The organism is Vibrio sp. T9, from assembly GCF_003123985.1.
In the GTDB taxonomy this organism is placed as follows: Bacteria; Pseudomonadota; Gammaproteobacteria; order Enterobacterales; family Vibrionaceae; genus Vibrio; species Vibrio diabolicus.
The window spans coordinates 56,481-171,823 of record NZ_NIGY01000006.1 but is presented as its reverse complement, the minus strand read 5'-3'; the positions used below and the strand labels follow the sequence as shown (position 1 = coordinate 171,823).

The window sequence follows — 115,343 nt, the reverse complement described above, 5'->3', positions numbered from 1 at the left end:
AGCCAATGGATTAACCGGCCATGTATTCGCCTCTGATATTTACTCAGACACTGCCGACGATTATCGTTTTATCATCAGTAACCCACCTTTCCACAGTGGTTTGGATACGAACTACAACGCAGCAGAAACACTATTGGGTCAGGCTCCAAAGTATCTCGATAACCATGGTGAAATGATCATTGTCGCGAATAGCTTCTTAAAATACCCACCAATTATTGAGCTAGCGTTTAATAATTGCGAGACGCTAAATAAGACCAATAAATTTTCTATCTACTACGCGAAAAAGTCATAATCTTCCCTCGCGCAGGTGCAAACCTGCGCGATTTTTTCTCAAAAACTCAACACTCATAAGAAAAACTGCGTCACCCTGCACGCTTTACAACTAACTTTCTTGTCAAAGAAAAAAAACTCGTTAATTTTGTTAATTCTATCTAGTTGAACATCTTATCCGTTTTTAACGAGAACCTCGGCAGCGAAGTACATTTTAGAACTGCCCTTTATGAGTTGTAATCTTATCCATGTTTAAATTCTACAAAAAACAGAAATTTAAGCGCCTTCAGAGTACACTGATGACCGCATTTCTGGTGCTCAGTATCACACCTCTTACTATTACTGCGATCTTTTTCCTACAGTCCCACAGTAAAGATCTGCAAGAACAAAGCACCTCACACTTGTTGTCTGTTAGAGATACAAAACAACAGCAAATTATCGACTACTTTGAGGCGCGGGAAACTGAAGTCATGGGCTTTGTGCGCTCTGAACTGGCTTACGCCAGTGGTGGTCGATTCTACGGTCTCGTCAATGCTTTTAGTCGTTTAGGCAATGACATTGAAGAATCTCGTAAAAATGCCCAACAGCGCTACATTGAAGGCAGCGGAGATCAAATCAAAACGTCAACGTTACCCGAGTCTTCCAACTATGTCGGAAGTGAACGTTACCGACTCTTACATAAACGTTACCACTGGGCCTACTTAGAGCTCCTCAAGCGCTCTGATTTTAATGATATTTTGCTGGTCGATATCAACGGTAATGTCACCTACTCGATCAACAAAGACGATAACTACGGAACAAACTTATTATCAGGCCCCTACAAAGACTCAGCACTTGGCAAAACCTTCAAACGTCTAGCTGATGACGTCACTGAACGCCGTAAGGTGAATGAAGACTACACCCCTGTGATTGTGTCTGATTTCGAACTGGAAGGTGGTAAACAAGTCGCTTGGTTAGGTGCTCCAATTGTTCAGCAAGGCTACCTACACAGCTATGCTATGTTCCGCTTACCAAACAATGGCATCACGAAGTTAGCCGCAGACGCCAACCGAGAGTCATCCATTAATACCTTACTGGTTGGAAATGATCACCAACCTCGCACAATTAACACCAAACAAGATGACATCAAGAACAGCTTAGAAGTGATCGATAAAGGACTCTCTGGTGCATTTGGCGTCGGCACTTACACGAACGGTTTAGGTGAAGAGATCATCGCTGCTTATGCACCGATTGAAACGCGTGGTGTTATTTGGGCACTCGTCGTGCAATTACCAGAAAAAGAAGCTTTCGCTCGTATTCATCAACTAGAAAAACTGTTTGTTATCGCCATGCTGATCGCCATCATTCTAGTGGTAATCGCTTCCCATTATTTATCAAACTTTATTACTTCTCCGTTGCTGAAGTTAACTTGGGCTGCCGAAAAAGTGTCTGCCGGAGATCTTGATGACACCACCTTTAATACGGTTCGCAAAGATGAAATTGGCCGTCTTGCACTGAGTTTTGAACGAATGCAGCGCTCTATTCGAGAGAAAATTCAAACCATTAAGAAGCAAAATGAAGAGCTCGAGAGCAACATCCAGATCATTCAAAAACAAAATGATGAACTGCAATTGGCCGATAAACTTAAAGATGAGTTCTTAGCCACCACTTCTCATGAACTCCGCACACCATTGCACGGCATGGTCGGAATCGCTGAGACCTTAGCGTCCGGCGCTAACGGTGCTATCCCTGCTAGCCAAAAATATCAGCTTGATATCATCATTAAAAGTGGGCAACGTCTCGCAAACCTTGTTGATGACTTATTGGATTATCATAAAATGCGTTACGGAAGCATGGATATCCAGAAGTCAGCGGTGAGTTTAGCCAGTGCAACGCGACTGGTACTAGAGCTTTCCAGTCATTTACTCGGAAATAAAACCATCCGTATCATCAACCAAGTACCAGCGGATTTGAAAGCGGTGTCTGCCGATCCTCAACGCCTTGAACAAGTGTTATATAACCTGATCGGTAATGCGATTAAGTACACCTCTGAAGGTAAAATCGTTATCTCCGCCAATGTAGTTGATGATCATGTTCGTGTGCAAGTTGTGGATACTGGGCAAGGTATTCCCGCAGAACATCTTGAACATATTTTCGAACCACTTATCCAAGCGGGACAAGACGCAAGTCGCTATCGTCAAGGTGCGGGGCTCGGGCTTTCGATTAGCCGTCAATTGATTGAGTTGATGGGTGGCTCGTTATACGTCAGCAGCCAGCCTATGGTCGGCACCACCTTCAGTTTCACGTTACCACTTGCCAGTGAAGAAGAGATCCAAACAACTCAAACCCTTGCAGCGCACGGACACTTCCAGATTCCTGAAATCGATGTAGAGAACAATGAAGACTTATCACTGCCAGAGAATCCAGACGGCCCGTTACTGTATGTCGCTGACGATGAGCCAGTAAACCTGCGTGTGCTTGAGAGCTTCTTACGTTTAGAGGGCTATCGCGTACGTACCGTCTCTGATGGACCAGAAACATTAGCACTCGTTGAGCAGGAAAAACCGGAACTCCTGTTATTGGATATCATGATGCCAGGCATGAGCGGCTATCAAGTCTGCAGTGAATTACGTGAAACTTATGACCATGCCGAGCTACCTATCATTATGCTCACCGCGCTTAGTCAAACAGAAGATCGTGTACGAGGCTTTGAAGCAGGAGCCAACGACTATTTATCTAAGCCATTCAATAAACAAGAGCTAGCTGCGCGCATCCAAGCGCACTTAACGGCAAGCCAAGCTGAAATGCGCCACATGGAGAATAAGATACTTGAATCTGAACTTCGCCAACGAGCGGCTGTAGAGGCAAGCTTATTAGAAACTCAAGGGCGATTGTTGGAACAACTGGAATCGGCTCCTGAAGCGATTATCTGTTTGCGTGAAGATAAACGTATCCGGTTTGCTAATGAAGCTGCTTGCAAGCTATTCAAGCGTAACTTAGAACAATTAAAACGTTCATCTGCCGATGAGTTGATTGCACCTAAGTATCTGACCGTCAAACAACCTCATTACTGTGGCAAGATTGATATCTATATTGAAGATATTCGTCAAAACATCGAAGCAGACATTCTTAAACTACCTGAAGGCTCAGGCTTAGATGTCATGTATATCTTTAATGTTGGCGGAGGAGCCAATGCCGCTCGCATACACAACCTAGAAACCGCAGTAGAGGTGCTTTCAAGTTATGCTTTTGATGGCGATAAAGACCAGCTGCAGAAGCTGAAAGAACTCGGTGGAGAGTTTACACGCCTTGCAGACAAAGCGCTTGGTAACAAAAAAGACAAACAAGAGCTAATGCGAGAAATTCTGGTCGACGCAATGACACATGCCTTAGAGTATTGGGAGTCAGTCACTGGTGAAAGTAAATTCGCATTTGCCGAACAAAGTGGCTTATGGCGCGTTTATCTTGACCGTAGCACTCTGCAAACACGCACTTTGGATAAATACATGCGTATAGAAACGCTGCCAAAAACGCCACGTTGGAGAACGGTATTGAGCTCGATAGAATTCATCCTTGAACACTGTAAAGAACAGAGTCCTGAGCGTGCGTACATCGAAGCTCAACGAGATAAACTACAGCGACTGTTGACCAGCTAATACCTATCAAAAACTAGCCCAGCGCATACGCTGGGCTTTTTATTATCCAAGCCTTCTCTTTCTCTAAAGACGAACAATACAGCGACTCTCTACCGTTACCACATTAAAATGCCGAATAAGCCTCTGGACAAAGTTGTTCATGGTAAGCATTCCAAACATACGCTTCTATCGATATAACTTACCCAAACTAGGTTGAGTCGAGCGAATAAAACACTTCATTTTCACAATAAAAAAAGAGCAATAAATGAGAGAAAACTGTCGATAAAAGAGACTATTTTTCAGATAACAAACGGTTTTTAACCAACAATTGACAGAGATTGCGAACTCAATCACAACAGAACGGCAGATTAATTTTTAGCTAATTAATTAACACATTTTCTGCATGTGAGCGAGATCTCCGAACCAGGAAGAGAATCATAAGGCTTTTATTTTAAATAGATTATAGGTTAGCAATTACTAACACTCACTATTAACAAGGATATAAACTGCGACGCATATCAACGTTTATTTTTTGGTCTATCTCTAGTCAAATTTAGCCAAAATAACGTTTATAACGGAGAGTGACGATATTTTAACGTTTTTAACGAGAATCGAGTTTGATTATTTTATGGATAAGGTGTTTTCTTACTCCTGCCTAAGGCCTACAGGCCACTCTTGGCGAAACTCAATGTTGTAATGAGTAATGCACAAACAAGAGGTAGGTCTTGGAGAGTGTTTATCAATTGATGACATTCAATTCCATTTAGTGAAATGAAAGCAAATAGTAAGGAACAGCTATGCTTGCCAATATTAAAAAAACAGCACTAGCAACAGCAATTATTGCAACGGCTACTACAGGTTTTGCATCGGTAGCTACTGCGGCTGAACGCAGTGAACTGACTATCCACCCTAAAGAGTTTACAACTTTCGTTCGTAACTTTAACCCTTTCTTGGGTGCAACTAACCTGCACACAACAACCGACTTTATTTACGAGCCGCTCGTTGTTTTTAACGAAATGCACGGTAACACGCCAGTATTTCGTCTAGCAGAAAACTTTACCATGGCTGATGACCTAATGAGCGTGACCTTCGATATTCGTAAGGGCGTAAAATGGTCTGACGGCAAAGCGTTTACCGCTGATGACGTAGTTTATTCTTTCAACCTAGTTAAAGAGAAGCCAGAGCTAGACCAATCTGGTATCAACTCTTGGGTTACTGGCGTAGAGAAAGTTAACGACTACAAAGTTAAATTCCGTCTAAGCGAAGCAAACTCAAACGTTCCTTACGAAATTGCGAAAGTACCAGTTGTACCTAAGCACGTATGGAGCAAAGTGAAAGATCCAGCAACATTCACAAACGAAAATCCAGTAGGTAGTGGTCCATTTACCGAAATCGACACTTTTACACCGCAACTATACATTCAGTGTGAAAACCCGAATTACTGGGATGCTGATAACCTAGATGTAGACTGTCTACGAGTGCCACAAATCGCGAACAACGACCAATTCTTGGGCAAAATCGTTAACGGTGAAATGGACTGGACGTCTTCATTCGTACCAGACATCGACCGCACTTACGCTGCAGCAAGTCCGAATCACCACTACTGGTACCCACCAGCGGGTACTCAAGCGTTTGTAGTGAACTTCAAAAACCCAGACGCGGCGAAAAACGAAGCACTTACTAACGTTGACTTCCGTCGTGCGTTCTCTATGGCGCTAGACCGTCAAACGATTATCGACATTGCATTCTACGGTGGCGGTACAGTAAATGACTTCGCTTCAGGTCTAGGCTACGCATTCGAAGCTTGGTCTGACGAAGAGACGCACAACAAGTACAAAGGTTACAACACATACAACGCCGAAGGTGCGAAAAAGCTTCTTGCTAAAGCAGGCTTCAAAGATGTAAACAAAGATGGCTTTGTAGATACACCATCTGGCAAGTCTTTCGAGCTTCTCATTCAATCGCCAAACGGTTGGACTGACTTTAACAACACTGTACAACTAGCTGTTGAGCAACTAGCAGAAGTAGGCATTAAAGCACGTGCTCGTACTCCAGATTTCTCGGTATACAACCAAGCAATGCTAGAAGGTACATACGACGTTGCTTACACCAACTACTTCCACGGTGCGGATCCACACTTGTACTGGGACAGCGGCTACAACTCGAAGCTACAGTCTGGTGACGGTATGCCTCGCTTTGCAATGCACTTCTACAAGAACGATAAGTTAGACGGTCTTCTTAACAGCTTCTACAAAACCGCTGATAAGCAAGAACAGCTAGAAATCGCTCATGGTATCCAGAAGATCATTGCTCAGGACCAAGTAACCATTCCTGTGCTATCTGGCGCGTACATGTATCAATACAACACAACTCGCTTCACTGGTTGGTGGAACGAAGAAAATCCTAAGGGCCGTCCAAACATTTGGGCTGGTATCCCAGAACGTCTACTTCACGTGCTGGACCTAAAACCAGTTAAATAAGTAGAAGTTCATTTCAAGCGGCATACATCCCGTGTGCCGCCTATAAAAATCCCTTGTTAACGAAACCAATATGTGGCGCTCGTCGTCAGGGGATTTTTCGCTCTAAATTTCGCTAGGAGCGACCTGAAACCAGAAACAGGGAAAAAATCTGGGTGAGTAAGGTGTGAGTTATGGGTTATTTTTTAAGACGTTTGTCGTTCTATCTTGTCGCGCTCTTAGTTGCAGCGACGTTAAACTTTATTATTCCGCGAGCAATGCCTGGTGACCCAGTTACCATGATGTTTGCTAACGCTTCTGTACAGGTGACGCCAGAACGAATCGCAGCAATGAAAGAACTGCTCGGTTTCGTTGATGGGCCGATTTACATTCAGTACTTTTCGTACATTAAAAACATTCTAAGTTGGGAGCTAGGTACATCAATCCAGTTCTACCCTCTTTCAGTTAACTCTTTACTAGGTAGTGCATTTGGCTGGTCTCTCTTCCTAGCTGGTACTGCGGTTGTACTTTCTTTCTCAATCGCTTCTGTACTCGGTATTTTTGCCGCATGGAAGCGTGGTAGTAAGTACGATGCATTCGTAACGCCTGGTACATTGATCATTCAAGCTATCCCACAGATGGTTATCGCAATGTTAGCACTGTTTACCTTTGCGATTGGCCTAAAATGGTTCCCATCTGGCTATGCTTACACGCCAGGTACTATCCCTGATTGGTCAAGCTGGGAGTTCATCAAAAACGTGGGTTACCACGCAGTACTGCCTCTATTCTGTGCAACCATCGTTCAGATCGGTGGCTTCCTCGTCAATATGCGTAACAACATGATCAACCTTCTCGCCGAAGACTACATCACGATGGCGAAAGGCAAAGGGCTGAGCGAGAACCGTGTCGTCTTCAATTACGCCGCACGTAACGCGCTACTTCCAAGTGTAACCGCGCTATCTATGTCTTTGGGTATGGCCATTGGTGGTCAATTGATCATCGAGATGATTTTCAACTACCCAGGTTTAGGCACCGTGCTACTTAACGCAATTCACGCTCGTGACTACCAAGTACTTCAAGGTCAGTTAATTATCATGACGATGTTCATGCTGTGCTTCAACTTAATGGCTGACATGCTGTACATGATTCTAGACCCTCGCCTACGTACGGGAGGCAAATAATCATGAAAGAACTATTCAAACTTATTTTAGGCAACTCATTCGCTCGAATCGGTCTTGGTATTGTTACCGTATTCGTATTCGTTGCGATCGCAGCTCCTTTACTTACGAAACATGCGCCAGACAAGCGAACCGGTAATCCACACGAATACCCAAGCTTTGTCGTAAAACAAGCGCAAAATAATCCTGATGGCTGGGTAGCTAAAAATCTAGCAGATGATCGTCGTACGCTGATTATGTCGAAAAAGGCTGATCACGTTCTGGGAACTTCACGTATGGGTCGTGATATTTGGTCACAAGTGGCTTACGGTGCTCGCGTATCGCTGGGTGTCGGCTTTGGTGCTGGCATCATCGTATGTTTCCTAGCAACGGTCATTGGTATCTCGGCAGGTTACTTCGGCGGCAAAGTGGATGACATATTGAGTGCAGCGATGAACATCATGCTGGTAATCCCTCAATACCCATTGCTCTTTGTACTGGCAGCCTTTATTGGCGAAGCAGGTCCACTCACCATTGCCTTGATTATCGCTGGTACCTCTTGGGCGTGGGGCGCACGTGTTGTCCGTTCTCAAACCATGGCTCTACGCGAGAAAGAGTTTGTGAAAGCCGCTGAAGTATTGGGCGAGTCTTCATTCCGCATCATCTTCGTTGAAATTTTACCAAACCTAATCCCGATTGTCGGTGCAAGCTTCATCGGCTCAGTAATGCTCGCTATCAATACTGAGGCTGTAATCTCGTTCTTGGGCCTGGGCGATGCCAACACCATCAGTTGGGGCATCATGCTCTACAACGTGCAAACCTCATCAGCGATGTTGATTGGCGCATGGTGGGAAGTATTAGCACCTTGTATCGCCTTAACTCTTTTGGTGACTGGTCTTGCTCTACTTAACTTTGCCGTTGATGAAATTGCTAACCCACAGCTTCGTTCTCACAAAGGCATGAAACGCTGGAAGAAACTGGCAGAGAAAGACAAGAAAGAGCGCGCGCCTGAAATGGCACCACAAAATGCACTATGGAGCGGAGATAAATAATCATGACTGCACCACTAATTTCTATCCGTAACCTATGCGTAGATTACATCACAGATGCGGGCGATGTCCGCGCCTGTAACAACGTTAGCTTTGACATTGCGCCAGGTGAAGTCTTTGGCCTGGCAGGTGAATCTGGCTGTGGTAAATCCACAGTTGCTTTCTCGCTCATGCGTCTTCATAAGCCGCCAGCATTCATCACTGGTGGTGAGGTCATCTTCAACGGTGAAGACATCATTAAGTACAGCGATGAACGTATGCAATCATTCCGCTGGAGCGAAATGTCGATGGTGTTCCAAAGTGCAATGAACGCATTAAATCCGGTGCTTACGATGGAAGAGCAGTTTTGCGATGTCATCATGCGCCACACCAACATGACACGTGAACAAGCGAAAAAGCGCGCCGAAGGATTGTTGGAAATCGTTGATATTCATCCAAGCCGCTTGAATGACTACCCACACCAATTTTCTGGTGGTATGCGCCAGCGCTTAGTCATTGCGATTGCTCTGGCTCTCAATCCAAAGATGATCATCATGGATGAGCCAACGACGGCACTCGATGTTGTGGTTCAGCGTGAAATCTTACAAAAAATCTATGCACTGAAAGAAGAGTTCGGCTTCTCGATCCTTTTCATTACCCACGACTTGTCACTCATGGTCGAGTTCTCGGATCGAATCGGCATTATGTACTCCGGTGAGTTGATTGAAGTCGCCCCTTCTAAGCAAATTCTGGAAAGTCCTTACCACCCTTACACCAAAGGTTTGGGTAGCTCTTTCCCTCCACTAACTGGTCCTAAAACCAAATTAACTGGTATTCCAGGCAACCCTTTGAACCTGTTAGAGATTCCTCAAGGCTGCCGATTCCAAGCTCGCTGCGACCGCGTCCACGAAGCTTGTACACGAGTACCAACTCAGCTGCGTCAAATTGAACCTGGTCGTTTTTCAAATTGCCACTTATACGGCGACACGATTGCTCAAGCTAAGGTTTAACAACAAAAAATAACGCTAGCTAAGAACAAAATTACACTGGAGAGAATTATGAGCAAACAACTCGGCGAACTGCTGATTGAGGGTAAACATGTCGTTAAGGACTTCCCTTTAAATAGTAACTCAATCAAGCAGTCAAAAATGCGCGCGATCAACGACGTGTCATTCAAGATGTACAAGAGCCGCGGTTTGTCAGTAGTAGGAGAATCAGGCTCTGGTAAATCTACTACCGCTAAAATGATAGCTAAAATGTACGCCCCTACCGAGGGTGTAATCGAATACAGAGGTCGTGATATCCAAGATATTACCTCTCGACATGACTTGATGACATACCGTGAAGGCGTACAAATGGTATGGCAGGACCCATTTGGCTCACTAAACCCTACACACAATATCTTCCACCACATTGCTCGCCCGTTGCTGATCCATAAAAAGATTGCACCAGGCAACAAAAAGGAACTGGAAGAGCGTGTGTATGACCTACTAGAACAAGTTGGTCTGATTCCGCCAAAAGAAACCGCGCAAAAGTTCCCGCACCAGCTATCTGGCGGTCAGCGTCAACGTGTAAACCTAGCTCGTAACATCGCTGTAGGTGCAGAAGTGGTATTGGCAGATGAGCCAACATCAATGCTGGACGTGTCAATTCGTGCTGGTGTTCTTAACTTGATGGAAGAGATGAAGTTTGAAAAACAAATGTCTCTGCTTTACATCACTCACGACATCGCAACGGCGCGTTACATTGCTGAAGATCTCGCGGTTATGTACGTAGGTCACATGGTTGAATGGGGCGATACTGAAGAAATCATTCACGATCCTCAACACCCATATACGCAACTGTTGGTATCTGCTGTGCCTGATCCATCGAAGTCTATCCACGAGAAGCTGAAAGGCAACAAAGGGGAAATCCCACTTTGGACACCGGATTCAGTCGGCTGCCCATTTGCAGGACGCTGCGTACACGCAACCGATAAATGTCGCGAACGACTACCAGGCGTCACTCAGCTTTCTGAGAACCACTTTGTTCGCTGTTACTTATTTGAAGATTAATTATAACGAGGGTCAGGTTCAGCCTGACCCATTCCTGTTTTATCGTTTCCCGGAGACATTGAATGCTGCTACTGACTAACCACATTGGTTATGAACATCTGGGCCCAAAGAAAGCCATTGTCCAGACCGAACAACCACACTTGTCTTCTTACACTGCCCAATTGATTTGTGCCACTACCGAGCAAACCGTGGCAACTTTTGCGGTTGAAGAACAGGGTAAAGTGGCGAACTGGCATCAGGGCTATTTCTACCTCATCGACTTTTCACCTTTCACAGATTCAGGCGACTATTTCCTGCAAGTGGAAGATACGCGCTCTTCCTCTTTCACCATTGGCGAACATATTCTGTTGGATCAAACTTTGTCGGATGTGATCCACTACTTCAAATCACAACGTTGCGGTGGGGTTTTCGATCAACAAGATCGACAAGTGCCAGTGCTCAACGCCAACCAAACAGTTGATGTTCACGGTGGCTGGTACGACGCATCTGGAGACGTTAGTAAGTACTTAAGTCATCTTTCATACGCTAATTATTTGAACCCTCAACAAACTCCAATGGTGGTTTGGAACATCCTAAAAGGGCTTTCATTGCTTGAAGGAAGCGAAGACATTGCAGCCTTCACACGCACACGTCTTATTGAAGAAGCCCTGTTCGGTGCAGACTTCCTTGTTCGTATGCAAAACGAAAAAGGCTTCTTCTACATGACGGTCTTTGATAAGTGGAGCAAAGATACTGCGCAACGAGAAATCTGTGCCTACGAAACGCAACTTGGTCACAAATTTGATGACTACCAAGCAGGCTTTCGACAAGGTGGCGGTGTCGCCATCGCAGCGCTGGCCGCGGCGTCGCGTTTAGGTGTTCACGGCGAATACGATCAACAGAAATACCGCAACGCTGCTGAAAATGGTTACTGGCACTTAAAAGAGCACAATACGCAGTACCTCAATGATGGTGAAGAAAACATTATCGACGAATACTGTGCGCTACTAGCTAGTGTAGAACTGTTTAAAGCCACCAAAGAAACTCGCTACTTGGAAGAGAGCCGTTGGTGGACACAACGCTTAGTTGCCCGCCAAATGAGCGACGAGCAGATTCAACACTTTTGGTCAGCAAACCAAGACGGCACTCGTCCATACTTTCACGCTGCCGAAGCAGGTCTACCCGTTATTGCCCTATGCGAATACCTAGCAATTGAAGACGACTCCGTACAGACAGAATCGGTAAAACGCATCGTTAACCGAGCGTGTGAATTTGAGATCAAAATATCGAATAAAGTGACCAACCCATTCGGTTACCCTCGCCAGTATGTTAAAGGCGTAAATGAGTCAAAACGCGATGTATTTTTTGTCGCACACAACAATGAATCCGGCTATTGGTGGCAAGGCGAGAATGCTCGATTGGGCTCACTCGCGACCATGGCGTATCTTGCTCAACCGCATATAGCGTCGCAAGAAATACAGCAACAACTTTCCGTGTTTGCTCAAGATGCATTGAACTGGATTGTAGGCTTAAACCCATACGACATGTGCATGCTTGATGGCCACGGTCGTAACAACCCTGATTACCTTCCTCAATATGGTTTCTTCAATGCTAAAGGCGGTGTGTGTAACGGAATCACTGGCGGCTTTGAAGACGAGGAAGACATCGCATTTAACCCACCAGCACAAAAAGACGACATGTTACAAAACTGGCGCTGGGGCGAACAATGGATCCCGCATGGCGCTTGGTACTTACTCGCGATAATGAGTCAAGCTCAGCATATTTCTCAGTTGGCAACCTCTAAAAATATTAAGGAACAATAATCATGGGGATGTATTTTGTTGGTATCGATGGTGGCGGCACGTCATGTCGAGCCAGGATTAAAGATTCACAAGGTAATTTTCTTGGCGAGGCCAAAAGCGGCAGCGCCAACATAATGCTAGGCGCTGAAATTGCAATGGCTTCGATTCTTGAATCCATCACTTCAGCTGCCGAGCAAGGCGGCCTGACACAACAAGATTTCGCATCGATGCACGTCGGCTTAGCCCTTGCAGGTGCTGAGCACAAAGCATCTTGGCAAGCCTTCATGTCTCTTCCTCATCCGTTTGCCAGTATGACTCTTAATACTGATGCTTACGGCGCGTGCGTTGGTGCACACAATGGCGAAGATGGCGCAATCATGATCGCAGGAACAGGCTCTTGTGGCATCTATCTTAAAGGATTGGAGCAACACGTTGTCGGTGGTCGTGAGTTCCCTATTTCGGATCAAGGTGGCGGCGCAGTGATGGGGCTTCACCTAGTTCAACAAGTGTTGTTAGCAGAAGATGGCATCAGAGAGAAAACGCCTCTAGCACAACACGTCATGGCGCATTTCGAAAATGACGTTGATAACGTGGTGGCTTGGTCTAAACAAGCGCTTCCTCGTGATTATGGCCAGTTTTCTCCTGCAATTTTCCAACATGCAGAACAAGGTGATGTACTAGCAATTGAGATGCTGAAGCAAACTGCAGCTGATATAGAAATGTTTCTCGTGGCATTAAACAAGCGCGGCGCAACGCGTATTTGTTTAATGGGCAGCATTGCTGAACGTATTTTACGTTGGCTTTCGCCCCCCGTTCAGCAATGGGTTGTTGAGCCACAGTTTGACGCGATTGAAGGCGCAATTATGTTTGCAGGTAAACCTGAACATAACCTTTACTCGCTCAATGCGGCGTAGGAGTAGATATGGAATATCGTGTTGATCTCGTCGTCCTATCAGAGCAAAAGCAAAACTGCCGTTTCGGACTGACGTTTCATAATTTGAGCGATCAAGATCTCCACAATTGGAGCCTGATTTTTGCTTTTGATCGCTACATTCTGCCCGATAGTGTTTCGAATGGTCAGCTCAAGCAAATTGGCAGCTACTGCACCCTCAAACCAGAAGGGTTGGTGCTGGCAGCTAACCATCATTTTTACTGCGAGTTCAGTATTGGTTCGAACCCATTCCGTTACTATTCTGATGGATTCAATGAAGCCTTGGTCAACTTTGAAGTCAACGGCAACCTTCAGCGAGCTCAAGTCGATGTCACGCCGATCGTATTGGCTTCACCGTACCGTGAACGCTGTGAGATCCCTTCCAGCTTGACGCATGCGCAACCTTTGTTGCCAAAACCAAACCATATAGAGGTCAGTGATCACTGCTTTAGCTTTAATCATCATGCTGGCGTCGCGGTTTATTCAAACCTAGCCAATTCAGCTAAAGAATGGCTACTTGATGAGCTTAAGCGCATTCACCAATTTGAGTTCGCATCAGACAATGGCAGTCAGATCATCTTCAAAGGCAACCCAACCTTGGATGAAGGCGCTTACAAACTGAAAGTAGCCGAAGAGTCGATCAAAATTGAAGCAGGCTCTTCGTCTGGTTTTACCCATGCTTGTGCAACGTTATTGCAACTAATCAAAGTTGGCGATCAACCAGCCTCAATGGAAGTGGTTTGCTGTTCGATCAAAGACCGACCACGTTTTCGTTACCGCGGTATGATGCTAGATTGTGCTCGCCATTTTCACTCCGTTGAGCAAGTCAAACGTTTGATCAACCAGTTGGCTCACTACAAGTTCAATACATTCCATTGGCACCTTACCGATGATGAAGGTTGGCGAATTGAGATCAAATCATTGCCTCAACTAACCGATATTGGCGCATGGCGTGGGTTGGATGAAACCAATGAGCCACAGTACACGCACCTTGCTGAGCGTTACGGCGGTTTTTACACTCAAGAAGACATCAAAGACGTGGTTGCCTTTGCTTCGAAACGAGGCATCACTGTTATCCCTGAAATCGATGTACCAGGCCACTGCCGAGCTGCCATCAAGTCGTTACCACACCTATTGGTAGAAACAGAAGATACCACCGAATACCGCAGTATTCAGCATTACAACGACAACGTCATTAACCCAGCTCTGCCGGGAAGTTATGAGTTTATCGACAAAGTGTTGGAAGAAGTCTCCGCGCTGTTCCCTGCGCCTTATGTTCATATCGGTGCGGATGAAGTACCTAACGGGGTTTGGTCAAAAAGCCCTGCGTGCCAAGCACTAATGGAACAACTGGGTTACAGCGACTACAAAGAGTTACAAGGGCACTTCTTGCGTCATGCCGAAGACAAACTGCGCAAACTTGGCAAGCGCATGCTGGGTTGGGAAGAAGCACAGCATGGCGACAAAGTCAGCAAAGACACAGTGATCTATTCGTGGTTAAGCGAAGAAGCGGCGTTGAACTGCGCGCGCCAAGGTTTCGATGTGGTGCTACAACCTGCACAAACCACCTACCTAGATATGACCCAAGATTACGCACCAGAAGAACCGGGCGTGGATTGGGCTAACCCGTTGCCGCTAGAAAAAGCTTACAACTATGAACCACTCGCTGAAGTGCCAGCCGACGATCCAATACGTAAACGCATTTGGGGCATTCAAACAGCATTGTGGTGTGAAATCATCAACAACCAGTCTCGTATGGACTACATGGTCTTCCCGCGCTTAACCGCAATGGCAGAAGCATGTTGGACAGACAAACAACACCGAGATTGGACCGACTATTTATCACGTTTGAAAGGACACCTACCGCTGCTTGATTTGCAGGGAGTGAATTACCGTAAACCGTGGAAGTAATACAGAGCTGATGTAGAAGCATCACGCTTGAAGAGTTTTTAAATTTTGGCTGCAGACGCAGCTTTGTAAAAAGGAAAGACACAAATGAAATACGGCTATTTCGATAACGAGAATCGTGAATACGTCATTACTCGCCCTGATGTACCTGCTCCTTGGACCAACTACCTAGGTACAGAAAAATTCTGTACCGTTATCTCGCATAACGCAGGTGGCTATTCGTTCTACAACTCTCCAGAATACAACCGTGTTACTAAGTTCCGTCCAAATGCGACATTCGATCGCCCAGGACACTACGTTTACCTACGTGATGATGAGACGGGAGATTACTGGTCAATCTCTTGGCAACCAGTTGCCAAAAGCCTAGACGAAGCGAACTACGAAGTTCGTCATGGTTTGTCGTACTCTAAATTCAAGTGTGAATACAGCGGCATTAGCGCAACCAAAACGCTCTTTGTACCAAAAGGCGAAGATGCAGAAATTTGGGATGTAGTAATCAAGAACACCTCAGACAAACCGCGTACGATCAGTGCATTCTCATTTGTTGAGTTCTCATTCAGCCACATTCAATCTGATAACCAGAACCATCAGATGTCTCTGTACTCTGCTGGTACGTCATACAACGAAGGCGTGATTGAGTACGACCTGTACTACAACACGAACGATTTCGAAGGTTTCTACTACCTAGCTTCAACGTTTGACCCAGATTCGTACGACGGTCAACGTGACAGCTTCCTTGGCCTATACCGTGACGAAGCAAACCCGCTAGCGGTAGAACAAGGTAAGTGTTTCAACACAGCGCAAACGTGTTACAACCACTGTGGCTCTCTGCACAAGCAATTCACTATCCAACCGGGTGAAGAAGTTCGTTTTGCTTACATTCTAGGTATCGGTAAAGGCAACGGTGAGCGTCTACGTGCTAAGTACCAAGACCTTGCAGAAGTCGACAATGCATTTGCTGGCATCAAAGCACACTGGGATGAGCGTTGTGGCAAGTTCCAAGTGAAATCGCCAAACGAAGGCCTAGACACCATGATCAATGCTTGGACGCTATACCAAGCAGAAACATGTGTGGTTTGGTCTCGCTTTGCTTCGTTCATCGAAGTGGGTGGTCGTACTGGTCTTGGTTACCGCGATACGGCGCAAGACGCAATTTCCGTTCCTCACGCGAACCCGAAAATGACTCGCAAGCGCATCGTTGATCTACTGCGTGGTCAAGTAAAAGCGGGTTACGGCCTACACCTATTCGATCCTGATTGGTTCGATCCTGAAAAAGCAGATGTTAAACCATCTAAGTCTCCAACAGTTGTTCCTACTCCGTCCGATGAAGATAAGATCCACGGTATTGAAGACACTTGCTCTGATGATCACCTATGGCTAGTACCAACCATCTGTAAATACGTGATGGAAACCGGTGAGCACAGCTTCTTCGACGAAGTGATTCCTTACGCGGATGGCGGTGATGCAACCGTGTATGACCACATGAAAGCTGCGCTAGACTTCTCAGCTGAATACGTGGGTCAAACGGGCATCTGTAAAGGTCTACGTGCAGACTGGAACGACTGTCTAAACCTAGGAGGTGGTGAATCTTCAATGGTGTCGTTCCTACACTTCTGGGCACTGCAAGAGTTCATCGACCTAGCGAAATACCTAGGTAAAGAAGCCGACGTTGAAAAATACACGGAAATGGCAGCAAACGTGCGTGAAGCGTGTGAAACACACCTTTGGGACGACGAAGGCGGTTGGTACATCCGTGGTCTGACGAAAAATGGCGACAAGATCGGTACTGCGCAGCAAAAAGAAGGTCGTGTACACCTTGAGTCAAACACGCTAGCGGTTCTGTCTGGCGCGGTTTCTCAAGAGCGCGGTGAAAAGGCAATGGACGCAGTCGACGAGAACCTGTTCTCTGAATACGGACTTCACCTAAATTCACCATCATTCGCAACACCAAACGATGACATTGGCTTTGTGACTCGCGTTTACCAAGGCGTAAAAGAAAATGGGGCAATCTTCTCACATCCAAACCCATGGGCTTGGGTAGCTGAGGCTAAATTAGGTCGTGGTGACCGTGCAATGAAATTCTACGATGCACTAAACCCATACAACCAGAACGACATCATCGAAAAACGTATTGCAGAACCATACTCATACGTTCAGTTCATTATGGGTCGTGACCACCAAGACCACGGTCGTGCAAACCACCCATGGCTAACTGGTACATCTGGCTGGGCTTACTTCGCTGTTACCAACTTTATCCTTGGTGTGCGTACAGGCTTCGATGGCCTGACTATCGATCCATGTATCCCAACTAACTGGCCTGGTTTCGAAGTGACTCGTCAATGGCTAGGTGCAACGTACAACATAAAAGTGGTGAACCCTGATTCAGTAAGCAAAGGCGTTAAGTCAATTACTGTGAACGGTGAAGCAGTAAATGGTGCATCTGTACCAGTTCAAGCGGAAGGTTCCGTCAACGAAGTGATCGTAACACTAGGTTAATCGCTTCAAAACGTCCCAATGCACTTTTGCTTTTTAGCTTGTGCATTGGGTTCGCTAGCAAAATTTTAAGGCGCGGCGCCTTGCCGCCCTGATTGAGGTTCGAATCATGATCAAATTTGGTACAGGCGGCTGGCGCGCATTCATCGGTGAAGAATTCACTAAAGATAATGTTCGTTTGGTTGCTCAAGCAGTTGCAAACATTACGAATAACGAATCTGTTGCTGATCGCGGCTTTGTCATTGGCTATGACCGACGCTTTCTGTCTGATAAAGCTGGCCGTTGGTTTGCCGAAGTTTTAGCGGCAAATGGCATTGTAGTTAGCTTTATCGATAAGTTTGTTCCAACGCCAATCGTGATGTTCAAAGCAAAAGAGATGGGCTGTGCATACTCAGCGTGCATCACCGCATCGCATAACCCTGCCGATTACAATGGAATCAAAGTCTTCATTGAAGGTGGTCGTGATGCAGATGAAATCATTACCGAGAAAATTGAAACTCAAATTTCTACACTTACCGCACAAGATGTGAAAAGTGTCGATTTTGATCAAGCGGTTGAAGACAAGTTGATTGAAATCATCAACCCAATGAACGAGTTTGTTGATTCAATCATCGACTTTATCGACATTGAAGCAATCAAAAAAGCCAACCTTCGTGTGCTGATTGACCCGATGTTTGGTGTCGCGAAAAACGCACTGCAAACCGTCCTAATCAACGGCCGCTGTGAAGTAGACGTGATCAACGACGGAAAAAACCCAGACTTCGGCGGTTTAATGCCTTCTCCAAGTGCTGCGACCCTGTACCGCTTGATGCACCTTGTCGAGCAAGAAGGCTACGACATCGGTATTGGGACTGACGGCGATGCAGACCGTCTTGGTATCATCGATGAGAAAGGCAACTTCATTCATCCAAATGAAGTGCTGATCCTGCTGTATTACTACCTATTGAAATACAAAGGTTGGAAAGGCTCAGTCGTACGTAACATCGCAACAACACACCTATTAGACAAAATCGCCGAAGATCACGGTGAGAAATGTTTTGAGGTTCCAGTTGGCTTCAAACACATCAGCTCGCAAATGGAAGCAGATGACTCACTGATTGGTGGAGAAAGCTCTGGTGGTTTAACTATTCGCGGTCATATCAAAGGTAAAGATGGTGTGTTCGCATCAAGCTTACTGGTTGAAATGATCTCGGTAACGGGCAAAAAGTTGTCTGAACTACTGGATGAAATCTATGGCAAGTACGGCTACGCGTACATGGCAGAAGGTGATTGCAAATTCAAACCAGCGCAAAAAGAAGTCCTATTCAACAAGATATATGTTGAAAAACAACTGCCTGAGTTTGAGTTCGATATTGAAAAAGTCAGCTACGAAGATGGCGCGAAAGTCTACTTCAAGAACGGCGGTTGGATCATCGCGCGCTTCTCTGGTACTGAGCCATTACTACGTATTTTTGCAGAAATGCAAGATAAGGACACTGCGGAACGTGTTCTTCAACAGTTTAAAGACTTCTTATCTTTATAACTGACCTTGTGCCCGCTTCGAGCACTTCGGCTACGCTTGTCATGTAATTAAAGCTGTCGCTAAGGGGAAGAATACTTGCCCGGCATCACTGCCGGGCTTTTTTATTGTGTGTAGGCAGGCATAAGAGAATAGTAAAGGTACCCAGTAACGTTATGCGAATGCCAGCACGCCCTGCGTTTCAATTTTCACAGCAACAGACTCACCAATATTTAATGCCTGCGATGCTGTAGCCAACAAACGGTCGCCATTCGCATCAATCACGTAGCGGCAATGGTCGCCCATAAAGTGCTGCTCCAGCACCGTTACTGAGCTCTCTTCATCGGATTGAATTTGCACATGTTGCGGCCTTAGCAACAAAGAGCATTCAGACTGCACTGGGATCTCTTGTTGGGCTGTGGCTTCAACCACACCCAAGTGGGTTTCATATTCTGAATCCGAAACTCGTTTAGCGGCCAGATAGCTACCACCACCTAAGAAATCCGCAACAAACTTACTTGAAGGCTGGTAGTAAAGCTCAGATGCCGTACCATACTGCTCGATAACACCATTGTTCATCACTGCCATTTTATCCGCGAAGGCAAAAGCCTCTTCACGGCTATGCGTAACAAAAATGGCAGTCACGCCTTGCGCCTTAAAAATCTTACGGATCTCACTTATCAACTCATGGCGAACTTGCGTATCAATATTAGAGAACGGCTCATCCAGCAACAATAAGTCTGGGCTGTAAGCTAATGAGCGAGCAATCGCAACGCGCTGCTGCTGTCCACCAGACAATTGATGAGGATAACGATCGCCATAGCCTTGCAAATGCACGAGCTCGAGCATCTCTTGGACTTTGCCATTTTTCTCTTTTGTCGAGTAATGCTTTAAGCCAAAGGCAATATTTTGCTCCACCGTCAGGTGAGGAAAAAGCGCATAATCTTGGAAAATCATCCCGATATTACGCTGTTCTGGTGGCAACCAGTTCTCCCCATCATCAATCGTGACGCAATTTAAGCTCATTTCGCCTGACGTTAATGGCAATAGCCCTGCAACGGCTTTTAATAGTGTTGTTTTTCCGCAACCACTTGCACCTAGTAAACAGACAATTTGCCCTTGTTCCACCTCAAGAGACAATGATTCGAGTACGGTTTGATCATCATATTGGCAAGTTAGGTTTTTAATTGATAATGCGCAGCTCATCAGTGATTTTGCTCCAGTGAACGGTTAACAACAACAAGCGGGATCAACCCAACAAGAACCAACAAAACCGCAGGCAAAGCGGCCAATTCCAAATGCTCATCCGAGGCGAAGTTATAAACGTATGTGGCTAGTGTTTCAAAGTTAAACGGACGAAGTAATAGGGCCGCATTGAGCTCTTTCATCGACTCGATAAACACTAACAGAGCCGCAATCAGTGCACCACGTTTAACCAGCGGAAAGTGCACACGCCACAGCATGGCATTAGGCTTACAACCCATGGTGCGAGACGCCATATCTAACGAAGGCGAAATTTTATTTAAGTTACTTTCGATACTACCAATCGCCACCGCTGAAAAGCGCACAACCATGGCAAAAACCAGGGCGAACATGGAGCCAGAAAAAATAAGTCCCGGTCTTCCCCATTCCATGGCTTTAGCAAGGTCGTTGACGCGGTGATCCATAAACAGTACTGCGACCATCACACCAATCGCTAATACGGTTCCTGGCACTGCATATCCCATCGAAGAAAGACGCATAAATGCCAAGCTTTCGCGCTTGCCATTGACGCGATGGGTAAAGTTAACGATCAGTGCGACAGCAACACCAATAATGGCGGCAATAACCGACACGACCAAACTATTCCATGCGTATTCACGAAACTCGGGGGTCCAACTCTGCGCAAAGTAAGTTATCGCATAATCAATCAGCTGTAGTAATGGCAAAATAAACGCGACCGAAACCAAGCCCCAACACCAAACCAGCGCGGTCCACTTTTTCCAGCCCGTCAACTCATAACGAAAATCTTCGTGACTGTTAAATTGGCTTTGAAAAAGTTTTTGTTTACGGCGGCTGTATCGTTCTGCACTAAGAAGCAATACCACGATGACAAGCATCATGGCAGAGATCTTGGCTGCCGCATTAAGATTAGAGTACCCCAACCAAGTATCGTAGACCGCTGTGGTTAACGTATTCACCGCGAAGTAACTTACCGTACCAAAGTCGCCAATGGTCTCCATTGCGACCAATGATAAACCCACTGCGATAGAGGGTCTTACTAACGGCATCGAGATGCGCCAAAAGCTTTCCCATGGAGAGCACTTGAGCAAACGCGCGCTTTGCAATAAAGAGACATTTTGCTCCATAAACGCAGCCCGGCACAATAAATACACGTAAGGATACAACACCAAAGCCAACACAAAGGTCGCGCCAGGCAAGGTGCGAATATCAGGGAACCAATACTCGCCAGGTCCCCATCCGGTTACATCACGCAAAAAGATCTGAATCGGTCCTGCAAAATCAAACCAATCAGTAAAAATATAACCAATGATATAACCTGGCATCGCAAGAGGTAGCACCAATGCCCACTGCAACCATTTTTCGGTCGGCAGTTTACACATGGCCATTATCCAAGCGCTTGGTATACCAAGAATTAAGGACAACACCATTACGCCAATAGTGAGCGCAACCGTGTTAAAAATATAAGTCGGCATGACTGTCGCCATTAAATGGGCAAACAAATCATCCGTTTCACCAATTGCGGTGTAGAAGATCGCTAAGATCGGCAAAACCAGTAACAGAGTTATTACCCCACTACTGGTTTTCCATAAAGAGTGTTTATCTTTCATCGCCTAATTACTGCAAGGCTGTATGAAATACAAATGCTGTTGCAAATACATCTCATATCCTTTAATCAAATGGGGGTACTGTTATACCCCCACAAGGAATTAAAGGTCAAATTTCACTTCGTCTAATAGCTTAATTGCCGCTTCGTGGTTGGCTGCAATATCGTCTAGAGAAAGCTTGTCTGCTTTAAAGTCACCCCAAGATTCCACAAGTTCAGAACGCTTCACGCCTTCTTTAACAGGGTACTCGTAGTTAACTTCTGCGTACATCTGCTGCGCTTTGTCACCCGTTAGGAATTCCATTAGCTTCACAGCATTGTCTTTGTTTGGAGAGTACTTCGCCATCGCCATACCAGAGATGTTTACGTGAGTACCTGTAGTCTCTTGGTTAGGGAAGTTGATGTAAACTGCATCTGCCCAAGCTTTTTGCTCTTTGTCATTAACCATTTTACCTAGGTAGTAGCTGTTACCTAGAGAAACATCACATAGACCTTCTTTGATCGCTTTAACTTGTGCACGATCGTTGCCTTGTGGTTTGCGAGCAAGGTTTGCTTTCACGCCTTCCAACCACTCTTTGGTTTCTGCTTCGCCATTGTGAGCAATCATTGCTGAAACTAGAGAAACGTTGTACGGGTGCTTACCGCTACGAGTACAAATTTTACCTTTGAACTCTGGCTTAGCCAGATCTGCATAGTTGAAATCTGCGCCTAGTTTACCTACGCGATCACGTGAAGAGTAAACACTACGTGAGCGTAGAGTTAGAGCAAACCACTCATTCTCTTTATCTTGGTATTGAGCTGGTACGTTTTCTTCAATGATTTTGCTATCTACTTTCTGAACTAAACCTTTGTTTGTCAGTTCAGCTAGACGACTGATGTCTGTCGTAAGGATAACGTCAGCTGGGCTGTACTCGCCTTCTTGAGCTAGCTTTTCTGCTAAGCCTTTTTTAGCAAATTTTACGTTTACTTTGATGCCAGTTTCTTTAGTGAACTCGTTGAACATAGGTTCAACTAGGAAAGGTTGACGGTAAGAGTAGACGTTCACTTCTTCAGCAGCCATTGCTGTTGGAGCTAAGGTTGCGCAAGTTAATGCTGAAAGAGTTAGCAGTTTTTTCATTGTTTAATCCTTTACCATGCTAATGATAACGTTTATCAGTTGCGTTATTATATGTATGTTCAATAAGAAGACAATGACAAATATTAAAAAACCTGCTCATCGGAGCAGGTTTTTATATGTTGAGAGTGTAACTATTTATTACAGGCTATTGATTACTTCACAGTGACAAATTCTGGGTACGCACCGACGCCACAATCATGCATGTCCATACCTTCCATTTCTTCATCTTCCGTGACGCGAATTCCAACGGTTGCTTTCAAGATAGCCCACACCACTAGGCTAGCACCAAATACCCAAGCAAAGATAACGACAGCACCTAAAAGCTGTGCACCGAATGTAGCATCGCCGTTACTTAGTGGCACAACCATCAAACCAAAGAAGCCACAAACACCGTGCACTGAAATCGCACCGACTGGGTCATCAATTTTCAGTTTATCTAGGCCAATGATGCTGAATACGACTAGCGCGCCAGATACTGCACCGATAGCAACCGCATATAATGGCGATGGTGATAGAGGATCTGCAGTGATGGCAACCAAGCCAGCTAGCGCACCATTGAGAATCATCGTTAAGTCCGCTTTGCCCCAAGTTGTTTTACATACAAATAGCGCCGCAATAGCACCTGCAGCAGCTGCTGCGTTGGTGTTTAGGAAGATCTGACCTACCGCTGTTGCGTTCTCAAAATCTGAAACCATCAACTGAGAACCACCGTTAAACCCAAACCAACCAAACCAAAGGATGAAAGTACCTAGTGTTGCCAAAGGCATGTTTGAACCTGGAATCGGGTAGATTTCACCGTTTTTACCATATTTACCTTTGCGAGCACCAAGAAGCAATACACCAGCAAGAGCTGCAGAAGCACCAGCCATATGTACGATACCTGAACCTGCAAAGTCGCTAAATCCAGCTTCTGCTAGGAAGCCACCGCCCCATGTCCAATAACCTTCCATTGGGTAGATAAATGCGGTCAAAATTGCAGAGAAAACCAAGAAAGACCAAAGCTTCATACGTTCAGCCACCGCACCAGAAACGACGGACATTGCCGTTGCAACGAAGACGACTTGGAAGAAGAAGTCAGATTCTAGAGAGTGATCAGCCCCTTCTCCTTGGGTACCAATCAACGCACCAAATGAAGGTAACCAGCCTCCTTCTCCGTTGTCGACATACATGATGTTGTAACCAACGATCAGAAACATCGTACATGCAATTGCGTACAAACAGATGTTCTTCGTAAGAATTTCTGTTGTGTTCTTAGAGCGCACAAGACCCGCTTCTAGCATCGCAAAACCAGCTGCCATCCACATTACCAACGCACCGGAAATGAGGAAGAAAAAGGTGTCAAGTGCGTAACGTAACTCGGTTACTGTTGTTGTTAATTCCATAATAAGTTTCTCCAATCCCTTGAATTCTTAAAGTGCTTCTGCGTCCATTTCGCCCGTTCGGATACGCACCGCTTGGTTCAGGTCGTAGACAAAAATTTTACCGTCACCAATCTTTCCTGTTTGCGCAGCTTTTGTAATCGCTTCAACCACTCGCTCAACATTATCCGCGTGAGTAGCGATTTCAATTTTCACTTTTGGTAGGAAATCGACCTGATACTCAGCGCCGCGATACAGTTCCGTGTGGCCTTTTTGACGACCAAACCCTTTAACTTCTGATACCGTCATCCCTTCGATACCGACGTTAGCCAATGCTTCTCGCACATCGTCTAATTTAAACGGCTTAATAATGGCATTGATTATTTTCATTCAATTCTCTCCGAAGCTTTCATCCTGAAACACTTCTAATAATCCAATCTACGTGCCAAGTTTTTAAGTCATTGAATAATAAAAACTAACGTCAATTTACATATCTATAAACAAAAAGGGCGCACCATATCGGTGCGCCCTTTTCACAAATTTAAAGCAACAGAAGGAAAGTTACCCAAAACTGTGCACTAAATGTTCAAAAAGTCTTTCCATCGCTCGATAAGAATCATGAAGTCCTCTATTCCACAGCTTGCTGTACTTTCTGCATTGTAGAAATCGAATTCACTTTCCATCTCAACATCATGGTCATGGGCCAATGCGTTTTCTTGCACTAGGACTTCATCGCCCTGAATCATCAAGCTAATTTCTGTACCTGTTAGGTTATGCTCTTGAGAAGGCGCTGAAAATGACTGCTCAATTAGCTTTTCAACCTGAGCAATCTTCATAGGATCTTTGCCAATTTCTTCTTGTAGCCAGCGCCCAACAATCTCATGCCCCATGCTGCATTTTACGCAGTACTCGCCCATCAACGTGTTACGGATGAATTCAAATTCCATCGAGATTGCCTTTTCGTATCAATTTGGTGCGGAGTATAGCGAATTGCGCCCATAAAAAAAGCACCTCGTTTGAGGTGCTTTTTAATTGTGCAGTTAAACTTATGCAGGCTCTTGGAAGATCACTTCATCCGCTTTCTTGGTGTACTGATCCATTTTATGGAAGTTCAAGTAGCGGTAAGTATCTGTAGCGGTTGCATCAATTTGCTTCGCATACTCCAAGTACTCTTCTTTGGTTGGAATCTTACCAAGGATTGCACCTACGGCAGCTAGTTCCGCAGACGACAGGTAAACATTCGCACCAGTACCTAGACGGTTCGGGAAGTTACGCGTTGAGGTCGACATCACTGTTGATTTGTCTGCAACACGCGCTTGGTTACCCATACACAGTGAACATCCTGGTGTTTCGATTCGAACCCCAGCACGGCCAAAGATACCGTAATAACCCTCTTCCGTTAGCTGATCCTTGTCCATCTTCGTTGGCGGAGCGATCCATAGACGAGTTGCAAGCTGTCCATTGAACTTATCTAGCAGCTTACCAGCAGCGCGGAAGTGACCGATGTTAGTCATACAAGAACCGATGAACACTTCATCAATCGCTGTGCCTTGTACTTCAGACAACAAGCGAGCGTCATCCGGATCATTCGGTGCACATAGTACTGGCTCATTGATTTCAGCCATATCGATTTCAATTACATGTGCATATTCAGCGTCTTTATCCGCTTGCATCAGCTCAGGATTTGCTAGCCACTCTTCCATCGCTGTAATACGACGTTCGATAGTACGGCGGTCACCGTAACCTTCAGAGATCATCCACTTCAGCATTACAATGTTAGAGTTTAGGTACTCTTCGATCGACTCTTGCGACAGTTTCACAGTACAACCTGCCGCAGAACGCTCAGCAGAAGCATCAGAAAGCTCAAATGCTTGCTCAACTGTTAGCGTTTCTAGGCCTTCAATCTCAAGGATACGGCCAGAGAATTCGTTGATCTTGCCCGCTTTTTCTACCGTTAGTAGACCTTGCTGAATCGCGTAGTAAGGGATGGCATGAACAAGGTCACGCAGTGTGATACCCGGTTGCATTTCACCTTTAAAGCGAACCAAGATTGACTCAGGCATATCTAGTGGCATAACGCCTGTCGCAGCAGCAAAGGCAACCAAACCCGAACCTGCTGGGAATGAAATACCTAGCGGGAAACGAGTATGTGAGTCACCACCAGTACCAACTGTATCCGGCAGTAGCATACGGTTTAGCCATGAGTGGATAATACCGTCACCCGGGCGAAGAGATACGCCACCGCGGTTCATGATAAAGTCCGGAAGTGTGTGGTGCGTGTTTACGTCTACTGGTTTTGGGTACGCAGAGGTGTGACAGAAAGACTGCATGACAAGGTCAGCAGAGAAGCCCAAACACGCCAAGTCTTTAAGTTCATCACGAGTCATAGGGCCGGTAGTATCTTGCGAGCCTACTGTCGTCATCTTCGGCTCACAGTAGGTACCAGGGCGAATGCCTTCTACGCCACACGCTTTACCAACCATTTTCTGTGCAAGCGTGTAACCCTTGCCAGAATCTGCAATTTCACCAGGTTTACGGAATACATCCGAAGGCTCAAGACCTAGCGATTGACGCGCTTTGTCTGTCAAACCACGACCGATGATCAATGGGATACGACCGCCAGCACGAACTTCATCAATCAGTACTTCCGTTTTCAGCGAGAACTCAGCTAAAACTTCACCTGTTTCGTGATTACAAACTTTACCTTCATATGGGTAAACATCGATAACATCGCCCATGTTGAGCTTAGTCACGTCGACTTCGATTGGTAGTGCGCCCGCATCTTCCATTGTGTTGAAGAAGATAGGTGCAATTTTACCACCAAGCACATAACCACCAGCACGTTTGTTTGGAACGTAAGGGATATCATCTCCCATGAACCAAAGTACTGAGTTGGTTGCAGATTTACGTGAAGAACCAGTACCAACAACATCACCAACGTAAACCAATTGGTGACCTTTTTCTTTCAATTCTTCAATTTGCTTGATCGGACCAATATTGCCCGGTTGATCAGGATTGATGCCTTCACGCTCGTTCTTCAGCATCGCAAGTGCGTGCACTGGGATATCAGGACGAGACCAAGCATCAGGTGCAGGTGAAAGGTCATCCGTGTTCGTTTCACCTGTTACTTTAAATACAGTTAGAGTGACTTTTTCTTCAAGCTTAGGCTTAGAAAGGAACCACTCAGCATCAGCCCATGACTGAAGTACTTTCTGTGCATGCGCATTGCCTGCTTTTGCTTTCTCTTCTACATCATAGAAAGCATCAAACATCAGAAGTGTATGAGACAGTGCTTCTACAGCAATCTCTGCCAGTGCTTCGTCATCAAGTAGCTCAACTAGCGGCTCGATGTTGTAACCACCTTGCATAGTGCCTAGCAGTTCAGCCGCTTTTTCACGACTCACTAATGGTGATTTAACTTCACCTTTTGCTACTGCTGTTAGGAAACCCGCTTTTACATAAGCAGCTTCATCAACACCTGGAGGGATACGGTTTTCAAGTAGGTCAAGAATGAACTCTTCTTCACCTTGCGGGGGATTTTTCAGAAGTTCTACAAGTCCAGCAACTTGTTCTGCGTCTAGCGGTTTAGGAACAACTCCTTCAGCAGCACGCTCTTCGACGTGTTTACGGTAGGCTTCAAGCACGACTTTTTCCTCTCATTGCGGTTCCTCCTCTATTATTACTATTGTTAAAGTAAAGGAGTGAACATCCTTGGAAACTTGGCTCTCCATTGCCCTTGTTTTCATTCAATTATGATTGAGAAACAGCGCCGTAGAGGCCAAACTGTGGGCAAAATAATAGCAAATTTAACCTTAAATTAAAATCTTATCATTTTGACCAACATAGCAACTTACGACTAAAGTTCTGCTAATTTTGACCAAATATGCCAAGTTTTTGCTTTCTTATACCCGGTTAATTAAACGACGTTCCTACGATCAAATACACAGCATCCATATCCTGCTCAGTACGACCATAAGCCAACATAATTGGCCCGATTGGTGAGTCAACACCAAAGAAAATAGAGCCAGCATTGTAAAGTGGCGCTTCATTCAGCTTCAGATCATTATCTGACCACACTCCACCGTATTCCACTGATGCACCTAGGTAGACTGGCGCTTCAAATAGTCCAAAGTCGTTGTCGAACCATTTGTATCGGTACACCAAGCTACTAAAAAACAGGTTCTGTCCAATCAAGCTATTTCTTGGGATGCCAGATAGGTTTAAAAAGCCGCCTAACTCTCTCGGATCAAGTGGAACCGATGAATTTTTACTTTCTACAAAACTATATTCTGCATGTCCGACTAAAGTATGACGCTGATGACTGACCGCACCTTTGAATCGCGCGGAGATTTCATACACAGTATCTTCAATCATCTTTTCCGTGTCGAGCAGAGTGATGCCTTCCGGACTCTTGTCATGAGATACGAAATATTCAAGATCGACCAGCAGTCCGCGAGTAGGAAATGCAAAATCATCAAGCGTATCGAGTCGATAGCTCGCAAATATACCTTTGCGCTCGAAGTCTAGCTGCCCTGCCGAGGCCAAGGTAGACAGCTCAATATCTCCTGTAGAGTAACGAGCACCAAGGCGCAACTCTTGCCATAACGTAGGTTGAATGCCAATCGCCAGTTCTGAAGCAAAGTCATTATAGGAAACGGGTAAGAAGTCGTTAACTGAGCTGAGGTCCGGGTTTTCAAACTCGCTAAAAGGTAAGTTTCTATCTTCACTGCTGTATCCAACACGGCCAGCAACAAAAAGCGTTTGGCTAGATAAAACAGGCGAATACAACTCAGCTTCTATCAGCTTATCCGTGCCCATTTCTACGTTGAACGCCAACTCTGCACCATGCGAGTTTAAATTAGTAAAATTGGTCGACATACCGATGCCGTATTGGCTATCCGTATCGAAGTCATCTTCAAGGAAAAATCGAAAGTTAACGTAATTCGGCCCCCACGACTTTTCGTTAACATCAAAAACCAACAATGTCTTACCATCAACATCTTCAAAGTGGTAAGTGATTAACTCAAAACGATCCAACGCATAGAGATTTTCAACGGCTTTTTCTATTTCAGCCGTTGGAATACGACGACCTGTTTTCAATTGGATACGGTTGGTAAGTAATACATCACTGTAGTGGGTGTTATTCACTATCACAATGTCATCAACAATGCGTTTATCACCGTAAACCAGCGTCTTACGTACCTCTTGCTTGTGATCAATGTACTTTTGGTATTCTGCGTTCGATAAACTTAGACCAAGCAGCTTATCTTCAAGCTGCTTGGTAATATCGTAGCCCGCTTGAAAAGCCCAAGGCATTTTGTCGAACTCGACCGTTTCCATGGTGCCCACATTGGGACGAATATAAATATCTTGTGGTTCAAGCTCGTCCACTTGCTGTTGCGTACTGCGACGAACTAGGTAATTAGAAAGTTGATCCGCTACAGTAAACAGCCCGGTAAACTCATCTTCGGTTTTGTAGTCGGTGCTAATATCAACAGCAATAACAACATCAGCCCCCATGGCGCGAGCCACATCGACAGGCATGTTATTGACCACGCCGCCATCGACAAGCATATGGCCATTGAGCTTATAGGGAGGAAGCGCTCCTGGTACAGACATGCTAGCCATCATGGCGTCCACAAGGTAGCCATTGCCAAGAACCACTTCCTCCAGCGCAAGAATATCTGTCGCCACAGAGCGATAAGGAATGGCAAGATCATCAAAAGAATCGAATCGCCCTAAGTTCCCTGTAGTCTCACGCAATACGCGCAACATGTTCTGGCCTTGCACCACACCAGTTGGGGCACGCACCTCACCAAATCTTAAGCCGAGGTCAGTGTTAATTTGATAGCGGTCTTCATACTCTTTATCACGAACTCGGCGTTGACTGCGGTCGACACGATCTCGATAGCCACTGCTCCAATCCACGGTGTAGATAAAACTTTCAATTTCATCAGCGCTCATCCCCGTGGCATAGAGACCACCAACATAAGCGCCCATACTAGTGCCCGTTACGATATCGACCGGGATCTGCATCTCTTCTAACGCTTTAAGGACGCCGATATGCGCAGCGCCTTTTGCTCCGCCACCAGCGAGCACAACTGCCACCTTTGGACGAGGCTCCACGTCATCCGTTTTTGCTAGAGAGTTTGCGAGGGAAACTGAAGGAGTGGTGATCAAAAAGGCACTAACCCAAAGCGCGAAATGGCGAGTCGACGGGCTTGATAACAGCTTTTTGAACATTCACTTCTTCCTTTGTTGAATTTCTTATCAAGTAGGGCGTGCTAGCAGCACCGCACTAACACGCCCTAATATGTACTAAGAATTGACCAGAGAGACAAGCTAATGTTGTTGATTTGGCGATGCTACCAATCAAATAAGCTGTTAAGCCAGTTTGATTTCTTCTCACACTGCTGCTTTATTTGACCCGTTTTATCCCAAACTGGCAGTTTATAATCACTACGACAGTTCATTTCTAAACCACCATCTGATGTCGGCTTAAATCCTAACGTGGTGATCTCTCTTGGCCATGGAAGCTCTAAACGCTCAGGAATGCGTTGCTTCAAATACTCTGCGTACACTCGTAATGCACCGCTCGATCCCGTTAGATGAACCGGTTTGTTATCGTCGCGGCCTAGCCAAATTGTCGTCACTTCACGGCCATCAACACCGACAAACCAGCTATCGCGGTTATCGTTACTGGTACCCGTTTTTCCTGCCAGTGCAGCCCAACCAAACTGGCTTTGTAAGAAGCGGCCTGTACCTTGAGCAACCCCCTGTTTCATCGCGTAGGTCGTTAGCCATGCTGCTTGCTCATCCACGGCTCTTGATGAACGAGGCAAGGATTGATACAGCACATTACCTTCCATATCCATCACTGAACGCAGAGCGGTCAGTTTCGCACGTTTGCCTGAGTTCGTCAGTGTCTGATACATCTGCGCGACTTCAAACGGCGTCAAAGAAAACGAGCCCAAAAACATCGAAGGCACTGGGCGGATTTCGTCTTTGTTGACGCCCAAACGCTCTAAAGTATCGGATACTTCTGGGATACCAAGCGCCATGCCTAAGCGCACAGTTGGCACGTTGAGTGACTTCGCTAACGCAATGTAGAGTGGCACATCACCACGGTATTTTCGGTCGTAGTTACGCGGTGTCCATACATTACCTTTACTGCTTTTCAGGCTTAGCGGCGTGTCGTGCAGCGTCGTGCCTAGGTTATATTTTTCCGGTTGTTCTAAAGCCGTCAAGTAAATCGCTGGTTTAACTAGAGAACCAATTGGACGACTGGCATTGAGCGCGCGGTTAAAACCTTCATAACCAACACGTTTACCGCCAACCATGGCACGGATTTCACCACTATGACGATCAACCGCAACTGCTGCGGCTTCTAATTCTTTACCGCCTCGTTTAGCTAGCTCCGGGATCTTTTTCGCGATGGCTTGCTCCATTTTGCTTTGCGATACCGGATCCAGAGACGTAAACACGCGCAGCCCGGTTTCCGCTTTAAATCGCTCCCCCACTTTTTCTTTCAATTCAATGCTCAATTGTTGGAAATAAGCGGGCTGACGGCTCGCAATACGTGGTTTGCTCTGCGTATCAAGCGAACGACTGACGGCTTGCTCATACTGCTCAGATGTCAGCATGTTTTGCTGCATCAACAAACGTAATACAAGATCGCGGCGCTCTTTCGTGCGCTCAGGGTAACGAATTGGATTGTAGTAAGATGGTCCTTTTACCATCCCAACTAACATCGCCAGTTGATCGATTCGCAGCTCTTGGATCGGTTGTCCAAAGTAATAACGCGATGCCAAGCCAAACCCGTGGATCGCTTCACCACCGCTTTGCCCCAAGTACACTTCGTTAAGGTAGGCTTCCAAAATACGATCTTTGCTGTAACGGTAATCCAAAATTAACGCGATATACGCTTCTCGAACTTTACGCCACAGCGTTTTATCACGGGTCAAAAACAGGTTTTTCGCTAACTGCTGAGTTAGCGTACTACCACCTTGAACAGTACGACCCGCTTTAATGTTTGCAACCATTGCTCGTGCAATCGCGAGTGGAGACACCCCATCGTGTTGATAAAAATCCCGGTCTTCGGTCGCAAGCAGTGCATCAACTAAAATTTCTGGGAACTGATCACGACGCAAGAACAGACGCTGCTCATCTTGATCTTTCTCCAGCATACCCAACATCTTAGGCTCTAAGCGTAAGTAACCAAGATCGCCTCGGGACTCTAAAGACTGAATACGCTGTAAGCCAGAATCTGAAAAATGGAGCATCACGTGACGATCCGGTTCAGGACCATCGGCAAATTCAAATGGACGGCGAATCAATTCAATCCGAGTGGAAGAAGAAGAGTACTCACCAGGATAGCGAGGCTGACTTACCTTACGGTAATTCAGTACATCCAGCTCGTTGCGCAGTTCTTGAATGGTGATATTTTCACCCGGATTTAAGTTCAAGATGCGAGCATAAACCACCGTTGGCAGTTCAAACAGCTGACCTTCAAAGCGCTCTTTCACGACACTATCTAAGTAAATCCCAACAAACAGCAAAACAGCGGCAAGCGCAACACCGGCTTTCCAGCTAAATGACCACAAAACTTTCAGCCACGAACGTTTCTCGTTAGCCGGCTTTTTACTCGGTGTGCGTCGAGTCGGTTTTGTCGTTCCTTTATTGGTTGTACTTTTCTTCGCTGGCGCTTTTTTCGCGCTAGGCTTCTTGCTGTTAGTCATTATTCAATTGTCTTTTTGTTTTCGTAGTTGCTACATGATTGGCAGGATCATCTGGCCAAACGTGTTTTGGGTAGCGCCCTTTCATCTCTTTTTGAACGTCTTTATAGCTTCCGTTCCAGAAAGCCGCCAAGTCAGACGTCACTTGCAGCGGACGTTGTGCCGGCGAAAGCAGTTCAAGCACCAAACGCTTACGACCAAGCGCTACCGTAGGGGAGCCACTCTCACCAAATACCTCTTGCATACGCACCGATAATTTCGGCTCATGGCCATACTGGTAACGGATACGCTTCTTTGAACCTGTAGGCAGTTGGTAATGCTCTGGTAACCATTCATCCAGTTGTTGATTGAGTGGCCAACCTAATCGAGCGTTCAGCGCTTCGACCAAGTTTATCTTGCTCAAATCGTTAACCGAACTGACGGACATCATGTACGGCTCTAACCACTCTTCTAATGAATCCAACAAACTGGCTTCATCAAACATTGGCCATGATTGCTCGGGTAACCATTCCACCGCACAACGAATCCGAGCCAACAAGCTCTCCGCTGCCGGTGTCCAGTTTAGACTCTGTAAGCCCTGGCGGCGGACATACGTGAGTAAAGCTTGTGTCATTTTTTCTTTGCCAGGGCTTGGCAAAGGCTCGCGTTCAACCACCAGCTGACCGAGTTTTGTTTGTCTCTCAGCCATTAGACGCCCTCTTTTTTCATCCCAGCCTACAACTTCTTCAGACGAAAATAGCGCTTCAAAGGTCGCTCGCAATATATTGACATCCAATTCACATGCCGAATGAATTTGACTGGAGTTAGAATGAGAACGCATTAAGTCAACGGCAACCAAATACTCACAGCCACCTAGCATGTCTTCCTGACGACATTCTGCACCATGACCATTAGCCAAAGTAAATCGCCCAAATTGATTTGTGCGCTGCTGCGCAATGCGATCTGGAAATGCCAAACTTAACACCAGCGGTAATGCTTCTTCATCCACGCCTTTCAGGTCAAATACCGTATCCAATTTGTACGCTAGAGATTGAGCACGCTTGAACAACAGCGACTTTTTTGGATGAGTACCAACAAGCCAACGATGCAAGCTATGAGCGATATTGGTAACGTTTCTCTCTGGCTCTTCAATCAGTGCGACCGCCGCCAAAGCAGCATTTAACATCTTATCACTGTAAGATTGTGCTTTAATTAGCATCGCAGCCGCACGAGGCTCAACGCCTAGTTCATGCGCCTGTTTTCCTTCGGACGTTAATTGCCCTTTTTCCGTCAGCAGCCCCAATGACACCAATAGCTGCTTCGCTTGTTCCAATGACGCATTAGCGGGAACATCAAGCCACTTTAGATCGTGGATATCACTCGCTCCCCAAAAGGCAAGCTCCATAACTAAACTAGCCAAATCGGAATGCAAAATTTCGGGTTGGGGAACAAGCGGTTGCTGCTTGAACTGGCTTTCAGAATAAAGACGAACACAAATGCCCTCTTCTATTCGTCCCGCTCGTCCTGCACGCTGAATCGCTGAAGACTGTGCAATGCGTGTTTGCTCTAAGCGTGTTAAACCGTTTTTCAAATCAAACCGGGCAATACGCTCTAACCCAGAATCAACCACAAGGCGAATGCCTTCAATCGTCAGTGAAGTTTCTGCGATGTTGGTCGCGAGTACGACTTTACGCTTGCCGTGTTCTGCCGGCGTGATGGCTTTTTGTTGCTCAGTAAAGCTCAGTTGCCCATAAAGCGGACACACTTCAATATCATCCGCCAAATGAGATAAACGTTCTTCGACTTGTTTAATGGCCCCAACGCCCGGTAGGAAAGCCAACAAAGAGCCGGACTCTTTGTTCATAAGACTTTCTATTGTTTTTGCCATACTCGTAGGTAAATGATCATTCACACCTAACGGTTGGTAACGCATGTCTACGTCGAAACTGCGTCCTTCTGATTCAATGTAACTGGCTTCCGGCAACAACGACTGTAAGGCTTGTTGATCAAGCGTTGCCGACATTACCACCAGCTTGAGATCGTCTCGCAATGCCTCTTGAACTTCTAAACTGAATGCCAAAGCGGTATCGGCATGAATGCTGCGTTCATGAAACTCATCAAAGATCAGGAGATCAACACCATCCAGTTCAGGGTCAGTTTGAATCATCCGAGTCATGATCCCTTCAGTCACGATCTCCAACTGCGTTGCAGAACTTACCTTTGCCTCGCCACGAACTCGATAACCCACGCGTTGGCCTACTTGCTCTCCCAATTGCTCAGCAAGATAACGGGCAATGTTACGCGCCGCGAGTCGTCTTGGTTCAAGCATGATGATTTTTCCAACAACCGAATGGTTTAAGAGTAACTGCAAAGGGAAGTAAGTCGACTTACCGGCACCAGGCGCCGCTTTTAAGATCACTTGATGTTGATTTTTGACCGCCGTCAGCAACTCAGGCATCACGGCTTCAATCGGCAATTGTGACAAAGGAAATACCTTATGGTGTAATGGTGGCAACATTGTACATAAAAAAATTTTTGTCTAAATAAGCAAATGCATTTCACACCCGCTTTAGAGTCCGCCACTCTACTCAAACGCTATAAACGCTTTCTTGCCGATATCGAACTCGATACCGGTGAAATTCGTACTATCCACTGCGCAAACACTGGTGCTATGACAGGTTGTGCGACACCGGGAAACAAAGTTTGGTTTTCCACTTCCGACAACCCGAAACGAAAATATCCCAATAGTTGGGAGTTGAGTGAAACCGAACAAGGCCACCGCATTTGTATCAATACCGCGCGCGCCAACCAATTAGCCGTTGAGGCTATTGAAAATAATGCCATTTCAGAGCTTTGTGGTTATGACACACTTCAAACTGAGGTGAAATACGGTAATGAAAATAGCCGAATTGATATCTTGCTCAGCGCAGACAACAAGCCAAAGTGCTATATAGAAGTGAAAAGCGTCACTCTTCTTGATGAGACCGACTCTACTGGACAAGGATACTTCCCAGATGCGGTCACGACTCGGGGACAAAAACACCTGAGAGAGCTCACAGAAATGGCACAAAATGGAAGTAGAGCCATACTTTTATTCACTGTTTTACATTCAGGTATTGAAAAAGTATCCGCGGCGCACCATATAGACGCGAAATATTCACTATTACTCAAACAAGCACAAGACGCTGGAGTGGAAGTTCTCTGCTACAAAGCTGAACTGAGCGATACTGGAATGAAGCTGATTTCCGCTATTGATTTTATCAATTAAGAGAAAAAATGATGTCGTCTTCACATTGACGATAACTTTGCGATTCAGTATTTGCTTGCACCGCCTCTTTTTGCTATAGATACCCGCCTTAAATTGACTGCGTAGCAGTTGACTAGGTGTAAGTAGGAGATGCTGTATGCCAGAATCAAAGAAGAAAACGATAGGCATCCTAGCCATTGCCGGCGTGGAGCCATATCAGGAAAAACCTGGTGAAGAGTACATGTCACCAGAGCAGGTTGAACACTTTACGAAAATCTTAACAGCTTGGCGCGACCAGCTGAGAGCTGAAGTGGATCGTACCGTTCACCACATGCAGGACGAAGCAGCAAACTTCCCAGATCCAGTTGACCGCGCCTCTCAAGAGGAAGAGTTCAGCCTAGAACTGCGTAACCGCGACCGCGAACGCCGTTTGATCAAGAAGATTGAAAAGACTTTGGATAAAATCAAAGAAGACGATTTTGGCTTCTGTGAGTCTTGTGGCGTAGAGATTGGCGTTCGCCGTCTTGAAGCACGTCCAACCGCTGACCTATGTATTGACTGTAAAACACTTGCAGAAATCAAAGAGAAGCAAATGCAAGGTTAATCAACCAAGCATTATGATTATTGAAGGGAGCTCAGGCTCCCTTTTTGTTTTGACTACCTTTGCATCCCATTTGTTTACTAAATTCGAGATACACGCATGACACGCTATGTAGGTCGATTCGCCCCATCTCCTTCTGGTCCTTTACATTTTGGTTCACTGATTGCCGCTCTTGGCAGCTATTTTCAAGCGAAAGCACACAACGGAACCTGGTTAGTACGTATTGAGGACTTGGACCCACCAAGAGAAATGCCAGGTGCGGCGCAACTTATCCTAGATGCGCTCAAAGCCTATCAGCTGCATTGGGATGGAGAGGTGGTATACCAGAGTGAACGTCATGACCTTTACCAAGCCCAAATAAACACATGGCTCGAAAATGGTGAAGCCTATTATTGCCAATGTACTCGAAAGCAAATTAAAGAGCATGGCGGGTTTTATCCTGGCACTTGCCGCGATAAAAACTTGAAAGACGGCGCGATTCGCCTAAAAATGACCAAGCCTGTCGCTCATTTCTTCGATCAGAAGCGTGGAACCATTACGATTCCAGAGCAACTCGTTAATGAAGATTTCATTATTAAACGTCGAGATGGATTATTTGCTTATAATCTTGCGGTAGTATTGGACGACATCGACCAAGGCGTCACCGAAGTCGTGCGTGGTGCAGACTTAATCGAGCCAACAGGGCGTCAAATCAGTCTGTACCAGATACTTGGGCAGCCTGAAGTCAGCTACTTGCATTTACCATTGGCGATGGACAACAACGGCAATAAACTGTCGAAACAAAATCACGCGACGGCTATTGATATAGAGACACCAAAGCCTACTCTATTACGCGCCATGACATTTTTGGGCTTCGAGATACCTGAAGCCATACAAGCGGCCAACATAGAAGAGATTCTTCGTTGGGGCTGCGAAAACTGGCGCTTGGAACAGCTTCCAACAGAGATCGAGATCACACCGTGATTCTCAAATGGCATTGTGTAGGCTATCATTAGCCGCAAATTAGGCCCTAGAGGCGCAAAAACTAACCAAAGCAAGATTGGACTAAACCCAGTTATTGCCAGATGCACATGAATACAAACGACTATACACCAAGCGAACCTGCCACTATTCCAGAGCTCGCTCTCAATGTAATAACTCGTGAAGAGCACAACATTTCGCGTAAGCAGATCAGTGATAATGCACTGAAGGTACTGTACCGCCTAAATGGTGCTGGTTTCGATGCTTTTCTTGTGGGTGGCGGGGTTCGAGACTTACTGCTTGGACAGAAACCAAAAGATTTTGACATTGCGACCAACGCAACGCCGGAACAGATCAAACAGCTATTTCGTAACTGCCGTTTGATTGGTCGCCGCTTCCGCTTGGCTCACATTATGTTTGGCCGAGACATCATTGAGGTTGCGACATTCCGTGGTCACCACCAAGAGCAAAAGAATAAGAGCATCTCTCAGCAATCGAAAGAAGGAATGCTGCTGCGGGACAATGTCTACGGCACCATCGATGAAGATGCTGAGCGCCGTGATTTCACGATTAACTCGATGTACTACAACATCGCGGATTACTCGATTCACGACTACGCACGTGGTATTGAGGATTTAGAAGATCGCCTCATTCGGCTGATTGGCGATCCAGAAACACGCTACCGTGAAGACCCAGTACGTATGTTGCGTGCAGTTCGCTTCGCAGTAAAACTGGACTTTGATATTGAAGAAGACACCGCGGCACCAATCGAACACATGGCACCGTTGCTCGGTGACATTCCGTCAGCGCGTCTTTTTGAAGAGTCACTCAAGTTATTGCAATCCGGTCATGGCCTAGAAACCTACCACCTACTGCGTGAGTACAACTTATTCCAACAGCTATTCCCGACGATTGCAGCGCACTTTACAGAAGATTACTCCTCTCACACTGAGCAAATGTTGGATCTTGTCCTAGATTCTACCGACATGCGCATCGAAGATGGGAAACGCATCAATCCAGCATTTATGTTTGCTGCAATGCTGTGGTACCCACTGTGTGCGAAAGCCGATGAACTGATGGAAGAGCGCAACCTAGGCCATTACGACGCTATTATGGAAGCGAGTAACATCATTCTTGATGAACAAGTTCGTACAATTGCCATTCCAAGACGCCACACCGCAACCATTCGCGAGATTTGGCAGCTGCAGCTGCGCCTTCCTCGACGTAACGGTAAACGTGCATTCCGTCTTATGGAGCTCAATAAATTTAGAGCTGGCTTTGATTTTCTTGAAATGCGCGGTGAAATTGAAGGTGGTGACACTCAGAAGCTTGCCAAGTGGTGGGAAACTTTCCAAAATGCAGGCCGAGAAATGCGTCAAGCAATGGCTGCCGACCTAGACGGTCAATCACCGAAGAGTGGTCAGCGCCGCCGTAAAACCTATCGCAAGAAAAAGAGTAAGCCTAAGTCATGATCACAGCGTACATTGCGGTAGGCAGTAACTTGGCTGATCCTGTCAGCCAAGCGAAGCAAGCGATTGAAGCATTAAAAACGCTGCCTAAATCAGAGTTTGTTCAGGCTTCTTCGCTATACAGCAGCACGCCAATGGGACCACAAAACCAACCGGATTACATCAATGCGGTTGTGTCGATTAACACCAGTTTGACGCCTCTTGAGTTGCTCGATTGCACGCAAGCCATTGAGCAAGAACAAGGGCGTGTCCGTAAAGACGAACGTTGGGGACCAAGAACCTTGGACCTCGACATTGTTCTTTATGGCAATGAGGTGATTAATTCCGAGAGGCTGATCGTTCCTCATTATGGAATGAAAGAGCGTGAATTCGTACTCTACCCTCTTGCGGAAATTGCACCAAGTTTACAACTCCCCGATGGGACCGAGGTCTCTGAACTACTGGAACAAGTAGATAGAAACGGCCTCAGTATCTGGCAGTCATAGCCAACTCCTAGTAAGGATAAAACCATGAAAAAAATGACCATCAACGACCTAATCAAGTGGAAGCAAGAAGGTCGTAAATTTGCTACTTCAACCGCTTATGATGCGAGCTTTGCCCAACTGTTTGAAAGCCAAGAAATGCCAGTACTTCTTGTTGGTGATTCTCTAGGTATGGTTTTGCAAGGTCACAACGATACTCTGCCAGTAACGGTCGATGATATCGCTTACCATACTCGTTGCGTACGCGCAGGTAGCCCAAATTGTTTGTTGATGGCTGACATGCCATTCATGAGCTACACCACGCCAGAGCAAGCTTGCGAAAATGCGGCTACACTGATGCGTGCTGGTGCCAATATGGTGAAAATTGAAGGTGGTGACTGGCTAGTCGACACTGTAAAAATGCTCACTGAACGCTCGGTTCCAGTTTGTGCTCACCTTGGTTTAACTCCTCAAGCCGTGAATATTTTTGGTGGTTACAAAGTTCAAGGTCGCGATCAAGAAAAAGCGGACCGCATGGTGAAAGATGCGTTAGCACTGCAAGAAGCAGGCGCTCAAATCGTCTTACTAGAGTGCGTGCCTGCTGAGCTTGCTGAGCGTATTACGCAAGTGCTCGACGTGCCTGTTATCGGTATTGGAGCTGGTAACGTGACAGATGGTCAAATTCTCGTGATGCATGATATGTTCGGTATCTCTGCCAACTACATGCCGAAATTCTCCAAAAACTTTCTTGCTGAAACAGGTGATATGCGCAAAGCCGTTGCTAAATACATTGAAGATGTAGCCAACGGTGTATTCCCAGACGACGCTCATACCATTGCCTAGAGGATAAATGCATGCAAACTTTTGCGGAAATCTCAGCAGTTCGTGAACACCTTAAAACCTTTAAACGTGAAGGTCGTAAAATTGCGTTTGTCCCAACCATGGGCAACCTTCACGAAGGTCACTTAACTTTAGTGCGTAAAGCACGCGAATACGCTGATATCGTTGTCGTAAGCATCTTTGTTAATCCGATGCAGTTTGATCGTGCAGACGATTTAAATAATTACCCGCGTACGCTAGAGGAAGACTTAAGCAAGTTAACCTCTGAAGGGGTCGATGTGGTATTTACGCCGACACCAGAAGTTATCTATCCTGAAGGGCTTGATAAACAAACGTTTGTTGATGTTCCGGGTCTATCGACTATTTTAGAAGGGGCTTCACGCCCTGGTCATTTCCGTGGCGTCACAACCATCGTAAACAAGCTATTTAACATCGTTCAGCCAGATGTGGCCTGTTTTGGTGAGAAAGATTTTCAACAACTTGCTGTTATCCGCAAGATGGTTGTCGATCTTGCGATGGACATTGAAATCATCGGTGTACCAACCGTACGTGAAATGGACGGTTTAGCAATGAGCTCACGTAATGGTCTGCTTACACTTGACGAACGTCAACGTGCGCCAGTACTTGCTCGTACAATGCGTTGGATCAGCAGTGCCATTCGTGGCGGCCGTGATGACTACGCATCGATCATCGAAGATGCGAGCGACCAACTGCGAGCTGCAGGTTTGCACCCTGATGAGATCTTCATTCGTGATGCTCGTACATTACAAGTGATCACACCAGAAACGACACAAGCCGTCATTCTGATGTCTGCGTTCTTAGGCAAAGCTCGTCTTATCGATAACCAAACGGTAGATATGGTTGTCGAAGCGAAGGAAGAAGCAGAGTCTAGTAATACAAACTCAGAGAGCGCAGAGTAAGCTCTGAGCCATCAAGACGTAAAAAGGTCGACTCTTAGTCGACCTTTTTTATATTCTACGTATAGACGCAATCTAACCCTTCAGGGCGTGTTTTAAACCGCTTGTGCAGCCACATCCACGCTGGAATATCACGTTTTATCATTTTCTCAAGCTCTTGGTTCAAGATACTTGCCGCTTTAATCGCATTACGCCTCTCGAAACGCTCACTGATATCTTTTCCAATATATAACGTGTAATGGTGATTCTTGCTCACTGTGACGCCAGATATGACCGCACACTTTGTTGCGTCTATAAGCACACTAGAGCCCACGGTACTCGCGGCTTGTTCAACAGCAAAGAACGGCGCAAAAACAGAATGGCTGACGCCATAATCATGGTCGGGCAAATACCACAGTCGATGACCATTTTTCAGAACTTTGAGCATTGATTTAACGTCTTTTCGATCAATCATTTGATGCCCAAAACGAGTTCGACCTCGATGTTGAATAAACTCATAAGCAGGGTTCGTGTTTGGGCGATACACACCGTAACCTTTGGCAAATTGGCTGAAAATACGAGCGGTTATTTCCAAGTTTAAATGGTGACTGCACACCACCAACACACCACGACCATTCTTTTCCTCAGCGAGTAAACTATCTTTTCCAACAGTAGAGGTTATCCGACGAATCCGCCAGTCTGGCCAAAACCAGGCGATCCCCGTTTCGATGATCGCCATTCCCGTATATTGAAAGTTTTTTCGTACTACGTCCTTACATTGCCAATCCGTAAAATCAGGGAAACACAGCTGAAGATTACGCAAAGCGATCTTGTGTCGGCGCTTCATTACATACATCGCAACACAACCGATGCCTCTACCTACAACTTTCAACACCACGTAAGGGAGTAAATTTACAATGACCGCTAGAGAGCCAAATGCTAGCCAAACAGACCAATACTTGGGCTTAAGTAACTGATAGGAGAAAGGCGGCGGCGGGACAATATTCATAGGATCACTCATTTATTACAAATGATTGAAACCTAACATGATAAAAACCGAAAGATTGTATGGGAGTGTATTGTTATGCATGCCAAAGAGCAGCATGATTCGCTGCTCTTTGTTGTGTGGGAGAGTCTTAGCTTCTTAGCCCAATACCTTTCGTTACTAAGTAATGAGCAACGGCATACAGTGCTATCACAAACACCGCAAGCACACTGAATGAGGTGACAATACCCACATCCGATACGCCTAAAAAACCATAACGGAACGCATTCACCATGTAGACGATTGGGTTAATCTTAGAGACACCTTGCCAAAATTCAGGCAGTAAGCTGATGGAATAAAAAACACCCCCCAAGTAGGTTAACGGGGTCAACACAAATGTAGGAATGATCGAAATATCATCAAACGTTTTTGCATAGACCGCATTGATCAGCCCGCCTAGAGCAAATACAACGGATGTCATGAAGACGGTCGCAACAATAATACCCCAGTGTTCAACTTGCAGATCCACAAACAACAGAGACACACAGGTAACAATAGCGCCAACTAACAAACCTCGAGTCACACCGCCCATTACGTATCCAGCAATAATCACGTAATTTGGCACCGGTGCCACCAGCAGCTCTTCAATGTTCTTCTGTAGTTTTGCACTAAAGAACGAAGACGCCACATTCGAGTATGAATTGGTGATCACCGACATCATGATCAAACCTGGAACTATGTACTCCATGTAGCTAAAGCCGCTCATCTCACCGATTCGAGAGCCAATAAGATTACCGAAAATGATGAAATACAGTGTCATTGTGATTGCAGGCGGAACTAAAGTTTGCACCCAAATACGCGTAAAACGGGTGATCTCTTTGCTCAGCAAGCTACGAAATGCCGTCCAATATAAACCGTACATTTACTTACTCCCTTCTCTTACAATGCTAACAAACAACTCTTCCAGTCGGTTGGCTTTGTTACGCATTGAAAGAACTCTAATACCATGCTCTGTTAACTGACTGAACACTGAGTTCAATCCTTGGCTTTTATCTAGCTCTATCTCTAAAGAGCCATCAACAATACTTTGTCGATTGACGCCTTCAAGCTCAGGCACCTCGCCTTCAGATTCAATGTCTAGGATAAATGTCTCGACGCTTAACTTACCTAGCAACGCCTTCATGGTGGTGTTTTCGATCAACTCACCTCGGTTAATAATGCCGATATTTCGACACAGCATCTCCGCTTCTTCTAGGTAGTGCGTCGTCAAAATAATCGTAATCCCTTGCTCTTGGTTGATCTCTTTCAGAAATTCCCACATTGAGCGGCGTAGTTCAATGTCCACCCCAGCCGTTGGCTCATCCAAAATGAGCAACTGCGGCTCGTGCATCAAAGCTCGGGCGATCATCAAACGGCGCTTCATCCCGCCAGATAAATTACGGGCACGCTCTTTACGTTTTTCCCATAAATCGAGTTTTTTCAGGTACTTTTCAGCTCGTTCTTTGGCTAATACTTTAGACACACCGTAATAGCCCGCTTGCTGCATCACGATTTGTTCAACAGTTTCAAACTGATTGAAGTTGAACTCTTGTGGCACCAAGCCTAAATTCTGTTTGGCCAACTCAAGGTCGGTATCAATGTCATAACCGAAAACTTTCGTCGTCCCAGAAGTTTTGTTCACTAAGGAAGAGATGATGCCGATCGTGGTCGATTTTCCTGCACCATTGGGACCTAGAAGCGCGTAGAAGTCACCCTTTTTCACTTGGAGACTAATACCTTTTAACGCCTCAAAGCCACCTGCATACGTCTTGCGCAGCTGTTCAATTTCTAATGCGTACATAAGGTCTTGATTGCCGTTTGTTTGTGATTACTAATACCGACTCGATGTTTATCAGCGGTTTACTACGAAATCGCCTTGGGTATTGTACTGGAGGTCCATCAGTTTATCGTTGAATAACGATGATTACAATTAAACCTTTCGATAATGTTGGAAATATAGTCCCTATCAACGTAAAGGTTATCTGCAAGTAAGGAAAAGTTAGGGAATAAAAAAACGCAACAGAGCGCTGTTGCGTTTTTAACGATCAGAGTGATTACGCCGTTATACGCTGATACTGGTCCGCCTCGACATGTGCTACCGCCGCATTTAATGCTTCATAACGGAATTGGTACATATTGTCATTCGGGACAAGATCAATAACGTGGAACTTTTCTAGCTGTTCTCGCGTGCGCTCATTTGGACACAACAAATACACGGCACAATTAGCATCAAGCGCATCTTTAATCGCGTTTTCTAACGCTAAACCGACGGTGACATCAATCATAGGTACATCGGTAAGATCGAGAATCATCACATCATAATCCGAAATACTGGAGTGCTGGCGTGAAATTGCCTTAGAAACACTGAAGATCATTGGACCCGAAAGATAAAAGAACAGTACTTTGCCATTGGCGCGATCAAGCAAGCCACGCTCGCTGTCAGTTAGCGGCACATCGTCTTCATCCGCGTCACTGATCGCTTTCACTTGCCTCGCCTGTTCTCGGCTCAGACGCTCAATGATAATAATGTTGGAAATAAAGACGCCCAAGCCCACGGCAACGATAAGATCAACAAACACTGTGAGCAACATAACGCCATACATTACCGCCATTCCGGAAAAGCTAACCTTGTGTGCTCGTTGAATAAAACTCCAATCCAAAATGTTAAAGCCGACATATACTGCAATGCCAGCCAACACAGCCATTGGGATCGGCTCCGTTAATCCACCAGCAACCAATACGACCAATGCAAGCATAAGTGCACGAATCACACCGGACAATGGCGAACGAGCCCCAACTTGAATGTTAGTCACCGTGCCCATCGTTGCGCCCGCGCCAGGTAGTGCACCGAACAAGCCTGAGATCATGTTGGCAAGACCTTGGCCTCGCAGTTCTTTGTCTGAGTCGTGCTCTTTACGAGTCAAGGAGTCACCGATAACCGCCGTCAACAAAGTATCGATACAACCTAAGGTGCCGAGCACCAACGCATCAATAACCATCTCAACAAACATATCTGGATCAATATGAGGCGCAACGAGAGAAGGCAATCCTGCCGGGATTTCACCGATACGACGAATATCTTCCGTATCGAAGAGCATCACAGACAACAAAGTCACCGCAACCAACGCCACGAGTTGCGCTGGTACATATTTTCGATACTGCTTAGGGAAGAAAAAGAGAATACCCAAAGTTAGTAGACCTAAAAACAGTTCACTGAACTTAAGGTTAGAAATGGTCTCCGGCAAAGCAGATAATGTTCCGAGCACTCCTCCAGAAGGAGCAGCATGCCCCATCAAAGGTGATAGCTGCAAAATGATAAGAATCACGCCAATCCCTGACATAAAGCCCGAAATCACGCTATAAGGCATCAAGGTAACGTATTTACCCAGTTTTAACGTCCCTAATAGGATTTGGAACGCGCCAGCCATCATAACAACCGTGAAGGTCATGGCCATGCCCGTTTCTGGATACTTCGCCATCATACTGGTTAACACAGCGGTCATGATTACCGTCATTGGCCCTGTTGGTTCTGATATTAACGTATTAGAACCACCAAACAACGAAGCAAACAAACCGACCATTATTGCGCCCCAGAGGCCTGCTTCTGCCCCTGCACCGGATGCAACACCGAACGCTAACGCCAAAGGAAGAGAGATAATCGCCGTGGTTACCCCGCCAAATACATCCCCTTTGAAATTAATATCTTCAAAACGACTACCGAACACTGCTGATTTCCCTGCATTCAATTTTAAAAAGTAAAATGTCATTACTTTAACGAGCCAGGCGAAAATTTAAACCATAAATAGATTAAGGCTAAATTCACACCACAAATAATTAGGCCTAATTTTACGTTTTTATTGATGAAAACTAGTCAGATGAGTCCTGTCTGACGAATATTTAACGGGATCGAAATTGTAACATTGTGTATAGTTACAACACTGATCGCTTGCATGTTCATATAAGCGGCAGCGCTTTTGTCTTTTAAGGGAAGTAGTTTGCAAGATGCCGGAAATTAAACAGTTATTTGAAAACAATTCAAAATGGTCTCAAGAGATCAAATCTGATCGACCTGAATACTTCGCAAAACTCGCAGAGGGTCAAAAGCCCGATTTTCTTTGGATTGGCTGTTCTGATAGCCGTGTCCCTGCCGAGCGACTAACCGGACTATACTCGGGTGAACTATTCGTTCATCGGAATGTTGCAAACCAAGTCATCCATACTGATCTCAACTGTCTGTCCGTCGTTCAATACGCCGTAGACGTTCTTAAGGTTAAGCACATCATTGTCTGTGGACACTATGGCTGTGGTGGCGTAAACGCTGCCATTGATAACCCTAAGCTAGGTCTTATTAATAATTGGCTGTTACATATCAGAGATATCTATTTCAAACACCGCACTTACTTAGATCAAATGCCGCAGCAAGATCGAGCAGATAAACTAGGCGAGCTTAATGTCGCAGAGCAAGTGTACAACTTGGGTAACTCAACCATCCTGCAAAACGCTTGGGAGCGTGGGCAAGATGTTGAAATTCATGGCGTGGTATACGGCATTGAAGATGGTCGTTTAGAGTACTTAGGCATTCGTTCTAACTCTAAGGAAACCGTAGAAGCGTCTTATCAGAAAGCCCTTTCGACGATTCTAAATACAGACAATAAGCTGCTTTGTCGCTAAGCTACATCTAAAAGTTGAACAAAAAACGCCCATCTGAGATGGGCGTTTTTTTGTATTTTTAATGCTGCTCTCAATGATTATTCTTGAGGTACAACTTTACCGATGTATGGTAAGTGGCGGTATTTCTGCGCGTAATCAATACCCACACCAACGACAAACTCATCTGGGATTTCAAAACCAATCCAATCCACAGGAACATTCACTTCACGACGAGATGGTTTATCTAGGAGCGTACAAATCGCGATAGACTTCGGCTCACGCAGCGATAAGATCTCACGGATTTTATTTAGTGTGTTACCTGTATCAATGATGTCTTCAACAAGCAAAATGTCTTTGCCTTTGATGTCATCATCCAAATCTTTCAAGATACGAACGTCACGTGAACTTTCCATTGTGTTGCCGTAGCTTGACGCTGTCATAAAATCAACTTGGTGAGTCAGTTCGATAGCACGTGCCAAGTCTGCCATAAATACAAATGAGCCACGCAATAAGCCTACCAACACAAGATCTTCACTACCTTGATAACGCTCTGTAATTTGTTTGCCTAATTCACGAACTCGTTCCTGAACTTCTTGCTCAGAAATCATGACTTCTATTGTATGTTTCATACTGTGCTCAATCTAATTTGTGGGTTGAGGTAAGTCGCACGCAAACGATCACCTAATCTTACGGCGTGTAGTGTATCACCACGTTCATTGGGTTGAAAGTCACATCCTGTTGCCAAAAAATCTTGGAAGAAGGTCTTAGTTTTATAAAGTTCATAGCTAATTTTATCAATAATAATGACATTACTGTATATAAATTGTTCTACAGATGTTGACCTTGTTGATATGCACCATTACACTCATCACTGCTTTAAGCAACTATTAAAATAATCAATTAGGGGGTTACCCCCAATATCAACTCAAATGGCAAGGAAAATGGATATGGACTCAATTGCAAAGAGACCTAGAACTAGGCTTTCCCCGATCAAACGTAAGCAACAGTTAATGGAAATCGCATTGGAAGTGTTTGCGCGCCGCGGCATCGGTCGTGGTGGTCACGCAGATATCGCAGAAATTGCTCAAGTTTCTGTGGCGACCGTTTTTAACTACTTCCCGACTCGTGAAGACTTGGTGGATGAAGTACTCAACCACGTCGTACGTCAGTTCTCGAACTTCCTATCGGATAACATTGACTTAGACTTACACGCGCGTGAAAACATCGCCAATATCACTAACGCGATGATTGAGCTTGTCAGTCAAGACTGTCACTGGCTAAAAGTTTGGTTCGAGTGGAGTGCTTCAACACGTGATGAAGTATGGCCATTGTTTGTTTCAACTAACCGTACTAACCAGTTACTGGTACAAAACATGTTCATTAAAGCAATTGAACGTGGCGAAGTGTGTGACCAGCACGATTCAGAACACTTGGCAAACTTGTTCCACGGTATTTGTTACTCACTGTTTGTCCAAGCGAACCGAGCAAAAAGTGAAGCGGAACTTAAGCACCTTGTTAGTTCATACTTAGACATGCTCTGCATTTACAACCGTGAACACTAAAGCTTAACTCGCAATATATGTCAGCCCACCGTTTGGTGGGCTTTTTATTGTCTGCTGTCAGCCGAGCACACGTTTATATTCCTACCTAACAAACATAAAAAAACCGCTGCAATGCAGCGGTTTCTATCATTCAGTCAGAAAAAGCTTACTTCTTCTTAACTGCTTTTTTGTTTGGCAGGTCAGTGATTGAACCTTCAAATACTTCAGCAGCTAGACCTACAGACTCATGTAGAGTTGGGTGAGCGTGGATAGTCAGAGCGATATCTTCTGCATCACAGCCCATCTCAATTGCAAGGCCGATTTCACCAAGTAGTTCACCACCGTTAGTACCAACGATAGCACCACCGATTACGCGGTGAGTTTCTTTGTCGAAGATTAGCTTAGTCATACCGTCTGCACAGTCAGATGCGATTGCACGACCTGATGCTGCCCATGGGAATGTCGCCACTTCGTACTTGATGCCTTCTTCTTTCGCTTCTTTTTCAGTCTTACCAACCCAAGCTACTTCTGGCTCAGTGTACGCAATTGAAGGGATAACTTTAGGGTCGAAGTAGTGCTTCTTACCAGAGATAACTTCAGCAGCTACGTGACCTTCATGCACACCTTTGTGAGCAAGCATTGGTTGACCAACGATATCACCGATCGCGAAGATGTGAGGAACGTTAGTACGCATTTGCTTATCAACGTTGATGAAGCCACGCTCGTCAATTTCTAGACCCGCTTTTTCACCGTCAATTAGCTTACCATTTGGTACACGACCGATAGCAACTAGAACCGCATCGTAACGCTCAGCTTCAGCTGGCGCTTTCTTGCCTTCCATTGAAACGTAGATACCGTCTTCTTTTGCTTCAACTGCTGTTACTTTCGTTTCTAGCATTAGCTTGAACTTGTCTTTGATACGCTTAGTAAATACTTTCACGATATCTTTGTCTGCTGCAGGAATTACCTGGTCAAACATTTCAACAACTTCAACTTTAGAACCTAGAGAGTGGTAAACCGTACCCATTTCTAGACCGATGATACCACCCCCCATGATAAGCAGTTTTTCTGGCACTTCTTTTAGTTCAAGAGCGTCAGTAGAGTCCCAAATACGTGGGTCTTCATGCGGGATAAATGGCAGTTTGATTGGACGAGAACCAGCCGCAACGATTGCGTTGTCAAAGTTAACAACTGTTGGCTCACCTTCGCCTTCTACAAGGATAGAGTTAGGGCCAGTGAACTTACCGTAACCGTTAACTACTGTAACGTTACGCATCTTAGCCATGCCGCTTAGGCCGCCAGTTAGTTGGTTAACAACTTTTTCTTTCCAGATGCGGATTTTGCTGATGTCTGTTTGAGGCTCACCGAACACAACGCCGTGGTCAGCCATCGCTTTCGCTTCTTCAATTACTTTAGAAACGTGAAGCAGTGCTTTAGATGGGATACAACCCACGTTCAGACATACACCGCCAAGCGTGCTGTAACGTTCAACTAGTACAGTTTCAAGACCTAAGTCCGCACAACGGAATGCAGCGGAGTAACCAGCAGGACCAGAACCAAGTACAACAACTTGGGCTTTAATTTCTTTGCTCATTTTGACCTCTTGTAGTCATTATCCCTAACAGGCTGAGTGGGTATCGATTTTTTATGTTTAAGAGAGATTTGTTTTAAACAGTTATTTTCAGACCGCTAACAGTTTACAGAGATGTTAATGGTGTGAAAAGTAAATCAATTTAGCCTGTGAGCTAGACAACAATTCGATTGTGAAAACCCTGAACGAAGCAAGGCTGATAACCAAATTGTCGGTAATTATGATTAGCAGAGGCGGCTAAATTGCCGCCTCTCATTCATCTAATTTCTATTACAGAACTAGACGACGAATGTCAGATAGACATGAGTTTAGGTAAGTGATGAAGCGCGCACCTTCAGCACCATCGATCACACGGTGGTCGTATGATAGAGATAGTGGAAGTTGTAGACGCGGTTCGAACTCTTTACCGTTCCATACCGGTTTCATTTCTGACTTAGACACACCTAGGATACCAACTTCTGGCGCGTTTACGATTGGAGTAAACGCCGTACCGCCGATACCGCCTAGGCTAGAGATAGTGAAACAGCCACCTTGCATGTCAGCAGCAGTTAGCTTGCCTGCACGTGCTTTCTTAGAAACAGCCATTAGCTCTTCAGATAGCTCGTAGATGCCTTTCTTGTTCACGTCTTTAAATACAGGAACAACTAGACCGTTTGGTGTATCTACCGCGATACCAACATTCACGTATTTCTTCAGAATTAGGCTCTCACCGTCTTCTGATAGAGAAGAGTTGAACGCTGGGAACGCTTCAAGCGCTTTAGCTACCGCTTTCATGATGAACACAAGTGGTGTGATCTTCATTCCAGTGTCTTTCTTCGCTTCAATCGCGTTTTGCTCTTTACGGAATGCTTCAAGAGCCGTGATGTCTGCGTTATCCCACTGTGTAACGTGCGGGATCATTACCCAGTTACGGTGTAGGTTTGCGCCAGAGATCTTCTTAATGCGAGATAGCGGTTGAACTTCTGTCTCACCAAATTTGCTGAAGTCCACTTTTGGCCATGGTAGTAGACCAAGAGCCGCGCCGTCACCTTTGCCAGATGCTGCTGCACCTGCGCCAGACTCAAGACGCTTAAGCGCATCTTTCACGTAAGCTTGAACGTCTTCTTTTAGGATACGGCTCTTACGACCAGAACCTTTAACCTTAGAAAGGTTAACGCCAAATTCACGCGCTAGACGACGAACAACTGGAGACGCGTGAGCGTACTCGTCGTTCTCTTTGAAGTCGCCAGTCGCTGCTGGAGCTGCTGCCGCTGGAGCTTCTGCTTTAGGAGCCGGAGCTGCAGGTGCTGCCGCTTGAGCTGGAGCTGCTGCAGGAGCAGGTGCTGCGCCCGCCACTTCGAATACCATGATTAGTGAGCCAGTAGACACCTTGTCGCCAGCTGCAATCTTGATTTCTTTAACCGTACCAGCAAATGGTGCAGGAACTTCCATAGAAGCTTTGTCACCTTCAACAGTGATTAGAGATTGCTCTTCTTCCACTGTGTCGCCAACTGCAACCATGATCTCAGTAACTTCAACTTCGTCGCCGCCGATATCTGGAACGTTCACTTCTTTTGCCGCAGACGCTGCTGGAGCTGCTGCCGCAGGAGCTTCAGCTGCCGCTGGTGCTGGTGCTGCTGGAGCGCCTGAACCTGCTGTTTCGAATACCATGATAAGTGAGCCAGTCGATACTTTATCGCCAGCTGCAACTTTGATCTCTTTTAGAGTCCCTGCGAATGGCGCTGGAACTTCCATAGAAGCTTTGTCGCCTTCAACAGTTAGAAGAGATTGCTCTTCTTCGATGCTGTCGCCAACGGCAACCATGATTTCAGTAACTTCTACTTCATCACCACCGATGTCTGGTACGTGAACTTCTTTTAGTTCTGCCGCTGCTGCTGGAGCTGGAGCTGCTGCTGGAGCTGCTTCTGCCGCAGGAGCAGGTGCAGCGTCAGCTGCACCCTCGGCTTCGAAAATCATGATTAGAGAACCAGTAGAAACCTTGTCGCCTTCTGCAACTTTGATTTCTTTAACGATACCCGCTTGAGAAGCAGGAACTTCCATAGAAGCTTTATCGCCTTCAACTGTGATCAGAGACTGCTCTTCTTCAACCTTGTCGCCAACGCTTACAAGAATCTCAGTAACTTCAACCTCATCCGCACCGATGTCTGGTACATTAATTTCGATTGCCATTTCTTATCTACCTTCTTAATTAAGCGTATAGCGGGTTTGTTTTCTCTGTGTCGATGTCGAATTTCTTAATTGCTTCTGCAACTACAGATTTCTCAACTTCGCCACGTTTCGCTAGTTCAGTTAGCGCTGCTACTACTACGTAACCTGCGTTCACTTCGAAGTGACGACGTAGGTTTTCACGGCTGTCTGAACGACCAAAGCCATCAGTACCAAGAACTTTGAAAGATTCAGCAGGAATGTATGCACGAACCTGCTCTGCGTAGTTCTTCATGTAGTCAGTTGCTGCGATAGCAGGCTCAGTACCCATTACTGTTTGGATGTAAGGTACTTTCGCTTCCGCTTCTGGGTGAAGCATGTTGAAACGCTCTGCATCTTGGCCATCGCGAGTTAGTTCGTTGAATGACGTTACCGAGTAAACATCAGAAGCAACACCGTAATCTTCGCTTAGGATTTGAGCTGCTTTACGTACTTCATTCATGATAGTACCAGAGCTCATTAGCTGAACTTTCGCTTTGTCGCCCGTGTAAGTTTCTAGCTTGTAGATACCTTTACGGATGCCTTCTTCAGCGCCTTCTGGCATTGCTGGCATTGCGTAGTTTTCGTTCATTAGCGTTAGGTAGTAGAACACGTTTTCTTGTTCTGGACCGTACATGCGACGGATACCGTCTTGCATGATTACTGCTACTTCGTACGCGAATGTTGGGTCGTAAGAAATACAGTTAGGAACCGTACCCGCCAAAATGTGCGAGTGGCCGTCTTCGTGCTGTAGACCTTCACCGTTCAACGTTGTACGACCCGCAGTTGCACCTAGTAGGAAACCACGTGCTTGTTGGTCACCAGCCATCCACGCCATGTCGCCAACACGTTGGAAGCCGAACATTGAGTAGTAGATGTAGAACGGGATCATTGGTAGATCGTTTGTCGAGTACGAAGTCGCAGCAGCAACCCATGAAGACATAGCGCCTAGCTCGTTGATACCTTCTTGTAGAACCTGACCTGAAGTCGCTTCTTTGTAGTAAGAAACAACGCCACGGTCTTCTGGTGTGTAAGTTTGGCCGTGCGGGTTGTAGATACCGATTTGACGGAACAGACCTTCCATACCGAATGTACGCGCTTCGTCAGCAATGATAGGAACGATGTTCTTACCAATGTTCTTGTTCTTAAGTAGAACGTTTAGTGCACGTACGAATGCCATAGTAGAAGAGATATCACGCTTCTGTTCTTCTAGTAGTGGCTTGAATTCTTCTAGCTCAGGAACGATGAATTCTTGAGTGAATTTTGGTAGACGCTGTGGTGTGTAGCCGTGTAGCGCTTTACGACGAGCGTGTAGGTATTCGTACTCTTTTGAACCTTCTTCAAGTTTCAGGTACGGAAGTTCTTTCACAGCTTCGTCAGTTAGGATGTCTTGAAGACCTAGACGATCACGTAGGTGTAGTACGTGAGTCATGTCCATCTTCTTAACTTGGTGCGCGATGTTCTTACCTTCAGCCGCTTCACCCATGCCGTAACCTTTAACAGTCTTAGCTAGGATTACTGTTGGACGACCTTTAGTTTCTGCCGCGTTTTTGTATGCCGCGTATAGCTTAGAAGACTCGTGACCACCACGCTTAAGTGCGAAGATTTCGTCATCAGTCATGTCAGCAACAAGTGCCGCTGTCTCAGGGTACTTACCAAAGAAGTGCTCACGTACGTACGCGCCATCTTTTGATTTGAATGTTTGGTAGTCGCCATCGATCGTTTCGTTCATAAGCTGTAGAAGCTTACCAGAAGTATCTTTAGCTAGTAGTGAATCCCAGTTGTTACCCCAGATTACCTTCACTACGTTCCAACCAGCACCTTTGAACAGACCTTCAAGTTCTTGAATGATCTTACCGTTACCCATTACAGGGCCATCTAGGCGCTGTAGGTTACAGTTGATTAGGAAGCATAGGTTGTCTAGTTTCTCACGCGCAGCGAAAGAGATAGCACCACGTGATTCTGGCTCATCCATCTCACCGTCACCTAGGAACGCGTAAACGCGCTGCTCTGAAGTATCTTTAAGACCACGGCCTTCTAGGTACTTAAGGAAACGAGCTTGGTAGATAGAAGCGATTGGACCTAGGCCCATCGATACTGTCGGGAACTGCCAGAATTCAGGCATCAGTTTAGGGTGCGGGTATGAAGGAATACCTTTGCCGTCTACTTCTTGACGGAAGTTGTCTAGCTGCTCTTCAGTTAGACGACCTTCAACGAATGCACGTGAGTAGATACCTGGTGAAATGTGACCTTGGTAGTAAACTAGGTCGCCACCATCCTTCTCGTTTGGTGCACGGAAGAAGTGGTTGAAACATGTCTCGTAGAACGCAGCAGAAGACTGGAAAGACGCCATGTGGCCGCCTAGCTCTAGGTCTTTCTTAGATGCACGTAGAACGATCATGATAGCGTTCCAACGAATAATTGAGCGAATACGACGCTCAAGTGTTGTGTCACCTGGGTATGCTGGTTCTTGGTCTGCAGGAATCGTGTTGATGTAGTTAGTTGTGATACCTGTTGGCATATCAACACCGTCTAGACGTGCTTTATCTAGAACTTGCTCTAATAGGAATTGAGCACGCTCTAGACCTTCTTCACGTACAACTGACTCAAGCGCTTGTAGCCATTCTTGAGTTTCCAGTGCATCTACGTCATGCTTCATATCAGACATGGCGATCTATCCTTCTGTTGGTTGGATCTACTTATTTAAGTAACGCTCTTACGAGTCATTACCCTGCTGAATTCGACGTAGAGAACGCTCTCGTCGAGACTCTTCTCGAGTCAAATCCAACAATGTTTCTTCGATGTAAGCCAAGTGCGAGTGGGACATTTCTCGCGCCTTTTCAGGCTGACCAGAAACAATCGCATCCACGATATTGGCTCGGTGTTTACTGACTTTCTCGACCGCTTCTGGGCGGCGACGTAGTAATTTAAAATTTTGTAGAATATTTTGCTCAAGCAAAGGTGCTAAGCTTCGAACAATGTGCAACAAAACCACGTTGTGCGCGGCTTCGGTCAAAGCGATCAAAAATTGCATCACTTCCGCAGATTCAGCTTCGATATCGTTGTTTGCTTGCTCTTGGCTAATGCGTTCAAGGCAACCTTGAATACGCGCAAAATCTTCTTCGGTACCACGTAAAGCTGCAAAGTAAGCTGAAATTCCTTCCATTGCATGACGAGACTCAAGCACATCAAGCTGGGTTTCAGAATGACTAGACAACAAATTCAACAAGGGATCTGAAAAGCTCTTCCAGATATTCTCACTTACGAATGTTCCGCCACCTTGGCGACGAGTTAACAAACGCTTCGCTTCTAAGCGTTGAATGGCTTCTCGGACTGAAGGACGAGACACATCGAACTGTCTTGCCAGTTCACGCTCTGGAGGCAGTTGTTGCCCCGGAGACAATGTTCCTTCCACTATCAACCTTTCTAACTCTTGTTCTATAACATCAGAGAGTTTTGGCTGACGAATCCTTTGATAAGCCATAATTTATTGTTCTTCTACTCTTGCAGGTAATTGGTAATACCAATTTTAAGTTGGTGCAGAAATTAACATAATTAAAACGCCACTGTCCAGCCGAAAATTGACCTAAATCATAGAACGAGCTTACTTCCAACACTCTGATAACAATCGACTGTTAAAACAGCAATAGAATTGGTATGACCAATTACATAAAGCATACAAATGGGAAGTCGACGTGCTAGCAATTTTGGAAAAGAAATACAGAAAATGACAAAATTATCAGTCTATTTCTTCACCAAAACGGCGTATGCGAGCGTAAAAATGTAGTTAACTTTTAACAATCATTAATATTTCTGGTATCAAAAAAAGGCATACCTGATCGTATGCCTTATTTATTTCGCTTTTTTGAATTTACACTTTCGCTACAAATCAACGCTGTATAAGCTGTCTATATTTCACCCAATCAAAGCTTAGACCAGGATCGCTTTTTCTCAAGGGCGCAATATATTGATGACCGGTAATTCGTGGCAGGGTGATGTGGGGATAAGACTGCATAATCACCTCAGTGATCTCTGCAAGTGATTGATATTGCGCATCTGTGTAGGCAGTAAATTCTGTCCCTTCAAGCTCGATACCAATGGAATAGTCATTACAACGCTCCCTGCCCGCGAAACTGGATTGACCGGCATGCCATGCTCTATCGAGAAAAGAAACAAATTGAACAACCTCGCCGTTTCTCTTAATCAAGCAATGTGCAGAAACGCCCATTTTGTGAATAACTTCAAAAAATGGATGTGCGTTTGGGTCTAGCTTGCCAGTGAAGAAGTCCTCTATATATGGTCCACCAAACTGCCCAGGAGGCAAACTGATGTTGTGTACCACCAGCAGAGAGATGTCGTTTATATCAGAGCGAGCATCAAAAAATGGTGACGGAACATGCTTTGCCTGTGTCAGCCAGCCATTCTCGATAATTGGGCGCATATCAACCTCTCTACTTTGCAAATTAACTGCTGAAATTATTGACACCGGAGAGTATCATTCGTTGCCATCTCCCTTTCAAGACAAGATTTGCGATGAAGAACACACACAACATTCAAGAACGCCTAGAATACCTTAAACAACAACTCCCTTTAGAGATCACTCGCTCTGTCGCTGATACCTTAAAAGAAGATCTAGGTGGCAATGTCGACGCAGATAACGACATTACTGCATCTTTGATCCCTGCCGAGGCGGTTAATACCGCAACGATTATTACTCGTGAGCATGGTGTGTTCTGTGGTCAAGCATGGGCTGATGAAGTTTTTAAGCAGCTCGGTGGTAAGGTCAGTATTGAATGGCACGTAAAGGACGGCGATAAAGTCGAACCTAACCAAACCCTTTGCACGCTGACAGGCCCTGCTCGTGACTTGTTGACTGGTGAGCGTAACGCAATGAACTTCATCCAAACGCTGTCTGGCTGCGCAACAGTTACCGCAGAGTACGCTGAAAAAATCGCGCATACTGAGTGTCGTCTACTAGACACACGTAAAACCATTCCTGGTCTGCGTAGCGCACTAAAATACGCCGTGACGTGTGGTGGTGGCTTTAACCATCGCATCGGTGTGTTCGATGCTTACCTTATTAAAGAAAACCACATCATTGCTTGTGGCGGTATTACTCAAGCGATCCAAAAAGCGAAAGAGCTTAACCCAGGCAAACCGGTAGAAGTAGAAACGGAAAGCTTAGAAGAGTTGAAACAAGCGATAAACGCCGGTGCCGACATCATCATGCTCGATAACTTCACAAAAGAAATGATGCGTGAAGCCGTAGCGATTAACGCAGGTCGTGCCGCTTTAGAGAACTCCGGCAACATTACGCTAGAGACCATCGCAGAATACGCAGAAACCGGTGTCGATTACATTTCGGTAGGCGCGTTGACTAAGCATTTAAAAGCGATGGATCTTTCGATGCGCTTCAAATAATAAAAGCAACACAATCTCAATTACTTCAACTAACTCAGTGAGTTGTGAGTAACTCATCATTTAAAAGGGCCAATTGGCCCTTTCTTTTTATCCACTAAAAAAATAGTACTACTCGCAAAACTCTGCATGCGATATGCAACTTTTCACCAAAGAGTTTTATCTCACTCGAGAGCCCATCCCTTCCCCATTTTCAACCCACCTTAACTCTCCATAATCTTTCGCTAATGCAAGAGCATTATTAATTTTTAGGAAAGGGTTAAAAATGAAAAACAGTAAACAGAAAAAACAACAGGGTTTTACTCTGATTGAATTGATGATTGTGGTAGCAGTTATCGGTGTTTTAGCAGCGATTGCAATTCCTCAATATCAAAAATATGTAGCGAAATCAGAAGTCGCATCCGCATTAGCTACATTAACTGGTGTAAAAACTAACGTTGAAGCTTACGCTGTAGAAAATGGTGCTTTTCCGGATGGTTCAACAGCTAACCAAACAGAAGCAGATCTAGGTGTACCGAGCACAATCCCTTCAGGTGTTATCGCATTTTCAACTGCTAGTTCAGCTGGTGGCACTATCAAGTTCACGTTCAATGCCTCAGGCGTAAGTAACCTTATCACTAGCAAAAACTTTGAGTTGGTTCGTGCTTCTGATGGTACTTGGACATGTCAAGGCTCCTCAGCTAGCCCTGTTACAGACGATTTGTTACCAAAAAACTGTCGCTAGTGTCGCTAGTATAGATGCTAACCAACCTCTCAACCATTCTTCGCCAAAAAGGGTTACTGACGTTTTCCCAAGAAGAATCGTTAATAGAGCAAGTCAAAGCTTCTGGCATTTCGATGCCGGAAGCTTTACTCAGTTCAGGGTTATTCACGTCAAGCGAACTCGCTGAGCACTTAAGCTCTCTCTTTGGTTTAAATCAGCCCGAGTTATCTCAGTACAAGTACGCTTCGCTTTGTCAACAACTCGGTCTACGTGAATTAATCACTCGACATAACGCACTCCCACTCCAGCGTACTTCTTCAACTTTATTATTAGCTGTTGCCGACCCCACGAACCAACAAGCAGAAGATGACTTTCGTTTTGCGACAGGGTTGCAAGTAGAACTTGTTCTCGCTGATTTTCGCGAGCTGACCGCTGCGATTCGGCGCTTATATGGTCGTTCATTGAGTCATGAGAAGTCCGGATTAAAAGAGATCAACCAAGAAGAATTAGCCAACCTGGTTGATGTGGGCGCAGATGAAATCGACAACATTGAAGACTTGAGCCAAGATGAGTCTCCTGTTAGCCGTTACATCAACCAAATTCTGTTGGACGCTGTGCGCAAAGGCGCATCCGATATCCACTTTGAGCCCTATGAAAAGATGTACCGCGTTCGCCTACGCTGTGATGGCATCTTAATTGAAACACAGCAGCCACCAAGCCACTTAAGCCGCCGCTTATCCGCTCGTATCAAAATCCTCTCTAAGCTTGATATTGCCGAAAGGCGCTTACCACAAGATGGGCGTATTAAGCTCAAGTTGAGTCAAGACACCGCAATTGATATGCGTGTATCCACGCTGCCTACTCTATTTGGAGAGAAAATTGTATTACGACTGCTCGACAGCAGCTCTGCGTCACTGGATATCGACAAGCTTGGTTATAGCGAACAACAAAAAAAATTGTACTTGGATGCGCTGCGTCGCCCACAAGGCATGATTCTGATGACAGGCCCAACCGGGAGCGGTAAAACCGTTTCTCTGTACACTGGGCTGAGTATTCTCAATAAACCAGAAATCAACATTTCCACGGCAGAAGACCCAGTAGAAATTAACTTATCGGGCATTAACCAAGTTCAAGTTCAGCCTAAGATTGGTTTTGGTTTTGCCGAAGCCCTGCGCTCTTTCTTACGTCAAGACCCCGATGTAGTAATGGTCGGTGAGATTCGTGACTTAGACACTGCGGAAATAGCCATAAAAGCATCGCAAACCGGTCACTTAGTACTTTCAACCTTACATACCAATTCTGCGGCTGAAACGGTTATTCGTTTATCAAACATGGGCGTAGAAAGCTTTAACTTGGCCTCCTCTCTTAGTTTGATTATTGCCCAGCGCTTGGCCCGTAAACTGTGCTCACACTGCAAACAATCACAAGAGCTTACCGTTCAGCTACAACATCTCGGAATTCAAACAAGCGACAACATTTTTAAAGCCAATCCCGATGGATGCAATGAGTGTACCCATGGTTATTCCGGCCGAACGGGGATTTATGAAGTGATGCGCTTTGATGAATTTCTTTCCGAAGCGCTTATAAAAGGCGCATCAGTGCATGAACTAGAAAAACTCGCCATCGCAAATGGTATGAGCACGTTACAAATGTCGGGTATAGAAAAACTCAAACAAGGGATCACAAGTTTTAGTGAACTACAGCGCGTACTTTATTTTTAATCCTTTAATCAGCAGTCACCTCTATGAAAACCACTACACCACAACTAAAAAACTTCCGCTGGAAAGGCATCAACAGTTCAGGCAAAAAGACGTCTGGACAAACCCTCGCGATGACAGAAATTGAAGTACGCGAGCGTCTAGACGCACAACACATCAAGATCAAGAAGTTAAAGAAAAGCAGTATCTCGTTTCTCACTAAACTCAGCCATCGCGTGAAAGGCAGAGACATCACGGTGTTTACCCGTCAAATTTCGACGATGTTGATAACCGGTGTACCCTTAGTTCAGGCTTTAAAATTGGTATCAGAAAATCACAAAAAAGCAGAGATGAAATCCATTTTGATGAGCGTAACACGCGCCGTCGAAGCGGGTACACCCATGTCAAAAGCCATGCGCACTGCAAGTGAACACTTTGACCCACTCTATACCGACCTTATCGCCACAGGTGAGCAATCCGGTAACTTAGCGGAAGTATTCGAGCGCTTAGCCACCTACCGAGAAAAAAATGAGCAGCTTCGTGCGAAAGTGATCAAAGCACTGATTTACCCAGCGATGGTAGTGCTAGTAGCGTTAGGCGTGTCGTTTATCATGCTCACCAAAGTCATTCCCGAGTTTGAAAAAATGTTTGTTGGTTTTGGTGCTGACTTACCTTGGTTTACCAGGCAAGTATTAGATCTTTCCGCCTGGACACAAAACTGGAGTCCGTTTATCGCACTAGGCTCCATTAGTTTATTCATCTCGGCGAGAGTCCTCTCTAAGCGTTCAGATTCTTTTCGCTTAATGCTCAACCGCTCTGTGCTTAAATTTCCTGTTCTGGGCCCTGTATTATCAAAAGCCGCTATCGCCAAATTTAGTCGAACACTCGCCACAAGCTTTACAGCGGGTATTCCAATTCTAACCAGTTTAAAAACCACATCAAAAACCTCAGGAAACTTACACTATCAACTCGCCATAGAAGAAGTTTACCGTGATACCGCCGCAGGTATGCCAATGTATGTTGCCATGCGTAACTGTAATGTGTTCCCTGAATTAGTGTTACAAATGGTCATGATCGGTGAAGAGTCTGGTCGACTTGACGATATGCTCAATAAAGTTGCAACGATCTACGAGTTTGAAGTCGATAACACCGTCGACAACCTTAGTAAAATTCTAGAGCCGCTAATTATCGTTTTTTTAGGCATCGTTGTTGGCGGATTAGTGACAGCAATGTACTTGCCAATCTTTAACTTAATGAGTGTATTGGGCTAGAATGAGCTGTTAACTCCTTTAAAACAGCATCTTGCTGATTTCACTCATCGCTCAAGAGACAAATATGGAAGTATTCCAGTACTACCCTTGGCTATTCGTTGTGTTTGCCACCATCTTCGGTCTTATCGTGGGTAGCTTCCTCAACGTGGTTATTTATCGACTACCTAAAATCATGGAACTAGAATGGCGACGCGAATGTGCCGAGTCATTTCCTGAATACAAAATAGAACCTCCTAAAGAAGTGCTGACCTTGAGCGTCCCACGCTCCTCCTGTCAGAAGTGCGCAACGCCGATACGTATTCGAGACAACATCCCTGTGATTAGCTGGCTGCTTTTAAAAGGCAAATGCCACAATTGTCAGACAGCCATTAGCGCACGCTATCCACTGATTGAACTGCTCACTGCGTTCTGCTCAGGCTTTGTCGCTTACCACTTTGGTTTTAGTTACTTTACCGTTGCCCTACTCTTTTTCACTTTTATCTTAATCGCCGCAACATTTATCGATCTCGATACTATGTTGCTACCTGACCAATTAACATTACCATTAACTTGGGCTGGCATTGCCTTAGCATTAGTCGAAATAAGTCCTGTTACTCTACAAGATTCTGTCATTGGTGCTATTGCTGGTTACCTATGTCTCTGGTCCGTTTACTGGGGCTTTAAGCTACTTACTGGTAAAGAAGGAATGGGATATGGTGATTTTAAACTACTAGCAGCACTAGGGGCTTGGCTGGGCTGGCAGTCACTGCCGATGATCATTCTACTTTCTTCTGTGGTTGGCATCGTATTTGGCATCATTCAACTACGCTTGCAAAAACAGGGAATTGAAAAAGCTTTTCCTTTCGGTCCTTACTTAGCAATTGCTGGTTGGATAAGCTTAATTTGGGGCGACCAGATTTTAAACTGGTACTTTACTTCAGTTCTAGGAGTGTAAATGGCTTTGGTTATTGGTTTAACAGGTGGTATCGCTAGCGGTAAAACAACCGTCGCGAATCTGTTCAAACAACAATTTAAAATCGATATCGTCGATGCAGACATTGTAGCAAGAGAAGTTGTCGAGCCAGGCACTCCCGGCCTAAACGCGATTATTGAACACTTTGGTCACGATATCGTTCGTGAAGACCAAACTTTAGATCGCGCAAAGCTGAGAGAAAAAATCTTTTCAAACTCAGATGAAAAAGCATGGCTCAACGCACTGTTGCACCCAATAATTCGTGAAAAGATGATCGAAGATTTGCAGCAAGTCACCTCAGAGTATGCGTTACTTGTGGTGCCGTTGCTCGTAGAAAACAAGCTAGACAGTTTGTGTGATCGCGTTCTTGTCGTCGATGTAGAACCGAATACACAGATATCTCGCACGATGAAACGAGACAATGTGAGTGAAGAACAAGCTCGCGCTATCCTTGCCTCTCAAGCATCAAGAGAGCAAAGACTCGCGCTTGCAGACGATGTGGTTAAGAATAATCCAAGTGACCCAGATCTTTTGCTTCAAATCACAGATTTGCACGAAAAGTACCTAGCCATGTGTAAGAAAAATCTGCGAAAATAGGAACGAAACTCACAAAGGCTTATGTCGATGACCACGCACAAATTTGAACATCCGTTAAATGAGAAAACTCGTATTTATCTAAGAGTGGAGTCTCTGCTGCGTCAGGCTCACTTGGCCTCTGGGTTTAGCGAAAATCACCAGTACCAACTGTTTTTCCGTGCGTTATTCGATATGGTTGAAATTTTCGAACAGATCCAGCTGAAAAGTGAACTGGCCAAAGATTTAGAGAAACAACGACTGTCGTACCGCCATTGGCTAAATGTTGATGGCGTCGATCAAGACGCATTAAATACCCTACTACAAGAGATAGATGTCGTTCATAGCCAACTGATGGGTGCAGAGCGTTTTGGTCAAGCACTAAAAGAAGATCGCTTCTTAAGCTCTATCCGCCAACGCTTTAATCTACCGGGTGGTTCATGTTGTTTTGATTTGCCAGCGTTACATTACTGGCTTCACCTACCCATTGAACGTAAAATGCATGATGCACAGCAGTGGCAAGTAAGCTTAAAGCCCTTATCTGATGCGCTTTCGCTATGGTTGAAACTCACCAGAGAGACCGGACATTTCAAAGCTCAAATCGGTCGCGCGGGTTTCTTCCAAAGTGACGCTGATGAAGCCAATATTCTAAGGCTCCACATCCCAATGGAATATGGCGTTTATCCTATGATTTCTGGCCATAAAAACCGCTTTGCGATCAAGTTTATGTCGTTTGAAAACGGTCAAGCGTGCACACAAGATATTGAGTTTGAACTTGCTGTGTGCAGCTAAGACGACACTAAGCCTCCCCCACAATCTAAAATTCAACGCTTTGTTACGCTTATATTGGATAAAATTTCGTAGCAGCAATAGCGCGTTGAATAAGCCATCTTGAATTCATTTAGGTATACTACCCTTTAACACCAATTAGTAATGGGACGCTCAACTATGTCTAAAATTACCATCGTTCAATGCCCACAATGTGGCGCCGACGTAGAATGGGGAGAACAAAGTCCTCATCGCCCTTTCTGCAGTAAACAATGCCAAATGATTGATTTTGGTGAATGGGCAGATGAAGAAAACACCATCCCAGGCGCCCCCGATATGTCCGACAGTGATGGCTGGTCTGAAGACCAGTATTAATTGAGGCCTAGGGTAAAGGAATATCCTAGGCTCCTAGGTTTTAGGCTATTGGGAAATGGCTATGAAATGCGGAGCACTTGGCTTACAACATACAGAAAAGACAATTTAACTCCACCATCTGTACTCCCATCATTCCGAAGAACTATCGCAACATCACGACTCTATTCACAGCAAGGGGGCAGCTAACAACTTAAACACTTGCATTCTCGGCTAGTAGATTCTGAACCACACTCCTTCGTCGCTGTCCAGAGTGATGAATTTTAACCTCGGTGCCCTGTAATCTTTGGCCATCATTTCCCGTCATTCCAAGGAGCCATAGCGACATCAGAAATCTACTCACAGCAAGGATGAAGCTAACAACTTAAACACTAGTGCTCTCGACTAGTAGATTCTGAATCCCGCTACTTCGTCGCTATCCAGAATGATTAATTTTAACCATTGCGGTCTGCAATCGGTATTCATTCCCCTCTTTTCAACTCTGACTTCTAGCAAAGCTATTTTTATTCGAGCAAGGCGGAAGCGTGGAGAGTATGCCAGTGCATGAGCATCGACAGTACAAGTCGGGTGAAAAGAAAACGAGCAAGCTAATTACACAAATAAAAAAACGGAGCCCTAAAAGGACTCCATTTAAGATGAGAACGCTAGTTATAGCATTACTTCTTAGCAAGTTTCTCTTTGATACGAGCAGACTTACCAGAACGCTCACGTAGGTAGTACAACTTGGCACGACGTACTGCACCACGGCGTTTAACTTCGATGCTATCAACGATTGGAGAGTGTGTTTGGAACGTACGCTCAACACCTTCACCGTTAGAGATTTTACGTACAGTGAAAGCAGAGTGTAGACCACGGTTACGGATTGCGATTACAACGCCTTCGAAAGCCTGTAGACGCTCACGGTCACCTTCTTTTACCTTAACTTGAACTACAACAGTGTCACCTGGTGCAAATTTAGGTAGGTCTGATTTCATTTGCTCTTCTTCAAGAGCTTTGATGATGTTACTCATTTTTTAAATTCCTAGAATAAACTGATACTAAATAAATTAGGTTACTTTGCGTTATGTTCACTAATGAACTCAGCAAGTAATTGTTCCTGTTCGTCAGTCAGAGCTAGGTTTTCCAGGAGCTCTGGTCTTCTAAGCCAAGTTCGGCCCAGCGACTGTTTTAGTCGCCATTGACGAATGTCCTTGTGATTGCCTGACATCAGTACCGCTGGTACCTCTTTGTCATCCAATACTTCTGGACGCGTATAGTGAGGGCAATCTAACAAGCCATTTGCAAAAGAGTCTTCTTCTGCTGACGCGAAATCCCCTAGTACACCCGGAACAAACCGAGAGACAGAGTCGATTAACGTCATGGCTGGTATCTCACCACCCGTCATCACAAAATCACCAATCGACCATTCTTCGTCGACTTCAGATTGAATGATGCGCTCATCTACCCCTTCATAACGACCACAAATCAGAAGCAAGTTCTCATTCGTTGCCAGTTCTTCCACTCCTTTCTGGTCGAGCTTGCGACCTTGAGGAGAAAGGTAGATGACTTTCGTCTTGCCCGGTGAGGCTGCTTTCGCGGTATGAATGGCATCGCGCAAAGGCTGAACCATCATTAACATACCAGGGCCACCACCGTAAGGTCGGTCATCGACAGTGCGATGTTTGTCGTGAGTAAAATCTCTAGGATTCCAAGTCTCAATCGACAAAAGACCTTTTTTAACCGCTTGACCTGTTACTCCAAAATCAGTAACAGAACGGAACATTTCTGGAAAAAGGCTAATAACGCCAACCCACATGTTTATCTCGCTCTGTAATTTTGGAGATTAGAATCCAGGATCCCAGTCAACTTCGATCCGTTGAGCTTCGCGATCAACATTAATGATCACTTGCTCTTCAAGGAACGGGATTAATCGTTCCTTCTGCCCGAAAGCATCTTTAAGATTTGCTTTAACAACCAGAACATCGTTTGAGCCAGTTTCTAGCATGTCAGTAACGACACCTAGATCGTAACCTTTAGTGGTTACAACTTGCATCCCAAACAATTCGCGCCAGTAGAACTCATCTTCTGACAATTCAGGAAGTACCGCAGGGTCAATAGCAATTTCAAAGTTCGTCATTAGATGCGCGTCTTCACGAACATCCATGCCTTCCAGCTTAGCCACCATACCTTTGTTATGGCGCTTCCAGCTTTCTACTTTGTACTCAACCCACTTGCCCTTTTGGTTAATATACCAAGGGCTGTAATCGAAAATGCTTTCAGCATTGTCTGTGTAGGAAAAAACCTTAAGCCAACCTCGAATGCCGTAAGTAGCACCAAACTTGCCTACAACAATCTTTTCGTTGCTCATTGTTTCTTTACCTTTCATCGACATAAACTAGTTTCTACTTTTCAAGTAAAAAATTAAGCCGCTTTTTGAGCGTCTTTAACTAGCTTAGCAACGCGGTCAGATACAGACGCGCCTTGACCAACCCAGTGGTTAACGCGGTCTAGGTCTAGACGTAGACCTTCTTCTTGACCTTTAGCAGTTGGGTTGAAGAAACCAACTTTCTCGATGAAACGGCCAGTTGCAGCGTTGCGGCTGTCCGCTACTACGATTTGATAAAATGGACGCTTTTTAGCGCCGTGACGTGCCAAACGAATGGTTACCATGTCGTCCTCTTTGCTTTCTCAAAAATAAAATTAACCCCAAAAACCATTCAAGAAATTAAACAGTTTGGGGTCTCGTGCCAAAATAAAGCTCCGGAATTTTACTCTTCTCCCGGAGCAATGCAAGGAGTTTAGTTACTTTTTCACCAACATAAATTGAATTTAAAGTTTGTGACGTACCTAACACCCTGAATCTATGCGTAATCGATTAATTAACGACCAAATGGGTTGAAGCCACCGCCGCCACCCATGCCGCCCATCATGCCTTGCATGTTGCGCATCATGCCTTTCATGCCACCTTTTTGCATCTTTTTCATCATTTTCTGCATTTGGGTGAACTGTTTTAGTAAGCGGTTTACATCTTGAACCTGCACACCAGAACCAGCCGCGATACGCTTCTTGCGCGAGCCCTTGATAATTTCTGGGCGTTGACGTTCTTTCATTGTCATGGAGCTGATGATCGCTTCCATCTGTTTGAACATCTTGTCATCGACTTTGTCTTTCACATTGTCTGGTAGCTGGGACATTCCTGGAAGCTTATCCATCATCCCCATCATGCCGCCCATGTTTTGCATCTGGCCTAGCTGTTCACGGAAATCTTCAAGGTCGAAACCTTTCTTCTCTTTGAACTTCTTCGCTAACTTTTCTGCCTTTTCTTGGTCAACGTTGCGTTGTAGGTCTTCAATCAAAGACAGAACGTCACCCATGCCAAGAATACGTGAAGCAACACGATCTGGGTGGAACGGTTCTAGCGCGTCAGTTTTTTCACCGACACCCAAGAATTTGATTGGTTTGCCCGTGACATGGCGTACTGAAAGTGCCGCACCACCACGAGCATCACCATCAACCTTAGTTAGAACTACACCGGTAAGAGGTAGCGCATCGCCAAAGGCTTTTGCGGTATTTGCTGCGTCTTGACCCGTCATGGCGTCAACAACAAATAGCGTTTCTACTGGGTTGATAGCTGCGTGAAGATCTTTGATCTCCCCCATCATCTCTTCATCAATTGCCAAGCGACCTGCGGTATCGACAATCAATACGTCGTAGAATTTTTTCTTCGCATGGTCAATCGCTGCATTGGCGATATCAATAGGCTTCTGGTCTGGTGATGATGGGAAGAAGTCAACACCGATGTCTGATGCCAGCGTTTCAAGCTGCTTGATTGCCGCAGGGCGGTAAACGTCGGCAGACACAACCAAGACTTTCTTCTTGTCACGTTCTTTTAAAAGCTTAGATAGCTTACCTACCGATGTGGTTTTACCCGCACCTTGTAGACCTGCCATAAGAAGCACAGCAGGTGGTTGAGCGGCAAGGTTTAGCGCCTCATTCGACTCACCCATTACGGCTTCAAGTTCTGTTTGAACGATCTTGATAAATTCCTGACCTGGAGTCAGAGATTTAGAAACTTCTACACCTACCGCTTTTTCTTTAACGCGGTTAACAAATTCACGAACAACCGGAAGCGCAACGTCAGCTTCAAGTAAGGCCATTCGTACTTCACGTAGGGTCTCTTTAATGTTGTCTTCGGTCAGACGACCTTTGCCACTGATATTTTTCAGCGTTTTGGATAATCGATCCGTTAAATTCTCAAACATCTTTGTCTCTTCGCTAAAATGGCGATTAATTAGTGTGAGTATACATTAGCCAAGGTCTGAGTCATACCCGTACCGCTGCTCTATTCTTGTCTCTATTTCTATATGGTGCGGTAACTTATTAATTTCAATATCTCATCTCTCACGATTGATGTCGGATATAACGTAGCCCCAAAGTGTAATGCAAGGTATAATTTCCTCATTGTGCACAATAATATTTAGGATTCATGGATAGCTTAATAGCCATCGCGGCCGCCATACTTTATGTTTTGGCGATTGCGACCATCATACCCGGACTCTCACAGCAGTCAGGAATCAAAGCAAAAACAGTGTTTGCTAGTGCTGCCTGTGCGCTTGTTTTTCATGCGTGGATTTTGAGTGATCTGATTTTTGATGGTGCAGGTCAAAACCTTAGTATTCTCAACGTAGCCTCTTTGATCAGTTTTATTATTTCTCTGGTCATGAGCCTTGCTATGTTGAAAAATCGGTTGTGGTTTTTATTGCCTGTCGTTTATAGCTTTGCTGCCATCAATTTATCTGCTGCCACATTTTTGCCAAGCACGTTTATCAAGCACCTAGAGAATGACCCTAAGCTACTCATTCACATTTCTTTTGCGCTGTTCTCATACGCAACTTTAACTATCGGGGCACTCTACGCACTTCAGCTGGCTTGGTTGGATCACAAACTGAAAACAAAAAAATCTTTGGCGATTAACCCAAACCTGCCGCCTTTATTAATGGTAGAGCGTCAGCTATTCAAAATCATTTTGATCGGTAACTTATTGTTAACTGGCACGCTCATTACTGGCTTTGTCTTTGTGCAGGATATGTTTGCTCAAGGTAAAGCGCATAAAGGCATTCTTTCTTTCATCGCTTGGATTGTGTACTCAATACTGCTTTGGGGTCATTATCAAAAAGGTTGGCGTGGTAGAAAAGTTACTTGGTTCGCTGTCGCAGGGGCAACGCTGTTAACTCTGGCGTATTTTGGCAGTCGCTTTGTGAAAGAAATCATCTTGAATTAAGGAGCTCTAGGGCTCCTATCCTTTATATTTTAGGCTAGATAAAATACAGTACGCCTTAACCCTTTGACTTAACGGACTTACTCAACCGTTATATAACCCAATACTTACAAGGAACAGCAACGTTTTGGACGACATCTCTACGGGTATCTTGTTTGCGCTACTCGCGTGTCTTATCGTCATATCAGGTTACTTTTCCGGCTCAGAAACAGGGATGATGTCTCTGAACCGTTATCGCTTAAAGCACTTAGCCAAAAATGGGCATAAAGGCGCTAAGCGAGTCGAAAGGCTATTAGACCGTCCAGATCGTTTGATTGGTCTTATTCTTATCGGCAACAACCTCGTTAATATTCTCGCGTCCGCCATCGCGACCATTATTGGTATGCGTTTGTATGGTGATTTAGGTGTCGCTATCGCAACCGGTGCACTGACTATGGTTGTATTGGTTTTTGCTGAAGTTACCCCAAAAACAATTGCAGCGCTGTACCCTGAACGCGTGTCTTACGCGAGCAGTATCCTACTGACCATATTGATGAAGTTACTATCGCCTTTGGTGATGCTCGTTAACTTTATTACGAATGGCTTTATTCGTTTACTTGGCGTAAAAGCCGATCACTCAGTAGAAGACCATCTTAGTTCCGATGAGCTGCGTACCGTAGTAAACGAAGCTGGCGGATTGATCCCTCGCCGACACCAAGACATGTTGGTGTCTATTTTGGATCTTGAGCACGTCACTGTGAACGATATCATGGTGCCACGTAATGAGATTACCGGTATCGATATTAATGATGACTGGAAATCCATCGTTCGTCAGCTTACCCACTCACCACATGGACGCATTGTTTTTTATCGTGACCAAATTGATGAAGTGGTTGGCATGCTGCGCCTGCGTGAAGCTTACCGCCTGATGCTAGAAAAAAACGAGTTCAATAAAGAGACGCTATTACGTGCTGCGGATGAAGTCTATTACATCCCGGAAGGTACGCCACTGAACGTACAAATGTTAAAATTCCAACGCAACAAACAGCGTATTGGTCTGATTGTTGATGAGTATGGCGACATTATTGGCTTGGTGACATTGGAAGATATTCTGGAAGAGATAATTGGCGAATTCACGACCTCGATTTCTCCAAGCCTTTCTGATGAAATCAGTCCTCAAGGTGACGGAAGCTTCCTCATTGAAGGCAGCACCAATATCCGAGATATTAACAAAGGCCTGAAATGGGATTTACCAACGGATGGCCCAAGAACGTTAAACGGTCTTATTTTGGAGCACCTGGAAGATATTCCAGAGAGCCATTTAAGCGTGAGAGTGGCGGGTCATCCAATGGAGCTTGTTGAGATTGAAGAAAACCGCATCAAGCTCGTTCGTGTTTATCCTAAAAAGAAAAAATAGCCCCTATCTACAACTCACGATAAGAAATAAAAAGAAAAGAGCCTGATCATGTCAGGCTCTTTTTAGTTCTGGATAAATATGCTTCTTGATAAGTTTTTAGCAACTAGTCGATGCGCAGCTCTTTTAGCATCGATTCAGGCAAAGCAAGTTCATCATTTTTGTTCACCAATACACCAGCATCCAAAATGCTCTTCGCGATTTGTTGTGCTTCTTCTAAAGAGTGCATCGCTGCCGTACCACATTGGTATTCGTTGAGTTCAGGGATCTTGTTCTGGCTTTCTACCTTTAGTACGTCTTCCATGGCCGCAATCCAAGCATCCGCTACTTGCTGCTCTGATGGAGTGCCAATCAGGCTCATGTAAAAGCCCGTGCGGCAACCCATAGGCGAAATATCGATGATCTCAACAGAATCGCTGTTTAGATGATTGCGCATAAAGCCTGCATAAAGGTGCTCTAGTGTATGAATACCTTTTTCAGAAAGGATGTCTTTGTTTGGCGCGGTAAAGCGTAAATCGAAGACAGTAATCGTGTCCCCTTTTGGGGTCTGCATGGTCTTCGCCACTCGCACTGCCGGTGCATTCATGCGAGTGTGGTCCACGGTAAAACTATCGAGTAAAGGCATTACATCTCTCCTGATTGTAACTCCAATACCTCTCGGTACTGGATAAATGTCATTCATCCCTACAGCACATAAACAGGCTGTGGGTTAAAAGAACCAGCTGCTGTTGTCTTCCAATTCCTGACGACATTGCTTCAGCTGCCAGCCATAAGTTTTTGCAGTTTGTTCAACACGTCGAGCGACTTTGATCAAACTAGGCTTTCGCTTATAAGTACCTCGCTTGTACCCACCTCGACCTTCATGATAAGCCAGATATTGACTGTATGGGTCCCATAACGAAATCCCTAGTTGGCGCCTCGTTTCGTGAGTATACCAACCGACAAACATCATTGAATCATCAAAGTTGGTACGAGAACCGCCCTGCCCCGTCGCATCTTGGAAATCTTCCCAAGCAGGATCTTGAGCTTGAGCGTAACCATACGCACTGCTAACTCGTCCCCAAGGGATAAATCCCAATAAATAGTCTTTGGGTGGTTTCGCATCGTGCCGAAAGCTGCTTTCTTGTTTAATGATAGCCATAGCGACATGAATGGGGGTTCCCCACTTTTCTTCCATATCTTTGGCATCATCATACCAGCCGGATTTCTCTCGAAATATCTCACATAAATTATTCTGCTGCTTTGGCGGTGCCGTGGCACAACCTGCAAGTAACATGCTTCCGAGTACCGATACTACTAACGGTTTAATGTTCAATCCCACCCAACCTTTACCTATTCACTACTGCTTCAGATAAGCAAAGTAATCTTCCAAAAAATCATCAAAAGATAGCGTGTCACTTTGTTCCGCTTGCTTTTGTTTTTCTACTGACGACGCCACTTCCGTTTCCATCGTATCTTGAGAGTAGTACTGATAACCGTGAGCTAGATTTTCCTCGCGGTACTTCATGCCAAGCGCACAGCCGACTTTACCTAACCCACCAAGCTCTTTCGTCAGCTCTAATAGTTGACCTGAAATCGTTAGTTCTGGGTTATCAATCCATGTCTCGAGTTTATTACACACATCTTGGTATGCACTGCCACCAGCAGCCATATCCATTTGCTGTGCTATCTGACGCAGCTCGACAAACACTCGATGCGCCCAATCTTGCAGAGATAGACGTTCACCTTGGCAACCAATTTGAAGCATTAGCCCTTTTTCACGACCAGAAACAATGACTTTGTTCCAGTTGTCGCGCCAACACTCTAATTCACAGTTGTCCATTGGATCCGAGTCTGACAAGGCCGCCCAAGTCAGGAAGAGATCAAGGAATCGTACTTGCTCTTCATCCAACCCCACTGCGCTGAATGGGTTAACGTCTAGAGAGCGAACTTCAATGTACTCAACCCCACCGCGTCGTAACGCATCTGAAGGCTTCTCACCACTTTTCGACACGCGTTTCGGGCGAATTGGAGCGTATAGCTCGTTCTCAATTTGTAAAATATTGGAATTAAGCTGGCGGTATTCACCGTCCACTTTGACGCCTATTTTCGCAAACTCTTCTGATGGGTGACGAATCGCATCGCTCAAACCATCCAGATACTGATCAATGCTGTTAAAGCCAATTTTCAGTACACTTTGCGCACTATTGGTGTAGCCCAGATCGCTCAAACGCAAAGACGTCGATTTCGGCAAATACAAAGTGCCGCCAATTTTTTCGAATGGCAGATCGGTTTCACGACCTTGAATAAAAGAGCCGCATAACGCTGGCGATGCGCCGAAGAAATACGGAATCATCCAACCAAAACGGTAATAGTTACGGATCAGCGCAAAGTAGGCATCAGACTTAGCATCTTGGCGGGCTTGTTCATCTTGCTCGCCGTAAAGCGCGTCCCAAAATGTCTCAGGGAACGAGAAGTTAAAATGCACACCTGAAATGATTTGCATCAGGCTGCCATAGCGGCGTTTTAGACCTTCTCGGTACAGGGTTTTCATTTTTGCTGCATTCGAAGAGCCGTACTGAGCAAGCTGAATATCCTCTTCCGAGCCAACATAACATGGCATAGAAAGAGGCCACATCTTTTCTTCACCCATTTTTGTCTGCGTGAAGTGATGGATATCTTTCAGTTGTGCCATCAGTTCTGGAATTTCATGTGACACAGGAGTAATGAACTCTAACAATGATTCAGAAAAATCAGTCGTGATCCATTGGTTTGTGAACGCTGAGCCTAACCCCTCTGGATGAGGTGTTGTTGCTAGATGTCCATCCTGACGATAGCGCAAAGTTTCTCGCTCAACACCGCGTCCAAACTGCTTAAATACTTCGGGGTTTGATGCAACTTTTTTTAGTCGCGCAGCAAAATCAGTCAAAATGAGGTTCGCTTATATTGGGAGCAGGACACTTGTCACAAAGGACAAGTGTAAGCTAAGTTATTGATATTTAATGCATCTAGATAAATAACCCACGAAAAGTCGCTTATCTAGATGAATAGCGGAGAAACGTTTCTCCGCTATTAAATGTGTACTCTATCGAATGATTTCAAGCTCTTCTACGTCTTTCCCCAACTTTTCTAATTGAGGACGCAGTGATTTAGCATCACCAACGACGATAATTTGATAGTCATTTGGATCAAACCACTTTTGAGCCAGTGCATTCAAAGTCTGCTTATCAACTTTTTCTACGATAGCGTTTCTTTGCTGCAAGTAATCTTGATCGAGGTTGTACTTAAGAATATCACTGATGAGTTCCGCTTTTTGTGTTGGCGTTTCATATTTCAGTGCATCTTTTTGACCGACCGCTTGACGCATAAATTTCATCTCTTCATCAGTAATTCCTGACTGCGAGTATTCATTTAGCTCATTTTCCATCTCAATGATAGAAGCAACCGTTGCATCCGCTCGTACTTGCGCGGTGAAAACAACCGAGCCAGTTTCTGGATTTCCAGAGAAGTAACCGTAAGCGCCGTATGTGTAACCCTTGTCTTCACGTAGGTTTTGGTTAATGCGGCTATTGAAGTTCCCTGCTAAGTTGAAGTTTGCCAGTTGGCTTAGGTAAAAATCGCCCGTTGCATCGTAAGGCATACCCTGACGAACCATCATGACCACACTTTGCGGGGCTCCTGGTTTATCAACAAGATGGATCTTTTGCTCACCTAATGCAGCGATGCTTTGCGGCGCATACAATGGCGCAGCTTCATCCTGCCAGTTTTTCCAGAACGTCAGCTGCTGTTCAATTTCCTGTTGTTCAATGTCACCAACAACGACGATTTGCGCACTTTGTGGCGTGTAATGCTTCGAGTAGAATTCACGGACATCATCCAACGTTAGTGCACTTACCCCTGCTTGCGTGCCGTCTTTTGGTCGAGCAAAAACAGAGTCCCCATAGAGCACCTGGCGAGTCGCTTGTGATGCCATCCAACTTGGGTTTTGATGCTCATACACAAGACCTTCTAGCGCTTGCATCTTCACACGCTCGAAGTCTCCTTGCTTAAATGCAGGAGACAGCAACATCTCTTCGACAATTTTCAACGTCGGCTCTAAGTTCTTTTCTAAAGCAGAAACGCTGATGTTTGTTGTGTAGCCCGTTGCATTCACGGAGATGACACTACCTAGTTTATCGAGCTCAGCTTGAATCTCTTCGACACTACGTTTCGTTGTGCCTTCTTGCAACATTGCGGCGGTCAATTGGGCAAGACCTTCTTTGCCCTTTTCAACAAAACGTGTTCCCGCAGGTAAACTAAACTGCATCATGACCGTTGGTGTTTCATCGCTAACCGCGCCAAGCAACTCCGAGCCATTATTAAAATGAAGCTCGTACAACTCAGGCATCGTCGCTTTCACTGGCTCCCCTACAGGCGGTTGCACAGAGCGATCGAAGTTATCGGTCGCACGACGATACGCCAATTGATCATCAGTGATCTTCTCGTATTCTGGTAGCGTACGTTTTGGCGTCACAAAGGTCGCTGGTTTTACGACAAGGTCAGTTTTTCCTTTTGGTACCACGCTTAGGGTCACTTTGTTCTTACCTTGGATAAAATCCGTATACGCTTTTTCTACCGATGCAGGCGTCACTGCGCGGATCTGCTCAAGCTGTTGCTCAAGACGGTCTGGCTCGCCGAAGAATGTCTCGTTGGATGCCAACTGCGTTACTTTGCCTTTAACACTTTCTAATGCAAAGATAGCATCCGCTTCCGCCTTACCCTTCAATTGTTCAAGGCGATCTTCTGTCACGCCTTTTTCAGCAAACTGATTGAGTGACTGTAAAAGCTCGTCGTACAGTTTTGATAGATCGCCTTTGTCCCCTGAATCACCCATTGCATAAACGTAAAAGTTACACGCCAGTTCTGCACAGTCATGGAATGAGCCCGCATCGACGGCTTTTTGAGTCTTGACTAAGTCTTGGTAGAGCACGCTGTTTGTACCGCCACCTAGCACTTCAGATAGCGTATCGAGAGACGCTTGGCTTTCTTCGCCGTTGTAAGTTGTTGGCCACGCGATCATCACCATCGGTTGTTGAATGCGATCTTCTAGCGTGATGTATTTGTCTTCTTGCAGTTTTGCAGGTTGTTTCGGCGCATTTTCAACCTCTGGCCCACGAGGAATCGAACCGAAGTACTTATTTACCCACTCAAGAGTTTGTTCAACGTCTAAGTCCCCACCGATAGTGATAGTCGCATTGTTTGGGCCATACCAACGTAAGAAAAACGCTTTGAGATCGTTCACATCAACACGATCAAGATCTTCAACATAACCAATAGTTTGCCACGAATACGGATGACCTTCAGGATATAACGCTTCAGACATGCGCTCCCAAATTAAGCCATAAGGACGATTATCGTAACGCTGAGCTCGCTCATTTTTTACAGTTGAACGCTGAATTTCAAATTTGCGTTGAGAAACCGCATCCAGCAAAAAGCCCATACGGTCAGACTCTAACCACAGCATTTTCTCTAGCTGGTTAGCCGGGACAGTTTCAAAGTAGTTAGTACGATCGCGGTTTGTTGTACCATTTAACGTGCCGCCAGCCTCTGTGATGATTCTGAAGTGCTCTTGGTCACCAACGTTCTCTGAACCTTGGAACATCATGTGCTCAAAGAAATGCGCAAAACCAGACTTACCCACCTCTTCACGAGCCGAACCAACATGGTAAGTCACATCCACATGGACCAATGGGTCGGAATCTTCAGGAGCTAAGATCACCGTTAAGCCATTATCGAGTTTATACTTTTGGTATGGAATCTTAACTTTGCCTTCTTCCGCTTTCGATGACTCAACGAAAGTTACCCCTTTCGGCAGTGATGAAACTGGCGTATTTGATGCACAGCCCGTGATCACCAACAGTGAGCACGCGCCAACCCAAAACATCTTCATGTACTTTCCTTAAAATAATCCGAGATAGATGGCCGCAAGTAAGCTATACCTAGCAGCCTTTCCTAAAAATATTAAAATCACGCAAGGCAGAAACTTCATTCTTAGCCACCCTGCGGCTAAACACAGCGGGTCTCCAATTATGGGTAACCAGCTAAAAAACAATCCCAAATAGCCATACTTAGACAGCCAGTTTAATGCGGTATGACCGTGCTTTTCTTCTTGCGCTTTGTTGGGAATCCACAAGCCAAGCCAATAGTTTGTTAAGCCACCAAGCGTATTGCCGATAGTGGCGACCATAATAATTGACGAAACGGAATATTGATTTAATGAGAGAGTGGCAACTAAGCCCGCCTCAGAACCACCAGGTAACAAAGTGGCACTGAGAAAACCGGTCATGAAAAGCACCCATAATGCTGAATCTGAAAACCAAAGCGCTAAACTTTCAAAGCTCGTATTAAATGCTTCTAGCATGTCATATCAAGCAACACCTTGCCTCTGGTTCTTCCTGATTCAACTTGCTGGTGAGCAGCAATCACATCACTCATCGGATAAACCTGTTGAATTTCAGTCTTCAGTAAACCAACGCCAACCATGTACAACAAGGTATCTAATTGCGCTGGTTCTGGCTCAACCAACATGCCGTTAGCCTCAAAGCCTAGGAGTTTGGCTTTTTCACAAATCAGCTCAGCCGTGATGGTTGGGACGGTGATGACTCTCGCACCGTCTTTCAGGCATTTAAGCGCATCTAACGCGGCATCTCCACCTACTAAATCAATCAAAACATCAACGTCTTCAACACGTTCTGACACTGGTGCAAATTGATAGTTCACTGCGTGAGCGCCAAGGGTAGCCAGGTAGTCTAAATTTCGTTCACTGCAGGTTGTAAAGACTTCCGCTTTAGTCGCGACCGCGATTTGTACCGCTAGGTGTCCAACGCCACCGGCTCCTGCGAGGATAAGTACGCGATCGTTTTCTGTCACATTGGCTTTGCTAAGTGCTTGTGCCGCAGTTTGGCCAGCCAACGGTAATGCTGCGGCAGCCTCTAAAGTAACTGAACTAGGAACATGACTTAACTCAGCTTCTGGAACACATACGTACTGGCTGTACCCACCGCCTCGGACTGGGAAACCGATAAATCCAGCCACCTCATCACCATCATTAAAACGCGACGCCCCGTCTCCACAGGACACGACTTTTCCTGAGATGTCGTAACCTGGTACCCAAGGTAAATTATCCTTGTTTTGCGCAGCTGCCCAACCGAGTCCGGCTCGAGTTTTAACATCAATAGGATTTACGCCTGAAAAAGCGACTTTTACTAAGACTTCACCAGGCTGTGGTGATGGTGTAGAAGCATGTTGAATCGCGAGTACGTTGGCATCACCAAATTCAGTGATAACGATCTGTTTGTGTTCCATAAACCATTCCCTGCAAGAAAACAAAAAGGGATGCGAAAGCATCCCTTTGACTATAAACCATTTTGTTAACCGAAGTTAATCGTGATTTTGTAAATTGGTTGATCATTCCATTTTCGGTAATGACTAGCCGACAAGTGCTAGCAAGATACCAGCGGCAACCGCTGATCCCAATACACCAGCTACGTTTGGTCCCATCGCATGCATCAACAAGAAGTTTTGCGGGTTAGCTTGTAAGCCGACCTTGTTCACCACACGCGCGGCCATTGGTACCGCAGAAACGCCAGCCGCACCGATAAGTGGGTTGATGTCTTCTTTTGAGAACTTGTTCAGCAACTTAGCCATTAGCACACCAGCACCCGTGCCAATACTAAACGCAACCGCACCAAGCCCTAGAATGCCTAATGTTTCTAAGTTCAGGAATTGATCCGCTTGCAGCTTCGAGCCAACCCCTAAGCCCAAGAAGATCGTCACGATGTTGATCAGCTCATTTTGTGCGGTTTTCGATAGACGATCGACCACACCCGCTTCACGCATTAAGTTACCAAGACAGAACATACCGACAAGAGGCGTTGCTGAAGGTAGGAAAAGAATCGTCATGAGTAATACTGCCATCGGAAACAATACCTTTTCCCATTTACCCACGTGACGCAGTTGCGCCATTTGAATCTCACGTTCTTCCTTAGTGGTTAGCGCCTTCATGATTGGCGGCTGAATGATTGGCACTAAAGCCATGTAGCTGTACGCGGCTACAGCAATCGCACCAAGCAGGTCTGGTGATAACTTACTTGCTAAGAAAATCGCCGTTGGGCCATCCGCACCACCGATGATAGCGATAGACGATGCATCCGCCATGGAGAACTCCATACCAGGTACATAGTTGAGCAAAATAGCGCCAAACAGTGTCGCAAAAATACCAAACTGAGCTGCCGCACCTAGCCACAACGTTTTTGGGTTTGCGATCAAAGCACCAAAGTCGGTCATCGCACCCACCCCCATGAAGATCAACAACGGGAACACACCCGATTCAATCCCAATGTAGTAAACGTAGTAGAGCAAGCCGCCAGGCTCAGTAAAGCCAGCATTTGGAATATTCGCCAAGATAGCACCAAAACCAATCGGCAATAACAGTAAAGGTTCAAAGCCTTTTTTGATTGCCAAAAACAGCAAGGTACAACCAACCAGCATCATACAGATTTGGCCGAACTCGAAGTTAGCGATCCCTGTTTCTGCCCAAAGGGTTAACAATCCGTCCATGATACTCCCTTACGCCAGGCTCAACAGAGGCGCACCTACTGTGACAGCATCGCCTTCTTTAACGTTCAACTCTTGAACCACACCACCACGCGCCGCACGCACTTCTGTTTCCATCTTCATTGCTTCAAGAATCAGTAGTACATCGCCTTCAGCCACTTCAGCGCCAGGCTGAACATTTACTTTAAAGATGTTACCGGCAAGAGGAGCAGGCACCGCTTCAGCAGATGCGCTAGAAGGAGCGCTAGGTGCCGTCGATTTTGCAGGCGCCGCAGAAGGAGCGACAGAGGTTAGCTCGCCTTGAGGACCAACTTCCACCTCATACACCTGTCCGTCAACACGTACGCTATAAGTTTCTACGCCGCCAGTTGCTGGTTGCGCCGCAGGTACGGCAGGCTTCGCGGCTTCTAGCGTTGGTGCAGGTTCAAATGCTTCTGGGTTGTCACGATTCTTAAGGAACTTGAGACCAACTTGAGGGAAAAGCGCATAAGTAAGTACATCATCAACACGCTCACTTGCTAGCTTAATACCTTCTGATTTCGCTTTCTCCATTAGATCAACAGTAAGCGTCTCCATTTCAGGCTCAAGCAAATCGGCAGGACGACAAGTAATAGGCTCTTTGCCATCAAGTACTTTAGCTTGCAGCTCTGCATTTAACTCGGCTGGCGCTTGACCGTATTCGCCTTTCAATAGACCAGCGGTTTCCTTAGTAATGCTCTTATAGCGTTCGCCAGTAAGCACGTTAATCACCGCTTGCGTTCCGACAATCTGCGAAGTTGGAGTCACCAATGGAATGAAACCAAGATCTTCGCGAACACGAGGGATCTCTTCTAAGACTTCATCAATGCGATCCGCCGCGCCCTGTTCTTTCAACTGGCCTTCCATGTTAGTCAGCATGCCGCCAGGCACTTGAGCAATCAGGATGCGAGAGTCTACACCTTTCAACTGACCTTCCCACTTCGCGTACTTCTTACGTACTTCACGGAAATACGCGGCGATAGGTTCTAGTTGCTCGAGCTTCAAATTCGTATCTCGCTCGGTTCCTTCTAGCATCGCGACTACCGTTTCAGTCGGTGTGTGACCATAGGTACAACTCATTGAAGAAATCGCTGTATCGAGAATATCAATACCAGCTTCAACTGCTTTTACCGCTGTCGCAGTAGACAAGCCTGTCGTCGCGTGACAATGAAGTGCTAATGGCACATCACAAGATGCTTTGATACGCGTGATAAGCTCTTCCGCTTCATAAGGCTTGAGTAAGCCAGACATATCTTTAATACACAGTGAATGACAACCTAAATCCTCTAGGCGTTTTGCCAAGTCAACCCAAGTGTCTGCGTTATGCACAGGGCTTGTTGTGTAAGACAGCGTACCTTGAGCATGTGCGCCAACATCGACCGTTGCTTTAACGGCCTTCTGGAAGTTTCGCACGTCATTCATTGCATCAAAGATACGGAACACGTCCATACCGTTAGCATGCGCGCGTTCAACGAACTTCTCTACTACGTCGTCGGCATAATGGCGGTATCCTAAAAGGTTTTGACCACGCAGTAGCATTTGCATTGGTGTATTAGGCATCGCTTTTTTCAACTCACGTAAACGCTCCCAAGGATCTTCCCCTAAGAATCGAATACAAGAATCAAACGTTGCGCCACCCCAAGTCTCTAGAGACCAGTAACCAACCTTATCCAACTCAGCTGCGATAGGCAGCATATCCTCAATACGCATACGCGTAGCAAATAGTGATTGATGGGCATCACGAAGGACCACATCTGTAATAGCTAGTGGTTTAGACATGCTCTTAAACTCCTTTTTAATCCTGGTTCGGCTACTTCGCGAATGAGGCGCGATGTTTATGAATCGCAGCCGAGATCGCCGCCACTACTTGTGGACTAACAGCTGAAGAGGTTGATTGAATATTAGTATTTGTTTTTGGTGCTGCGATCGGCTCTGGTACTTCTTCTGGTACCAATTTCGACATTAGCCGAACGAGATAAACAAGAATAGTGAGGAAAATAAATACGACCGCCATCCCCGTTAGCATCAGGGTGGCCGCATCTACTAGCAGGCTTCCTATATTAGTCATGTTGCTTCCTTTCTTTGTCATCCTGACAACGTGCAGGACTTTAATAGCGTCAAATCCCGACCAATGGATTATCTCGATTGGTTAAATTTTGTCAATTTTGTTTAAGGAAGGTTTGTAATAATCCTGATAAATGATTATTTATTCACTACCCAGATCACAGTTCATGACAAAATAATTACTGCGAATCTGCTATCTCCTTACGAACAGAGTAAAGGAGGACATAAATAAAAACTGCGATTTGGATTTCAAAACCAAATCGAGATTTACACATAAAAGCTAATAAAAACAAAAGGATGCCATTTGGTAACAACTAACAAACAAATAAATAACAAAGAAGTTACATTTGAACAGTTAAAGTGAAAGAAACGGAAATCAATATACAGGAGAGATAGTAAGGATGGATTCACAAACTACAGCAGAAACTTTATTCCAAATTGCTTAGATAAGCACATATTCGCTTTTGGAAAAGAAGGACCTCGCCTCTAACAACTCTAGGCTATAGTTCCTGATGTCCAGATACAAAAAAGCCTCGCAATTGCGAGGCTTTTTCAGTAAATGGCGCGTCCTGGAGGATTCGAACCTCCGACCGCCTGGTTCGTAGCCAGGTACTCTATCCAGCTGAGCTAAGGACGCGCAGTTTTCGATATCAACTTTCGTCAACATCAGGGCATTACCCTTTAATAGGTGGCGCGTCCTGGAGGATTCGAACCTCCGACCGCCTGGTTCGTAGCCAGGTACTCTATCCAGCTGAGCTAAGGACGCGCAGTTTTCGATATCAACTTTCATCAATATCAGGGCAATACCCTTTAATAAGTGGCGCGTCCTGGAGGATTCGAACCTCCGACCGCCTGGTTCGTAGCCAGGTACTCTATCCAGCTGAGCTAAGGACGCGCAGTTTTCGATATCAACTTTCATCAATATCAGGGCAATACCCTTTAATAAGTGGCGCGTCCTGGAGGATTCGAACCTCCGACCGCCTGGTTCGTAGCCAGGTACTCTATCCAGCTGAGCTAAGGACGCGCAGTTTTCGATATCGACTTTCATCAATATCAGGGCATTACCCTTCAATAAGTGGCGCGTCCTGGAGGATTCGAACCTCCGACCGCCTGGTTCGTAGCCAGGTACTCTATCCAGCTGAGCTAAGGACGCGCAATTTTCGATATCAACTTTCGTCAACATCAGGGCAATACCCTTTAATAAGTGGCGCGTCCTGGAGGATTCGAACCTCCGACCGCCTGGTTCGTAGCCAGGTACTCTATCCAGCTGAGCTAAGGACGCGCAATAATTTTATTTTACTTTGTATAACCCGTTTATCAAACGAATTATTAAATAGTGGCGCGTCCTGGAGGATTCGAACCTCCGACCGCCTGGTTCGTAGCCAGGTACTCTATCCAGCTGAGCTAAGGACGCGCAGATCTTCTTGCTAGGAAGTTGTGAAGCAAATCACATTCATTTCTTACGAAACAAAAAAAAGGCCATCGGGCCAGTCAATGAATGGCGGTGAAGGAGGGATTCGAACCCTCGATACGGGATAAACCGTATACTCCCTTAGCAGGGGAGCGCCTTCAGCCTCTCGGCCACCTCACCGTTTTCATTGTTATATCTCAGAAGAGATATGGCGCGTCCTGGAGGATTCGAACCTCCGACCGCCTGGTTCGTAGCCAGGTACTCTATCCAGCTGAGCTAAGGACGCACTTTTTTTGTTGATTTCTCAACATTGCAAGAATGGCGGTGAGGGAGGGATTCGAACCCTCGATACGGGATAAACCGTATACTCCCTTAGCAGGGGAGCGCCTTCAGCCTCTCGGCCACCTCACCGTCTTGCGGAGGCACATATTACGTTTTACCGAAAATATGTCAAACACTTTCTTTGAAAAAATCCACGAAACTGACTTAACCGTTGCTGATTTAATCAAAGTGACTATTAAACGAACTTTACCACTCTATTATGATGAAAAAAAGAGAGTCTTCTCTGAAAAAAAGACATTTATTTTCAAACAACTTCCTGATGTTCGATTCAACAATATTGACGGATTCGCAGCCACACTCAACACAATGGTTTCCGCAAATCTTCAAAAACATTAAAGACTAAAAAGGCCAACCCTTCGGTTAGCCTTTTTCATTCAAACTAAGCTCTGTAAACAGGAGCGACTTAGTAGTTACCTGAAGCAACGTTGCCATTGCCTTTTTCAGCTTGAATGCGCATGTAGATTTCTTCACGGTGAACTGAAACCTCTTTCGGAGCGTTAACGCCGATACGTACTTGGTTACCTTTCACACCTAGTACAGTTACAGTCACTTCATCACCAATCATCAGTGTTTCGCCTACGCGGCGAGTCAAAATTAGCATTCTTTGCTCCTTGAGTAATCTCTAAATTTTCTTGCTACAAAGCTATTATCCAACAAAAGTTATATTTTCGTAAACTACCTTGTTAGCGAAAATCAGCCTAAAAAGGCATGTTTTTGTTGAATGTTTAATGCTTCACTAGACGTAATGTAAGCATCATGCAGAATGTTTGCTGCTGTATCCACACATTCGGGTGCTAAAACTAGCATCATAGTGAGTGCATTCGTTGCGCTGAAATTGATCTCAATATCTCGCTTTGCCAACAAATCGCATGCGTGCTCTACCATTCCATTGGCCTCAAGCCCCACTGCGGTCAACAGGCTTACCACTTCACTATTACGGATTTTGTCGCTGAACACCAGATCGAACTTGGCACATGCATCTTGTTTTATCATGATACCTGCCCGTTCTGCTTCCTCGATCACATTCCAAATGTCTATACCCAGCATCTGACATTGTTTTGTAGCACTAGATAAATGTTCTTTATCGACTTCGATAATGGCAAGGTCACGTTGAATGGCTATACCAGAGACGGCTTGATTGCCTGACTCCCCCTTTACCAAACTGCCTTCATTAACATCAAATGTCGAAAGCACGCGTAGTGGCACATTATTCTTCCATGCAAATTGCACTGAAGGTAAATGTAATACTTTTGCGCCTCGGCTTGCCATCGCTTCCATTGAAGGAAAATCGATAACCGCCAATTTGCGCGCATTTTTCACTACACGTGGGTCACAAGTATAAATACCATCAACGTCGGTAAAGATTTGACACTCGTCAGCACGCAATGCGCCCGCCAGTGCCACAGCGCTCGTATCTGAGCCACCTCGACCTAATGTGGTGATATCCCCATTCTCATTCACACCTTGAAAGCCCGCAACAATCACGATTTGGTCTTGCTCAAGCAATCCCATAATTGTCGTGGTATCAATGTGTTTAATCGTTGCGTCATTGTGTTGATTATCCGTCACAATATTCGCCTGTGCTCCGGTAAGCGAGCGCGCAGCATGACCCATTTTATTCAAAGTCATGGCTAACAGTGCCATTGACACTTGCTCACCAGCAGAGAGCAAAACATCAAGTTCTCGAGCTGTAGGTACGCTATCTATCTGTTTAGCGAGATCCATCAGTCTGTTTGTTTCGCCTGACATTGCAGACACGACAACAACAACTTGATTGCCATCATTTTTCGCCTTAATGATGTGTTCAGCGACTTGGTGGATTCTTTCAATTGAACCCACAGAGGTTCCGCCAAACTTTTGCACGATAAGGGGCTTTTTCACCAGTCTTCACCTTCCCAAGACCGAAGTCTCTTTAGAACTGCTTACATCTTAAATATTTCCTTTGAGAAAAATTATATAAGCAGTAGTTACAACAAAAACCAAGCAGCTTAAATGACTCGGTTAACTTTTGGTCAATTAAACCACTTGGTTGCTAAAAAAAATTACGCTCAATCAAAGAAACTTGATTGAGCGTAATTTTATTAGTTAAGAGCTTATAAACGCTCTTCTAGCCAAGGCTGAACTGTTTTGATTGCCTCTGGCAGTGCTGAAACATCAGTACCACCGGCTTGAGCCATGTCTGGACGACCACCGCCCTTACCACCGACTTGCTCTGCAACCATTTTAACCAGATCACCTGCTTTTACTTTACCAGTGAGATCTTTAGTCACACCAGCAATCAAGCCAACCTTGTCACCCGTTACGTTGGCAAGCAGTACAACACCAGAACCCATTTGATTCTTGATGTCATCAACCATGGTACGTAGGTTCTTGCTATCAGCACCTTCAAGGGCCGCAACTAGAACTTTTGTGCCATTTACTTCAACCGCTTTGCCCATGATGTTAGCGCTTTCTGCGGCTGCCATCTTATCTTTTAGCTTCTGCACTTCTTTTTCTAGTGCTTTTGCTTTCTGTGCAGACTCTGCCAGTTTCTCTTCGTACTTCGCATTTTGAGCTTCAATAGCGTCTAATGCCGCCTCGCCTGTTACCGCTTCAATACGACGAATACCAGCTGCAATACCGCTTTCTGATGTGATTTTGAATAGACCAATATCACCCGTGCTTGATGCGTGAATACCACCACAAAGCTCAGTAGAGAAGTCACCCATAGACAACACGCGAACTTCGTCATCGTACTTCTCACCAAACAATGCCATTGCGCCTTTCTTCTTAGCAGACTCAATGTCCATCACATTGGTTTCAATCGTGTGGTTACGACGAATTTGTGCGTTTACTAGACGCTCAACTTCTTTCAGTTCTGCTGCAGTTACTGCCTCTAGGTGTGAGAAGTCGAAACGTAGGTTGTCTGCCTTCACCAATGAGCCTTTCTGCGTTACGTGCTCACCAAGAACTTGGCGTAGTGCTGCGTGTAGCAAGTGCGTCGCTGAGTGGTTAAGAGAGATAGCTGCGCGACGCTCTGCGTCAACGATAGTTGCCACTTCGTCACCTTTCGCTAGCACGCCTTCTGCCATTACACCGTGGTGTGCGATTGCGTTACCGAGTTTTTGAGTGTCTTCAACGCGGAATACACCAGACTCAGTACGGATTTCACCCGCGTCACCACACTGACCGCCTGACTCTGCGTAGAATGGCGTTTCACCAAGCACGATGATGGCTTTATCGCCTGCAGATAGTGAATCTACTTCGTTGCCTTCAACAAACATCGCAGCGACTGAACTAGAACCTTTAGTACCTGTGTAACCACAGAATTCTGTTTGCGTATCAACTTTGATTGCTGCGTTATAATCTGTACCGAATTGACCAGCTTCACGCGCACGTTGACGCTGCTCTTCCATCGCTTTTTCGAAACCCTCTTCGTCGATCGCGAACTCACGCTCACGTGCAACGTCGTTAGTGAGGTCTGCTGGGAAGCCGTAAGTATCGTAAAGCTTGAATACCGTTTCGCCGTCTAGCACTTTGCCATCTAGGTTATCTAATGCTTCGTTAAGAATTACCATACCGCGCTCAAGTGTACGACCGAAGTTTTCTTCTTCGATACGCAGCACTTTTTCAACCACTGCTTGTTGACGCTTCAGCTCTTCGCCTGCTGTACCCATTACTTCTGCTAATACGCCAACAAGCTTATAGAAGAATGCACCTTGTGCACCTAGCTTGTTACCATGACGTACGGCACGACGAATGATACGACGTAGTACGTAACCACGACCTTCGTTTGAAGGCATCACACCATCAACAATCAAGAATGAACATGAACGGATGTGGTCAGCAATAACGCGTAGCGATTGGTTCGATAGATCTTCATAACCAATGACTTCAGCCGCTGCTTTGATAAGAGTTTGGAATACATCGATTTCGTAGTTTGAGTGAACGCCTTGCATGATTGCAGAGATACGCTCGATACCCATACCAGTATCTACCGATGGTTTTGGTAGCGGTTCCATAGTGCCGTCTGCGTGACGGTTGAACTGCATGAATACGTTGTTCCAGATCTCGATGAAACGGTCACCATCTTCTTCAGGCGTGCCAGGACGACCACCCCAGATGTGTTCACCGTGATCGTAGAAGATTTCAGTACATGGACCACAAGGACCAGTGTCGCCCATTTGCCAGAAGTTATCAGACTCGTAAGGCTTGCCACCTTCTTTGTCACCAATGCGCACGATACGATCAGCAGGCACGCCAACTTTTTTGTTCCAGATGTCGAATGCTTCGTCATCAGTTTCGTAAACGGTTACCAATAGACGATCCGCAGGCAGTTTAAGAACTTCGGTTAGGAATTCCCAAGCAAATGAAATCGCATCTTCTTTGAAGTAGTCGCCAAAGCTGAAGTTGCCTAGCATTTCAAAGAATGTGTGGTGACGAGCGGTAAAGCCAACATTTTCCAGGTCGTTGTGTTTACCACCAGCACGTACACAACGTTGAGCCGTAGTCGCTCGAGTATAGGCTCGTTTTTCTAAGCCTAAGAAACAATCTTTAAATTGGTTCATACCTGCGTTTGTGAACAGCAGGGTTGGGTCGTTATGTGGAACTAACGATGAACTTTCTACGATTTGGTGTCCTTTGCTTTCAAAGAACTTGAGGAACGCGTTACGAACCTCGTCAGTGCTCATGTACATGCAGCTCTTCCTGAAAATAGTCGAGTTAGAATTTTGCCGTATTGTAGATCATGCAAACAGCTGAGACTAGTTTTCTTGAGGAAAAGAGGGAGTAGAAGAAAAAATTTGAAGCAAAACAAAAATCAGCGCAATTGGATCAACGCTAATCTTGGTCTTCAAAGGCAAGCGCATAGCTAATTTGGTCGAAACTGTAGCCTCGGTATTGTAGAAAACGGACTTGTTTTGCATATTCTTTTTGGTCCTTGGCTTTGACGCCTTTGAATTTCTTTTCTGCCGCCTGCTTAGCAAGTTCAAACCAGTCTTGTGGTTCTTCAGCCATGGCTTGCTCAATCACCGATTCCGCAACACGTTTCTGGTTTAACTCTTGGCGAATTCGACGCTCTCCATGTCCTTTGTATACATGCTGCCTAATTTGGCTCTTCGCATAACGTAAATCATCTAAATAGTTGTGGTCTAAGCAAAAATTAATCGCGATTTCGATGTCTGATGCTTCATAGCCTTTCATCGACAGTTTTTGGTACAGCTCATACTGACCATGATCACGACGGCTAAGCAGTTGGATAGCCGCCTCTTTGCTCGATAATGTTGGTGTCTGGCGCTTTTGGTACATGGTGATCCTAAAGGTATTTTTGCTGTACAGACTCTCAATGGCCTTTGTGATGATTCGATTTTTGATGTCAATAGATACAACAAAGCCCCGCATTGCAGGGCTTTATCACTTTTTAATCTGTGAAGGGATTAAAACTCTTCAGCTTGCTCAGGCGCCTCGCCTGCTTCAGGAGCTTCCGCAAGGGCTGGCGCTAACAACATTTCACGCAATTTAGTATCGATGGTTTTAGCCACTTCAGGATGCTCACGTAGGTAGTTGCACGCGTTCGCTTTACCTTGACCAATCTTATCGCCTTGATAGCTGTACCAAGCACCAGCCTTTTCAACCAGCTTGTGCTTCACGCCTAGATCTACCAGCTCACCTTCGCGGTTAAAGCCTTGACCGTACATGATTTGCGTATTGGCTTCTTTAAACGGTGCAGCAATCTTGTTCTTAACCACTTTGATGCGCGTTTCGTTACCAACGACTTCGTCACCTTCTTTGATTGCGCCAGTACGACGAATATCAAGACGAACAGAAGCGTAGAATTTAAGTGCGTTACCACCCGTGGTCGTTTCTGGGTTACCGAACATCACACCAATCTTCATACGGATTTGGTTGATGAAGATACACATACAGTTAGACTGTTTTAGGTTACCAGTTAGCTTACGCATCGCTTGAGAAAGCATACGAGCCTGTAGACCCATGTGGCTGTCGCCCATTTCGCCTTCAATTTCTGCTTTTGGTGTTAGCGCCGCAACTGAGTCAACAACCATTACGTCGATAGCGCCAGAGCGAGCTAGTGCATCACAAATCTCTAGTGCTTGCTCACCAGTGTCTGGCTGAGAAACCAAGAGCGCATCGATATCTACACCAAGTTTCTTCGCGTAGACAGGATCCAGAGCGTGCTCTGCATCGATAAACGCACAAGTTTTACCTTCACGTTGCGCAGCAGCGATAAGCTCAAGCGTTAGTGTTGTTTTACCTGAAGATTCTGGACCGTAGACTTCTACGATACGACCCATTGGCAGACCACCTGCACCCAAAGCGATATCAAGAGAAAGAGAGCCTGTTGAGATGGTTTCTACGTCCATTGCTCGGTTATCACCAAGGCGCATGATAGAGCCTTTACCGAATTGCTTTTCAATTTGACCTAGCGCAGCGGCGAGCGCTTTCTGTTTGTTCTCGTCCATTACTTTCTCCGATTTATTCATCTTCTTTGGGCGACGAATAGTAATTCATTTTTCTTAAGCAGCTAACCTGCTCAGCAATGAAAGTTATTATACTGTTGATTCATACAGTGTCCATACCTGTATAGAAAAAATTTAGTTCACTGCTTCTAAGGATTTGCTCTAGCCCTTATCAATTCTGGGCTAAGACGGTGTAAGAAATTCTAAATTAAATGTTGATGCAATCGAGTCAATGCATGCATCACCGCTTGTTGACGAACTTCCGCCCTGTCACCAGAAAAATGCATGGTCTCAACAAAGAGCCAGTCGTGCTTATCCGCAAAAGCAAAGCAGACGGTTCCAACCGGCTTTTCATCAGTGCCTCCCCCCGGTCCAGCAACACCACTGATGGAAACCCCAATAGTGGCATTCGAGTGTTGAAGCGCACCTTGCACCATTTCAAGCACAACAGGCTCACTCACGGCACCATGTTCCTCTAAGGTTTCCACTCTCACACCCAGCATTTCCATTTTGGCTTCGTTGCTGTAAGTGACAAAAGCTCTATCTAACCAACCTGAGCTGCCTGCAATATCAGTAATAGCGGTCGCAACACCGCCACCCGTGCACGATTCTGCCGTCGTTAAAACATGACCATGCTTTGCCAATAATGCGCCTAAATCTGCGCTCAATTTTGTTGTTTTTTCCATAGCCAAAATGCCCTTTGTCTCTTTTTACTTGATAGGGATTCACGTATCCTAAGCCGCTACGGAAATAAACAAAAGAACTTACCTGTGAAAGCTGAACAAAAACACACTCCGATGATGCAGCAATACCTCAAGCTAAAAGCTGAGAACCCTGAGATTTTGCTGTTCTACCGCATGGGCGATTTCTACGAACTCTTTTACGATGATGCAAAGCGAGCATCCCAACTGCTTGATATTTCGCTAACTAAGCGCGGTTCGTCAGCTGGAGAGCCTATTCCTATGGCGGGAGTGCCATTTCACGCAGTAGAAGGCTATCTAGCAAAACTTGTTCAGCTTGGTGAATCAGTCGCAATCTGTGAACAAATTGGCGATCCAGCCACCAGCAAAGGTCCGGTAGAACGTAAAGTTGTGCGTATCGTGACACCAGGCACTGTTACTGATGAAGCATTGCTTTCTGAGCGTGTCGATAACTTAATCGCAGCCATTTACTATCACAACGGTAAGTTCGGTTATGCTACGCTGGATGTCACTTCTGGTCGCTTCCAACTGACAGAACCAGAAACCGAAGAAGCGATGACAGCCGAGCTTCAGCGTACCGCACCACGTGAGCTACTATTCCCAGAAGACTTTGAACCTGTACATTTAATGGCGAGCCGCAACGGTAACCGTCGTCGCCCAGTATGGGAGTTTGAGCTTGATACGGCTAAGCAACAACTCAATCAACAGTTTGGCACCAAAGATCTGGTTGGTTTTGGCGTAGAACATGCGTCCTTAGGGTTATGTGCTGCTGGTTGTTTGATCCAGTATGTGAAAGATACACAACGTACGGCTTTACCTCATATTCGCTCTTTAACGTTTGATCATCAGGACCAATCCGTCATCCTTGATGCCGCTACCCGACGCAACCTGGAAATTACTCAAAATCTAGCAGGCGGAACCGATAACACTCTCGCTGCGGTACTCGACCATTGTGCGACGCCGATGGGCAGCCGAATGCTGAAGCGTTGGTTACATCAGCCTATGCGTTGCATTGAAACGTTAAACAATCGTCTTGATGCGATTGGTGAGATTAAAGAACAAGCGCTGTTTGCCGATCTTCAACCAACGTTAAAACAAATTGGTGATATTGAACGTATCTTAGCACGCCTTGCACTACGCTCTGCTCGCCCTCGCGATATGGCTAGACTTCGCAATGCCATGCAGCAGCTACCAGAGCTAGAATCTGTAACCGCTTCTTTGACCCATCCATATCTAGCAAAACTGGCGCAATACGCAGCTCCGATTGACGAAGTATGTGATCTGTTAGAGCGTGCAATTAAAGAAAATCCGCCAGTTGTTATTCGTGATGGTGGTGTGATCGCAGAAGGCTATAATGCCGAGCTCGATGAATGGCGCAAATTAGCAGACGGTGCAACAGAATACCTTGAGCAGCTTGAGCGAGATGAGCGTGAACGACACGGCATCGATACGCTTAAAGTCGGCTACAACAACGTACATGGCTTCTTTATCCAAGTGAGCCGTGGCCAGAGCCATTTGGTTCCGCCGCACTATGTACGTCGCCAAACACTAAAAAATGCCGAACGCTATATCATCCCAGAGCTCAAAGAGCACGAAGACAAAGTACTTAACTCGAAATCGAAAGCGCTGGCACTTGAGAAACAGCTGTGGGAAGAACTGTTTGATCTATTGATGCCAAATCTGGAGAAGCTGCAGAATTTAGCTTCTGCTCTGTCTCAACTGGATGTACTACAAAACCTAGCAGAGCGTGCTGATTCGTTGGATTACTGCCGACCAACGCTTGTGAAAGACGCTGGCATTCACATTCAAGCGGGTCGTCACCCAGTCGTAGAGCAAGTAACAACAGAACCGTTCATAGCTAACCCAATAGAGCTTAACCCAGCACGTAAAATGTTAATCATCACCGGTCCAAACATGGGTGGTAAATCCACTTACATGCGTCAAACTGCGCTGATTGCATTGATGGCACATATCGGCTCTTATGTACCTGCAGAATCTGCACAAATTGGTTCTTTAGATCGTATATTTACTCGTATTGGTGCGTCAGATGATCTTGCATCTGGTCGTTCGACCTTCATGGTAGAAATGACGGAAACCGCTAATATTCTGCACAATGCAACTAAAAACAGTTTAGTGCTAATGGATGAAATCGGTCGCGGTACCAGTACTTACGATGGCCTCTCTTTAGCTTGGGCAAGTGCGGAATGGCTCGCAACACAAATTGGTGCGATGACACTATTTGCAACTCACTACTTCGAATTGACAGAGTTGCCAAACCAACTGCCAAACTTAGCGAACGTTCACTTGGATGCCGTAGAGCATGGAGACAGCATTGCCTTTATGCACGCAGTTCAAGAAGGTGCGGCAAGTAAGTCTTACGGCCTAGCTGTTGCGGGCTTAGCAGGTGTACCAAAAACGGTTATCAAAAATGCGCGTAACAAGCTATCTCAGTTAGAGCAACTAGGGCAAAACAGTGACGCACCACGTCCAAGTGCAGTAGATGTGGCTAACCAATTGAGTCTAATTCCAGAACCTAGCGAGATCGAACAAGCCTTATCTAGTATTGTTCCTGATGATTTGACTCCACGCCAAGCACTTGAAGAGTTGTATCGTTTGAAGAAGATGCTTTAAATCGATTCACTTTAGCGAGCGCAAAAGAAAAAAGGCTATGGATAACCATAGCCTTTTGCATATCTACTGAAGTACGGATTATTTAATCATCTTCGACGTTAAATAAGTTTTCCATATTCAAACCTTGCTTGATTAAAACCTCACGAAGACGACGTAAACCTTCTACTTGAATTTGACGTACACGCTCACGTGTCAAACCAATCTCTCGACCAACTTCTTCAAGCGTCGAAGGCTCATAGCCTAGAAGACCAAAACGTCGTGCAAGTACTTCTTTCTGTTTTGGATTCAACTCTTCTAACCAATGAATCAGCGATGATTTGATATCGTCATCTTGAGTCGAGACTTCTGGATCGGAGTTGTTTGCGTCGGGAATAATATCCAACAGCGCTTTTTCACCGTCACCACCGATTGGTGTGTCGACAGAACTGATACGCTCATTGAGACGTAGCATTTTGCTTACATCTTCGACTGGAATATCTAACTGAGCAGCAATTTCTTCTGCGGTAGGTTCGTGATCGAGCTTCTGAGAAAGTTCACGCGCAGTACGCAGATAAATGTTCAGCTCTTTCACGACATGAATAGGTAGACGGATCGTACGAGTTTGGTTCATCAACGCACGTTCGATCGTTTGTCGGATCCACCAGGTCGCATAAGTAGAGAAGCGGAAACCACGCTCTGGATCGAACTTCTCGACCGCACGGATCAAACCAAGGTTACCTTCTTCAATCAGATCGAGTAGTGCTAGGCCGCGATTACTGTATCGACGAGAGATCTTGACCACCAAACGTAGGTTACTTTCGATCATACGTTTACGTGCCGCTTCGTCGCCACGCAGAGCTCGTCGAGCATAAAGCACTTCTTCTTCGGCAGTAAGTAGAGGTGAGAAGCCAATTTCACCTAGATACAACTGAGTTGCGTCTAAGCTTTTACTGCTCGCATCAAATTCTTCACGCGCAGCCGTTTTGCTTTCTGTGGATGATGATTTTTCGAGTTCGTTATCAATGGTCTTCACTGACGCATTGTCAAATGCAAACTCTTCAACTTTGGTTACTGTGTTGCTGATACTCATAACGCCTCCCCCTGGCGAGTTAGCAAGACATGACAACTCAATATGTCGCTAAATGATGTCGCAAGTTGTTTTTCAAAGTTTTAAGGCAAATAGCGTTTTGGATTCACCGATTTACCTTGATAGCGAATTTCAAAGTGTAGCTTGACTGATTTTGCACCTGAACTACCCATGGTGGCGATTTTCTGTCCGCTTTTTACACTTTGTCCTTCTGATACCAGCAGTTTGTCATTATGTGCATAGGCGCTTAAATAATTGTCGTTATGCTTTACTATAATTAAGTTGCCATAACCTCGTAGCGCATTGCCTGAATAAACAACGGTGCCGGCTGCGGTTGAAACGATAGGTTGACCACGCTGTCCTGCGATGTCGATACCTTTATTTCCCTGTTCTCCCGCCGAAAAGTTCTTGATTACTCTCCCTTTTGTTGGCCACAACCACTTAGAAACTTTATCACTCTTCGCCGTGGTAACTGGCGCTTTTTGCTTCACTTTTTGGTTATCTTTTGAACCAACATACTCCTTTGTTTTCGATTGTTCAACCTTCTTTGGAGGCTGTTTTTGTACGACTTTAGGCTTAGTCTCTGTAGGTTTTTGACTAGAGTTTTTACTTGAAGTTTTCGGTTTAGAGGCTGTTGATGTTTTCATCACTGGGGCTGGTGGCGTCGTAACAACAGGAACCACAACGGGTTCAACTTTTTGGCCATATTTAGGGGCGACATATTTCGGAGCCCAAAGTTTTAGCCTCTGTCCAGGGTAGATGGTGTAAGGCTGAGTTAACTCATTGTAACGGACAAGATCATTTACATCTTTATCTGTGACATAAGCTATGAAGTAAAGTGTATCGCCTTTTTTTACCTCATAATAACTCCCTCTGTAACTTCCTCTTTCAAGGCTTGAATAGTCTTTCTTTAAGCTAGAGACAGGTGCAGGAGAATGCGCTGCACAACCAACTAGTCCTGCAGCAAACACAAAGCTAATACCAATATGACGTAATAACTTACTCACCTATCCCTAACCCTTAAGCTAAATCACCCGCAACCAGAGGTACAAATCGAACCATCTCCACAACAGTAGAGAGATATTCATCTCCCTTACGTTCAATTTTTAGTAACTGTTGCTCCGTATCTCCAACAGGAATCACCATCTTACCGCCATCTTTTAATTGTGCGAGAAGTGCTTGGGGGATCACTTCTGCGGCTGCGGTAACAATGATGGCATCGAAAGGACCACGAGCTTCCCAGCCTTGCCACCCATCAGCATGCTTGGTTGAAACATTGTAGATATCCAATTGTTTCAGACGGCGTTTTGCTTCCCATTGCAACGATTTAATTCGCTCAACGGAGTATACATGGTCAACAATTTGCGCCAGTACTGCGGTTTGATAACCGGAACCCGTTCCGATTTCCAGTACGTGACTCGTTGGCTCTAGTTCGAGTAACTCGGTCATACGAGCAACAATATAAGGTTGAGAAATAGTTTGTCCCTGACCAATCGGTAACGCATTGTTATCGTAGGCTTGGTGCATCATCGCTTGAGAGACAAAGCTTTCTCGTGGTAAGCGTTGGATAGCATCCAGAACTCTTTGGTCTTTGATGCCACTGGAGATAAGAAACGCTATCAACCTGTCAGCATGTGGGTTACTCATTACTTTTCTTCCTTTAACCAACTATCCATTGCGCGCAGCGACTCATGAGCAGTGAGATCAACTTGCAGAGGCGTCATTGAAACTCGACCATGTTCAATCGCATAAAAGTCGGTGCCCTCACCCGCATCTTGCTCTTTTCCTGGAGGCCCTAACCAATAAATATCATGACCTCGCGGATCTTTCTGCTTAATCATATTCTCTGCGTGATGACGCGCACCTAAACGCGTGACTTCGATTTCGCCCAGGTTTTCTGCTGGTAAGTCAGGCACGTTTACGTTCAATAACCGATTCGTTGGAATCGGAGACGCTAAATGCTGTTGCACAATTTGACGTGCAATTTTTGCGGCAGATTCGAAATGACGCTTACCCACCAGCGAAAAAGCAACCGACTGAACACCAAGGAAATGCCCTTCCATTGCTGCAGCTACCGTTCCTGAGTAAAGAACGTCATCACCCAAATTTGCACCATGATTGATGCCTGATAAAACAAGATCGGGCAAATCATCTTTCATCAGCTCATTCAGCGCGAAATGTACACAATCTGTAGGCGTTCCTTGCACTGAATAGATATTTGGGGCAATTTCAGTTACGCGCAATGGTTGCTCTAGTGTCAGTGAGTTCGAAGCACCTGAACGATTTCGGTCGGGTGCGACAATGGTCACTTCAGCGATATCTCGCAACTCATCAGCAAGTGCATGAATCCCTTGCGCATGTACGCCATCGTCGTTGCTGATTAAGACTCTTAGGGGCTTCGCGTTTAGTGAATCCTGTTCCATTAGTATTCTCTTTCTACTTCAACCTCATTAACTAACTCACGAACGATAGAGGTTGCAAAAGATCCTGCATCCAGTGAGAAAGTCAGCGTAATATTATTACCTTCAACCGCCCAAACTAAGTCTTTTGGTTTAAGTGCAATATCTCGACGGTCGTGGCGCATGCGATTACCACGAATCAGCGCCATGAGCTCAGGCTCTTCATCTAAGAACGGTTGTTCTAAAGTAAGCGCATCCGCTTGAGTTGGAAGCGCATTATCACCTGCTAGGGCCGCGGTAATTGCCACTTCACCAGCAGCAAATTGTGCTTGTAGATCTGCGATATTGCTTGCATCAACCAACTGAGTGCCAGAACTTGTCTGTGCAATATCACCATCGATGAATTTATCAAACACACCACTTTCTAGACGAGCAGAAACGATACGGTTGAAGATCCACGAACGCGCCGCTGATAAATACATGCTGCGCTTATTTTGATTACGGGTACGAACGTTTTCGCGTCCCCATCGACGTGCTTCTTCAAGGTTGTTGCCATCATTGCCAAAACGCTGACTACCAAAGTAGTTTGGCACACCAACTTGTTTCACTTTTTCAAGGCGTTGCTCTACATCTTCAACGTCAGTCACTTCAGACAAAGTGACAACAAACTCGTTCCCTATTAAGTCTCCAGGACGCAGTTTTTTGTTGTGTCGATCAGTCGCTACGATTTCAATACTCGGATATTGAGCTAGGAATGCCGAGAAGTCCGGCGTTTCCCCTTTCGGTAAATGGACACTCAGCCACTGTTCCGTCACGGCATGGCGGTCTTTAAGGCCTGCCCAGCTCACGTCTTTCGACTTTACTCCACAAGCTTTCGCCAACTCATTCGCAACAAAACTGGTATTTTCTCCAGTTTTTCGAATACGCACCATTAGGTGCTCGCCTTCGCCCGTAAAGGCAAAACCTAAATCCTCACGAACCTGAAAATGTTCTGGTTGCGCTTTGATTTTTGCCGATGCAACAGGCTTACCCGTTAGATAAGCCAATGAAGATAAAATATCTGACATGATGTTTTTCCGCTGTTTACACAGCATTAAGGAGCAAGTTGGTTAATTATTGCTTGAACAGAAGCACCACGGCTTCCGTTGCAATGCCTTCTTTGCGTCCAGTAAAACCGAGACGCTCTGTCGTCGTCGCTTTTACGTTAATGTTACTAATATCGGTTTCTAGGTCTTCCGCAATCGCCGCACACATCGCGTCAATATGAGGTGCCATCTTAGGTGCTTGTGCCATGATGGTGACATCGGCATTACCAAGGCGGTAGCCTTGCTCTTTGACACGACGATAAACGTCTTTCAACAATTCGCGGCTATTAGCCCCTTTCCATTTATCGTCGGTATCCGGGAAGTGACGACCAATATCACCCGCAGCAATCGCCCCGAGTAGCGCATCAGTCAAAGCATGAAGAGCAACATCACCATCTGAGTGGGCTACTAAGCCCTGCTCGTAAGGGATAGCAACACCACCGATAATGACCGGGCCTTCACCACCGAATTTATGTACATCGAAACCATGACCAATTCGAATCATTTTTTATCCTTTCTTTTTTAGCCGCGCTCACGGCTCAGATAAAACTCCGCTAACGCGAGATCTTCTGGCTGAGTAATTTTTATGTTATTCGCATTACCCTGGACTAAAGCAGGCGTTTCGCCCAACCACTCTAAAGCCGATGCTTCATCCGTGATGGCTATGCCTTGTTCTAATGCGTCAGCCAGTGCTCGAGTCAGTTGTTGAGTTTTAAACATTTGTGGAGTTAATGCATGCCACAATGCTTCTCTCTCTACCGTATGATCGATATCTTGTGCTGCATTTGCTCGCTTCATTGTATCTCTCACAGGAGATGCGAGAATGCCCCCCGTTGGGTGGGCGCAGCAAACATCAATCAAACGGTCAATGTCGGATGTTAATACACATGGCCTTGCAGCGTCGTGGACCAATACCCACTCGCTTTCCAGATGTTCATTGACATAGTTTAGCCCTGAAAGTACGGAATCAGCGCGCTCTTTGCCACCCGCGACTTGAATTACATCGGGATGGTTCGCGATGGTTAACTCAGGGAAATAAGGGTCACCTTCGGTAATGGCGACAACCACTTTCGAAATTCGTGGGTGCGACAGCAACTTTTCTACAGTGTGTTCCAGCACCGCTTTTCCGTCGATCAATAAATATTGCTTAGGGCGGTCAGCCTTCATTCGACTACCGACACCGGCAGCAGGAACAATTGCGACATGCGATGAGTTCACATCCAACATTTTAATGATTTTCCTCACCTATAATGCGGTAGAAAGTCTCGCCATCTTTAACTAAACCAAGCTCATGACGCGCACGTTCTTCAATCGCATCAAGACCTTGCCTTAAGTCATCAATCTCAGCAAACATTTCATTATTGCGAGCTTGTAGCTTGCTGTTCACTTGTTGCTGAACTTCAATTTCATCTTTTACTGTGTAGTAGTCAGACACTCCGTTTTTACCAAACCATAGAGTGTATTGAAGCAAGCCAAACAGTAGCGTAAGGGCTATAACAAAGATTCGCATATCGCTGCTAACATTCTGTACCGGAAGGAATTAGATAAGGTGACATATATAGCATAAATGCGAGGTTGCCTCTAGGGGAGAAAGGGAGACTCACACGCTCCTTACAAGAAATAAGCAGCAAAATGAAACAAAGACATATGAAGCTATTCTTAGCACTCACCAAAGTAATACCAAGAAATACAAGCCTATAGATACAAAAACACCCCGCAAAATCAGGGTATTTTCAAAGCTTCAATCTAAGCGGTTAATCCAATGAAGAACTAAGCTTGAACTTCTTTAGACCGCTTCTTTGAAACATGGAGGAGCGTGCTCATCGCTCTTAAATAAAAAACGCCCCACCGAAGTGGAGCGTTTCTAGAAAGCTATTTAGCTAAACTTATTCAATTAAGAATTAAGCTTGACCTTTAACTTCTTTAAGACCGTTGAAAGGAGCGCGCTCACCTAGAGCTTCCTCGATACGGATTAGTTGGTTGTACTTAGCAACACGGTCAGAACGGCTCATAGAACCAGTTTTGATTTGACCTGCAGCAGTACCTACCGCTAGATCAGCGATAGTTGCATCTTCAGTTTCGCCAGAACGGTGAGAGATTACTGCTGTGTAACCTGCGTCTTTAGCCATCTTGATTGCAGCTAGAGTCTCAGTTAGAGAACCGATTTGGTTGAACTTGATAAGGATAGAGTTAGCTACGCCTTTCTCGATACCTTCAGCAAGGATCTTAGTGTTAGTAACGAATAGGTCGTCACCTACTAGTTGAAGCTTGTCACCTAGTAGTTCAGTTTGGTGCTTGAAGCCATCCCAGTCAGACTCGTCTAGACCGTCTTCGATAGAAACGATTGGGAATTGGTTAGCTAGCTCAGCTAGGTAGTGGTTGAACTCTTCAGAAGTGAAAGTTTTACCTTCGCCTTTCATGTTGTAGATGCCTGCTTCTTTGTCGAAGAACTCAGATGCTGCACAGTCCATAGCTAGAGTAACGTCTTTACCTAGTTCGTAACCAGCAGCTGCAACAGCTTCTGCGATAACTTCTAGAGCTTCAGCGTTAGATTTAAGGTTAGGAGCGAAACCACCTTCGTCACCAACTGCAGTGCTGTAGCCTTTAGACTTAAGAACTTTAGCTAGGTTGTGGAATACTTCTGCACCGATACGTAGACCTTCTTTAAGAGTCTTAGCACCAACTGGTTGGATCATGAACTCTTGGATGTCAACGTTGTTGTCTGCGTGCTCACCACCGTTGATGATGTTCATCATTGGTAGAGGCATAGAGAACTGACCAGCTGTACCGTTTAGTTCAGCGATGTGCTCGTATAGAGGCATGCCTTTCGCTGCAGCAGCAGCTTTAGCGTTTGCTAGAGAAACAGCTAGGATAGCGTTAGCACCGAATTTAGATTTGTTTTCAGTGCCGTCTAGTTCGATCATTACTGCGTCGATTGCAGCTTGGTCTTTAGCGTCTTTGCCAACTAGAGCTTCAGCGATTGGGCCGTTTACAGCTTCAACTGCTTTAAGAACACCTTTACCTAGGAAACGTGCTTTGTCACCGTCACGTAGCTCAAGAGCTTCGCGAGAACCAGTAGATGCGCCAGATGGAGCTGCCGCCATACCTACGAAACCGCCTTCTAGGTGTACTTCAGCTTCTACAGTTGGGTTACCACGTGAGTCGATGATTTCACGACCTAGAACTTTAACGATCTTAGACATTAATGTTTCCTCTCGTTTCAAATATAAATGTCAATTTTAAAGGGCAGCAGCACAACCTTCGCCGCCGCCCGTATCCTTTTACTTCTCGAATTCGCCGCGTGCGTTTTGGCCCGCAGCTTTAACGAAACCTGCAAACAATGGGTGGCCATCGCGAGGAGTCGATGTGAATTCTGGGTGGAACTGAGCCGCTACAAACCATGGGTGAGCTGGGTTCTCAATCATTTCCACTAACTTCTTGTCCGCTGATAGGCCAGAAACTTTCAGACCTGCTTTTTCGATTTGCGGACGAAGCACATTATTCACTTCGTAACGGTGACGGTGACGTTCATGGATCGTCGCGCTACCGTAAAGTTCACGAGCTTTCGTCCCTTTCTCTAGGTGACATAGCTGTGAACCAAGACGCATCGTACCACCTAGGTCAGACTTTTCAGTACGCTCTTCTACGTTACCTGACTCGTCTACCCACTCTGTGATCAAACCTACCACAGGGTACTTAGTCTCTTTGTTAAATTCTGTTGAATGTGCACCTTCCATACCCGCAACGTTACGCGCGTATTCAATTAGTGCAACTTGCATACCCAAACAAATACCTAGGTAAGGCACATTGTTTTCACGTGCGTATTGAGCTGCACGGATCTTGCCTTCAATACCACGATCGCCGAAGCCACCTGGTACTAGGATCGCGTCTAAGCCTTCTAGCAGCTCAACACCTTTTGTTTCGATATCTTGTGAGTCTACATACTTAATTGTGACACTTAGACGGTTTTTCAAGCCAGCGTGTTTAAGCGCTTCGTTCACAGACTTGTATGCATCTGGCAATTCAGTGTATTTACCAACCATACCGATGGTTACTTCACCAGTAGGATTTGCTTCTTCGTAAATAACCTGTTCCCACTCAGAAAGATCAGCTTCAGGAGCTGTGATGCCAAAGCGAGCACACACAAGATCATCTAGACCTTGAGACTTGATCAATTGAGGAATCTTGTAGATAGAATCTACGTCCTTCATTGAAATTACTGCTTTTTCTGGAACATTACAGAATAGTGCGATTTTCTTACGTTCATTCGCTGGAATAACGCGGTCGCTACGGCAAACTAGGATATCTGGCTGAATACCGATAGATAGAAGTTCTTTTACAGAGTGTTGAGTTGGCTTAGTTTTCACTTCGCCCGCTGCCGCTAGGTAAGGAACAAGTGTTAGGTGCATGAACATTGCGCGCTCACGGCCTAGTTCAACGGCTAGCTGACGAATCGCTTCCATAAATGGTAGTGATTCGATATCACCAACGGTACCGCCAACTTCAACGATAGCCACATCATGGCCTTCAGAGCCAGCAATTACACGGTCTTTGATCGCGTTAGTGATGTGAGGGATAACTTGAATAGTTGCGCCTAGGTAGTCACCACGACGTTCTTTACGAAGTACGTCGGCATAAACACGACCTGCAGTGAAGTTGTTACGCTTGGTCATCTTGGTACGGATAAAACGCTCGTAGTGACCAAGGTCAAGGTCAGTCTCTGCGCCATCTTCTGTAACGAACACTTCACCGTGCTGAGTAGGGCTCATAGTGCCCGGGTCAACGTTGATGTAAGGGTCAAGCTTCATCATAGTCACTTTAAGACCACGAGCTTCTAGAATAGCCGCAAGAGATGCTGCTGCAATACCTTTACCTAGAGAGGATACAACCCCGCCAGTAACAAAAATGTAATTTGTCGTCATGTTTAACCTGAAATTGGTTGAATGAGGGAAATGGAGTGCTTCTGGACGGGAGATAAATATACCAGAAGCTCCTTACCGCCACAACGTGAAATCTATCACACCGTAATTTTTTATTTTTTGCTTCAAATCAAAGTGAGCAAAGACAAACCAAAGTCCGTTTTCGTGTTAAGAGGAAAACTGGCCTCATATTGTATATTCCGCTTATTTTCCCCTATCTAGACTCTTCTCGCTTTACTTCATCCCAGAAATCGTCGAGCTCTGATAAAGAACAATCTGTAAGCGCTTTGCCTGACTGCTGGACCTTTCCTTCAACTTGCTTAAAACGTCTCGCAAACTTTAAGTTTGCTTTCCCTAGTGCGACTTCTGGATTTTTATCAAGATGGCGTGCCAAATTGACGGTCGCAAATAGCAAATCGCCGAGTTCCAACTCCACTTTTTCTTCATCAGGCTGGACTTGTAGTGCTTCTTCCATGACTTCATCAATTTCTTCTCGCACCTTATCGACGACCGGGCCAAGAGAGTCCCAGTCAAATCCATATTTCGCACATTTTTTCTGTATCTTTGTAGCACGAGAAAGTGCCGGCAAAGAGTTTGGTATTGAGTCTAGGATACTTTCTTCCGCTTTGCCTACCTGCGCTTTTTCTTTTGCTTTTTCGGCTTCCCAGTTGGCGTTGATTTCCTCGTCCGATTCAAACTCAACATCTGAAAAAACATGCGGATGACGCCGAGTCAGTTTTTCATTCACGGTTTCGACGACATCCGAAAAGTCGAACAGCTCTTGCTCTTTCGCTAGCTGACTGTAAAAAATCACCTGAAACAACAAATCCCCTAGCTCTTCTTTTAGATTGGTCCAGTCTCGATTTTGAATCGCGTCCACCACTTCGTAAGTTTCTTCGATGGTGTGCGGAACGATGGTGTCAAAGGTTTGTTTTAAGTCCCAAGGGCAACCGTTTTCTGGGTCACGCAACTTCGCCATAATTTGTTCTAATTGTTCAATTGGATGACTCATTTTTTGTTCCTTTAAACCTTTCTACTAAAGAAAAAGGTGAGCAGCCAAAACCACTCACCTTAAGTTATTTCATTGGTCGGTTTTTACTAAACAGTTGGCTCTTTTAGCAAGGCAGCAAACTTATGAGACTCCTGAGCATGGTTCACCATGTGATGGAGCGAATAAGTGCAGCTAACGCAGATAAAAAGCCAAATGTGACGCAAAAATTAGCCGAGGCGTTTCACCGTCATGACATCCTTTATTTGTTCTACCCGTTTCGAAACACGAGAAAGCACCTCAATATTGGTGACTTCTAGGTCAAAGTCCATGATGGCAAGTTGACGTCTGTAATCGACTCGGTTCTTCATACTGGTCACTTTGATCTTTTCGTTGGCGAACAGTGTCGTAATGTCTTTGAGTAGACCACCTCGCTCCATCGCTTCAACACGGACGGTGAGGATGTATGACCCGACGAAGCCGCTGCCCCAGACAGTATCGATGATACGCTCTGGCGCGTGATGGCGCAGTTCTTCTAGCTGTTCACAGTCACTACGGTGTACTGAAATCCCGCGGCCTTGCGTGATGTAGCCACAGATATCGTCACCTGGAATTGGCTGACAGCAACGCGCTAGGTGCGTCATTAGGTTATCAACGCCTTCTACCACGACGGCGTCTTTTTTCGGTCGGCTTTGCGCTGGTGATTTGTGCTCTGCTTCTTGCAGTTTTTCCAGTGCTTGCTGGTCTTCTTCTTCTGCCGTTGGCTTGTTAACGAGCGCATTAATATGGTTAATGATTTGGTTGATACGCAAATCACCGCTACCAACACCAACGTAAAGCTCATCTGGTGTTTTGACGTTAAACCGTTTGAGAGCGTAATGCTCAGCATCTTTTAACGTTGCACCAATTTTTGCTAACTCATGTTCAAGAATTTCACGACCCGCTTCGAGGTTCTTCTCACGGCTTTGCTTTCGGAACCAGGCGTTAATTTTGGCACGCGCGCGGCCAGAATGAACAAAGCCTAATGATGGGTTTAACCAGTCACGTGATGGGTTAGGCTCTTTCTGAGTGATAATCTCAACCTGATCCCCCATATGTAGTTTATGAGTAAACGGTACGATGCGGCCTCCGACTTTGGCGCCGATACAACGGTGTCCCACTTCGGAGTGAATATGGTAGGCAAAATCTAGCGGCGTTGCCCCCATTGGTAAATCGACAACATCGCCGCGAGGTGTAAAGGCATAGACGCGATCATCAAAGACTTGGCTACGTAGCTCATCAAGCATTTCGCCAGAATCTGACATTTCTTCTTGCCAATCCAGTAGCTTACGCAGCCACGTAATCTTCTCATCATAACCGCTTCGGCTGCTTGCCCCTTCTTTATATTTCCAGTGCGCTGCAACACCCAGCTCCGACTCTTCATGCATTTGCTTGGTACGAATCTGGATCTCGATGGTTTTGCCTTCTGGCCCTAGAATTACGGTGTGGATCGATTGATAACCGTTTGGTTTAGGGTTAGCAACGTAGTCATCAAACTCGCTCGGTAGGTGCTTGTATTTGGTGTGAACTACGCCCAAAGCCGCGTAACAGTCTTGCAGTTTGTCTGCGATGATACGTACTGCTCGAACATCAAACAGCTCATCGAATGCCAAACTCTTCTTCTGCATTTTTCGCCAAATGCTGTAGATGTGCTTAGGTCGACCACTCACTTCGGCGTTAATACCTGACACTTCCATTTCGTGCGTGAGGTCTTCAACAAAGTCTTTGATGTACTGTTCACGAACAATACGTCGCTCAGAAAGCTGCTTGGCAATTTGTTTGTAAGTTTCCGGTTGTTGGTAGCGGAAAGCGTAATCTTCAATTTCCCATTTCAGCTGACCGATGCCTAATCGGTTTGCTAGCGGCGCATAGATGTTGGCACACTCTTTTGCCGCCGCACGTCGAACCTCATCAGGCGCTTTTTTAACTTCAATAAGATTACAAATTCGTTCCGCGAGCTTGATAACCACGCAGCGGAAGTCATCCACCATGGCAAGCAGCATACGGCGTACGTTATCTACCTGAGATGACGCTGCACTGCCTTCCATGTTGACATTGAGTTGGCCAATAGCCGCCATCTCTTCAACGCCATCAATTAATTTTATGATTTCTTTGCTGTATTTCTCTTCCAGAATTTCTCTGTTAAAAGCACCACTTGAAACCAAAGGAAACAGTTGTGCAGCCACTAAGGTGGCCTGATCCATAGACAAGGTGATCAAAATTTCGATCATTTCTCGTCCACGCCACAACAACAGTTCCGCTTGCTCGTTATCGGCTAATACCGTCTGGCAATCTCGATATACTTCGATTAAGCGTGAGGCTGTGTTTTTCTCTTGTCCTAGGCTAGCCACCCAGTTTTCGAGTTCAAACTGTTCATCTTGGTTTAAATGCGCGCTTCTTACCGCAACCATCTCATCATCCTAATTATTATATTCGTGTGGTTTGACTAACACCGTCCAGGTTAGTTCTTTTACCTGCGCGTAAACGCTGGCTTTATGACCACCCACCACAAATAAGGGGCCAAAGTCCTAAAGTTAGGACTTTTCAAACAATGCCATCGATTCTAGATGACTGGTATGAGGGAACATGTCCAGCATACCTAATTTAGTTAATTTATAGCCTTGCTCCATCAAGCTTTGGCTGTCCCTAGCAAGGGTAGCAGGATTACAAGAAACATAAACTACACGCTGTGCGCCAAGCTCAGAAACTTGATCGATGATCCCACTTGCCCCCGCGCGTGCTGGGTCTAACAGCACTTTATCAAACCGTTCTGCCGCCCAGACCTGCCCTTCAAAGTCTTGCTCAAGGTTAGCGTGATAAAATTGCGCATTATTGATTTGGTTCAAGGATGCATTATTTGTGGCTTTTTCGACCATCTCTGCAACACCCTCGACCCCAACCACGTGCTTAGCTAACTTCGCAATCGGTAAACTGAAGTTGCCTACGCCGCAGAACAAATCTAACACTCGGTCACTCTTTTGCGGGTCTAACCACTCAACCGCTTGCTTGACCATTTGTTGATTTACGGCTTGGTTCACTTGAATGAAATTATTTGGTGCAAAAGGAATTTTCACGCCAACCTCTTGATAAAAAGGCATATTACCTTCAACAAGGTTTAGCTGATCTGTTGCTGGCATTAAGTACAGCGATGCACCATAACGTTTTGCCAACTCCGTTAGAGATTGAGTTTCACTCGCTGTCAGAGCACTCAAGTGACGCAACGTAATACACGGCCCATTATCACCAAGAACCAGCTCTACATGACCCAATTGCTCCGGCTTTTTAAACGCTTTTAGTGCTGAATAAATCTCTGGAAGCAGAACGTTCAGTTCCGGCGCCAGCACTGGGCAATCGGTCACTTGCGCGATTTGCTTACTCTGCTTTTTACGGAAACCAAAATGTAGCTGACGTGTTTTTTTATCGACAAATAAGCTCACTCGCGCACGACGACGATAGGCCAGTGAATCCCCTAATAATGGCGCATCAAGCTCGATATCATTGCCTGAAAATTTTCGCATCAGCTGACGCAGTGTTTGCTGTTTGTACGTCAATTGTTGGTCATAATCTAGATGTTGCAAATCGCAGCCACCACACTCGTGGTAATGCGGACAAAATGGCTCCACGCGAGTGTCACTCGGCTTGAGAATCTTAATCAGTTTACCGCGAGCAAACTTACTTTTTTCTTCCACTAACTGCGTGACGACTTCTTCTCCCGGCAATGCGCCATCAATAAACAGCGGTTTTTTCTTTAGGTAAGCAATACCTGCGCCGTGGTGATCTAAACGCTCCACTTGCACCGCTTGATGACGAGTATTGAGTTGGGTTTTCTTTTTCGGTTGAAAGATGCGTGCCATGCTCTATGCCTGATTTATGTCTAATTGCTCTTCGGCTTCACTATTCTTGATTGCAGCCGTTGTGTGATTCGAGTGACTTGATTATGCTTACCGTTTATTAGGTGACGTCACTTCTTTGCTCAACGCCTTATCGTGCGCTTGAGAAATAATGCGTTATTTTCCCATATCCAGACTCCGATGTAATTAGATAACATGACCAGATATGGCTTACGAGCACGTGTAATTACACTGACTCTCGCTCCCACTCTCATCATTGGTTTATTACTGAGCGGTTTTTTCTCATTTAATCGCTACCAAGACCTTGAGAAACAAGTTATCACCACTGGTAACAGCATCATTGAGCCGTTAGCAATTGCCAGTGAAACTCATCTACTATCAGAAAGCCGAGAGGCGGTACGTCGCTTGATAAGCTACGCCCATCGCAAAAACTCTAAACTGGTTCGTAGTATCGCGGTATTTGATGAACATCATGAGCTCTTCGTGACATCTAACTTTCACCCTAATTTCGAAGCCTTGATGTTCCCTAAAGATAAACCGATCCCGCAACTGGGCAATTCGGAAATCTACGAAAACTCACTGATATTGCGCGTACCTATTTTGTCCGAGGGTCACTATTTAGCGGAGTTATCGAACGAAAGCCAAGGAACTAAAGCAATTGGTTATATTGCCGTTGAGTTAGATCTCTCCTCTTTAAGGCTGCAACAGTATCAAGAAGTTTTCTCTGCTTTTTTAGTTCTTATACTCGGTCTTGGCTTGGCAAGTGTGTTTGCTTCACGTCTGATGCACGATGTTACCCAGCCTATCACCCACATGAAGAATGTCGTTGACCGCATTCGCCGTGGTCACCTAGACGTACGTATCGAAGGTAAAATGCATGGTGAGTTAGACCAACTGAAAAACGGTATTAACGCCATGGCGGTATCGCTATCGGAATATCACGTGGAGATGCAGCACAGTATAGACCAAGCCACATCAGACTTGCGTGAAACGCTTGAGCAGCTAGAGATTCAGAACGTTGAGTTAGATATCGCGAAGAAACGTGCGCAAGAAGCGGCCAGGGTTAAATCTGAGTTCTTGGCGAACATGTCGCACGAACTGCGTACTCCACTCAATGGGGTTATTGGCTTTACTCGTCAAATGCTTAAAACGCAGCTTTCTAACAGCCAAACTGATTACCTACAGACGATTGAAAAGTCGGCGAACAATCTACTGAACATCATCAATGACATTCTCGACTTCTCGAAACTTGAGGCGGGTAAGCTGGCGCTGGAAAACATTCCGTTTGATTTCCGAGAAAGTTTAGAAGAAGTGATTAACCTACAAGCCACGAGTGCACATGAGAAAGGATTAGAAATCACCCTAAAAGTGGACCCTAAAATTCCACCGGGTTTAGTTGGGGACCCACTACGTATCCAGCAAATTTTGACGAACTTAGTCGGTAACTCAATCAAGTTTACCGAGCGAGGCAACATTGATGTTAGTGTTGAAATGCGCTCTCAATCTGGGGACTCCGTCGAGTTGCAGTTCATGGTGCGCGATACTGGTATTGGTATTTCTGAACGTCAGCAAGCGCAATTATTCCAAGCGTTCAGCCAAGCGGATGCCAGCATTTCACGTCGCTACGGCGGCACTGGGTTAGGTTTGGTTATCACGCAGAAATTGGTAAGCCAGATGGGTGGCGAGATCAGCTTAACCAGTCGCTTACACCAAGGTTCGACGTTCTGGTTTACGGTGCGCTTGCACTCAACCGAAATGCCAATGAGCGAACTGATTGAAGTGGAGCTTCTAACGGGCAAACAGTTGCTGTTGATTGAACCAAACATGCAAGCCGCATCCGTAACCCAACAGATTCTAAGTCAAGAAGGTATCTTAGTAACCTACCGCTCTTCGCTACCGAAAAACGAAGAACAATATGACTATGTATTACTGAATTTAGCGGCGAATCAAACGCATGATGCAGACGTCATTACACCTTGGATAGAACAAGCGAAACGCATGGCTCCGAGTGTGATCCTAGGGACGCCGAGTACCGAACTGGCACTTGCCGACCAAATTATGACAGAGCATCACGTCCAATGCCTGACGAAGCCATTGTCTCGCCGTAAACTGCTACAAAGCCTGATTAGCGAACATGTCGAATCACCACCAACATTGAGTGCTCCAATTACGCCAAGCGAAGGGGAGCGTTTACCTCTGACGGTGTTAGCGGTGGATGATAACCCAGCGAACTTGAAGCTGATTTCCGCTCTGCTCCGCGAACGAGTAGAAACCGTCACCGCCTGCAGCAATGGCCAGCAAGCGGTAAACCTTGCGACGGAGAAAAAGTACGACTTAATCTTCATGGATATCCAAATGCCACAAATGGATGGTGTGACCGCTTGTCAGCACATTAAAGAGTTGGAGTTAAATAAAGACACGCCAGTGATTGCGGTAACTGCGCATGCCATGGCGGGTGAAAGAGATCGTTTGCTCTCGGCAGGAATGGATGACTACTTGACCAAACCTATTGAAGAGCATGTGCTACAACAGGTTTTGGTTCATTGGAACCCAAATGCTTGTACAGAGAGCATTGGCAAAGTCGCCCCTTCATACGTTGATGAGCCTGAAGGGAGCGCGCCACAATCCGTTTCTTCGCCTCAGCAGGATGTGATTATTGATTGGCAAGCTGCCTTAAAACAGAGCGCGAATAAAGAGGATCTCGCCAAAGACATGCTGCGCATGTTGATTGAGTTCATCCCTGAAGTAGAAGCAGTCGTTGACCAAGCTCTGGAGCAAGAAGATATCTCCCGTGATGACCTAATTCATGTCATCCATAAGCTGCACGGCAGTAGCTCATATTGCGGAGTGCCTAGGCTGAAATCACTCTGTGCGACGCTTGAGCAAGCACTGCGCTCAGGGATCAGTCTTGAGGAGGTTGAGCCTGAAATGTTCGAGCTGCAAGATGAAATGATTAAAGTCACAACGACTGCAAAATTATACCTTGAACAGTAATCTGCTCGAGAGACAAGAAAGCCAGAGCATCTGCTCTGGCTTTTTAGTATTTTGTTTAAGACTTACAAGCTAGGATTCAAAAATGACCGTCGCCACAGCGTAATGACGCTCATCGGAAATGGACAGATGAATGTGGTTAACTCCCATCGCATCCGCTATTTGCTTTGCTGTGCCCGTCAATGCGAGCACTGGTTTTCCAAGCGCATCGTTCGAGATGGAAAAATCGTGAAACGTGACCCCTTTCGCGATCCCTGTCCCCAATGCTTTTGAGGCCGCTTCTTTGACCGCAAAGCGCTTAGCAAGATAACGGCCTTGCAGCTTAAGCTGTGAAAATTTAGCCATTTCTTCTTCTGAAAGAATACGCTGAGCAAAAGGCTCACCACTACGAGCTAACGCTTTTTCAATACGCTCAATTTCTGCAATGTCGGTCCCTAACCCTATAATCGCCATCTAGATAGCCCTATTACTGGCGTGCCTCAATCATCAGTGCTTTCATGTCCGCAACCGCTTTATTCAAACCATCAAATACCGCGCGACCAATGATTGAGTGACCAATGTTGAGTTCGTAAATTTCTGGTAATGCAGCAATTGGCGCGACATTGTGATAAGTCAGGCCATGCCCGGCATTAACAATAATACCTAGGTCATGTGCATAACTCGCACCAGCGGCAATCTTCTTCAGTTCAGCTTGTTGTTCGTCTTCTGTCGTCGCATCAGCATAATGACCCGTGTGCAGCTCAATAAACGGAGCACCACACTTTTTCGCCGCTTCAATCTGTTGACGATCAGCATCAATAAAGAGTGAAACTTTAATGCCAGCATCTGTCAGCTTTTTCGTCGCAGCTTTAATTTTTTCAAGCTGCCCCACAACGTCCAAGCCACCTTCCGTCGTCAGTTCTTCACGTTTTTCAGGCACTAAGCACACAAACTCTGGTTTAGTTTGCAGCGCAATCTCAACCATTTCGTCCGTCACAGCCATCTCTAGATTCATGCGCGTTTGAATGGTTTCACGCAGAATACGTACATCACGGTCCAAAATATGGCGACGGTCTTCACGTAAGTGAATTGTGATACCATCCGCGCCTGCACGCTCAGCAATTTCTGCAGCGTGAACAGGATCAGGGTATTTTGTACCACGTGCATTACGTAGAGTGGCAATATGGTCGATATTGACGCCTAAATAAATTGAGCTCATTTTCCGTTACTCCGTGCTCTGGGGGTCTGAATGAAAAATTCACGACTTTTTAAAGGTTTGCCGCCAAGATACGGCTTTAAGGCTATACGTGTAAAGCGTTTTGCCGCTTTTAGCTGCTCTTTAGTGACGAACCGCCGCTCACTGATAGCAATCAGCTCATTCCCTAAAAACGTAAGGTTATCGCGCCTAACCGAAGCTATGAAGCCTTTTTGTTCCCGGTAACGATACGTCATCTCTGGGTCGACGGGCTCGCCAGTACCTGCACAGTGCAAGAAATCCACGCCATACCCCATAGAAGAGAGCAATGCTAACTCAAAACGACGCAGTGCTGGCTCAGGGTTCTCGTTGTGTGCCAACTCTGTTAACGCATGCAAATAATCATGAAATAGCGCTGGCATCGGCACTTCAGCCATCAAGATACGGCCAATCAGTTCATTGACGTACATGGCTGAGTAGAGATTAATGCCCGTTAACGGTAAACCTAGGCTTATCGGCTCAGCTTGACGCAAAGTCTTCATTGAACCTTTTCCCGACCATTTAAGTAACAGCGGAGTAAAAGGTTGCAATGCGCCTTTTAAGTTCGAACGCTTACTGCGCGCGCCTTTGGCCATTAAAGTCATTCGCCCATATTCCTCACTAAATACATCAAGGATTAAGCTCGATTCACTGTAAGGGCGGCGATGTAATACAAAGCAGCGCTGTAAACCTTCGGAAGACAGATTACTCATCTAAGTCATTGTGCCTAAAAAGTGTGAAATAAAAAATAAGGAGCCAAGCGGCTCCTTATTTTAATCGATACTGAGTTTTCATCGATGTTGGAGCGAAGCATCTTCGCAGCCAAGATTATAAGTCGTCGATATAGCCCAACGAGCGTAGTGCTCGTTCGTCGTCTGCCCAGCCAGATTTCACTTTTACCCAGGTTTCCAGGTAAACCTTACGACCGAACAACTCTTCCATATCTAAACGCGCTTCACGACCAATGGTCTTGATCTTCTCGCCACCTTTACCAATCACCATTTTCTTCTGGCCATTACGCTCCACAAGAATCAAGGCATTGATATGGAAACCGTCGGTTTCTGGGTTGTAATCAAAACGTTCAATCTCGACCGTTACCGAGTATGGCAATTCTTCACCCGTGAAACGCATTAACTTTTCACGCACAATTTCAGATGCCATAAAACGCTGGGAGCGATCAGTCACGTATTCTTCTGGGAAGTGGTGCGTTGCTTTAGGTAAGTGATTACGAACGTGCTTACGCAGTACATCAATGTTCTTCCCTTGCTTCGCAGAGATTGGCACAACGTCCACGAAGTCCATCTTCTTAGACATCTCAGCCATGTGTAGCATAACTTCGTTACGATCTTGCACGTTGTCGACTTTATTGACACAAAGCACAACTGGGAAGTTCGATTTTTGAAGCTTAGTTAGCACCATCTCATCGTCTTTGGTCCAATGCGTACCATCGACTAAGAAGAACACTAGGTTTACATCACTTAGAGATGAGTTAGCCGCACGGTTCATCAGGCGGTTAATCGCACGCTTTTCTTCAATGTGAAGTCCTGGCGTGTCGACGTAAATCGCTTGGTAATCACCATCCGTGTCCACACCCATAATGCGGTGGCGTGTTGTTTGCGGCTTACGTGAGGTGATCGAAATCTTCTGACCCAAGATTTTGTTCAGAAGTGTCGACTTACCTACGTTTGGGCGACCAACAATAGCAATAAAGCCACAGTGCTGGTTTTCTGGCGAGCTTGGCTCACCTTGTGATGCGAAAAACGCATCGATATCGAATTCGTTATCAGCCATTTGTTAATTGCTCAAGTGCTGTTTCAGCAGCCGCTTGTTCTGCCTTGCGGCGGCTGGTGCCTTTCCCGATTACAGGCTTGTCCACACCTGCTACTTCACACTCAACCGTAAACTCTTGGTTGTGCGCTTCACCTTTAATATTAGTCACTGTGTACACAGGCAGCGGTTTTCTTCTGCCTTGTAGGAACTCTTGTAGGCGAGTTTTCGGATCTTTTTGTGAGACGCCAGGTTTAATGGCTTCAAGGCGTGAGTTGTACCAACTCAGTACAATGCCTCGCACGACTTCAAGATCGCTGTCTAGGTAAATTGCGCCAATAATGGCTTCAACCGCATCGGCTAAAATAGAGTCTCGGCGGAAACCGCCACTCTTCAATTCACCTGGACCTAATTTTAAATAATCTCCTAGATCGAATTCACGACCCAGTTCCGCCAATGTATGTCCGCGAACCAAAGTAGCACGCATACGGCTCATGTCACCCTCGTTCACTTTCGGGAAACGATGGTACAGATCATCAGCGATGACAAAACTTAAAATTGAATCGCCCAGAAACTCAAGACGTTCATTATGCTTACTGTTGGCGCTGCGGTGAGTCAGCGCCAAGTTGATAAGCCCGGCATCTTGAAACTGGTAGCCGAGCTTTCTCTCTAGTTTATCAATTGGAGAATTCATACTCTCTCGATATAAAAAGGTTAGTGAATACCACCGATGCGGTTAAAACGCACACCAGTTGGAATCCATGAAGGTAGAACGCTATCTGCGCCACGATCAAACTCGAAGCTGATCCAAATGGCGACAGCTTTGCCGACTAAGTTTGCTTCAGGAACGAAGCCCCAGTAACGGCTGTCAGCACTGTTGTCACGGTTATCACCCATCACAAAGTACTGACCTTGTGGTACAACCCACTCTGTCGTGCCGCTACGTGGGAAGTATTGCTCCACACGGTTACGAACAAGAGGGTTAACCAAAATATTGTGCTCCACGTTACCCAATTTTTCATCCAGTTGGATCATTGGAATACCGTTCGAGCTAAACTGACTTTCTTCAACATTGCTCAGTTTAACTGGTTTACACGCCGATTCACCTTGGCTTTGCACGCAAAGCTGCTTATCACTTGAATAACGCACGATATCACCAGGCAAACCAACAACACGCTTAATGTAATCCACACTTGGTTGTGGCGGGTATTTGAATACCACGATATCACCACGCTCAGGTTTACCTGTTTCAACTAACTGCGTGCGCCATACCGGATCTTTCAAGCCATAGGCGTATTTTTCTACCAAGATAAAGTCACCCACCAACAAAGTCGGCATCATTGAGCCTGATGGGATTTGAAATGGTTCGTAGATAAAAGAACGTAATACTAAAACGAAAGCAATCACAGGAAAAATTGAGACGCTATTTTCAACCCACCAAGGCTGACGCTCAACTTTTTGCAAGGTCACTGCATCCAAACCATTAGACGTCTGAGCTTGAATCTCAGCCAGTTTTTCCTGACGCTTTTTCGCGAAAACCAGCTTTTCCAGTAGCCAAACCACGCCAGTTACCAAAGTCGCAATAACCAGCATCAGTGAGAATGTATTCGCCATTAAATTCCCTTATCTAAAAATACGAAAGTGAAAGAGCCGAAACCCTTTCACTTATTTTAATATCTAACGTCTTAAGACCGACAAGTGTGAGACAAAGTTCAACTTTAGTCTTTACCTACGTGAAGGATGGCTAGGAACGCT

General features: G+C 45.5%; 93 protein-coding genes and 10 tRNA genes (2 of these 103 cut by a window edge). 33 read left to right on the top strand and 70 right to left on the bottom strand.

The features are described 5' to 3' along the window. From rsmC to CBX98_RS13700, 12 genes are all read left to right on the top strand, one after another. Window positions 1–292, top strand: partial view of a 16S rRNA (guanine(1207)-N(2))-methyltransferase RsmC gene (gene rsmC, locus CBX98_RS13755; protein WP_109169489.1) — the end only. Its footprint begins 734 nt before the window's first position; the window shows 292 of its 1,026 coding nt (coding positions 735–1,026); its start codon lies off the left edge, out of view; the stop codon is at window positions 290–292. A 226-nt stretch (window positions 293–518) separates the two neighbouring features. Beyond that, the gene (locus CBX98_RS13750) at window positions 519–3,905 is read left to right on the top strand and encodes a response regulator (protein ID WP_109169487.1); all 3,387 of its coding nucleotides are present in this window, start codon (window positions 519–521) and stop codon (window positions 3,903–3,905) included. A gap of 776 nt (window positions 3,906–4,681) precedes the next feature. Continuing rightward, the gene (locus tag CBX98_RS13745) at window positions 4,682–6,364 is read left to right on the top strand and encodes an ABC transporter substrate-binding protein (protein ID WP_005394703.1); all 1,683 of its coding nucleotides are present in this window, start codon (window positions 4,682–4,684) and stop codon (window positions 6,362–6,364) included. A gap of 170 nt (window positions 6,365–6,534) precedes the next feature. Next, window positions 6,535–7,521 (top strand): ABC transporter permease, encoded by a 987-nt coding sequence (locus CBX98_RS13740; protein ID WP_005394705.1) that lies wholly within the window; start codon window positions 6,535–6,537, stop codon window positions 7,519–7,521. A 2-nt stretch (window positions 7,522–7,523) separates the two neighbouring features. Then, window positions 7,524–8,549: an ABC transporter permease gene (locus CBX98_RS13735; RefSeq protein WP_005394707.1), complete on the top strand. Its 1,026-nt coding sequence runs from the start codon at window positions 7,524–7,526 to the stop codon at window positions 8,547–8,549. 2 nt (window positions 8,550–8,551) lie between these two features. Further along, on the top strand, window positions 8,552–9,535 hold the full coding sequence (locus CBX98_RS13730; protein WP_005394709.1) for an ABC transporter ATP-binding protein: 984 nt from the start codon (window positions 8,552–8,554) through the stop codon (window positions 9,533–9,535). A 48-nt stretch (window positions 9,536–9,583) separates the two neighbouring features. Beyond that, on the top strand, window positions 9,584–10,579 hold the full coding sequence (locus CBX98_RS13725) for an ABC transporter ATP-binding protein (RefSeq protein ID WP_005394711.1): 996 nt from the start codon (window positions 9,584–9,586) through the stop codon (window positions 10,577–10,579). Window positions 10,580–10,641: 62 nt separating this feature from the next. Beyond that, a complete protein-coding gene (locus tag CBX98_RS13720; protein ID WP_109169485.1) occupies window positions 10,642–12,381 on the top strand; it encodes a glycoside hydrolase family 9 protein in 1,740 nt (579 codons plus the stop codon). 2 nt (window positions 12,382–12,383) lie between these two features. Then, window positions 12,384–13,274 (top strand): N-acetylglucosamine kinase, encoded by an 891-nt coding sequence (locus tag CBX98_RS13715; protein WP_109169483.1) that lies wholly within the window; start codon window positions 12,384–12,386, stop codon window positions 13,272–13,274. 8 nt (window positions 13,275–13,282) lie between these two features. Then, window positions 13,283–15,202: a family 20 glycosylhydrolase gene (locus CBX98_RS13710; RefSeq protein ID WP_109169482.1), complete on the top strand. Its 1,920-nt coding sequence runs from the start codon at window positions 13,283–13,285 to the stop codon at window positions 15,200–15,202. A gap of 84 nt (window positions 15,203–15,286) precedes the next feature. Next, complete coding sequence (locus CBX98_RS13705; RefSeq protein ID WP_109169480.1) at window positions 15,287–17,695, top strand: N,N'-diacetylchitobiose phosphorylase; 2,409 nt, start codon at window positions 15,287–15,289, stop codon at window positions 17,693–17,695. 106 nt (window positions 17,696–17,801) lie between these two features. Continuing rightward, window positions 17,802–19,214 carry a phosphoglucomutase/phosphomannomutase family protein gene (locus tag CBX98_RS13700; RefSeq protein ID WP_109169479.1) on the top strand — a complete coding sequence of 471 codons (1,413 nt, stop codon included), beginning with the start codon at window positions 17,802–17,804 and terminating at the stop codon, window positions 19,212–19,214. Window positions 19,215–19,364: 150 nt separating this feature from the next. Here CBX98_RS13700 and CBX98_RS13695 read toward each other — a convergent pair whose 3' ends face one another. From CBX98_RS13695 to hrpB, 10 genes are all read right to left on the bottom strand, one after another. Then, entirely contained in the window at window positions 19,365–20,396 is a 1,032-nt protein-coding gene (locus CBX98_RS13695) for an ABC transporter ATP-binding protein (RefSeq protein WP_005396732.1), read from the bottom strand. After that, window positions 20,396–22,021, bottom strand: a complete 1,626-nt coding sequence (locus CBX98_RS13690) for an iron ABC transporter permease (RefSeq protein WP_005396731.1) — start codon at window positions 22,019–22,021, stop codon at window positions 20,396–20,398. Before CBX98_RS13690 ends, CBX98_RS13695 begins: the two co-directional genes overlap by 1 nt. Window positions 22,022–22,120: 99 nt before the next feature. After that, window positions 22,121–23,134: a Fe(3+) ABC transporter substrate-binding protein gene (locus CBX98_RS13685; RefSeq protein WP_005386566.1), complete on the bottom strand. Its 1,014-nt coding sequence runs from the start codon at window positions 23,132–23,134 to the stop codon at window positions 22,121–22,123. 152 nt (window positions 23,135–23,286) lie between these two features. Next, window positions 23,287–24,516, bottom strand: a complete 1,230-nt coding sequence (locus CBX98_RS13680) for an ammonium transporter (RefSeq protein ID WP_046875065.1) — start codon at window positions 24,514–24,516, stop codon at window positions 23,287–23,289. Window positions 24,517–24,543: 27 nt separating this feature from the next. Then, a complete protein-coding gene (locus CBX98_RS13675) occupies window positions 24,544–24,882 on the bottom strand; it encodes a P-II family nitrogen regulator (RefSeq protein ID WP_005396729.1) in 339 nt (112 codons plus the stop codon). 188 nt (window positions 24,883–25,070) lie between these two features. Continuing rightward, complete coding sequence (locus CBX98_RS13670) at window positions 25,071–25,439, bottom strand: YacL family protein (protein ID WP_109169477.1); 369 nt, start codon at window positions 25,437–25,439, stop codon at window positions 25,071–25,073. Window positions 25,440–25,538: 99 nt separating this feature from the next. Beyond that, window positions 25,539–28,136 (bottom strand): bifunctional aconitate hydratase 2/2-methylisocitrate dehydratase, encoded by a 2,598-nt coding sequence (gene acnB / locus CBX98_RS13665; RefSeq protein ID WP_012841427.1) that lies wholly within the window; start codon window positions 28,134–28,136, stop codon window positions 25,539–25,541. Between the two features lie 268 nt (window positions 28,137–28,404). Continuing rightward, on the bottom strand, window positions 28,405–30,735 hold the full coding sequence (locus CBX98_RS13660; RefSeq protein ID WP_109169475.1) for a patatin-like phospholipase family protein: 2,331 nt from the start codon (window positions 30,733–30,735) through the stop codon (window positions 28,405–28,407). A gap of 122 nt (window positions 30,736–30,857) precedes the next feature. Continuing rightward, window positions 30,858–33,230, bottom strand: a complete 2,373-nt coding sequence (gene mrcB, locus CBX98_RS13655; protein ID WP_005396725.1) for a penicillin-binding protein 1B — start codon at window positions 33,228–33,230, stop codon at window positions 30,858–30,860. Further along, window positions 33,223–35,691, bottom strand: coding sequence for an ATP-dependent helicase HrpB (gene hrpB / locus CBX98_RS13650; RefSeq protein WP_109169473.1), 2,469 nt, complete (start codon window positions 35,689–35,691; stop codon window positions 33,223–33,225). Before hrpB ends, mrcB begins: the two co-directional genes overlap by 8 nt. Before the next feature lie 66 nt (window positions 35,692–35,757). On the opposite strand from hrpB, the gene sfsA reads away from it, so the two are divergent. The 7 genes from sfsA (at window position 35,758) to panC (ending at window position 41,704) form a co-directional block, all read left to right on the top strand. Beyond that, window positions 35,758–36,474, top strand: coding sequence for a DNA/RNA nuclease SfsA (sfsA, locus tag CBX98_RS13645; RefSeq protein ID WP_109169471.1), 717 nt, complete (start codon window positions 35,758–35,760; stop codon window positions 36,472–36,474). A 136-nt stretch (window positions 36,475–36,610) separates the two neighbouring features. Next, a complete protein-coding gene (dksA, locus tag CBX98_RS13640) occupies window positions 36,611–37,057 on the top strand; it encodes an RNA polymerase-binding protein DksA (RefSeq protein WP_005386584.1) in 447 nt (148 codons plus the stop codon). Between the two features lie 96 nt (window positions 37,058–37,153). Next, window positions 37,154–38,017 (top strand): tRNA glutamyl-Q(34) synthetase GluQRS, encoded by an 864-nt coding sequence (gluQRS, locus tag CBX98_RS13635; RefSeq protein WP_109169469.1) that lies wholly within the window; start codon window positions 37,154–37,156, stop codon window positions 38,015–38,017. Window positions 38,018–38,118: 101 nt separating this feature from the next. Beyond that, window positions 38,119–39,486: a polynucleotide adenylyltransferase PcnB gene (gene pcnB, locus CBX98_RS13630; protein ID WP_046875073.1), complete on the top strand. Its 1,368-nt coding sequence runs from the start codon at window positions 38,119–38,121 to the stop codon at window positions 39,484–39,486. After that, complete coding sequence (gene folK, locus CBX98_RS13625) at window positions 39,483–39,968, top strand: 2-amino-4-hydroxy-6-hydroxymethyldihydropteridine diphosphokinase (protein WP_048625962.1); 486 nt, start codon at window positions 39,483–39,485, stop codon at window positions 39,966–39,968. The genes pcnB and folK overlap by 4 nt, the downstream gene beginning before the upstream one ends. A 24-nt stretch (window positions 39,969–39,992) precedes the next feature. Then, entirely contained in the window at window positions 39,993–40,787 is a 795-nt protein-coding gene (panB, locus tag CBX98_RS13620; RefSeq protein WP_005396718.1) for a 3-methyl-2-oxobutanoate hydroxymethyltransferase, read from the top strand. An 11-nt stretch (window positions 40,788–40,798) separates the two neighbouring features. Beyond that, window positions 40,799–41,704 carry a pantoate--beta-alanine ligase gene (panC, locus tag CBX98_RS13615; protein ID WP_005396717.1) on the top strand — a complete coding sequence of 302 codons (906 nt, stop codon included), beginning with the start codon at window positions 40,799–40,801 and terminating at the stop codon, window positions 41,702–41,704. Window positions 41,705–41,759: 55 nt separating this feature from the next. On the opposite strand, the gene CBX98_RS13610 is transcribed toward panC, so the two are convergent. The 4 genes from CBX98_RS13610 to CBX98_RS13590 all read right to left on the bottom strand — a co-directional run bounded on the left by CBX98_RS13610 (window position 41,760) and on the right by CBX98_RS13590 (window position 46,429). Continuing rightward, on the bottom strand, window positions 41,760–42,689 hold the full coding sequence (locus tag CBX98_RS13610; protein ID WP_109169468.1) for a Kdo(2)-lipid IV(A) acyltransferase: 930 nt from the start codon (window positions 42,687–42,689) through the stop codon (window positions 41,760–41,762). Window positions 42,690–42,816: 127 nt separating this feature from the next. After that, complete coding sequence (locus tag CBX98_RS13600) at window positions 42,817–43,587, bottom strand: ABC transporter permease (protein ID WP_005396714.1); 771 nt, start codon at window positions 43,585–43,587, stop codon at window positions 42,817–42,819. Beyond that, complete coding sequence (locus tag CBX98_RS13595) at window positions 43,588–44,505, bottom strand: ABC transporter ATP-binding protein (RefSeq protein WP_047008973.1); 918 nt, start codon at window positions 44,503–44,505, stop codon at window positions 43,588–43,590. It abuts the gene before it with no gap. Between the two features lie 253 nt (window positions 44,506–44,758). Further along, a complete protein-coding gene (locus CBX98_RS13590; RefSeq protein ID WP_046875129.1) occupies window positions 44,759–46,429 on the bottom strand; it encodes a SulP family inorganic anion transporter in 1,671 nt (556 codons plus the stop codon). A 277-nt stretch (window positions 46,430–46,706) separates the two neighbouring features. On the opposite strand from CBX98_RS13590, the gene can reads away from it, so the two are divergent. After that, window positions 46,707–47,375 (top strand): carbonate dehydratase, encoded by a 669-nt coding sequence (gene can, locus CBX98_RS13585; RefSeq protein ID WP_005379996.1) that lies wholly within the window; start codon window positions 46,707–46,709, stop codon window positions 47,373–47,375. 77 nt (window positions 47,376–47,452) lie between these two features. On the opposite strand, the gene hpt is transcribed toward can, so the two are convergent. Further along, window positions 47,453–47,983, bottom strand: coding sequence for a hypoxanthine phosphoribosyltransferase (gene hpt / locus CBX98_RS13580; RefSeq protein ID WP_005379995.1), 531 nt, complete (start codon window positions 47,981–47,983; stop codon window positions 47,453–47,455). Window positions 47,984–48,301: 318 nt separating this feature from the next. On the opposite strand from hpt, the gene opaR reads away from it, so the two are divergent. Next, window positions 48,302–48,916, top strand: coding sequence for a transcriptional regulator OpaR (opaR, locus tag CBX98_RS13575; RefSeq protein WP_031780576.1), 615 nt, complete (start codon window positions 48,302–48,304; stop codon window positions 48,914–48,916). Between the two features lie 145 nt (window positions 48,917–49,061). Here opaR and lpdA read toward each other — a convergent pair whose 3' ends face one another. The 5 genes from lpdA to ampD all read right to left on the bottom strand — a co-directional run bounded on the left by lpdA (window position 49,062) and on the right by ampD (window position 57,111). Further along, window positions 49,062–50,489 (bottom strand): dihydrolipoyl dehydrogenase, encoded by a 1,428-nt coding sequence (lpdA, locus tag CBX98_RS13570; RefSeq protein WP_005379993.1) that lies wholly within the window; start codon window positions 50,487–50,489, stop codon window positions 49,062–49,064. Between the two features lie 267 nt (window positions 50,490–50,756). Further along, window positions 50,757–52,655: a pyruvate dehydrogenase complex dihydrolipoyllysine-residue acetyltransferase gene (gene aceF / locus CBX98_RS13565; RefSeq protein ID WP_109169466.1), complete on the bottom strand. Its 1,899-nt coding sequence runs from the start codon at window positions 52,653–52,655 to the stop codon at window positions 50,757–50,759. A gap of 19 nt (window positions 52,656–52,674) precedes the next feature. After that, window positions 52,675–55,338, bottom strand: a complete 2,664-nt coding sequence (gene aceE, locus CBX98_RS13560) for a pyruvate dehydrogenase (acetyl-transferring), homodimeric type (RefSeq protein ID WP_005396679.1) — start codon at window positions 55,336–55,338, stop codon at window positions 52,675–52,677. Between the two features lie 48 nt (window positions 55,339–55,386). After that, window positions 55,387–56,154, bottom strand: coding sequence for a pyruvate dehydrogenase complex transcriptional repressor PdhR (gene pdhR / locus CBX98_RS13555; protein ID WP_005396680.1), 768 nt, complete (start codon window positions 56,152–56,154; stop codon window positions 55,387–55,389). 405 nt (window positions 56,155–56,559) lie between these two features. After that, window positions 56,560–57,111 (bottom strand): 1,6-anhydro-N-acetylmuramyl-L-alanine amidase AmpD, encoded by a 552-nt coding sequence (gene ampD / locus CBX98_RS13550; protein WP_012841421.1) that lies wholly within the window; start codon window positions 57,109–57,111, stop codon window positions 56,560–56,562. 92 nt (window positions 57,112–57,203) lie between these two features. On the opposite strand from ampD, the gene nadC reads away from it, so the two are divergent. The 8 genes from nadC to yacG all read left to right on the top strand — a co-directional run bounded on the left by nadC (window position 57,204) and on the right by yacG (window position 64,427). Beyond that, complete coding sequence (gene nadC, locus CBX98_RS13545) at window positions 57,204–58,091, top strand: carboxylating nicotinate-nucleotide diphosphorylase (protein ID WP_109169464.1); 888 nt, start codon at window positions 57,204–57,206, stop codon at window positions 58,089–58,091. A gap of 262 nt (window positions 58,092–58,353) precedes the next feature. Further along, entirely contained in the window at window positions 58,354–58,812 is a 459-nt protein-coding gene (locus tag CBX98_RS13540) for a pilin (RefSeq protein WP_047008977.1), read from the top strand. Window positions 58,813–58,826: 14 nt separating this feature from the next. Further along, complete coding sequence (gene pilB, locus CBX98_RS13535; protein ID WP_109169462.1) at window positions 58,827–60,512, top strand: type IV-A pilus assembly ATPase PilB; 1,686 nt, start codon at window positions 58,827–58,829, stop codon at window positions 60,510–60,512. 23 nt (window positions 60,513–60,535) lie between these two features. Next, window positions 60,536–61,759, top strand: a complete 1,224-nt coding sequence (locus tag CBX98_RS13530) for a type II secretion system F family protein (protein ID WP_048625970.1) — start codon at window positions 60,536–60,538, stop codon at window positions 61,757–61,759. A 64-nt stretch (window positions 61,760–61,823) separates the two neighbouring features. Further along, window positions 61,824–62,693: an A24 family peptidase gene (locus CBX98_RS13525; RefSeq protein WP_012841418.1), complete on the top strand. Its 870-nt coding sequence runs from the start codon at window positions 61,824–61,826 to the stop codon at window positions 62,691–62,693. After that, complete coding sequence (coaE, locus tag CBX98_RS13520; RefSeq protein WP_047008979.1) at window positions 62,694–63,308, top strand: dephospho-CoA kinase; 615 nt, start codon at window positions 62,694–62,696, stop codon at window positions 63,306–63,308. A 27-nt stretch (window positions 63,309–63,335) separates the two neighbouring features. Continuing rightward, window positions 63,336–64,076, top strand: a complete 741-nt coding sequence (gene zapD / locus CBX98_RS13515) for a cell division protein ZapD (protein WP_109169461.1) — start codon at window positions 63,336–63,338, stop codon at window positions 64,074–64,076. A 156-nt stretch (window positions 64,077–64,232) separates the two neighbouring features. Then, on the top strand, window positions 64,233–64,427 hold the full coding sequence (gene yacG / locus CBX98_RS13510; protein WP_005396692.1) for a DNA gyrase inhibitor YacG: 195 nt from the start codon (window positions 64,233–64,235) through the stop codon (window positions 64,425–64,427). Window positions 64,428–65,080: 653 nt separating this feature from the next. Here yacG and rplS read toward each other — a convergent pair. The 5 genes from rplS to ffh all read right to left on the bottom strand — a co-directional run bounded on the left by rplS (window position 65,081) and on the right by ffh (window position 68,665). Beyond that, complete coding sequence (gene rplS / locus CBX98_RS13505; RefSeq protein ID WP_005379971.1) at window positions 65,081–65,434, bottom strand: 50S ribosomal protein L19; 354 nt, start codon at window positions 65,432–65,434, stop codon at window positions 65,081–65,083. 41 nt (window positions 65,435–65,475) lie between these two features. Continuing rightward, on the bottom strand, window positions 65,476–66,219 hold the full coding sequence (trmD, locus tag CBX98_RS13500) for a tRNA (guanosine(37)-N1)-methyltransferase TrmD (RefSeq protein WP_005425529.1): 744 nt from the start codon (window positions 66,217–66,219) through the stop codon (window positions 65,476–65,478). 27 nt (window positions 66,220–66,246) lie between these two features. Continuing rightward, window positions 66,247–66,795 carry a ribosome maturation factor RimM gene (gene rimM, locus CBX98_RS13495; protein WP_005379964.1) on the bottom strand — a complete coding sequence of 183 codons (549 nt, stop codon included), beginning with the start codon at window positions 66,793–66,795 and terminating at the stop codon, window positions 66,247–66,249. A gap of 29 nt (window positions 66,796–66,824) precedes the next feature. Further along, on the bottom strand, window positions 66,825–67,073 hold the full coding sequence (rpsP, locus tag CBX98_RS13490; RefSeq protein WP_005379962.1) for a 30S ribosomal protein S16: 249 nt from the start codon (window positions 67,071–67,073) through the stop codon (window positions 66,825–66,827). Between the two features lie 209 nt (window positions 67,074–67,282). Beyond that, window positions 67,283–68,665, bottom strand: coding sequence for a signal recognition particle protein (gene ffh / locus CBX98_RS13485; RefSeq protein ID WP_005385423.1), 1,383 nt, complete (start codon window positions 68,663–68,665; stop codon window positions 67,283–67,285). 224 nt (window positions 68,666–68,889) lie between these two features. On the opposite strand from ffh, the gene CBX98_RS13480 reads away from it, so the two are divergent. Continuing rightward, window positions 68,890–69,684 carry an inner membrane protein YpjD gene (locus CBX98_RS13480; RefSeq protein ID WP_047008980.1) on the top strand — a complete coding sequence of 265 codons (795 nt, stop codon included), beginning with the start codon at window positions 68,890–68,892 and terminating at the stop codon, window positions 69,682–69,684. A 124-nt stretch (window positions 69,685–69,808) separates the two neighbouring features. Beyond that, on the top strand, window positions 69,809–71,077 hold the full coding sequence (locus CBX98_RS13475) for a CNNM domain-containing protein (RefSeq protein ID WP_005396696.1): 1,269 nt from the start codon (window positions 69,809–69,811) through the stop codon (window positions 71,075–71,077). Between the two features lie 103 nt (window positions 71,078–71,180). On the opposite strand, the gene luxS is transcribed toward CBX98_RS13475, so the two are convergent. From luxS to pncC, 25 genes are all read right to left on the bottom strand, one after another. Further along, complete coding sequence (gene luxS, locus CBX98_RS13470) at window positions 71,181–71,699, bottom strand: S-ribosylhomocysteine lyase (protein WP_109169459.1); 519 nt, start codon at window positions 71,697–71,699, stop codon at window positions 71,181–71,183. An 84-nt stretch (window positions 71,700–71,783) separates the two neighbouring features. After that, window positions 71,784–72,389, bottom strand: a complete 606-nt coding sequence (locus CBX98_RS13465; RefSeq protein WP_170903315.1) for a hypothetical protein — start codon at window positions 72,387–72,389, stop codon at window positions 71,784–71,786. A 24-nt stretch (window positions 72,390–72,413) separates the two neighbouring features. Next, window positions 72,414–73,982, bottom strand: coding sequence for a glutamate--cysteine ligase (gene gshA, locus CBX98_RS13460; RefSeq protein WP_046875082.1), 1,569 nt, complete (start codon window positions 73,980–73,982; stop codon window positions 72,414–72,416). A 156-nt stretch (window positions 73,983–74,138) separates the two neighbouring features. Next, window positions 74,139–76,982, bottom strand: coding sequence for a pitrilysin family protein (locus CBX98_RS13455; protein WP_109169457.1), 2,844 nt, complete (start codon window positions 76,980–76,982; stop codon window positions 74,139–74,141). Between the two features lie 9 nt (window positions 76,983–76,991). Then, window positions 76,992–77,453 carry a YqaA family protein gene (locus CBX98_RS13450; RefSeq protein WP_109169456.1) on the bottom strand — a complete coding sequence of 154 codons (462 nt, stop codon included), beginning with the start codon at window positions 77,451–77,453 and terminating at the stop codon, window positions 76,992–76,994. Further along, a complete protein-coding gene (locus CBX98_RS13445; protein WP_109169454.1) occupies window positions 77,447–78,397 on the bottom strand; it encodes an NADP-dependent oxidoreductase in 951 nt (316 codons plus the stop codon). Before CBX98_RS13445 ends, CBX98_RS13450 begins: the two co-directional genes overlap by 7 nt. A 123-nt stretch (window positions 78,398–78,520) precedes the next feature. After that, window positions 78,521–79,651 (bottom strand): sodium ion-translocating decarboxylase subunit beta, encoded by a 1,131-nt coding sequence (locus CBX98_RS13440; protein WP_005396706.1) that lies wholly within the window; start codon window positions 79,649–79,651, stop codon window positions 78,521–78,523. A 9-nt stretch (window positions 79,652–79,660) separates the two neighbouring features. Further along, window positions 79,661–81,445, bottom strand: a complete 1,785-nt coding sequence (gene oadA, locus CBX98_RS13435; protein ID WP_109169452.1) for a sodium-extruding oxaloacetate decarboxylase subunit alpha — start codon at window positions 81,443–81,445, stop codon at window positions 79,661–79,663. A 31-nt stretch (window positions 81,446–81,476) separates the two neighbouring features. After that, the gene (locus CBX98_RS13430) at window positions 81,477–81,734 is read right to left on the bottom strand and encodes an oxaloacetate decarboxylase subunit gamma (RefSeq protein WP_005379932.1); all 258 of its coding nucleotides are present in this window, start codon (window positions 81,732–81,734) and stop codon (window positions 81,477–81,479) included. A gap of 556 nt (window positions 81,735–82,290) precedes the next feature. Further along, window positions 82,291–82,367: transfer RNA gene (locus CBX98_RS13425), tRNA-Arg, on the bottom strand. Between the two features lie 52 nt (window positions 82,368–82,419). Beyond that, window positions 82,420–82,496, bottom strand: a tRNA-Arg gene (locus CBX98_RS13420). 52 nt (window positions 82,497–82,548) lie between these two features. After that, window positions 82,549–82,625 (bottom strand) — tRNA-Arg (locus tag CBX98_RS13415). Between the two features lie 52 nt (window positions 82,626–82,677). Beyond that, window positions 82,678–82,754, bottom strand: a tRNA-Arg gene (locus tag CBX98_RS13410). A gap of 52 nt (window positions 82,755–82,806) precedes the next feature. Then, window positions 82,807–82,883, bottom strand: a tRNA-Arg gene (locus CBX98_RS13405). 52 nt (window positions 82,884–82,935) lie between these two features. Then, window positions 82,936–83,012, bottom strand: a tRNA-Arg gene (locus tag CBX98_RS13400). A 55-nt stretch (window positions 83,013–83,067) separates the two neighbouring features. Continuing rightward, a tRNA-Arg gene (locus CBX98_RS13395) sits at window positions 83,068–83,144 on the bottom strand. An 85-nt stretch (window positions 83,145–83,229) separates the two neighbouring features. Continuing rightward, window positions 83,230–83,321 (bottom strand) — tRNA-Ser (locus CBX98_RS13390). A 29-nt stretch (window positions 83,322–83,350) separates the two neighbouring features. Further along, a tRNA-Arg gene (locus CBX98_RS13385) sits at window positions 83,351–83,427 on the bottom strand. Window positions 83,428–83,460: 33 nt separating this feature from the next. Beyond that, window positions 83,461–83,552 (bottom strand) — tRNA-Ser (locus CBX98_RS13380). 334 nt (window positions 83,553–83,886) lie between these two features. Then, complete coding sequence (gene csrA, locus CBX98_RS13370; protein ID WP_004415691.1) at window positions 83,887–84,084, bottom strand: carbon storage regulator CsrA; 198 nt, start codon at window positions 84,082–84,084, stop codon at window positions 83,887–83,889. 92 nt (window positions 84,085–84,176) lie between these two features. Beyond that, complete coding sequence (locus CBX98_RS13365) at window positions 84,177–85,364, bottom strand: aspartate kinase (protein ID WP_005393869.1); 1,188 nt, start codon at window positions 85,362–85,364, stop codon at window positions 84,177–84,179. A 212-nt stretch (window positions 85,365–85,576) separates the two neighbouring features. After that, window positions 85,577–88,159 carry an alanine--tRNA ligase gene (alaS, locus tag CBX98_RS13360; protein WP_109169448.1) on the bottom strand — a complete coding sequence of 861 codons (2,583 nt, stop codon included), beginning with the start codon at window positions 88,157–88,159 and terminating at the stop codon, window positions 85,577–85,579. Between the two features lie 142 nt (window positions 88,160–88,301). Beyond that, window positions 88,302–88,769 (bottom strand): recombination regulator RecX, encoded by a 468-nt coding sequence (recX, locus tag CBX98_RS13355; RefSeq protein WP_005393871.1) that lies wholly within the window; start codon window positions 88,767–88,769, stop codon window positions 88,302–88,304. A 128-nt stretch (window positions 88,770–88,897) separates the two neighbouring features. Further along, window positions 88,898–89,941 (bottom strand): recombinase RecA, encoded by a 1,044-nt coding sequence (recA, locus tag CBX98_RS13350; RefSeq protein ID WP_005393872.1) that lies wholly within the window; start codon window positions 89,939–89,941, stop codon window positions 88,898–88,900. Window positions 89,942–90,141: 200 nt separating this feature from the next. Continuing rightward, the gene (gene pncC / locus CBX98_RS13345) at window positions 90,142–90,624 is read right to left on the bottom strand and encodes a nicotinamide-nucleotide amidase (protein WP_046875089.1); all 483 of its coding nucleotides are present in this window, start codon (window positions 90,622–90,624) and stop codon (window positions 90,142–90,144) included. A gap of 84 nt (window positions 90,625–90,708) precedes the next feature. On the opposite strand from pncC, the gene mutS reads away from it, so the two are divergent. Beyond that, on the top strand, window positions 90,709–93,270 hold the full coding sequence (gene mutS, locus CBX98_RS13340; RefSeq protein WP_109169446.1) for a DNA mismatch repair protein MutS: 2,562 nt from the start codon (window positions 90,709–90,711) through the stop codon (window positions 93,268–93,270). Window positions 93,271–93,352: 82 nt separating this feature from the next. On the opposite strand, the gene rpoS is transcribed toward mutS, so the two are convergent. The 13 genes from rpoS to rlmD all read right to left on the bottom strand — a co-directional run bounded on the left by rpoS (window position 93,353) and on the right by rlmD (window position 107,620). Further along, a complete protein-coding gene (gene rpoS / locus CBX98_RS13335) occupies window positions 93,353–94,339 on the bottom strand; it encodes an RNA polymerase sigma factor RpoS (protein WP_005393877.1) in 987 nt (328 codons plus the stop codon). A gap of 80 nt (window positions 94,340–94,419) precedes the next feature. Beyond that, entirely contained in the window at window positions 94,420–95,343 is a 924-nt protein-coding gene (locus CBX98_RS13330; RefSeq protein WP_109169445.1) for a peptidoglycan DD-metalloendopeptidase family protein, read from the bottom strand. Window positions 95,344–95,356: 13 nt separating this feature from the next. After that, window positions 95,357–95,983 carry a protein-L-isoaspartate(D-aspartate) O-methyltransferase gene (locus CBX98_RS13325; RefSeq protein WP_006743296.1) on the bottom strand — a complete coding sequence of 209 codons (627 nt, stop codon included), beginning with the start codon at window positions 95,981–95,983 and terminating at the stop codon, window positions 95,357–95,359. Beyond that, window positions 95,983–96,759, bottom strand: a complete 777-nt coding sequence (gene surE, locus CBX98_RS13320) for a 5'/3'-nucleotidase SurE (protein WP_005393882.1) — start codon at window positions 96,757–96,759, stop codon at window positions 95,983–95,985. Before surE ends, CBX98_RS13325 begins: the two co-directional genes overlap by 1 nt. After that, window positions 96,759–97,802, bottom strand: a complete 1,044-nt coding sequence (gene truD / locus CBX98_RS13315) for a tRNA pseudouridine(13) synthase TruD (protein ID WP_109169443.1) — start codon at window positions 97,800–97,802, stop codon at window positions 96,759–96,761. The genes surE and truD overlap by 1 nt, the downstream gene beginning before the upstream one ends. Before the next feature lie 46 nt (window positions 97,803–97,848). Continuing rightward, window positions 97,849–98,325, bottom strand: a complete 477-nt coding sequence (gene ispF / locus CBX98_RS13310; protein WP_005393886.1) for a 2-C-methyl-D-erythritol 2,4-cyclodiphosphate synthase — start codon at window positions 98,323–98,325, stop codon at window positions 97,849–97,851. Window positions 98,326–98,342: 17 nt separating this feature from the next. Next, window positions 98,343–99,047: a 2-C-methyl-D-erythritol 4-phosphate cytidylyltransferase gene (gene ispD / locus CBX98_RS13305; RefSeq protein ID WP_109169442.1), complete on the bottom strand. Its 705-nt coding sequence runs from the start codon at window positions 99,045–99,047 to the stop codon at window positions 98,343–98,345. Window position 99,048: 1 nt separating this feature from the next. Then, window positions 99,049–99,330, bottom strand: a complete 282-nt coding sequence (gene ftsB / locus CBX98_RS13300) for a cell division protein FtsB (protein WP_005380907.1) — start codon at window positions 99,328–99,330, stop codon at window positions 99,049–99,051. A 391-nt stretch (window positions 99,331–99,721) separates the two neighbouring features. Further along, window positions 99,722–101,023, bottom strand: a complete 1,302-nt coding sequence (gene eno, locus CBX98_RS13295) for a phosphopyruvate hydratase (RefSeq protein ID WP_005383785.1) — start codon at window positions 101,021–101,023, stop codon at window positions 99,722–99,724. A gap of 78 nt (window positions 101,024–101,101) precedes the next feature. After that, on the bottom strand, window positions 101,102–102,742 hold the full coding sequence (locus tag CBX98_RS13290; RefSeq protein ID WP_005393892.1) for a CTP synthase: 1,641 nt from the start codon (window positions 102,740–102,742) through the stop codon (window positions 101,102–101,104). A 211-nt stretch (window positions 102,743–102,953) separates the two neighbouring features. Further along, window positions 102,954–103,751, bottom strand: coding sequence for a nucleoside triphosphate pyrophosphohydrolase (gene mazG / locus CBX98_RS13285; protein ID WP_109169440.1), 798 nt, complete (start codon window positions 103,749–103,751; stop codon window positions 102,954–102,956). A 206-nt stretch (window positions 103,752–103,957) separates the two neighbouring features. Beyond that, a complete protein-coding gene (gene relA, locus CBX98_RS13280; protein WP_005393896.1) occupies window positions 103,958–106,177 on the bottom strand; it encodes a GTP diphosphokinase in 2,220 nt (739 codons plus the stop codon). A gap of 123 nt (window positions 106,178–106,300) precedes the next feature. Next, window positions 106,301–107,620, bottom strand: coding sequence for a 23S rRNA (uracil(1939)-C(5))-methyltransferase RlmD (gene rlmD / locus CBX98_RS13270; RefSeq protein ID WP_109169438.1), 1,320 nt, complete (start codon window positions 107,618–107,620; stop codon window positions 106,301–106,303). 192 nt (window positions 107,621–107,812) lie between these two features. Between rlmD and barA the strand changes: the two genes are divergently transcribed. Next, window positions 107,813–110,611 (top strand): two-component sensor histidine kinase BarA, encoded by a 2,799-nt coding sequence (gene barA / locus CBX98_RS13260; RefSeq protein ID WP_005393899.1) that lies wholly within the window; start codon window positions 107,813–107,815, stop codon window positions 110,609–110,611. A 69-nt stretch (window positions 110,612–110,680) separates the two neighbouring features. Here the strand turns inward: barA and acpS are convergent, their stop codons facing one another. The 7 genes from acpS to lepA form a co-directional block, all read right to left on the bottom strand. Next, window positions 110,681–111,061 (bottom strand): holo-ACP synthase, encoded by a 381-nt coding sequence (acpS, locus tag CBX98_RS13255; RefSeq protein WP_012841407.1) that lies wholly within the window; start codon window positions 111,059–111,061, stop codon window positions 110,681–110,683. A gap of 13 nt (window positions 111,062–111,074) precedes the next feature. Then, window positions 111,075–111,806, bottom strand: coding sequence for a pyridoxine 5'-phosphate synthase (gene pdxJ, locus CBX98_RS13250; protein ID WP_048625989.1), 732 nt, complete (start codon window positions 111,804–111,806; stop codon window positions 111,075–111,077). Further along, window positions 111,803–112,534 carry a DNA repair protein RecO gene (gene recO / locus CBX98_RS13245; protein WP_006743310.1) on the bottom strand — a complete coding sequence of 244 codons (732 nt, stop codon included), beginning with the start codon at window positions 112,532–112,534 and terminating at the stop codon, window positions 111,803–111,805. Before recO ends, pdxJ begins: the two co-directional genes overlap by 4 nt. A 115-nt stretch (window positions 112,535–112,649) precedes the next feature. Next, window positions 112,650–113,612 carry a GTPase Era gene (gene era / locus CBX98_RS13240; RefSeq protein ID WP_006743309.1) on the bottom strand — a complete coding sequence of 321 codons (963 nt, stop codon included), beginning with the start codon at window positions 113,610–113,612 and terminating at the stop codon, window positions 112,650–112,652. Next, window positions 113,605–114,282, bottom strand: coding sequence for a ribonuclease III (rnc, locus tag CBX98_RS13235; RefSeq protein WP_005393907.1), 678 nt, complete (start codon window positions 114,280–114,282; stop codon window positions 113,605–113,607). Before rnc ends, era begins: the two co-directional genes overlap by 8 nt. Before the next feature lie 20 nt (window positions 114,283–114,302). Then, window positions 114,303–115,202 (bottom strand): signal peptidase I, encoded by a 900-nt coding sequence (gene lepB, locus CBX98_RS13230; protein WP_005380933.1) that lies wholly within the window; start codon window positions 115,200–115,202, stop codon window positions 114,303–114,305. 104 nt (window positions 115,203–115,306) lie between these two features. Then, a protein-coding gene (lepA, locus tag CBX98_RS13225) for a translation elongation factor 4 (RefSeq protein WP_005393909.1) crosses the window boundary here: on the bottom strand, window positions 115,307–115,343 show its 3' end. It continues 1,757 nt past the right edge of the window; only the last 37 of its 1,794 coding nucleotides appear in the window; its start codon lies beyond the right edge, outside the window; it ends in the stop codon at window positions 115,307–115,309.

Excerpts from the sequence above, each read along its gene's own strand:
- zapD (WP_109169461.1), top strand. The coding sequence starts at position 63,336 with ATGACCACGCACAAATTTGAACATCCGTTAAATGAGAAAACTCGTATT.
- CBX98_RS13745 (WP_005394703.1), top strand. The coding sequence starts at position 4,682 with ATGCTTGCCAATATTAAAAAAACAGCACTAGCAACAGCAATTATTGCA.
- CBX98_RS13445 (WP_109169454.1), bottom strand. The coding sequence starts at position 78,397 with ATGGAACACAAACAGATCGTTATCACTGAATTTGGTGATGCCAACGTA.
- yacG (WP_005396692.1), top strand. The coding sequence starts at position 64,233 with ATGTCTAAAATTACCATCGTTCAATGCCCACAATGTGGCGCCGACGTA.
- CBX98_RS13610 (WP_109169468.1), bottom strand. The coding sequence starts at position 42,689 with ATGAATATTGTCCCGCCGCCGCCTTTCTCCTATCAGTTACTTAAGCCC.
- mrcB (WP_005396725.1), bottom strand. The coding sequence starts at position 33,230 with ATGACTAACAGCAAGAAGCCTAGCGCGAAAAAAGCGCCAGCGAAGAAA.
- luxS (WP_109169459.1), bottom strand. The coding sequence starts at position 71,699 with ATGCCTTTACTCGATAGTTTTACCGTGGACCACACTCGCATGAATGCA.
- CBX98_RS13715 (WP_109169483.1), top strand. The coding sequence starts at position 12,384 with ATGGGGATGTATTTTGTTGGTATCGATGGTGGCGGCACGTCATGTCGA.
- CBX98_RS13705 (WP_109169480.1), top strand. The coding sequence starts at position 15,287 with ATGAAATACGGCTATTTCGATAACGAGAATCGTGAATACGTCATTACT.
- CBX98_RS13725 (WP_005394711.1), top strand. The coding sequence starts at position 9,584 with ATGAGCAAACAACTCGGCGAACTGCTGATTGAGGGTAAACATGTCGTT.
- ampD (WP_012841421.1), bottom strand. The coding sequence starts at position 57,111 with ATGCGCCCAATTATCGAGAATGGCTGGCTGACACAGGCAAAGCATGTT.
- pcnB (WP_046875073.1), top strand. The coding sequence starts at position 38,119 with ATGCACATGAATACAAACGACTATACACCAAGCGAACCTGCCACTATT.
- truD (WP_109169443.1), bottom strand. The coding sequence starts at position 97,802 with ATGTCAGATATTTTATCTTCATTGGCTTATCTAACGGGTAAGCCTGTT.
- surE (WP_005393882.1), bottom strand. The coding sequence starts at position 96,759 with ATGGAACAGGATTCACTAAACGCGAAGCCCCTAAGAGTCTTAATCAGC.
- CBX98_RS13450 (WP_109169456.1), bottom strand. The coding sequence starts at position 77,453 with ATGCTAGAAGCATTTAATACGAGCTTTGAAAGTTTAGCGCTTTGGTTT.
- lpdA (WP_005379993.1), bottom strand. The coding sequence starts at position 50,489 with ATGAGCAAAGAAATTAAAGCCCAAGTTGTTGTACTTGGTTCTGGTCCT.
- nadC (WP_109169464.1), top strand. The coding sequence starts at position 57,204 with ATGAAGAACACACACAACATTCAAGAACGCCTAGAATACCTTAAACAA.
- csrA (WP_004415691.1), bottom strand. The coding sequence starts at position 84,084 with ATGCTAATTTTGACTCGCCGCGTAGGCGAAACACTGATGATTGGTGAT.
- CBX98_RS13740 (WP_005394705.1), top strand. The coding sequence starts at position 6,535 with ATGGGTTATTTTTTAAGACGTTTGTCGTTCTATCTTGTCGCGCTCTTA.
- pncC (WP_046875089.1), bottom strand. The coding sequence starts at position 90,624 with ATGGAAAAAACAACAAAATTGAGCGCAGATTTAGGCGCATTATTGGCA.
- CBX98_RS13710 (WP_109169482.1), top strand. The coding sequence starts at position 13,283 with ATGGAATATCGTGTTGATCTCGTCGTCCTATCAGAGCAAAAGCAAAAC.
- trmD (WP_005425529.1), bottom strand. The coding sequence starts at position 66,219 with ATGTGGGTTGGCGTTATTAGCCTTTTTCCAGAAATGTTCCGTTCTGTT.
- recO (WP_006743310.1), bottom strand. The coding sequence starts at position 112,534 with ATGAGTAATCTGTCTTCCGAAGGTTTACAGCGCTGCTTTGTATTACAT.
- dksA (WP_005386584.1), top strand. The coding sequence starts at position 36,611 with ATGCCAGAATCAAAGAAGAAAACGATAGGCATCCTAGCCATTGCCGGC.
- CBX98_RS13680 (WP_046875065.1), bottom strand. The coding sequence starts at position 24,516 with ATGGAATTAACAACAACAGTAACCGAGTTACGTTACGCACTTGACACC.
- eno (WP_005383785.1), bottom strand. The coding sequence starts at position 101,023 with ATGTCTAAGATCGTTAAAGTTCTAGGTCGTGAAATCATCGACTCACGT.
- gluQRS (WP_109169469.1), top strand. The coding sequence starts at position 37,154 with ATGACACGCTATGTAGGTCGATTCGCCCCATCTCCTTCTGGTCCTTTA.
- rlmD (WP_109169438.1), bottom strand. The coding sequence starts at position 107,620 with ATGGCACGCATCTTTCAACCGAAAAAGAAAACCCAACTCAATACTCGT.
- CBX98_RS13750 (WP_109169487.1), top strand. The coding sequence starts at position 519 with ATGTTTAAATTCTACAAAAAACAGAAATTTAAGCGCCTTCAGAGTACA.
- era (WP_006743309.1), bottom strand. The coding sequence starts at position 113,612 with ATGGCTGATAACGAATTCGATATCGATGCGTTTTTCGCATCACAAGGT.
- CBX98_RS13675 (WP_005396729.1), bottom strand. The coding sequence starts at position 24,882 with ATGAAAATAATCAATGCCATTATTAAGCCGTTTAAATTAGACGATGTG.
- CBX98_RS13670 (WP_109169477.1), bottom strand. The coding sequence starts at position 25,439 with ATGGAATTTGAATTCATCCGTAACACGTTGATGGGCGAGTACTGCGTA.
- CBX98_RS13540 (WP_047008977.1), top strand. The coding sequence starts at position 58,354 with ATGAAAAACAGTAAACAGAAAAAACAACAGGGTTTTACTCTGATTGAA.
- CBX98_RS13595 (WP_047008973.1), bottom strand. The coding sequence starts at position 44,505 with ATGTACGCATTAGAAATTGAACAGCTGCGCAAGACGTATGCAGGTGGC.
- rpsP (WP_005379962.1), bottom strand. The coding sequence starts at position 67,073 with ATGGTAACCATTCGTTTGGCACGTCACGGCGCTAAAAAGCGTCCATTT.
- CBX98_RS13480 (WP_047008980.1), top strand. The coding sequence starts at position 68,890 with ATGGATAGCTTAATAGCCATCGCGGCCGCCATACTTTATGTTTTGGCG.
- opaR (WP_031780576.1), top strand. The coding sequence starts at position 48,302 with ATGGACTCAATTGCAAAGAGACCTAGAACTAGGCTTTCCCCGATCAAA.
- hpt (WP_005379995.1), bottom strand. The coding sequence starts at position 47,983 with ATGAAACATACAATAGAAGTCATGATTTCTGAGCAAGAAGTTCAGGAA.
- CBX98_RS13735 (WP_005394707.1), top strand. The coding sequence starts at position 7,524 with ATGAAAGAACTATTCAAACTTATTTTAGGCAACTCATTCGCTCGAATC.
- panC (WP_005396717.1), top strand. The coding sequence starts at position 40,799 with ATGCAAACTTTTGCGGAAATCTCAGCAGTTCGTGAACACCTTAAAACC.
- CBX98_RS13690 (WP_005396731.1), bottom strand. The coding sequence starts at position 22,021 with ATGAAAGATAAACACTCTTTATGGAAAACCAGTAGTGGGGTAATAACT.
- folK (WP_048625962.1), top strand. The coding sequence starts at position 39,483 with ATGATCACAGCGTACATTGCGGTAGGCAGTAACTTGGCTGATCCTGTC.
- ftsB (WP_005380907.1), bottom strand. The coding sequence starts at position 99,330 with ATGCGAATCTTTGTTATAGCCCTTACGCTACTGTTTGGCTTGCTTCAA.
- sfsA (WP_109169471.1), top strand. The coding sequence starts at position 35,758 with ATGCATTTCACACCCGCTTTAGAGTCCGCCACTCTACTCAAACGCTAT.
- lepB (WP_005380933.1), bottom strand. The coding sequence starts at position 115,202 with ATGGCGAATACATTCTCACTGATGCTGGTTATTGCGACTTTGGTAACT.
- CBX98_RS13720 (WP_109169485.1), top strand. The coding sequence starts at position 10,642 with ATGCTGCTACTGACTAACCACATTGGTTATGAACATCTGGGCCCAAAG.
- CBX98_RS13695 (WP_005396732.1), bottom strand. The coding sequence starts at position 20,396 with ATGAGCTGCGCATTATCAATTAAAAACCTAACTTGCCAATATGATGAT.
- alaS (WP_109169448.1), bottom strand. The coding sequence starts at position 88,159 with ATGTACATGAGCACTGACGAGGTTCGTAACGCGTTCCTCAAGTTCTTT.
- ispD (WP_109169442.1), bottom strand. The coding sequence starts at position 99,047 with ATGTTGGATGTGAACTCATCGCATGTCGCAATTGTTCCTGCTGCCGGT.
- pilB (WP_109169462.1), top strand. The coding sequence starts at position 58,827 with ATGCTAACCAACCTCTCAACCATTCTTCGCCAAAAAGGGTTACTGACG.
- CBX98_RS13290 (WP_005393892.1), bottom strand. The coding sequence starts at position 102,742 with ATGACGACAAATTACATTTTTGTTACTGGCGGGGTTGTATCCTCTCTA.
- aceF (WP_109169466.1), bottom strand. The coding sequence starts at position 52,655 with ATGGCAATCGAAATTAATGTACCAGACATCGGTGCGGATGAGGTTGAA.
- CBX98_RS13685 (WP_005386566.1), bottom strand. The coding sequence starts at position 23,134 with ATGAAAAAACTGCTAACTCTTTCAGCATTAACTTGCGCAACCTTAGCT.
- recX (WP_005393871.1), bottom strand. The coding sequence starts at position 88,769 with ATGTACCAAAAGCGCCAGACACCAACATTATCGAGCAAAGAGGCGGCT.
- CBX98_RS13525 (WP_012841418.1), top strand. The coding sequence starts at position 61,824 with ATGGAAGTATTCCAGTACTACCCTTGGCTATTCGTTGTGTTTGCCACC.
- CBX98_RS13730 (WP_005394709.1), top strand. The coding sequence starts at position 8,552 with ATGACTGCACCACTAATTTCTATCCGTAACCTATGCGTAGATTACATC.
- CBX98_RS13660 (WP_109169475.1), bottom strand. The coding sequence starts at position 30,735 with ATGTTCAAAAAGCTGTTATCAAGCCCGTCGACTCGCCATTTCGCGCTT.
- barA (WP_005393899.1), top strand. The coding sequence starts at position 107,813 with ATGACCAGATATGGCTTACGAGCACGTGTAATTACACTGACTCTCGCT.
- CBX98_RS13440 (WP_005396706.1), bottom strand. The coding sequence starts at position 79,651 with ATGGACGGATTGTTAACCCTTTGGGCAGAAACAGGGATCGCTAACTTC.
- pdhR (WP_005396680.1), bottom strand. The coding sequence starts at position 56,154 with ATGGCTTATCAAAGGATTCGTCAGCCAAAACTCTCTGATGTTATAGAA.
- CBX98_RS13530 (WP_048625970.1), top strand. The coding sequence starts at position 60,536 with ATGAAAACCACTACACCACAACTAAAAAACTTCCGCTGGAAAGGCATC.
- ispF (WP_005393886.1), bottom strand. The coding sequence starts at position 98,325 with ATGATTCGAATTGGTCATGGTTTCGATGTACATAAATTCGGTGGTGAA.
- rimM (WP_005379964.1), bottom strand. The coding sequence starts at position 66,795 with ATGTCGATGAAAGGTAAAGAAACAATGAGCAACGAAAAGATTGTTGTA.
- rplS (WP_005379971.1), bottom strand. The coding sequence starts at position 65,434 with ATGAGTAACATCATCAAAGCTCTTGAAGAAGAGCAAATGAAATCAGAC.
- CBX98_RS13430 (WP_005379932.1), bottom strand. The coding sequence starts at position 81,734 with ATGACTAATATAGGAAGCCTGCTAGTAGATGCGGCCACCCTGATGCTA.
- ffh (WP_005385423.1), bottom strand. The coding sequence starts at position 68,665 with ATGTTTGAGAATTTAACGGATCGATTATCCAAAACGCTGAAAAATATC.
- rpoS (WP_005393877.1), bottom strand. The coding sequence starts at position 94,339 with ATGAGTATCAGCAACACAGTAACCAAAGTTGAAGAGTTTGCATTTGAC.
- panB (WP_005396718.1), top strand. The coding sequence starts at position 39,993 with ATGAAAAAAATGACCATCAACGACCTAATCAAGTGGAAGCAAGAAGGT.
- recA (WP_005393872.1), bottom strand. The coding sequence starts at position 89,941 with ATGGACGAGAACAAACAGAAAGCGCTCGCCGCTGCGCTAGGTCAAATT.
- CBX98_RS13325 (WP_006743296.1), bottom strand. The coding sequence starts at position 95,983 with ATGAGTAACCCACATGCTGACAGGTTGATAGCGTTTCTTATCTCCAGT.
- CBX98_RS13455 (WP_109169457.1), bottom strand. The coding sequence starts at position 76,982 with ATGAAGATGTTTTGGGTTGGCGCGTGCTCACTGTTGGTGATCACGGGC.
- CBX98_RS13700 (WP_109169479.1), top strand. The coding sequence starts at position 17,802 with ATGATCAAATTTGGTACAGGCGGCTGGCGCGCATTCATCGGTGAAGAA.
- aceE (WP_005396679.1), bottom strand. The coding sequence starts at position 55,338 with ATGTCTGATATGAAGCATGACGTAGATGCACTGGAAACTCAAGAATGG.
- mazG (WP_109169440.1), bottom strand. The coding sequence starts at position 103,751 with ATGAGTCATCCAATTGAACAATTAGAACAAATTATGGCGAAGTTGCGT.
- relA (WP_005393896.1), bottom strand. The coding sequence starts at position 106,177 with ATGGTTGCGGTAAGAAGCGCGCATTTAAACCAAGATGAACAGTTTGAA.
- oadA (WP_109169452.1), bottom strand. The coding sequence starts at position 81,445 with ATGTCTAAACCACTAGCTATTACAGATGTGGTCCTTCGTGATGCCCAT.
- pdxJ (WP_048625989.1), bottom strand. The coding sequence starts at position 111,806 with ATGAGCTCAATTTATTTAGGCGTCAATATCGACCATATTGCCACTCTA.
- acpS (WP_012841407.1), bottom strand. The coding sequence starts at position 111,061 with ATGGCGATTATAGGGTTAGGGACCGACATTGCAGAAATTGAGCGTATT.
- coaE (WP_047008979.1), top strand. The coding sequence starts at position 62,694 with ATGGCTTTGGTTATTGGTTTAACAGGTGGTATCGCTAGCGGTAAAACA.
- can (WP_005379996.1), top strand. The coding sequence starts at position 46,707 with ATGCCGGAAATTAAACAGTTATTTGAAAACAATTCAAAATGGTCTCAA.
- rnc (WP_005393907.1), bottom strand. The coding sequence starts at position 114,282 with ATGAATTCTCCAATTGATAAACTAGAGAGAAAGCTCGGCTACCAGTTT.
- CBX98_RS13600 (WP_005396714.1), bottom strand. The coding sequence starts at position 43,587 with ATGTACGGTTTATATTGGACGGCATTTCGTAGCTTGCTGAGCAAAGAG.